General features: G+C 72.7%; 107 protein-coding genes, 2 tRNA genes and 1 pseudogene (1 of these 110 cut by a window edge). 60 read left to right on the forward strand and 50 right to left on the reverse strand.

The genetic code is table 11. From position 1 onward, the window contains the following. Window positions 1–201 carry the 3' portion of a beta-ketoacyl-[acyl-carrier-protein] synthase family protein gene (locus tag DTL70_RS11715; protein WP_114021849.1) on the forward strand. The gene continues 1,065 nt to the left of window position 1, outside the view, so 201 of the gene's 1,266 nt are visible here — the last part of the coding sequence; its start codon lies beyond the left edge, outside the window; its stop codon occupies window positions 199–201. Between the two features lie 62 nt (window positions 202–263). Here the strand turns inward: DTL70_RS11715 and DTL70_RS11720 are convergent, their stop codons facing one another. Both DTL70_RS11720 and DTL70_RS11725 read right to left on the reverse strand, forming a co-directional pair. After that, complete coding sequence (locus DTL70_RS11720; RefSeq protein ID WP_114021850.1) at window positions 264–1,181, reverse strand: NAD(P)-dependent oxidoreductase; 918 nt, start codon at window positions 1,179–1,181, stop codon at window positions 264–266. A gap of 170 nt (window positions 1,182–1,351) precedes the next feature. Beyond that, on the reverse strand, window positions 1,352–1,846 hold the full coding sequence (locus DTL70_RS11725; RefSeq protein WP_114021851.1) for a DUF3145 domain-containing protein: 495 nt from the start codon (window positions 1,844–1,846) through the stop codon (window positions 1,352–1,354). A gap of 306 nt (window positions 1,847–2,152) precedes the next feature. On the opposite strand from DTL70_RS11725, the gene DTL70_RS11730 reads away from it, so the two are divergent. Then, window positions 2,153–3,121 carry an SGNH/GDSL hydrolase family protein gene (locus DTL70_RS11730; RefSeq protein ID WP_114021852.1) on the forward strand — a complete coding sequence of 323 codons (969 nt, stop codon included), beginning with the start codon at window positions 2,153–2,155 and terminating at the stop codon, window positions 3,119–3,121. 137 nt (window positions 3,122–3,258) lie between these two features. On the opposite strand, the gene DTL70_RS11735 is transcribed toward DTL70_RS11730, so the two are convergent. Next, complete coding sequence (locus tag DTL70_RS11735) at window positions 3,259–3,687, reverse strand: organic hydroperoxide resistance protein (protein WP_114021853.1); 429 nt, start codon at window positions 3,685–3,687, stop codon at window positions 3,259–3,261. Window positions 3,688–3,846: 159 nt separating this feature from the next. Beyond that, complete coding sequence (locus DTL70_RS11740; protein WP_114021854.1) at window positions 3,847–4,896, reverse strand: NADP-dependent oxidoreductase; 1,050 nt, start codon at window positions 4,894–4,896, stop codon at window positions 3,847–3,849. A gap of 88 nt (window positions 4,897–4,984) precedes the next feature. On the opposite strand from DTL70_RS11740, the gene DTL70_RS11745 reads away from it, so the two are divergent. Further along, window positions 4,985–5,491: a MarR family winged helix-turn-helix transcriptional regulator gene (locus DTL70_RS11745; protein ID WP_114021855.1), complete on the forward strand. Its 507-nt coding sequence runs from the start codon at window positions 4,985–4,987 to the stop codon at window positions 5,489–5,491. A gap of 58 nt (window positions 5,492–5,549) precedes the next feature. Here the strand turns inward: DTL70_RS11745 and DTL70_RS11750 are convergent, their stop codons facing one another. Continuing rightward, the gene (locus DTL70_RS11750) at window positions 5,550–6,776 is read right to left on the reverse strand and encodes a PucR-like N-terminal domain-containing protein (RefSeq protein ID WP_245979294.1); all 1,227 of its coding nucleotides are present in this window, start codon (window positions 6,774–6,776) and stop codon (window positions 5,550–5,552) included. Window positions 6,777–6,780: 4 nt separating this feature from the next. After that, the gene (locus DTL70_RS11755) at window positions 6,781–7,125 is read right to left on the reverse strand and encodes a hypothetical protein (RefSeq protein WP_147266767.1); all 345 of its coding nucleotides are present in this window, start codon (window positions 7,123–7,125) and stop codon (window positions 6,781–6,783) included. A gap of 369 nt (window positions 7,126–7,494) precedes the next feature. Between DTL70_RS11755 and pgfA the strand changes: the two genes are divergently transcribed. The 9 genes from pgfA (at window position 7,495) to DTL70_RS11800 (ending at window position 19,614) form a co-directional block, all read left to right on the forward strand. After that, window positions 7,495–8,469, forward strand: coding sequence for a cell envelope lipid trafficking protein PgfA (gene pgfA, locus DTL70_RS11760; RefSeq protein ID WP_114021857.1), 975 nt, complete (start codon window positions 7,495–7,497; stop codon window positions 8,467–8,469). Between the two features lie 287 nt (window positions 8,470–8,756). Then, window positions 8,757–10,031, forward strand: a complete 1,275-nt coding sequence (locus tag DTL70_RS11765; RefSeq protein ID WP_114021858.1) for a glycosyltransferase family 4 protein — start codon at window positions 8,757–8,759, stop codon at window positions 10,029–10,031. A gap of 8 nt (window positions 10,032–10,039) precedes the next feature. Next, window positions 10,040–10,768, forward strand: a complete 729-nt coding sequence (locus DTL70_RS11770) for a class I SAM-dependent methyltransferase (protein ID WP_114021954.1) — start codon at window positions 10,040–10,042, stop codon at window positions 10,766–10,768. Further along, window positions 10,765–15,237, forward strand: a complete 4,473-nt coding sequence (locus DTL70_RS11775) for an alpha-(1->3)-arabinofuranosyltransferase domain-containing protein (RefSeq protein ID WP_114021859.1) — start codon at window positions 10,765–10,767, stop codon at window positions 15,235–15,237. The genes DTL70_RS11770 and DTL70_RS11775 overlap by 4 nt, the downstream gene beginning before the upstream one ends. After that, complete coding sequence (locus tag DTL70_RS11780; protein WP_114021860.1) at window positions 15,234–16,736, forward strand: non-ribosomal peptide synthetase family protein; 1,503 nt, start codon at window positions 15,234–15,236, stop codon at window positions 16,734–16,736. The genes DTL70_RS11775 and DTL70_RS11780 overlap by 4 nt, the downstream gene beginning before the upstream one ends. Window positions 16,737–16,749: 13 nt before the next feature. Next, window positions 16,750–17,568, forward strand: a complete 819-nt coding sequence (locus DTL70_RS11785; protein ID WP_114021861.1) for a class I SAM-dependent methyltransferase — start codon at window positions 16,750–16,752, stop codon at window positions 17,566–17,568. Continuing rightward, window positions 17,568–18,611: a DMT family transporter gene (locus tag DTL70_RS11790; RefSeq protein ID WP_114021862.1), complete on the forward strand. Its 1,044-nt coding sequence runs from the start codon at window positions 17,568–17,570 to the stop codon at window positions 18,609–18,611. Before DTL70_RS11785 ends, DTL70_RS11790 begins: the two co-directional genes overlap by 1 nt. A 2-nt stretch (window positions 18,612–18,613) precedes the next feature. Continuing rightward, complete coding sequence (locus tag DTL70_RS11795; protein WP_114021863.1) at window positions 18,614–18,850, forward strand: Trm112 family protein; 237 nt, start codon at window positions 18,614–18,616, stop codon at window positions 18,848–18,850. Next, entirely contained in the window at window positions 18,847–19,614 is a 768-nt protein-coding gene (locus tag DTL70_RS11800) for an FkbM family methyltransferase (protein WP_114021864.1), read from the forward strand. The genes DTL70_RS11795 and DTL70_RS11800 overlap by 4 nt, the downstream gene beginning before the upstream one ends. A 53-nt stretch (window positions 19,615–19,667) precedes the next feature. Here DTL70_RS11800 and ku read toward each other — a convergent pair whose 3' ends face one another. Beyond that, complete coding sequence (gene ku, locus DTL70_RS11805; RefSeq protein ID WP_114021865.1) at window positions 19,668–20,744, reverse strand: non-homologous end joining protein Ku; 1,077 nt, start codon at window positions 20,742–20,744, stop codon at window positions 19,668–19,670. Between the two features lie 30 nt (window positions 20,745–20,774). On the opposite strand from ku, the gene ligD reads away from it, so the two are divergent. Continuing rightward, entirely contained in the window at window positions 20,775–21,686 is a 912-nt protein-coding gene (gene ligD, locus DTL70_RS11810) for a non-homologous end-joining DNA ligase (protein WP_114021866.1), read from the forward strand. 75 nt (window positions 21,687–21,761) lie between these two features. Here ligD and DTL70_RS11815 read toward each other — a convergent pair whose 3' ends face one another. After that, window positions 21,762–22,049 carry a YtxH domain-containing protein gene (locus DTL70_RS11815; protein WP_114018340.1) on the reverse strand — a complete coding sequence of 96 codons (288 nt, stop codon included), beginning with the start codon at window positions 22,047–22,049 and terminating at the stop codon, window positions 21,762–21,764. A gap of 191 nt (window positions 22,050–22,240) precedes the next feature. Between DTL70_RS11815 and DTL70_RS11820 the strand changes: the two genes are divergently transcribed. From DTL70_RS11820 to DTL70_RS11845, 6 genes are all read left to right on the forward strand, one after another. After that, window positions 22,241–22,313: transfer RNA gene (locus tag DTL70_RS11820), tRNA-Asn, on the forward strand. Between the two features lie 288 nt (window positions 22,314–22,601). Continuing rightward, window positions 22,602–22,675 (forward strand) — tRNA-Ile (locus DTL70_RS11825). Window positions 22,676–23,087: 412 nt separating this feature from the next. Then, window positions 23,088–23,321: a hypothetical protein gene (locus DTL70_RS11830; RefSeq protein ID WP_114021867.1), complete on the forward strand. Its 234-nt coding sequence runs from the start codon at window positions 23,088–23,090 to the stop codon at window positions 23,319–23,321. A gap of 5 nt (window positions 23,322–23,326) precedes the next feature. Further along, a complete protein-coding gene (locus tag DTL70_RS11835; RefSeq protein ID WP_114021868.1) occupies window positions 23,327–23,941 on the forward strand; it encodes a Clp protease N-terminal domain-containing protein in 615 nt (204 codons plus the stop codon). Window positions 23,942–24,131: 190 nt separating this feature from the next. Then, entirely contained in the window at window positions 24,132–24,662 is a 531-nt protein-coding gene (locus tag DTL70_RS11840; RefSeq protein ID WP_114021869.1) for a hypothetical protein, read from the forward strand. Window positions 24,663–24,841: 179 nt separating this feature from the next. Beyond that, complete coding sequence (locus DTL70_RS11845) at window positions 24,842–25,375, forward strand: hypothetical protein (protein ID WP_114021870.1); 534 nt, start codon at window positions 24,842–24,844, stop codon at window positions 25,373–25,375. Window positions 25,376–25,501: 126 nt separating this feature from the next. Here the strand turns inward: DTL70_RS11845 and DTL70_RS11850 are convergent, their stop codons facing one another. Then, window positions 25,502–26,590 carry a MalY/PatB family protein gene (locus DTL70_RS11850; RefSeq protein WP_114021955.1) on the reverse strand — a complete coding sequence of 363 codons (1,089 nt, stop codon included), beginning with the start codon at window positions 26,588–26,590 and terminating at the stop codon, window positions 25,502–25,504. 376 nt (window positions 26,591–26,966) lie between these two features. Between DTL70_RS11850 and DTL70_RS11855 the strand changes: the two genes are divergently transcribed. The 3 genes from DTL70_RS11855 (at window position 26,967) to DTL70_RS11865 (ending at window position 32,308) form a co-directional block, all read left to right on the forward strand. Beyond that, a complete protein-coding gene (locus tag DTL70_RS11855) occupies window positions 26,967–28,373 on the forward strand; it encodes an FGGY family carbohydrate kinase (protein ID WP_114021871.1) in 1,407 nt (468 codons plus the stop codon). A 282-nt stretch (window positions 28,374–28,655) separates the two neighbouring features. After that, on the forward strand, window positions 28,656–30,389 hold the full coding sequence (locus DTL70_RS11860) for an ABC transporter ATP-binding protein (protein WP_114021872.1): 1,734 nt from the start codon (window positions 28,656–28,658) through the stop codon (window positions 30,387–30,389). After that, complete coding sequence (locus DTL70_RS11865; RefSeq protein WP_114021873.1) at window positions 30,389–32,308, forward strand: ABC transporter ATP-binding protein; 1,920 nt, start codon at window positions 30,389–30,391, stop codon at window positions 32,306–32,308. The genes DTL70_RS11860 and DTL70_RS11865 overlap by 1 nt, the downstream gene beginning before the upstream one ends. A 143-nt stretch (window positions 32,309–32,451) precedes the next feature. On the opposite strand, the gene DTL70_RS11870 is transcribed toward DTL70_RS11865, so the two are convergent. The 7 genes from DTL70_RS11870 to cutA all read right to left on the reverse strand — a co-directional run bounded on the left by DTL70_RS11870 (window position 32,452) and on the right by cutA (window position 41,951). After that, on the reverse strand, window positions 32,452–33,243 hold the full coding sequence (locus tag DTL70_RS11870) for a S1 family peptidase (protein ID WP_425470348.1): 792 nt from the start codon (window positions 33,241–33,243) through the stop codon (window positions 32,452–32,454). A gap of 178 nt (window positions 33,244–33,421) precedes the next feature. Then, window positions 33,422–34,666, reverse strand: a complete 1,245-nt coding sequence (locus tag DTL70_RS11875; RefSeq protein WP_114021875.1) for an RNA polymerase sigma factor — start codon at window positions 34,664–34,666, stop codon at window positions 33,422–33,424. A 222-nt stretch (window positions 34,667–34,888) separates the two neighbouring features. Further along, entirely contained in the window at window positions 34,889–36,802 is a 1,914-nt protein-coding gene (gene dnaG, locus DTL70_RS11880) for a DNA primase (protein WP_114021876.1), read from the reverse strand. A gap of 63 nt (window positions 36,803–36,865) precedes the next feature. After that, complete coding sequence (locus DTL70_RS11885) at window positions 36,866–38,608, reverse strand: pyruvate dehydrogenase (RefSeq protein WP_114021877.1); 1,743 nt, start codon at window positions 38,606–38,608, stop codon at window positions 36,866–36,868. Between the two features lie 154 nt (window positions 38,609–38,762). Further along, window positions 38,763–40,028: an NAD(P)/FAD-dependent oxidoreductase gene (locus DTL70_RS11890; RefSeq protein WP_114021878.1), complete on the reverse strand. Its 1,266-nt coding sequence runs from the start codon at window positions 40,026–40,028 to the stop codon at window positions 38,763–38,765. Between the two features lie 180 nt (window positions 40,029–40,208). Next, complete coding sequence (locus DTL70_RS11895; RefSeq protein WP_114021879.1) at window positions 40,209–41,543, reverse strand: deoxyguanosinetriphosphate triphosphohydrolase; 1,335 nt, start codon at window positions 41,541–41,543, stop codon at window positions 40,209–40,211. Between the two features lie 57 nt (window positions 41,544–41,600). Continuing rightward, window positions 41,601–41,951: a divalent-cation tolerance protein CutA gene (cutA, locus tag DTL70_RS11900; protein WP_114021880.1), complete on the reverse strand. Its 351-nt coding sequence runs from the start codon at window positions 41,949–41,951 to the stop codon at window positions 41,601–41,603. Between the two features lie 155 nt (window positions 41,952–42,106). Between cutA and DTL70_RS11905 the strand changes: the two genes are divergently transcribed. Continuing rightward, on the forward strand, window positions 42,107–42,499 hold the full coding sequence (locus tag DTL70_RS11905) for a VOC family protein (RefSeq protein WP_114021881.1): 393 nt from the start codon (window positions 42,107–42,109) through the stop codon (window positions 42,497–42,499). Here the strand turns inward: DTL70_RS11905 and DTL70_RS11910 are convergent. Both DTL70_RS11910 and DTL70_RS11915 read right to left on the reverse strand, forming a co-directional pair. Beyond that, on the reverse strand, window positions 42,496–43,203 hold the full coding sequence (locus DTL70_RS11910; RefSeq protein ID WP_114021882.1) for a helix-turn-helix transcriptional regulator: 708 nt from the start codon (window positions 43,201–43,203) through the stop codon (window positions 42,496–42,498). The genes DTL70_RS11905 and DTL70_RS11910 overlap by 4 nt on opposite strands. A gap of 90 nt (window positions 43,204–43,293) precedes the next feature. After that, window positions 43,294–44,295 (reverse strand): AraC family transcriptional regulator, encoded by a 1,002-nt coding sequence (locus tag DTL70_RS11915; RefSeq protein WP_114021956.1) that lies wholly within the window; start codon window positions 44,293–44,295, stop codon window positions 43,294–43,296. Window positions 44,296–44,519: 224 nt separating this feature from the next. On the opposite strand from DTL70_RS11915, the gene DTL70_RS11920 reads away from it, so the two are divergent. Beyond that, window positions 44,520–45,023 (forward strand): SDR family oxidoreductase, encoded by a 504-nt coding sequence (locus DTL70_RS11920; protein WP_181860887.1) that lies wholly within the window; start codon window positions 44,520–44,522, stop codon window positions 45,021–45,023. Between the two features lie 21 nt (window positions 45,024–45,044). Further along, window positions 45,045–45,368: a cupin domain-containing protein gene (locus tag DTL70_RS11925; protein WP_114021883.1), complete on the forward strand. Its 324-nt coding sequence runs from the start codon at window positions 45,045–45,047 to the stop codon at window positions 45,366–45,368. Between the two features lie 77 nt (window positions 45,369–45,445). Here DTL70_RS11925 and aroQ read toward each other — a convergent pair whose 3' ends face one another. Continuing rightward, on the reverse strand, window positions 45,446–45,961 hold the full coding sequence (gene aroQ / locus DTL70_RS11930; protein WP_114021884.1) for a type II 3-dehydroquinate dehydratase: 516 nt from the start codon (window positions 45,959–45,961) through the stop codon (window positions 45,446–45,448). A gap of 178 nt (window positions 45,962–46,139) precedes the next feature. On the opposite strand from aroQ, the gene DTL70_RS11935 reads away from it, so the two are divergent. Both DTL70_RS11935 and DTL70_RS11940 read left to right on the forward strand, forming a co-directional pair. Beyond that, window positions 46,140–47,060, forward strand: a complete 921-nt coding sequence (locus DTL70_RS11935; protein WP_114021885.1) for an oxidoreductase — start codon at window positions 46,140–46,142, stop codon at window positions 47,058–47,060. Then, entirely contained in the window at window positions 47,057–47,854 is a 798-nt protein-coding gene (locus tag DTL70_RS11940) for a response regulator transcription factor (protein ID WP_114021886.1), read from the forward strand. Before DTL70_RS11935 ends, DTL70_RS11940 begins: the two co-directional genes overlap by 4 nt. Before the next feature lie 27 nt (window positions 47,855–47,881). Here DTL70_RS11940 and DTL70_RS11945 read toward each other — a convergent pair whose 3' ends face one another. Beyond that, a complete protein-coding gene (locus DTL70_RS11945; protein ID WP_114021887.1) occupies window positions 47,882–49,483 on the reverse strand; it encodes a glycoside hydrolase family 20 zincin-like fold domain-containing protein in 1,602 nt (533 codons plus the stop codon). A 211-nt stretch (window positions 49,484–49,694) separates the two neighbouring features. Here DTL70_RS11945 and DTL70_RS11950 point away from each other — a divergent pair, with 211 nt between their 5' ends. Then, a complete protein-coding gene (locus DTL70_RS11950; protein ID WP_114021888.1) occupies window positions 49,695–50,183 on the forward strand; it encodes a MerR family transcriptional regulator in 489 nt (162 codons plus the stop codon). Then, window positions 50,183–50,524, forward strand: coding sequence for a thioredoxin (gene trxA / locus DTL70_RS11955; protein ID WP_425470349.1), 342 nt, complete (start codon window positions 50,183–50,185; stop codon window positions 50,522–50,524). Before DTL70_RS11950 ends, trxA begins: the two co-directional genes overlap by 1 nt. Window positions 50,525–50,701: 177 nt before the next feature. Here trxA and ppdK read toward each other — a convergent pair whose 3' ends face one another. The 3 genes from ppdK to DTL70_RS11970 form a co-directional block, all read right to left on the reverse strand. After that, window positions 50,702–53,446 carry a pyruvate, phosphate dikinase gene (gene ppdK / locus DTL70_RS11960; RefSeq protein ID WP_114021890.1) on the reverse strand — a complete coding sequence of 915 codons (2,745 nt, stop codon included), beginning with the start codon at window positions 53,444–53,446 and terminating at the stop codon, window positions 50,702–50,704. Between the two features lie 773 nt (window positions 53,447–54,219). After that, window positions 54,220–55,371 (reverse strand): tRNA dihydrouridine synthase DusB, encoded by a 1,152-nt coding sequence (dusB, locus tag DTL70_RS11965; protein WP_114021891.1) that lies wholly within the window; start codon window positions 55,369–55,371, stop codon window positions 54,220–54,222. A gap of 156 nt (window positions 55,372–55,527) precedes the next feature. Next, on the reverse strand, window positions 55,528–56,130 hold the full coding sequence (locus tag DTL70_RS11970) for a TetR/AcrR family transcriptional regulator (RefSeq protein ID WP_114021892.1): 603 nt from the start codon (window positions 56,128–56,130) through the stop codon (window positions 55,528–55,530). Window positions 56,131–56,309: 179 nt separating this feature from the next. On the opposite strand from DTL70_RS11970, the gene DTL70_RS11975 reads away from it, so the two are divergent. Continuing rightward, entirely contained in the window at window positions 56,310–57,164 is an 855-nt protein-coding gene (locus DTL70_RS11975; protein ID WP_114021893.1) for an NmrA family NAD(P)-binding protein, read from the forward strand. A gap of 204 nt (window positions 57,165–57,368) precedes the next feature. On the opposite strand, the gene DTL70_RS11980 is transcribed toward DTL70_RS11975, so the two are convergent. Beyond that, window positions 57,369–58,211 carry a helix-turn-helix transcriptional regulator gene (locus DTL70_RS11980; protein WP_245979297.1) on the reverse strand — a complete coding sequence of 281 codons (843 nt, stop codon included), beginning with the start codon at window positions 58,209–58,211 and terminating at the stop codon, window positions 57,369–57,371. A 103-nt stretch (window positions 58,212–58,314) separates the two neighbouring features. Between DTL70_RS11980 and DTL70_RS11985 the strand changes: the two genes are divergently transcribed. Continuing rightward, complete coding sequence (locus DTL70_RS11985) at window positions 58,315–59,784, forward strand: MFS transporter (protein ID WP_181860888.1); 1,470 nt, start codon at window positions 58,315–58,317, stop codon at window positions 59,782–59,784. Between the two features lie 86 nt (window positions 59,785–59,870). Here the strand turns inward: DTL70_RS11985 and DTL70_RS11990 are convergent, their stop codons facing one another. Further along, window positions 59,871–60,560 carry an MOSC domain-containing protein gene (locus tag DTL70_RS11990; RefSeq protein WP_114021896.1) on the reverse strand — a complete coding sequence of 230 codons (690 nt, stop codon included), beginning with the start codon at window positions 60,558–60,560 and terminating at the stop codon, window positions 59,871–59,873. Continuing rightward, on the reverse strand, window positions 60,560–60,790 hold the full coding sequence (locus tag DTL70_RS11995; protein WP_114021897.1) for a hypothetical protein: 231 nt from the start codon (window positions 60,788–60,790) through the stop codon (window positions 60,560–60,562). The genes DTL70_RS11990 and DTL70_RS11995 overlap by 1 nt, the downstream gene beginning before the upstream one ends. A 253-nt stretch (window positions 60,791–61,043) precedes the next feature. Here DTL70_RS11995 and DTL70_RS12000 point away from each other — a divergent pair, with 253 nt between their 5' ends. Both DTL70_RS12000 and DTL70_RS12005 read left to right on the forward strand, forming a co-directional pair. Beyond that, window positions 61,044–61,613, forward strand: a complete 570-nt coding sequence (locus DTL70_RS12000) for an ABC transporter permease family protein (RefSeq protein ID WP_147266768.1) — start codon at window positions 61,044–61,046, stop codon at window positions 61,611–61,613. 82 nt (window positions 61,614–61,695) lie between these two features. Further along, window positions 61,696–61,941 (forward strand): annotated as a pseudogene (locus DTL70_RS12005) (bifunctional 5,10-methylene-tetrahydrofolate dehydrogenase/5,10-methylene-tetrahydrofolate cyclohydrolase); the annotation flags it as partial. 66 nt (window positions 61,942–62,007) lie between these two features. Here DTL70_RS12005 and DTL70_RS12010 read toward each other — a convergent pair. After that, window positions 62,008–63,108 (reverse strand): NADH:flavin oxidoreductase/NADH oxidase, encoded by a 1,101-nt coding sequence (locus tag DTL70_RS12010; RefSeq protein WP_114021899.1) that lies wholly within the window; start codon window positions 63,106–63,108, stop codon window positions 62,008–62,010. A 97-nt stretch (window positions 63,109–63,205) separates the two neighbouring features. Here DTL70_RS12010 and DTL70_RS12015 point away from each other — a divergent pair, with 97 nt between their 5' ends. Beyond that, complete coding sequence (locus tag DTL70_RS12015) at window positions 63,206–63,550, forward strand: ArsR/SmtB family transcription factor (protein ID WP_114021900.1); 345 nt, start codon at window positions 63,206–63,208, stop codon at window positions 63,548–63,550. Window positions 63,551–63,672: 122 nt separating this feature from the next. Continuing rightward, window positions 63,673–64,410 (forward strand): class I SAM-dependent methyltransferase, encoded by a 738-nt coding sequence (locus DTL70_RS12020; protein ID WP_114021901.1) that lies wholly within the window; start codon window positions 63,673–63,675, stop codon window positions 64,408–64,410. A gap of 73 nt (window positions 64,411–64,483) precedes the next feature. On the opposite strand, the gene DTL70_RS12025 is transcribed toward DTL70_RS12020, so the two are convergent. Then, window positions 64,484–65,866 carry a glycine--tRNA ligase gene (locus DTL70_RS12025; RefSeq protein ID WP_114021902.1) on the reverse strand — a complete coding sequence of 461 codons (1,383 nt, stop codon included), beginning with the start codon at window positions 65,864–65,866 and terminating at the stop codon, window positions 64,484–64,486. Window positions 65,867–66,059: 193 nt separating this feature from the next. Here DTL70_RS12025 and DTL70_RS12030 point away from each other — a divergent pair, with 193 nt between their 5' ends. From DTL70_RS12030 to DTL70_RS12045, 4 genes are all read left to right on the forward strand, one after another. Beyond that, window positions 66,060–67,076: a metal ABC transporter substrate-binding protein gene (locus DTL70_RS12030; protein ID WP_114021903.1), complete on the forward strand. Its 1,017-nt coding sequence runs from the start codon at window positions 66,060–66,062 to the stop codon at window positions 67,074–67,076. A 12-nt stretch (window positions 67,077–67,088) separates the two neighbouring features. Beyond that, entirely contained in the window at window positions 67,089–67,889 is an 801-nt protein-coding gene (locus tag DTL70_RS12035; protein WP_114021904.1) for a metal ABC transporter ATP-binding protein, read from the forward strand. Then, entirely contained in the window at window positions 67,886–68,866 is a 981-nt protein-coding gene (locus DTL70_RS12040; protein ID WP_245979299.1) for a metal ABC transporter permease, read from the forward strand. The genes DTL70_RS12035 and DTL70_RS12040 overlap by 4 nt, the downstream gene beginning before the upstream one ends. Window positions 68,867–68,975: 109 nt before the next feature. Further along, on the forward strand, window positions 68,976–69,389 hold the full coding sequence (locus tag DTL70_RS12045) for a Fur family transcriptional regulator (protein ID WP_114021905.1): 414 nt from the start codon (window positions 68,976–68,978) through the stop codon (window positions 69,387–69,389). 59 nt (window positions 69,390–69,448) lie between these two features. Here DTL70_RS12045 and DTL70_RS12050 read toward each other — a convergent pair whose 3' ends face one another. Then, on the reverse strand, window positions 69,449–70,222 hold the full coding sequence (locus tag DTL70_RS12050; RefSeq protein WP_114021906.1) for a TetR/AcrR family transcriptional regulator: 774 nt from the start codon (window positions 70,220–70,222) through the stop codon (window positions 69,449–69,451). Window positions 70,223–70,331: 109 nt separating this feature from the next. On the opposite strand from DTL70_RS12050, the gene DTL70_RS12055 reads away from it, so the two are divergent. After that, window positions 70,332–71,282 (forward strand): ATP-binding cassette domain-containing protein, encoded by a 951-nt coding sequence (locus DTL70_RS12055; RefSeq protein ID WP_114021907.1) that lies wholly within the window; start codon window positions 70,332–70,334, stop codon window positions 71,280–71,282. Next, window positions 71,275–72,021 (forward strand): ABC transporter permease, encoded by a 747-nt coding sequence (locus DTL70_RS12060; RefSeq protein ID WP_114021908.1) that lies wholly within the window; start codon window positions 71,275–71,277, stop codon window positions 72,019–72,021. Before DTL70_RS12055 ends, DTL70_RS12060 begins: the two co-directional genes overlap by 8 nt. Window positions 72,022–72,068: 47 nt before the next feature. Here the strand turns inward: DTL70_RS12060 and DTL70_RS12065 are convergent, their stop codons facing one another. After that, a complete protein-coding gene (locus tag DTL70_RS12065) occupies window positions 72,069–72,716 on the reverse strand; it encodes a TetR family transcriptional regulator (RefSeq protein ID WP_114021909.1) in 648 nt (215 codons plus the stop codon). A 116-nt stretch (window positions 72,717–72,832) separates the two neighbouring features. On the opposite strand from DTL70_RS12065, the gene DTL70_RS33505 reads away from it, so the two are divergent. After that, window positions 72,833–72,994 carry a hypothetical protein gene (locus tag DTL70_RS33505; RefSeq protein ID WP_181860889.1) on the forward strand — a complete coding sequence of 54 codons (162 nt, stop codon included), beginning with the start codon at window positions 72,833–72,835 and terminating at the stop codon, window positions 72,992–72,994. Window positions 72,995–73,092: 98 nt separating this feature from the next. Further along, complete coding sequence (locus tag DTL70_RS12070) at window positions 73,093–73,380, forward strand: DUF4190 domain-containing protein (protein WP_114021910.1); 288 nt, start codon at window positions 73,093–73,095, stop codon at window positions 73,378–73,380. A gap of 438 nt (window positions 73,381–73,818) precedes the next feature. On the opposite strand, the gene DTL70_RS34765 is transcribed toward DTL70_RS12070, so the two are convergent. Together DTL70_RS34765 and DTL70_RS12075 are read right to left on the reverse strand one after the other, a co-directional pair. Beyond that, the gene (locus tag DTL70_RS34765) at window positions 73,819–73,947 is read right to left on the reverse strand and encodes a hypothetical protein (RefSeq protein ID WP_281278672.1); all 129 of its coding nucleotides are present in this window, start codon (window positions 73,945–73,947) and stop codon (window positions 73,819–73,821) included. Window positions 73,948–74,606: 659 nt separating this feature from the next. Beyond that, window positions 74,607–75,119 carry a TetR/AcrR family transcriptional regulator gene (locus DTL70_RS12075; RefSeq protein WP_245979301.1) on the reverse strand — a complete coding sequence of 171 codons (513 nt, stop codon included), beginning with the start codon at window positions 75,117–75,119 and terminating at the stop codon, window positions 74,607–74,609. Window positions 75,120–75,242: 123 nt separating this feature from the next. Between DTL70_RS12075 and DTL70_RS12080 the strand changes: the two genes are divergently transcribed. After that, window positions 75,243–76,217 (forward strand): SDR family NAD(P)-dependent oxidoreductase, encoded by a 975-nt coding sequence (locus DTL70_RS12080; protein ID WP_114021912.1) that lies wholly within the window; start codon window positions 75,243–75,245, stop codon window positions 76,215–76,217. Between the two features lie 43 nt (window positions 76,218–76,260). Here the strand turns inward: DTL70_RS12080 and DTL70_RS12085 are convergent, their stop codons facing one another. The 8 genes from DTL70_RS12085 to leuA all read right to left on the reverse strand — a co-directional run bounded on the left by DTL70_RS12085 (window position 76,261) and on the right by leuA (window position 85,561). Beyond that, window positions 76,261–77,094, reverse strand: coding sequence for an isoprenyl transferase (locus tag DTL70_RS12085; RefSeq protein WP_114021913.1), 834 nt, complete (start codon window positions 77,092–77,094; stop codon window positions 76,261–76,263). Window positions 77,095–77,145: 51 nt separating this feature from the next. After that, window positions 77,146–77,904 (reverse strand): DNA repair protein RecO, encoded by a 759-nt coding sequence (gene recO, locus DTL70_RS12090; protein WP_114021914.1) that lies wholly within the window; start codon window positions 77,902–77,904, stop codon window positions 77,146–77,148. 57 nt (window positions 77,905–77,961) lie between these two features. Continuing rightward, on the reverse strand, window positions 77,962–78,738 hold the full coding sequence (locus DTL70_RS12095; RefSeq protein WP_114021915.1) for a response regulator: 777 nt from the start codon (window positions 78,736–78,738) through the stop codon (window positions 77,962–77,964). Then, window positions 78,735–80,039: a sensor histidine kinase gene (locus DTL70_RS12100; protein ID WP_114021916.1), complete on the reverse strand. Its 1,305-nt coding sequence runs from the start codon at window positions 80,037–80,039 to the stop codon at window positions 78,735–78,737. The genes DTL70_RS12095 and DTL70_RS12100 overlap by 4 nt, the downstream gene beginning before the upstream one ends. A 71-nt stretch (window positions 80,040–80,110) precedes the next feature. Continuing rightward, window positions 80,111–81,394 (reverse strand): MFS transporter, encoded by a 1,284-nt coding sequence (locus DTL70_RS12105; protein ID WP_425470350.1) that lies wholly within the window; start codon window positions 81,392–81,394, stop codon window positions 80,111–80,113. Then, complete coding sequence (locus DTL70_RS12110; protein ID WP_114021917.1) at window positions 81,391–82,773, reverse strand: GH1 family beta-glucosidase; 1,383 nt, start codon at window positions 82,771–82,773, stop codon at window positions 81,391–81,393. The genes DTL70_RS12105 and DTL70_RS12110 overlap by 4 nt, the downstream gene beginning before the upstream one ends. Window positions 82,774–82,897: 124 nt before the next feature. Further along, entirely contained in the window at window positions 82,898–83,566 is a 669-nt protein-coding gene (locus DTL70_RS12115; protein ID WP_114021918.1) for a tellurite resistance TerB family protein, read from the reverse strand. 195 nt (window positions 83,567–83,761) lie between these two features. After that, complete coding sequence (gene leuA / locus DTL70_RS12120; RefSeq protein ID WP_181860890.1) at window positions 83,762–85,561, reverse strand: 2-isopropylmalate synthase; 1,800 nt, start codon at window positions 85,559–85,561, stop codon at window positions 83,762–83,764. Between the two features lie 382 nt (window positions 85,562–85,943). Between leuA and DTL70_RS12125 the strand changes: the two genes are divergently transcribed. Together DTL70_RS12125 and DTL70_RS12130 are read left to right on the forward strand one after the other, a co-directional pair. Continuing rightward, a complete protein-coding gene (locus DTL70_RS12125) occupies window positions 85,944–87,041 on the forward strand; it encodes a M4 family metallopeptidase (protein WP_114021919.1) in 1,098 nt (365 codons plus the stop codon). Window positions 87,042–87,107: 66 nt separating this feature from the next. Continuing rightward, a complete protein-coding gene (locus tag DTL70_RS12130) occupies window positions 87,108–87,383 on the forward strand; it encodes a protealysin inhibitor emfourin (RefSeq protein WP_114021920.1) in 276 nt (91 codons plus the stop codon). A gap of 42 nt (window positions 87,384–87,425) precedes the next feature. Here the strand turns inward: DTL70_RS12130 and DTL70_RS12135 are convergent, their stop codons facing one another. After that, a complete protein-coding gene (locus tag DTL70_RS12135) occupies window positions 87,426–88,232 on the reverse strand; it encodes an HAD family acid phosphatase (protein ID WP_114021921.1) in 807 nt (268 codons plus the stop codon). A 1,160-nt stretch (window positions 88,233–89,392) separates the two neighbouring features. On the opposite strand from DTL70_RS12135, the gene DTL70_RS12145 reads away from it, so the two are divergent. The 6 genes from DTL70_RS12145 to DTL70_RS12170 all read left to right on the forward strand — a co-directional run bounded on the left by DTL70_RS12145 (window position 89,393) and on the right by DTL70_RS12170 (window position 95,127). Continuing rightward, on the forward strand, window positions 89,393–90,511 hold the full coding sequence (locus DTL70_RS12145; protein ID WP_245979313.1) for a carbohydrate kinase family protein: 1,119 nt from the start codon (window positions 89,393–89,395) through the stop codon (window positions 90,509–90,511). Between the two features lie 194 nt (window positions 90,512–90,705). Beyond that, the gene (locus DTL70_RS12150) at window positions 90,706–91,773 is read left to right on the forward strand and encodes a PhoH family protein (protein ID WP_114021924.1); all 1,068 of its coding nucleotides are present in this window, start codon (window positions 90,706–90,708) and stop codon (window positions 91,771–91,773) included. Between the two features lie 12 nt (window positions 91,774–91,785). Beyond that, a complete protein-coding gene (ybeY, locus tag DTL70_RS12155) occupies window positions 91,786–92,286 on the forward strand; it encodes an rRNA maturation RNase YbeY (RefSeq protein WP_114021925.1) in 501 nt (166 codons plus the stop codon). Continuing rightward, window positions 92,283–93,620, forward strand: coding sequence for a hemolysin family protein (locus DTL70_RS12160; RefSeq protein ID WP_114021926.1), 1,338 nt, complete (start codon window positions 92,283–92,285; stop codon window positions 93,618–93,620). The genes ybeY and DTL70_RS12160 overlap by 4 nt, the downstream gene beginning before the upstream one ends. Before the next feature lie 143 nt (window positions 93,621–93,763). Next, window positions 93,764–94,126 (forward strand): MmcQ/YjbR family DNA-binding protein, encoded by a 363-nt coding sequence (locus tag DTL70_RS12165; RefSeq protein WP_114021927.1) that lies wholly within the window; start codon window positions 93,764–93,766, stop codon window positions 94,124–94,126. Window positions 94,127–94,314: 188 nt separating this feature from the next. Then, window positions 94,315–95,127, forward strand: coding sequence for a hypothetical protein (locus DTL70_RS12170; RefSeq protein WP_114021928.1), 813 nt, complete (start codon window positions 94,315–94,317; stop codon window positions 95,125–95,127). Between the two features lie 51 nt (window positions 95,128–95,178). Here the strand turns inward: DTL70_RS12170 and DTL70_RS12175 are convergent, their stop codons facing one another. Further along, a complete protein-coding gene (locus tag DTL70_RS12175; RefSeq protein WP_342776486.1) occupies window positions 95,179–96,282 on the reverse strand; it encodes an MFS transporter in 1,104 nt (367 codons plus the stop codon). 138 nt (window positions 96,283–96,420) lie between these two features. On the opposite strand from DTL70_RS12175, the gene DTL70_RS12180 reads away from it, so the two are divergent. The 4 genes from DTL70_RS12180 (at window position 96,421) to DTL70_RS12195 (ending at window position 99,661) form a co-directional block, all read left to right on the forward strand. After that, window positions 96,421–97,071 carry an MmyB family transcriptional regulator gene (locus tag DTL70_RS12180; protein WP_147266769.1) on the forward strand — a complete coding sequence of 217 codons (651 nt, stop codon included), beginning with the start codon at window positions 96,421–96,423 and terminating at the stop codon, window positions 97,069–97,071. A gap of 79 nt (window positions 97,072–97,150) precedes the next feature. Next, complete coding sequence (locus DTL70_RS12185) at window positions 97,151–97,525, forward strand: cytidine deaminase (protein ID WP_181860896.1); 375 nt, start codon at window positions 97,151–97,153, stop codon at window positions 97,523–97,525. Window positions 97,526–97,591: 66 nt separating this feature from the next. After that, the gene (gene era / locus DTL70_RS12190; protein ID WP_114021930.1) at window positions 97,592–98,563 is read left to right on the forward strand and encodes a GTPase Era; all 972 of its coding nucleotides are present in this window, start codon (window positions 97,592–97,594) and stop codon (window positions 98,561–98,563) included. A gap of 96 nt (window positions 98,564–98,659) precedes the next feature. Then, complete coding sequence (locus tag DTL70_RS12195; RefSeq protein ID WP_114021931.1) at window positions 98,660–99,661, forward strand: pyridoxal-phosphate dependent enzyme; 1,002 nt, start codon at window positions 98,660–98,662, stop codon at window positions 99,659–99,661. Here the strand turns inward: DTL70_RS12195 and DTL70_RS12200 are convergent. From DTL70_RS12200 to hrcA, 7 genes are all read right to left on the reverse strand, one after another. After that, window positions 99,648–100,736, reverse strand: coding sequence for a hypothetical protein (locus tag DTL70_RS12200; RefSeq protein WP_114021932.1), 1,089 nt, complete (start codon window positions 100,734–100,736; stop codon window positions 99,648–99,650). The genes DTL70_RS12195 and DTL70_RS12200 overlap by 14 nt on opposite strands. Window positions 100,737–100,965: 229 nt before the next feature. After that, window positions 100,966–101,886 (reverse strand): ribonuclease Z, encoded by a 921-nt coding sequence (locus DTL70_RS12205; RefSeq protein ID WP_114021933.1) that lies wholly within the window; start codon window positions 101,884–101,886, stop codon window positions 100,966–100,968. Window positions 101,887–101,931: 45 nt separating this feature from the next. Then, on the reverse strand, window positions 101,932–102,318 hold the full coding sequence (locus DTL70_RS12210; RefSeq protein ID WP_114021934.1) for a histidine triad nucleotide-binding protein: 387 nt from the start codon (window positions 102,316–102,318) through the stop codon (window positions 101,932–101,934). 116 nt (window positions 102,319–102,434) lie between these two features. Then, on the reverse strand, window positions 102,435–103,172 hold the full coding sequence (locus DTL70_RS12215) for a 16S rRNA (uracil(1498)-N(3))-methyltransferase (RefSeq protein WP_114021935.1): 738 nt from the start codon (window positions 103,170–103,172) through the stop codon (window positions 102,435–102,437). Next, the gene (locus tag DTL70_RS12220; protein WP_114021936.1) at window positions 103,169–104,260 is read right to left on the reverse strand and encodes a nitronate monooxygenase; all 1,092 of its coding nucleotides are present in this window, start codon (window positions 104,258–104,260) and stop codon (window positions 103,169–103,171) included. The genes DTL70_RS12215 and DTL70_RS12220 overlap by 4 nt, the downstream gene beginning before the upstream one ends. Before the next feature lie 112 nt (window positions 104,261–104,372). Beyond that, window positions 104,373–105,506: a molecular chaperone DnaJ gene (gene dnaJ / locus DTL70_RS12225; RefSeq protein WP_114021937.1), complete on the reverse strand. Its 1,134-nt coding sequence runs from the start codon at window positions 105,504–105,506 to the stop codon at window positions 104,373–104,375. Between the two features lies 1 nt (window position 105,507). Further along, entirely contained in the window at window positions 105,508–106,524 is a 1,017-nt protein-coding gene (gene hrcA, locus DTL70_RS12230; protein ID WP_114021938.1) for a heat-inducible transcriptional repressor HrcA, read from the reverse strand. A gap of 217 nt (window positions 106,525–106,741) precedes the next feature. Between hrcA and DTL70_RS12235 the strand changes: the two genes are divergently transcribed. The 4 genes from DTL70_RS12235 (at window position 106,742) to hemW (ending at window position 110,303) form a co-directional block, all read left to right on the forward strand. Continuing rightward, window positions 106,742–107,551: an MBL fold metallo-hydrolase gene (locus DTL70_RS12235; protein WP_245979303.1), complete on the forward strand. Its 810-nt coding sequence runs from the start codon at window positions 106,742–106,744 to the stop codon at window positions 107,549–107,551. Window positions 107,552–107,607: 56 nt separating this feature from the next. Beyond that, window positions 107,608–108,477 carry a DUF3097 domain-containing protein gene (locus DTL70_RS12240; RefSeq protein ID WP_114021940.1) on the forward strand — a complete coding sequence of 290 codons (870 nt, stop codon included), beginning with the start codon at window positions 107,608–107,610 and terminating at the stop codon, window positions 108,475–108,477. 182 nt (window positions 108,478–108,659) lie between these two features. After that, the gene (locus DTL70_RS12245) at window positions 108,660–108,998 is read left to right on the forward strand and encodes an SCO4225 family membrane protein (protein ID WP_114021941.1); all 339 of its coding nucleotides are present in this window, start codon (window positions 108,660–108,662) and stop codon (window positions 108,996–108,998) included. 81 nt (window positions 108,999–109,079) lie between these two features. Next, window positions 109,080–110,303: a radical SAM family heme chaperone HemW gene (gene hemW / locus DTL70_RS12250; protein ID WP_114021942.1), complete on the forward strand. Its 1,224-nt coding sequence runs from the start codon at window positions 109,080–109,082 to the stop codon at window positions 110,301–110,303. Window positions 110,304–110,345: 42 nt separating this feature from the next. On the opposite strand, the gene DTL70_RS12255 is transcribed toward hemW, so the two are convergent. After that, window positions 110,346–111,668: a PP2C family protein-serine/threonine phosphatase gene (locus DTL70_RS12255; protein ID WP_425470351.1), complete on the reverse strand. Its 1,323-nt coding sequence runs from the start codon at window positions 111,666–111,668 to the stop codon at window positions 110,346–110,348. Window positions 111,669–111,699: the final 31 nt, after the last annotated feature.

Below are 111,699 nucleotides of genomic sequence, written 5' to 3' on the forward strand. Positions count from 1 at the left end.
GAGACGGTGGCCACGCTGCTGGCGCTGCACCACCGCACGGCCCCGCCCACGATCAACATCAAGAACCTGGACCCGGAGGCCGACGGCGACATCGTGCGCGACACCGCGCGCGAACTGCCGGACAGCGGCCGGATCGCCGCGCTGAACAACTCCTTCGGCTTCGGCGGCCACAACGTGGTGCTGGCCTTCCGCACGGTCTGACACACACCTTCTGCGACGGGCGGGGGCGGTCTCCTGGGAGGCCGCCCCCGCCCGTTCCGCGTTCACGACGCGCCGCGGGCGTCGCCTCTGCCGTGGTCGGAGGAGGTGAAGGACGCGAAGAACGAGGCGGCCGCGTCGTCCGCGCCGTGGCCCTGCGCCTCCGCCCTGCGCAGCCGCTCGGCGAGCGCCGGAGTCGCGTCCAGCCGCACGCCCGCCTTCTCGGCGGCACGGGAGATGAGGTCGGCGTCCTTGCGGGCCCCCGAGAGCGGGAAACTCGCCTCGTAGGCGCCCTCCAGGATCAGCCGGGCCTTCGCATGCAGGTACGGGGCGTCCAGCGGGCCGCCCGCCACCGCGCCGAGTACGTCGCGCGGGTCCACGCCCAGCCCCTCGGCGAGCGCCAGCGTCTCGGCCGTGCCGTTGATGAGGGTGAGGACCCAGTTGTTGAGGACCAGCTTCAGCCGGCTGGCCGCCCCCGGCTCCTCCCCCAGCCACCGGGTACGGGCACCGATCGCGTCCAGGACCGGCGCGACCCTGGTCTCCAGAGCCGAAGGGCCGGAGACCAGCACGGTCAGCTCCCCCGCCTCGGCGGGCTCCCTGGTGCCGAGAACCGGCGCGTCCAGCAGCCGCAGCCCGTGCTCCTCGGCGAACTCGGCCAGCGGCACCAGCCCCTCCGGGCCGACCGTGCCGGCCTGGATCCACGGCGTTCCCTCGGCGGCGCCTGGCGCGGCGGCGCGCATGACCTCCAGCGCGGCGGGTCCGTCGGTCATGACGGTCAGGACGGCGTCGGCGCCGCGTACCGCCTCGGCGGCCTCATGCGCGACGGTGACCCCGTCGGCGGCCAGCGGCTCGGCCCGCCCCCTCGTACGGTTCCAGGCGCGGACCTCAAGCCCGGCGGCGGCCAGGTTACGGGCCATGGCGGCGCCCATGATGCCGGTGCCGAGCACGGCGACGGAGGACAGCGGAGAAGTTTCATCAGCCATGCGGGAACCGTAGAGGCTGCGACGCGCGCCCGCCCCGGCGGCACGCGCCCCACGACGGTCAGGCCGACGCGCGAGCGCGTCCCGACGCGTGCGGTCACCGGCGCAGCTCACCCGAAGGGGTGAGGGCGCTCGGGCGCTCGGGCGCTCGGGCGCTCGGGTGGGAGTGCGGGTCAGACGACCTGGTGCAGCCAGCGGACCGGGGCGCCTTCGCCGGCGTAGCGGAACGGTTCCAGTTCGTCGTCCCAGGGCTTGCCCAGCAGCTTGGCGATCTCGGCCGCCAGGTCGCTCTCGCCGCGCCCGGCGCGGGCGACGGCGGCGCGCAGCCGGTCCTCGGGGATGAGGATGTCACCGTGCATGCCGGTGACGGCGTGGAAGATGCCGAGTCCCGGCGTGGAGCTGTAGCGCTCGCCCTCCGCCGTGGGGCAGGGCTCGGAGGTCACCTCGAAGCGCAGCAGGTGCCAGCCGCGCAGTGCGGAGGCGAGCTTGGAGGCGGTGCCGGGATCGCCCTGCCAGGAGAACTCCGCGCGCCAGGTGCCGGGCGAGGCCGGCTGTCTGATCCAGTCGAGATTGACGCGGGCGCCCAGGACGCCCGCGACGGCCCACTCGACGTGCGGGCACAGGGCGCGGGGCGCCGAGTGGACGTACAGGACTCCACGTGTCGTCACCGGGACCTCCAGTGCGCTGCGAAGGTCGCCACCGGGCGGCCTCGATCATCTCTCGGTCACGCGCCGGAAGAGCGCCTGACAATTTGCACCACCGGTCACTTCCCTACCAGCTCCCGAGGTTACGAATAGTAAACACCACTGCGCCCAATTCTCCCCGAAAGGGACAGGTTATGACGCGAGGTAATATTTGTTTCGTCGCTGTGCCCGCGGTCGCTCCGGCTTCACCGGCTGCGGAACAAGCTACCGCGCGGCGGCGCACGGTAGGTGACGTACCGTCGGTGAGGCACCAGCGAAACAGGGGGTCGCATGCCGGACAGCCACGAGGCGGCGAACACGCGTCCCAGCAGGCCCGGGCCCCACCGTCCACGACGCTCCCGCACGGCTGCCATCTGCGCTTTCGTCCTCGTCACCGTCGCCGGTCTCGTACTGGCCGTGGCCTGCGGCGGCGCCCCGGACGGAGGCGACCGGGACGGCGCACAGCGCGCCGACGGCTCCACGCGCCCCCCTGCCAAGCCCAGCCCGCGCCGCGTCTGGGACCGCTCGCCCGCCTCGCTGGCCGCCGTGGGGGACTCCATCACCCGCGGCTTCGACGCCTGCTCGCTGCTCTCCGACTGCACCCGGGTCTCCTGGGCCACCGGTCAGGCCGACGACGTCGACAGCCTCGCCCGGCGGCTGCTGAGCGACCCGAAGGGCAAGAGCTGGAACTACGCCGTCAGCGGCGCCGTCGTCGCCGACCTTCCGCAGCAGATGCGCAAGGCCGCCGCGAAGGAACCCGACATGGTGACGGTGATGAGCGGCGCCAACGACGCCTGCCGCCCCACCGTCGAGCAGATGACCGGCGTGGCCGACTTCCGCGCCGACTTCCGGGAATCCCTGCACGTCCTGCGCTCGGCCTCACCCTCCACGCAGGTCTACGTCTCCAGCGTCCCCGACCTCAAGCGGCTGTGGCAGCAGGGCCGCACCAACCCCCTGGGACAGCGGGTGTGGGGGCTGGGCATCTGCCAGTCGATGCTCAAGGATCCGCAGTCGATGGAGGCGGCGGACAAGCAGCGCCGGCAGCAGGTCCACGACCGGGTCGTGGCCTACAACACCGTCCTCGAACAGGAGTGCGCGAAGGACCTGCGCTGCCGCTACGACGACGGCGCCGTCTTCGACTACCGCTTCACCCCCGCCGAGCTGAGCGACTGGGACTGGTTCCACCCCAGCAAGGAGGGCCAGCGCCGCCTCGCCGAGCTCGCCTACCAGGAGATCACCGAGAAGCGCCCCACAGGCTGAGACGCCGTGCGCCCCACCGGATGGCACCGGTGGGGCGCTGCTCGGACAGCCCGCCGTGCGGGCGGGGGACGCCACCCACGCTGCGGCGTCCCCGCCGCGGAGCCTGACGAGCGTTCCGGAGCCGGACGAGCCGGGGCTCAGCCGACGTGGAGCGTGACCTCGATGTTGCCGCGGGTCGCGTTGGAGTACGGGCAGACCTGGTGGGCCTTGTCCAGCAGGTCCTTGGCCGTGGCCTCGTCCACGTTCGGGATGGTGGCCTTGAGCGCGACGGTGAGGCCGAAGCCGCCCTCGGGAAGGTTGCCGATACCGACCTCGGCCGTGACGGTCGAGCCGGTGATGTCGGCGCCCTCCTTGCGGGCCACGACACCGAGCGCGCCCTGGAAGCAGGCGCTGTAGCCCGCCGCGAAGAGCTGCTCGGGGTTGGTGCCCGCGCCGCTGCCACCCATCGACTTGGGCGGGTTGACGACGACGTCGAGCTGACCGTCGTCGCTGGCGACGCGGCCGTCACGGCCGTTCTCCGCGGTGGCGACGGCGGTGTACTTGACGTCGATGGGCTGGATTGCCATGTATGTCCTCCTGTTGGTGGCACAGCCGGGGGAACTCGCGCCCCTGTCCCCGCCGGTGCGACGACCAGCGTATGCGCTGTGTCCAGCGGCGGGGCAGCCAGCCCCGTGCCTCCTCGGCGGCCCCGTGCGTTCCCGGCAGCCGCGTGCGTCCTCGGTGGCTCAGTCGCCGAGGGTCACGATCATCTTGCCGATGTTCTCCCCGCGCAGCAGGCCCAAGAAGGCGTCCAGGGTGTTCTCCACGCCCTCGACCACCGTCTCGCGGTACGTCAACTCGCCCGAGCGCACCCAGGCGGAGACCTCCTGCACGAACTGCGGCTGGAGATCCTGGTGATCCATGACCAGCAGGCCCTCCATCCGGAACCGCTTGGCGATGATCTGGGACAGGTTGCGCGGGGCCGGAGTCGGCTCGGTGGCGTTGTACTGCGAGATCATGCCGCACACGGCGATCCGGCCGTGGAGGTTGAGGGCGCCGATGGCGGCCTCCAGGTGTTCACCGCCGACGTTGTCGAAGTAGACGTCGATACCCTCGGGTGCCGCCTCCCTCAACTGCTCGGCGACCGGGGCCTTCTTGTAGTTGATCGCCGCGTCGAAGCCGTACTCCCCCGTCAGCACCTCGACCTTCTCGTCCGAGCCGGCGGAGCCGATGACCCGGGAGGCGCCCTTGAGCTTGGCGATCTGACCCACCTCGCTGCCGACCGCGCCGGCCGCGCCGGAGACGAAGACCGCGTCGCCCGGCTGGAAGCCGGCCACCCGGACCAGACCCGCGTACGCCGTCAGGCCCGGCATCCCCAGCACGCCCAGGTACGTCGTGAGCGGCGCGGCCTCGGGGTCGACCTTGGTGGCGCGCTTGGCGGCGAGCGTCGCGTACTCGCGCCAGCCCAGGTCGTGCAGCACGTGATCGCCCGGTGCGAAGCCGTCCGCGCGGGAGGCGAGGACGACGCCGACCGCGCCGCCGTACATCGGCTCGTTCAGCTCGTAGGGCGCGACGTAGGACTTCGCCGAGCTCATCCGGCCGCGCATGTACGGGTCGACGGACAGGTGGATGTTGCGCACCAGGATCTGGCCGTCGGCGGGCTCGGTGACCGGCTCCTCCCGCAGGGCGAAGTCGTCCGGAGTGGGCCAGCCCTGCGGGCGCGCCGTCAGGTGCCAGGCACGGCCGGTCTCCGGGAGGCGGCCGGTGCCGGAGTGGGCGGAAGCGGGTGGGGTCACGGTGGCGCCCTTCCTCGTTGTTTCAGGTACTGAAACAATCCTGCGCCTGAATATTTCAGGTTGTCAAGCAATGCGTTAGGCTGGTCGTATGGCAGCGGACACTCCTGTTCCGGACGTATGGAACGCCGAATCGGCCGGGGACGCGCTCGATGTCGAGGTGGCCGGGCTGATCGGCACGGTCGTGACGCGCTACCACGAGGAGTACGAGCTGGCCGCCTCCGCGCACGCGCTGACCGGCGCGCAGGCCCGGCTGCTCACCCTGCTGGCCCGCGGGGCCACCCCGATGCGACGGCTCGCCCGGCAGCTGAAGTGCGAGCCGTCCAACGTCACCGGCATAGTCGACCGCCTGGAGACGCGCGGGCTGGTCGAACGCAGGCCGGATCCGGCCGACCGCCGGGTCAAGCTCGCCGCCGTCACCGACGAGGGGCTCGCCACGGCCGCCCGGCTGCGCGGCGAGCTCGGCTTCGCGGGAAAGCCGCTCAAGGGGCTCACCCCGGTCGAGCGGACCCTCCTGCGTGACCTGCTCAGACGCATGCTGGCAGAGGAAGGCGGCGGGGAGCGGCCGCACGACGGGATGCCTCAGGGCGACCGCTAGTCCTCCTCCCGCGGGCCGGCTGTCCCGGCTCTCCCGGACCGACCGGGTCGGCCCTCGGTCAGGGCGCTTCCAGCTCGCCGCGCAACCGCATGGAACGGAGCACCAGTTCGAGCTCGAAGCGGCTGTCGGGATCGTCGATGTCGTCACCCCACAGTTCACGGATCTGCCGCAGCCGGTAGCGGACGGTCTGCGGATGCACCCCGAGGCGGGCGGCGACCTCCGGGGCGCCGCCGCGGGTCTCCAGCCAGGCCAGCAGTGTCTCGGCCAGCCTGCGGCTGTGGGCGGGGCCGCAGGTCTCCAGCGGAGCGAGCCGGCGCCGGCCCAGCCCCGTGATCAGCTCCTCGGGCGGCAGCAGCACCAGGGCCTCCGTGTGCTCGGTGCAGTGCAGCAGCGCCCCGCCCGGCAGCAGTCCGCGCTCGATGAGGGCGACGGCGGTGACGGCCCAGCGCAGCGACTTGGCGGCGTCGGCCAGCGGCACCGGAGGCCCCACGGCGCCCGACCAGCCCGCGGTCGAGCGGCGCAGCAGCTCGGGTCTGCCGGGCGCGTCGGGGTCCGGCACCACCATGCGGGGCTGCTCGCACTCCATGTCGAGCAGCACCTCGTCGCCCACCGCGGGTGGCACGGCGGAGCGGGCAGGGCGCAGCAGGACGGCGACGGCGACGGTGCCGGGCACCCGCCAGCCGATGCGGGCGGCGCGGTCGGCGAGCAGGTCGGCGCGGTCGGCACCGCCGCGCGGCGGGTGCTCGGACAGCAGCAGGTCGAGGAGTCTGCGCTGGAGGCGCAGCCGCTCCCCCGCCTGCCGGGCTGCTGCCTCGGCGTAGCCGCGTACCGACTCGGCGACCAGCCCGTCGAGGTACTGGAACCCGGATTCGGCCAGCTCGTACATCGCGGGCGGCGGAATCTCCATCTGGGTGCCGATCTCGGCGAGCCGGCGCCAGGCCAGCCGGATGCCCAGCCGGTAGACGGCCTGGAGGGAGTCGAGGCTGCGCCCCTGGAGCACCTCGCCGCGGCCGAACTCCTGGAAGACCTGGGGCGGCACGTGCGGTGCCTCCAGCCCCGTGGCCAGGTTCTCCACGAAGTGCTCCAGGGCCCGCCTGATGCCGACGAGGGCCATGGGTTCGCCCGTCTCGTCCAGTATCAGGGGCAGCGCGGGGTACTCGCGACGGATGGCGGAGAGGATGTCCTGGGCGAGCACCGGCACCTCGCCCATGGCACGCCTGGCGAACTGCCGCACGCGCAGCGGTGGTACGTCCTGCCACGCCGAGCGGGTGGGTGCGGTCGGCACGGTGTCAGTTCCCCGGCGCGGCGGAGCCCGGCGAGGGCTCGCCGGTGCGTTCGGCGTCGTCAGAGGGTTCGGCGCCTGTGGAGGGTGCGGTGTTTCCGGAGGTTTCGGTGCCTTTGGAGCGTTCGGTGTCGGCCGAGGGCTCGGTGTCTTTTGAGCCCTCCGGGGACGGCGGCGGGAGCGCGGACTCGCCGAGGCCGGGGATCTCGTCGGGGGACGAGTGGAAGTGCACGAGCGGCACGTTGGGCTGCTCGGGGGTGGCGTTGAGCGCGGCGACGATGCCGACGCCGGCACCGACGGCGAGGCCGGCGGCGAGTACGCAGGTGAGCGCGGCGGCGAGGAGTCTGTGCATGGCGGAGGCGAACCTCTCTTCGTCGGTGCCGTGACGGCCGTGTGTGTCACGCGCGCACACGCCGGCCCGGTGCGACGGCTCCGCCCCAGGAGCCAACCCCTTGTGAGTTGCTGAGTGTCGGTGGGCATTGACTCCGTGTCAAGGTGCGGCCTACGGTTTCCGGCCCATACGGACCGTCCACACGAACTCCTCGTTCTCTCCGTCCCGTTCGCCTTCTTCCGCACGGCTTTCGCTCGACCCGCCCTTGCACGGCCCCGGACGGACGGCCCGGTTCCCGCACGCGCACTTCCCCCGCCTCAGCGCCGTACCCGCCCCCCCTGGGCCACCGCCCTCGGGGCGCGGGTCAACACACCCTCGGAGTGCCCCGTCATGCGCCGTACCGCCTCACCCCTCGCCCTGGTTCTGCTGGGCTTCGGTGTCTTCCTGCTCGTCCTCGCGCCGATGCTCGCCTGGTACGTCGAGCCGCGGGCCGAACGCACCCCCACCGACGTGAACATCACCTCCGTCTTCACAGGCCAGGGCAGGTACTTCGACCAGCAGGAACTCAAGACCAGAAGCGGCCAGAAGCTCACCGTCACGCGGCGCGTGCTGGGCGACGTCGCGGCCGGCGAGAAGAGCGGCCGCGCCGTGTGGGACGTCTCGCAGACCATCGACAACCCCAGGACGCGCAAGCTGGACGACCCGCGCAAGTCGTTCCAGTGGACGACGGAACGGCTGGTGACCGACCGCGAGACCAACCGCCCTGTGGACTGCTGCGGCTCCAAGCCCGACGACATCGCGGGGGAGGCGTATCTGAAGTGGCCGTTCGACGTGGAGAAGCGCGACTACGCCTGGTGGGACAGCAGCCTGGGCGGCACCGTGCCGCTGCGCTACAAGGGCGAGGCGACGGTGCACGGTCACAAGGGGCTGCGTTTCGCGGGAACGGTCGAGCCCACCCGGGCCGGCACCCGGCAGGTGCCGGGGCTGCTCGTGGACGAGCCGGAACGCGGCCAGGTCAACGCCGAGCAGTGGTACTCCAACACCGGCCTGGAGTTCGTCGTCGACCAGCGCACGGGGCGCATCCTGTACGCGGCGACAGGGCCGAAACTCGCGCTGCGCGCACCCGGCGGCACGGCCGACAAAGTGACGCTGCTGCAGAGTGACAAGCTGGAGTTCACCGACAAGACGCAGCGAGAGGCCGTCGAGCTGGCCGAGGACGACAACGCGCGGCTGCGGCTGGTGGGCAGCGTGGCGCCGGTCGGCGCGGCCGCTGCCGGCGCGGTGTGCGCGGCGGTCGGTGCGGTGCTGGTGGTCAGGGGCCGCCGCTCGCCGGCGGCCCGGACCGGGCCCGCCACCCATGGTTGAACACGCGACGGAGCGCGAAGTGATGAAGCTTCGGCCCGGCTCCGGGCGAAAATTGTCACTTCGGTGAGTAGCCACGCGCGAACGCTGCGGCGAACACTGAGCCTCCGACGTGCACCGCCCCGCACGCCTCCGGCACCTCCCCTGCGCACAACCTCCGCACCTCCTTCACGTGAGTTCCGCAAGGTTCCGCACTGCCCGCAAGCGCACCCGTAAGGTCCCGCAGGCTCACTCGCAACGTCTCGCACGGTCGGGTATCCCCCGCACCTCCGAGACGAGTTGGAGCACCCATGCCCCAGCACGTACGCGCATCACTGGTTTCCCCGCACGGCCCGCACACCGGCCTCCCGTCCGTCCCGGCGGGCGGACGGGAGGCCGGCCCCCGCAGAGCGCGGCAGGCCGCCGCGGGGTCACCCCGCCGCATCGTCTTCCTGGCACGGCGCGACCTGGACAACCCGGCCGCGGGCGGCTCCGAACTGCTGGTCGACCGGATCGCCGAGGGGCTCACCCACCACGGCCACCAGGTCACCCTGTTGTGCGGCGGCCCTGCCGCCTACCGCGACTACCGCGTCGTCTCGGCGGGCGGCGACGCGGCCCACTTCCTGCGGGCCCGGCGCGCCTTCGCGCAACAGGTGGGCGACTGCGACCTGCTGGTCGAGGTCTGCAACGGTATGCCGTACCTGGCTCCGCTGTGGCACAGCGGTCCGACACTGTGCCTCGTCAACCACGTGCACACCGACTTGTGGGGCATGCGCTACCCGGCGCCCGCCGCACGCCTCGGCCGGCGGCTCGAACACTGGGCGCTGGCCCGCAACCACCGGCACAACCTCAAGGTCGCCGTCTCGGGGTCGACCGCGACGGCGCTGGCCCGGATCGGCGTACCCCCCGGCGAGATCAGGATCGTGCACAACGGCGTCGAGGATCCGGGACCGCTGCATCCCGCCTCACCCGAGCCGCTGTTCCTGGCGATGGGCCGGCTCGTCGAGTACAAGCGCGTCGATCTGCTGCTGCGCCTGTGGGAGCGGGTGCGTCCGGTCACGGGGGGCCGGCTCGTCATCGTGGGCGAAGGCCCGGAGCGGCCCGCGCTGGAGGCGAGAGCGGGCGAGGGCGTCACCTTCGCCGGACACGTGAGCGAAGCCGACAAGCACCGGCTGCTGTGCCAGGCGTGGCTGCTGCTGCACCCCTCGCTGGTGGAGGGGTGGGGCCTGGTCGTGATGGAGGCCGCCGCGCGGTCCACTCCCACCCTCGGTTTCGACATCCCCGGGCTGCGCGACTCGGTCGAGGACGGGGTGACCGGGCTGCTGGCACGCGGCGAGAGCTCCTTCGCCGCCCACTGGTGCGCCCTGGCGCTCTCGGCGCGGCGCCGCCTGGCGCTGGGAGAGGCGGCGCGGCGCCGCGCCGACGGGTTCCGCTGGGCGCACACGGTCAGCGGGTTCCGGGCGGTGGCGGCGGAAGCGTACGCGCGCGCCACCGGAGCCGGCCGCGCTCCGGCGGCGGCGCCGCTGCCGGGCCCCGCCGACCCCGCCGAACACACTGCCCCCCATCCTGCCGCCACGGGGCGGTGACCAGGGCCGTGCGGGACCCCTCCCTCAGACGCTCCCTCGCCCTCTTCCGTGCCTTCCTGCGCGAACAGTCCGACCCGGCCCACTGCTACGGCCTGCTCGCACGGGACGCCGTCGCGCAGGTGGAGCGCTACGTCCCGCTCGACGGCCGTACCGTGGTGGACGTCGGCGGCGGCAGCGGGCACTTCACCGAGGAGTTCCGCCGCCGGGGCGCCGACTGCTTCCTGTTCGAGCCCGACCCGCGTGAGCTGCACGCGGACGGGCGCAGCCCCGACGGCGCGGTCCTGGCCGACGGCTATCTGCTGCCGCTGGCCGACGGCGCGGCCGACGTGTGCTTCTCCTCCAACGTGCTGGAGCACGTGGCCGACCCGGTCACGTTCCTGTCCGAGATGGTCAGGGTGACCCGTCCCGGCGGGCTGATCTACGTCTCCTTCACCAACTGGTACTCGCCCTGGGGCGGTCACGAGACCTCCCCCTGGCACTGGTTCGGCGCCGAGCGCGCCCGCGCCCGCTACCTGCGGCGCACCGGACACGCCGCCAAGCACACGCTCGGCGAGAACCTGTTCGCCGTCCACGTCGGCCCCACCCTCAGACACGTGCGCGCCCGGGACGACGTGCGGGTCGTCGCGGCCCGCTCCCGCTACTGGCCGTTCCTCACGCACGCCGTCACCCGCGTCCCCGTGCTGCGCGAGCTGGCCACCTGGAACCTCCTCCTCATCCTCCGGCGGTGTCCCTCATGACCACGACCGTCCAGGTGCCACCCCAGGCCCCGGCCCCCGCACCACGGACAGGACCGCCCCACGAAGCACCCAGGGGCCGGCGCTGGCTGTTCGGCTTCTGGGCGGCCGTGCTGGTCGCCTTCCTCGCCCCCTCGCCGGGGAAGATGACGTTCGAGACGAAGCTGGGCGTGGCCGCCGACCCGGGGAGGTTCCTCGGCGACCTGGGGCAGTTGTGGCACTCCAGAGGCGGCTTCGGCGGCATCTTTGACCAGTACGCCGGATACCTCTTCCCCTCGCTGCCCTACTACGGGCTGACCGACCTTGCGCACCTGCCGACCTGGCTGGCGGAACGGCTGTGGATGTCGCTGATCGTCGCGGCGGCGTTCTGGGGAGCACTGCGGCTGGCCGAGCGGCTCGGCGTGGGCACCTCACCCACCCGGCTGCTGGGCGCCGCGGTGTACGCGCTGTGGCCCACCTTCACCATCGTGGTCGGCTCCACCTCCGCCGCCGCGCTGCCGGGCGCCGTGCTGCCGTGGGTGCTGCTGCCGCTCACCTCGCTGACGGCCGCACCACGGGTGGCGGCGGCCCGCTCCGCCCTGGCGATCCCGTTCATGGGCGGCGTCAACGCGGCCTCCACCCTGGCCGCGCTGCTGCCCGCCCTGCTGTACGTCGCCACCCGTACGGGCCGCCGGCGGCGCACCCTGCCGGCCTGGTGGCTGCCCGGCGTCGTGGTCGCCACCCTCTGGTGGTGGGTGCCGCTGCTGCTGCTCGGCGCGTACGGCGAGGACTTCATGCCGTACGTGGAGAACGCCGAGACCACCACCGGCACCATGTCGGCCACCGAGATGCTGCGCGGCGCCGGCAACTGGACGGCCTACCTGCACTTCGGCGACCCCTGGCTGCCCGCGGGATGGACGGTGGCGGCCGGATGGCTCGCCATCCTGGGCGGCGCTGCCGCCGCCGCGCTCGGCCTGGCGGGCCTGGCACGGCGCGACCTGCCCGAGAGACGCTGGCTGCTGCTGTGCGTGCTGGCCGTCACCGGCGTCGTCCTGGCGGGCTACGGGGGCGCACTGGGCGCGCCGTTCTCCGGCACCGTGCAGGACTGGCTGGACGGCTGGCTGCGTCCGTTCCGCAACATCTACAAGTTCCAGCCGGGGCTCGCCCTGGCGCTGGCCTTCGGGCTCGCCCACCTGAGCGCCGTGGCCGCCTCCACCCGCGGCACCCGCGCACTGCCGGGCCGCCCCCTGCTGCCGTGGGTGGCCGCACTGGCGGTACTGCCGGGACTGTGCCTGCCCTACCTGGGCGGGAACGTCCTCCAGCCCGGCGCGTTCGACAAGCTGCCCGCACACTGGCAGCAGACCGCCGCGTGGCTGGAGGAGCACTCCCCGCACACCCGCGCCTACGTCACCCCGGCGACCGCGCACGGCCTCTACACCTGGGGTTCCCCCATCGACCAGCCCCTCGACGTGCTCGCCGCGTCCCCCTGGGCCCAACGCGACTACGTCCCCTTCGGCACTCCGGGAAACCGCAGGGCCACCGACGCGATCGAACAGGCCCTCATGAGCGGCGGCGAGGTCCCGGGGCTGGCCGAGTACCTGGCGCGCGCGGGCCTCTACTACGTCGTCGTACGCGGCGACCTGGACCCCGACCAGCTCGGCTACGTACCGCCGCAGACCGTCAAACGGACGCTGGAGGAGTCGGGTTACGAGAAGGTCGAGGCGTTCGGGCCGCAGCTGACCGGGGGCCGCATCCCCGAGGGCACGCCCGTGCAGGTGGCCGGTTTCTATCCGCGCGGACAGGCCGTGGAGATCTACCGGCCGACCGGCGTCGAGCGGCCCGAACGGGCCACCGTGCAACCCGTCTCGGGCACCGCCGAGGTCAGCGGCGGCCCCGAGTCGCTGCTGCCGCTCGCCGGCGATCCGCGCCTCAAGGGGCGGCCCGCCGTGCTGCGCGGCGACAACCATCCGGGGCTCGGCGCGCCCGCGCTCCGGGTCAGGGGCGACGGGCTGCGCCGTGCCGACACCCGGTTCGGGCTGGTCAACACCAACACCTCGTACACCTACACGGCCACCGAGCGGAACCCTCCCGACAGCCTCCAGCAACCCGGCGAGGAGCCCAAACAGATCCTGCCGACCGACGGCGTCCGGCATCAGACCACGTCCGTCCTGCGCGGCGCGGCCTCGGTGACGGCCTCCAGCAGCGGCAACTGGCTCTTCCACCTGCCCCAGTTCGACCCCGTGGGCGCCTTCGACGGCAACCCGGACACCGCCTGGGCCGAGGGCACGGCAGGAAAGCCCGAAGGGCAGTGGGTCAAGGCGGAGTTCGACGACCGTGTCGACCTCCCCTCCTCGATCGAGGTGACGCCGCTGCCCGGCGACGCCACCCGTGCCGCGCCCACCCGCGTCACCGTGGAGACCGCGCACGGCAGTGAGTCCAGCTTCCTGCGCCCCACCGGCGAGACGCAGCAGATCAAGGCACCGCGGGGCGCGACGAAGTGGCTGAAGTTGACCATCACCGACGCCCAGACCCCACGCCCCGGGCTCTCCGGCGCCGGATTCGCCGACATCAGCATCCCCGGCGTCCAGGTGACCCGGCTGCTCAAGCTCCCCGCCCACAGTGGGGGCAGCGGGAGCAGCGGGGATACCCCAGGCAGCGGAGCGGACAGCGAGCTGATCTCCCTCCACCGCGGCGACGACCCCGGCGGCCTGGCACCGGCCGCCACCGAGGTGGGGTTGCACCGCACGTTCTCCACGGAGCGCGAAGGCGACTACGACGTGCGCGCCCGTGCCCTGCCCGTGACGGGCGACGCACTCGACCGGCTGCTGGACGAGGCCGCCCCAGGACCCCGCGAGCGGATCACCGCCACCGCCGACTCGACGGCCAGGACAGGACGCTCGCTGAGCGCGCGCAACCTGGTGGACGGCAACCTGTCCACCGCGTGGATCGCCGGGGACAAGCCGACGATCCGGCTCAAGTGGCCCAAGAAGAAGGAGATCGGCGAGATCGTCCTGGCACCGGCGGGCGGCATCTCCGCTGCGGCCGAGGAAATCCGCATCAGCTCACCGGACGGCGCGGCGACCGCAGGTGTCGACAAGAACGGTCAGGCCCGTTTCGAACCCATCGAGACGGACCAACTGACGCTCACCGTCACCAAGACGCGGAAGGTGACCGTCCACAATCCGCTCGCCGGCCGCGAACTCCCCCTGCCCGTCGGGCTCAACGAGGTCTACCTGCCCGCGCTCGACGAGTACCGCGTGACCGCGCCCAGCGCCGACCAGACGTTCGATCTGCCCTGCGGCAAGGGTCCGATGCTCGCCGTCGACGGGACGCTGCACGCCACCAAGGCGTCCGGCACCGTGCGCGATCTGACCCTGCGGCGGCCCGTCGATGTGGAACTGTGCGCCGGGGAAGCCGAGGACGGCAGCCTGCGGCTGGACGCGGGCCGGCACACGGTGGAGGCCGGCGACAGCGGGCCACTGGCCCTCACCCAGGTGACCCTGGGAACCGGCGAGCAGGGCGCCGCCGCCGCGCCGCAGGGCGCCGAGGGCGAGACACCTGCCGCGTCCCGTGCCTCCTCCGGTTCCGCCGCCCCGGACTCCGAGGCCTCCCGCGCTGGGGACGAGCGCGAGAGCACCGTCCGCGACTGGGCGGGCGACGAGCGCACCGTCGAGGTCGCCGGCGGGCCGGCCTCCTACCTCGTCATGCACGAGAACGCCAACGAGGGCTGGAAAGCCACCCTCGACGGCAAGGAACTGCGCCCGCTGCGGCTCGACGGCTGGCAACAGGGCTTCCTCATCCCGGCCGGCGAAAAGGGCACCGTCGAGCTGAAGTACCGGCCGGCCACCTGGTACACGGCCGGACTCGTGGCCGGCGGCCTCGGCATCGCCGCACTGCTCGGCCTCGCCTTCCTCGCCCCCCGGCGCGGCAGGCCGCTGGGAGAGGACGACGAGGCCACGGTGCCCGCGCCCGGCCCGATCCTGGGCACGGTGGCGCTCACCTGTGTGGTCGCCCTCGTGGCAGGTCCGTACGCGCTGATCGTGCCCGCGCTGGCGGTGCTCGCCCGGCGCAGGCCCGGGATCCTCGTGCCGGTGGCGCTTGTGGCCATGGCGGGCGCCGGGGTGGTCGCGGCCCTCGGCGCGGGGTCGGCCGTCGCCGAGGGGCGGGGCGCCTTCGGGCACGCCGCACAGGCACTGGCACTGCTCGCCCTGACCGCCGCGCTGGTGACACTGCCCGTACGGGAGCGCGGAGCCGCCCCTGAGACGGAGCCCGGCACGCCCGTGTTCGGGCCCCCGCACCCGCCGTTCGAGCAGTCCGTGCAGTCCGTGCAGTGGGGGCCGAAGCAGCCTCCGTCCGCACCGTACGAAGGGACGCACGATACGGACGGGCGCACGCACGAAGGGACGCACGGTACGGACGAGCGCACGCACGGTACGCACGAAGGGACGCGCAGAAACAGCGCGCAGCACGAGGGGGAAGGGACCGCCCCATGACGGCACCGCACACGGGCGCTGACGGCGCCCCAGGCGCGCACGCGCCCGACAGCGTGAGCGCTCCGGCGTCGAGGGCCGCCGGGGAGCACCCCGGCTCGGCGCTCGTCTCCGGCGGCGCCGCCGGCCTGCCGTCCGCGAGGCTGCCCCACCCGCCCGCGCCCGGTGAGCGCCGCATCCCCTTCCCCACCGTCGACGAGATCACCCGGCACTGTCTGGACGACGACGAGCCCGAAACGGTGCACGTGGAGATCCACCTGCCCGCCGTGCCCGACCCCGACCGGCTGCGGCAGGCGTTCCGTGAGGCGATGCGACGGCATCCGCGCATCCTGATGCGCCAGTCGCCGTCGCGCTGGTGGCGGTCGCGCTACACGTGGGTGCTCACGGGCGAGCCCGACCGCGACCCGGTCGCCTTCCCCGGCGGAACGCTCCAAGAGGCGCGGCGACGCGCGCTCGCTCAGTGCCCTCCGCTGGACGCCTCCCCGCCGTTCCGTGCCGAGGTGATCGAGAACCTCCAGGACGCCGAGGACGGAGGCGGCTGCGTCCTGTTGGTGACGATCAACCACACGGCGCTGGACGGCCCGGCCTGTCTGCGGGTCATCGCCACGGCGGCACACCTGTACGGCGGCGCGGACAACGCCCCCGCGCCACCGCCCGTACGGGCGCCCCTCACTCCTGGGCACGCGGGAGCCGGCACCGAAGCACCCGCCCGCTCCTGGACGCGGCCGGCGCGCGTCGCGGCGCACACCCGCCACCCCGACGCCCCGGGCAACGGCATGCTGATCGCCGACCTGCCGGTGCCGGCGCGGCCGCCCCGCGCCGCCGGGGAGGACGGCCCCTACACGGTCAACGACCAGCTGCTGGTGGCCACCTGGCTGATGGTCGCCCGGTGGAACAGCGCACACGCGGCGCCGGTGCGTCCCGTCCGCGTCACCATGCCCGTGGACGACAGGCCCCGCACGGCCGACATGCCCATCGGCAACGGCACCCGGCTGGTGGAGGTCGGCTTCGGGCCCGAGGAACGCGCGCTGTACGCGTCGCTGGCGGCGCCGGGAGCGGCCGACCGGGGCGCGGTCGAACTGCTGCTGCGGGCCACCGCCGTCCGCACCCGCGCACTGAAGTCCGCCGACCGCCCGCAACTCGGCTTCAGCAGTGGCCTGCTGACCACTCCCCTGCTGCCCGTCGGGCTGCGCGCGGCCGGCACCCGTGCCCTGCGCGGCGCGGCCGCCCCGTGGGCCTCCAGCGTGCTGCTCTCCAACATCGGGCGCGTGCCCTACCCGCTGGACTTCGGCGACGCGGGGCGTGCCCGCGCCGTGTGGTTCTCCGCACCGGCGAAGCGCCCGCGCGGCCTGTCGGTCACGACCGTCTCCACGGGAGGACGGCTCCAGTTGGCGCTGCGCTGGTCGCACGCCCGGCTGGACGACGAGGCGGGCCGACGCCTCGGGGAACTGTTCACCGGCGCGCTGGCGGAGACGGCGCACGTGGCGGACGAGCCGAGCTGAGGGAGGAACCGCGATGAGCGGCGGCACAGTACGCACCGGGCACCGGCACGACGGGACGCACGAGAGGACGTACGACGCGGAAGGCGGTCTGCGGGAGCTGTACGAGGACCCGGCCACTCCGGTCGCCTCGGGGCCCGACCGCGCACGCCGCCAGGCGGCCGTCCTCTCCCGCGCGCTGGGGCCCGTCCCCTCGACCGTGCTGGACATCGGCTGCGGCGACGGCACCGCGGCCGCCGCCGCGGCCACCGCCCTGGCCCGGCACCGGATCGTCGGCGTCGACTGGTCGCAGGACGCGCTGCGCCGCGCGGCCGCACACCTGAGCGCCGTACGCGGCGAACTGTCCTCGCCCGGACTCCCGTTCGCCACCGGCGCGGCGGACGCCGTGCTCTTCTCCGAGGTGATCGAGCACCTGGTCGACCCGGACGCCGCCCTGGACGAGCTGCACCGGGTACTGCGCCCCGGCGGGCACCTGCTGCTGTCCACCCCCAACCTCGCCGCCTGGTACAACCGCCTGCTGCTGCTGTGCGGCACCCAGCCGGTGTTCTCCGAGGTATCACTGCGCGGCATACACGGCCGCCCCGGGTCGCAGGTCGTCGGACACCTGCGGCTGTACACGGCGCGGGCGCTGCGCTCTCTGCTGCCGGCCGCCGGTTTCCGCGTCGTACGGATCACCGGGGCGCCCTACCACGACGTACCGCGCCCGTTCCGCCCGCTGGACCGCGTCGCCTGCCACACGCCGTCCCTGGCGTCCATCCTGCTGGTACACGCCCGCGCGGTGCCGGGACGGGAGCGCGGGCCACACGCCGAACCCGCCCAGCGGGAGGGCGGCTGATGGTCTTCGGCGTCGCGGCGGCGCTGCTGGCCAACCTGCTGTTCAGCATGGGATTCGTCATCGAGAAGCGGGCGCTGTCCGCCCTCCCGCCACTGTCCGCCGGGCGGCCGGCGCGGCTCGTCCTGCACCTGCTGCGCAGCCCGCTGTGGCTGGTCGGCGCCACCTCGCTGCTGCTGGGTTTCGCCGCGCAGCTCGCCGTCTACCGCACGCTGCCCCTCGTCGCCGCGCAGGGCCTGTTCGTGACCGGTCTCGTGATGCTCCTCCTGCTGTCCACGGCGTTCCTGGGCGAGAAGCCCGGCGGGCGCGAAAGGATCGGGATGGCGACGATCCTGGCGGCGCTCGTGATGAGCGTCGCATCGCTGCGGGACAGCTCCGAGACGATCAGCGCTCTGGCGCCGACGCCCCTGCTGCTCGCTCTGAGCCTGCCGTCCCTGGCCGTGGGCCTCGGGCTGTTCCTGACCGCCGAGCGCCGCTCCCGCCGGCGCCACCGGCTGCCCACCGCGGGCGTGCCCTACGGGGTGGCGGTCGGCTTCCTGTACGGGGTCAGCTCACTGGCCATCAAGGGCGTCGCGGGACTCCTCGACCCCGGCGACGTGCGCGGCACCGTGCTCTCACTCGCCACCTCCCCGTACCCGTACCTGCTGGCCTTCACCGGCACGACGGGACTCGTTCTGTCGCAGACCGCGCTCCAGCGCTGCCGCGCCTCCCTTGTGGTGCCCGTGTGCACCACCGTCAACTTCCTCTACGCGACGGTCAGCGGCACCGTCGCGTTCGCCGAGCCGCTGCCCGACGAGCCGCTGCGGCTCGCCCTGCGGCTGGGCGGCGCCCTGCTCGCCGTCTGCGTCCTGGTGGCCCTGCCCCGCCACGACCCCGACCCCGGCCCCGGCCCCGACGCCGACGCCGCGGCGGACAGCGTGCCGGAAGACGGGCTCCCCGCGGACGGCCCCGGGCACAAGGCGCTGCCACCGGCCGGGCGCCCGCTGTCGGCGACGCTGCCGCCCACCCGCCCCGAGAGCCCCCACCACGCATCCGAAAGGCCCTGACCATGCCCAGCCTCTCCGCCGACGACCCCCTCCTGAGGATCCTCGCCTGCCCCCTGGACAAGGGACCCCTCGTCTGGATCGAGCCGGACCAGACGCTCTACAACCCCCGGCTGCGCCGCCGCTACCCCGTTCTCGACGGCATACCGCAGCTCCTTCCCTCCTCCGGTGAACAGGTCGCGGACGAAGAGCACCAGCGGCTCATGGAAGCGCCGGCCGCCCCGGAGGAGCCGGCGCCATGACGCTCGCCTCCCGCCTCGGCCCCCATCTGCCCCGGCGCCTGCTGTCCGCGGGCACCGACTGGCTCTACCCGCGCTTCGAACCGGAACTGGGCCGCCTGTGCGACTACTGTCCGCCCGGCGGTACGGCGGTCGACGTCGGCGGCTGGTACGGGCCGTGGACGCGCCGGCTGGCACACCGCGCCGACCGCGTCGTCACCCTCGAACCCGTCCCGCACCTCGCCCGCCACCTGCGGGCCACGGCGCCGCCCAACGCGCGGATCCTCCAGGCGGCGGCCAGCGACCGCACGGGCAGGGCGACCCTGTGGCTGCCGCCCGGCGGACGCGGGGACCGGGGCGTGTCCTCCCTGGTGCGCCGCGAGGTGCACGCGGCCTCGCTGAATGTGCCCTGCCTCCCGCTGGACGCGTTGGGGCTGACGGACGTCTCCCTCGTCAAGATCGACGTGGACGGCAGTGAGCGAGCCGTCCTGCACGGCGCCGAGACGACCCTCGCCCGGGAGCGGCCCGCGCTCTTCATCGAACTGGAAGCGCGTATCCAGCCGCTCCCCCCGGTGCTGTCACAGCTGGCCTCGCTCGGCTACAGCGGCTGGGTGCTGCCCGCGGACACCTGGGTGCGGCTGGCCGACTTCGACCTGGCGGCACACCAGCGGCGCACCGTACACGTCGCCGACCACGGGCTGCTGCGGCGCTCCCTCGCACCGCACCGCCGCTACGTGAACTCGGCCCTGTTCCTGCCCGAGGGCCGCAGACCGCAGCGGCACGGGTAGCCGCCCCTGCCGAGCCCCACCGCCGTTCAGGCGGTTCAGGGGGTTCAGGGGGTTCAGGCGGTCTTGCGGGGGCGGGCGGCCTTCTTGGCGGCCGTCTTCTTCGTGCTCTTGGAGGCGGCCTTGTCCGTGCTCGTGGACGCGGACTGCTTCGTGCTCTTGCCCTTGCCCTGGCCGGCAGACTGCTTCCCCGCGGACTTCTTCGTGGCGGACTTCTTCGTGGCCGCCTTCTTCGACGCCGGCTTCTGCGAGGCCGCCTTCTTCGGCGCCGCCTTCGTGGCCGGGCGCTCGCCCGAACGACGCTCCGCCAGCTCGTGCACCGTCGCCTCGCCGCCCTCCCCCGCGTCCCGCCCGCCGCGGGCCTCCTCCACGCTGCGCTCCAGCACCGCCATCAGGTCCACCAGCTTCCCACCGCCGGCCTCCGTCCTGCGGCGCAACTCGTCGGGCGGCGGCTCCACACCCTCGGCCTTGGCCCGTACGAGCTCCTCGAGCGCCTCCCGGTACTCGTCGCGCAGGTCGCTCCAGTCGAGCTCGCCCAGCGTCTCCATCAGGGTGTCCGCCAGATCCAGCTCCTGGTCCCGCACGGCGACCTCCCCCTCGGGCGCCACACCACTGGCCGACCTGATCTCATCCGGCCACAGCATGGTGTGCAGGGCGAGTGCGTCCTCGTACACGCGCAGCATTCCCAGGCTCTCCCGCGCACGCAGCGCCAGCTTGGCGACGGCGACCTTGCCCGATCTCTTGAGGGCCTCGCGCAGCAGCACGTACGGCTTGTCGGCGCGCTGCCCGTCCGCCGCCAGAAAGTACGAGCGGTCGAGCTGGATGGGGTCGATGTCCTCGGCGGGGACGAAGCCGAGGATCTCCACCGTCTTCGCGGTGGGCAGCGGGAGCGCCGCCATGTCGTCGTCGGTGAGGAGGATCGTGCGCCCCTCCTCCGTCTCGAAACCGCGGCCGATCTCCTCGCGCGGGACCTCCTGCTCGTCCAGCTCGCACACCTTGCGGTAGCGGATGCGGCCCCCGTCGTCCGTGTGCACCTGGTGGAAGGAGACGCTGTGGTTCTCGGTGGCGGACACCACCTTGATCGGGATCGAGACCAGCCCGAAGGAGACGGTCCCTTTCCAGATTGAACGCATACTTTGTCCCTTCTATGGGACTCTCAGGTTATGCCGCACACGGAGATTGGGGGCCACCGGCTGGCCCTCAGCAACCTCGACAAGGTGCTCTATCCGGCGACGGGTTTCACCAAGGGAGAGGCGATCCACTACTACGCCTCGATCGCCGACGCCGTCCTGCCTCACCTCGACGGACGCCCCCTCTCCTTCCTGCGCTACCCGGACGGCGTGGAGGGCGAGAAGTTCTTCACCAAGCACGTCCCGCCCGGCACGCCCAGCTGGGTGACGACCCGCAAGATCAACGTCGTCAGCAAGGAACCGCTGCACCAGGTCCTCATCCAGGACGAGGCGACGCTGGTGTGGGCCGCGAACCTCGCCGCGCTGGAGCTGCACACCCCGCAGTGGCGCTCCGACCACCAGGCCAAGGCCGACCGCCTCGTCTTCGACCTCGACCCCGGCGAAGGTGCCGACATCCTGGACTGCCGCACCCTCGCCGACTGGCTGCGCGCACGCGCCGCCGACGACGACATCACCCTGCTGCCCAAGACCTCCGGCTCGAAGGGCCTGCACCTGATCGCCGCCCTCGAACGCACGCCCTCGGACCAGGTGTCGGCGTATGCGAAGAAGCTCGCGCAGGAGGCCGAGGCGGACATGCCGGAGCAGGCGGTCAGCAAGATGGCCAAGAACCTGCGTGGCGGCAAGGTCTTCGTGGACTGGTCCCAGAACAACCAGGCCAAGACGACCGCCGCGCCCTACACCCTGCGCGCCAAGGACCGGCCCACCGTCTCCACGCCGTTGACCTGGGACGAGCTCGCCGCGGCCAGGAAGCCGGACGACCTCGTCTTCCTCACTTCCGACCTCCCTGCCCGCGTCGAGGAACACGGCGACCTGCTGGCGCCCCTGCTCGCGGAGGAGAAGAAGGGCGGCAGCAAGAAGAACGCGCGCGGCCGGATTCCCCGGTAGCGGCGGCGGCGCCGGGTGAGCGGGCCGCGGCAGCCCCGGCCGTCCGGAGCCGGGGCTGCCGCAGTGCGCCGAGGCCTAGCGACCCTCGGCGCCCCAGTCGTCGCCGGAGCGGGCGCGGTGGTCCCGGACCGTGCGCACACGGTCACCGAGCGAGGAGGGGAGCCGGTCCTGGACACGGTCGGCCGCCTTGGAGGCGGCCTGCCGCCCGCTGAGGGCCGCCGCCTCTCCCGCGTTGCGCACCGCCGGGTTCTCCGAGATTCTCCGCACGCTCTTCCTGATCTGCTCGTAGCGCTCGCGTCCCGCGCGGGCGCCGAGCAGGTAGCCGACGGCCAGTCCGGACACGAACGTGAGCCGGTAGCGCATAGCTTTGCCCCTTCTCTCGGCCTTGAGGTCCATCTCCCGGCGTCCCGGCCGCGTCGGCCGCCGGGACGCCTCAAGGGGTACCGCGCATGGGCGGCGGCAATACCGATTTCGGAGCACCCCCTGGCATGCGCTAATGTATTCCCCGTCGCAAGGGAGCGCCCCGGCCACCGGGAGCGCGACCGGCGGGACATTCCCGTGTAGCTCAATCGGCAGAGCAGCCGGCTGTTAACCGGCAGGTTACTGGTTCGAGTCCAGTCGCGGGAGCAACAGTGGAAGGGGCCCCGGAGGGGCCCCTTCTCTCCTTCCGGCCCATGCCCGTCGCCGCCCTCCCTTCGCCCTTCCTTTCGCCTTGCTCCTCGTCCGCGGGGCTGCGGGGCTCCCCTGTTCCGGGCGCTCGCGGGCCACTTCCGGGAAATTGGCGCCGACCGGGAACCGATCACCCCTGGTTCGGGGTCCTCACCTGCGTAGATCTCCCCCGGCGCGGGCGGGAGATCCTATGAACGGTTATGCTGCGGCAGACGGCGCGCACAGATGTGCGCGGTGCGCCGTTACGGGGCGGTAGCTCAGCCGGTTAGAGCAGCGGACTCATAATCCGTCGGCCGTGGGTTCGAGTCCCACCCGCCCCACGGGCGCAGGTGTCCGAAAAATCGGCGCCACCTGCACATGAGCGCCCCACCCGGCCCCGGCCTGGTGGGGCGCTCGGCCATTTCAGGGGTGACTCGCGCGCGCAGAAGGCGAGCCGGAACACCCCACCAGCCCCTCCTTCGAGTGAACCTCGGCATCACTCCTTCGGGCACCCGCGGGGCGGCCCCTTCCGCACCCCGGGCGGCGAACGCCCGTCGGGACAGACCATGGTGAAAAGTCGTCACCCCCCAGACCGGTGACGTCCGCACACCGGGTGCCACCCACCGGCCCGCCCCGGCCCGGACCCCGACTCAGCCGACCCGACCCGGCCCGACCCGGCCCCGGAATCGAGACGGGCAGAGACAAATGTCAACAACGGTTGACAACTCCTCCGCGTCACCCTACGTTGACGCCATGGCAGGTACCGAAGCGCAGGAAGCGGTGCATACCGCTCAGGCCGCCCTGAACAGCGACCCGGCAGTCGGCCTGCGGGCCGTCGCCGCGCTGCGGCGGCTCGCCGAGCGACTGGAGGCGCTCCAGGTCGACGGCGCCCGGCGCCAGGGCTGGTCCTGGGACGAGATCGGGGCGGCCCTGGGCGTCAGCCGGCAGGCCGTGCACAAGAAGCACGCGAAGCGGAAGGGAAAGTGAGGCCGGTGTTCGAACGGTTCAGCAAGGAGGCGCGGGAGGTCGTGATCCGCGCACAGGAGGAGGCCGAAGCGCTGGGACACGAGTGGATCGGCACCGAGCACCTGCTGCTCGCGGCGCTGCGCTTCCCCCAGCAGCCGGGTGCGGCGACGCTCACGCGCCTCGGCGTCACCCCCGCCTCGTGCCGGGCGGCGGTCGCGGGAGTGGTGAGCGGGACGAGCGACGACCTCGGGCCGCAGGACGCCGCCGCGCTGCGGGCGTTCGGTATCGACCTGGAGGAGGTCCGCCGACGCGCGGAGGAGTCGTTCGGCCAGGGCGCGCTGGACGGCCCGGCGGGCACCGAGGACGGCGGCGCCCACGGACCGGCCGGGCGGCACCGGCCACGCGGCGGCCGGGCGCCGTCCCGGCACCTTCCGTTCGCCGCCCAGGCGAAGAAGGCGCTCAAGGACGCGCTGGGCGAGGCGCTGGCGCGCAAGGACCGGCGCATCGGCGTGGAGCACGTCGTGCTCGGCCTGTCGCGCTCCGACGACACCCTCTCTCTGGGCGTCTTCGCCCGGCTCGGCGTCACGCCCGAGGTCCTGAGAGAACGGGTGCTCAGCGACCTGCGGGAGGCCGCCGCCTGACACCGCCGGGGGCCGGGGGGCGGACGGGACGGATGTGGCTGACGTGACGTCAACTCGCCCCGCGTGCTCCCCGGGAGGCGTACAACCCCGGGCCGGGCCAACGTGTCTTACTGGGTATCCGGCGCATCGACCACATGCCTCGGATGCCTCGTATCCGACCGTTGTTCAGGAAAGAGGGGGAAAAATCTCCATGCGTTCCACTCGTTTCTCCAAGGGCGCGCTGGTCGCGGCCACCACGGCACTGGTGCTGTTGCCGGCCGGCGCGGCGTACGCGGGCAGCGGCCCTGCCACCGGTCCTTCGCAGAAGCTGACCCGCACCTCGGCCCCCTCCCCGGAGGGGAACCCGGCGAGCAAGCGGGCACAGGCCTCGGGCGTCTGCGACGACGCGGTGCAGATCGGCGAGCGCGCGCTGATCAAGCGCGGCTCGGAAACACTTGCCTCCGTCAAACAGTTCTACTCGAAGAAGTGCCACGAGAACTACGCCTACCTGTGGGTGTGGGAGAGCTTCCGCAAGACCGCCGAGCCCTACGACGTGACCCTGGGCGTCTACAGCTACGACGACGACTCGGTGCACGCCGCCAAGGCGTGGAAGGCCACCAAGCAGCAGGAGTTCTGGTCCGAGGGGGCGAACACGGTCGAGGCCTGCACGTCCGCCGTGGGCTCGCTGCGCCCGGCGGGTTCGCCGCAGGCCTACCAGGCGTTCTCGCAGAAGCGCTGCTGAGTACGGGGGCGACCGGGGGCCAATGACCGGGGTCCGGCACCGCGTTGGCGGGCCGGGCCCCGCTCGTACGACCCGCCGTGGCGGGTGAATCCCAGCCGTGGACGCCGTGGGATCTTACTGTGATGCCCGATCCGGCCTTTTTGTCCGGAAGATCACGCTCTCCCTGAGGAGGAGACCCCATGCGTACCCTTCCGCCCGTCAAGGGCGCCCTCGTAGCCGCGGCCTGCGCACTGGCCCTGCTGCCCGCCGGTGCAGCCCAGGCCGGTTCCGGTCCGGCTCCCGCCCCTGGCGCCGACCGCGGGGCGACGGCCATGAACGCCGCCCCCGAGTCCGACGCCTCCGAGGGCTCGGCCCAGCAGGCACGCGTGTGCGCGGACGCCTACCAGATCGGCTCCACCGGCCACATCAAGCGCAAGGGCCACGTCATCGCGTCGGTGAAGCAGTTCTACTCGCCGCGCTGCAACCGCAACTACGGCTACCTGTACGTGTGGCAGAGCTTCCGGCAGAAGCACCCGCACTGGTCGACCAACATCGCCGTGTACGACTTCAAGACGCACAAGCTGGTGGGTCTGCGCAGCTGGAACCGCACCAAGGCGGCGTCCTTCTGGTCGTACCCCGCGGACACGGTGCGCCACTGCACGGCGGCCCGCGGCGTCGTGCGCGCCCCCGGCGACAGCAAGCAGAACTTCGCCTACTCCTCGAAGCGCTGCTGACGCGACCGCGCGCCCGCACCACCCCGCAGCACCTCGGACCCGTGACCGTACAGACCGGTCACGGGTCCGCCGCGTGCCCCGGGACCCGCCCCGGGGGGCCTGCCCCGGAACCCGCGGCCGCGGCGCTCAGACCGCCGACGCCATCCGGCGCACGGCCTCGTCGAGGATGTCCGGCGAGGTCGCCAGATTGAGCCGCACGTGCCCGGCTCCCCCGGTGCCGAAGGCGGGCCCCGAGTTGAGGGCCACCCGCCCGCGCTCCAGGAAGACGGCGGCCGGATCGTCGCCCAGCCCCAGGGCGCGGCAGTCGAGCCACGCCAAGAAGGTGCCCTCGCCCGGGCGGTAGCCGACGTCGGGCAGGTGGCGTTCCAGCAGGCCGGCGAGCAGCCGCCGGTTGTCATCGAGCCCCTCCAGCAGGCTGTCGAGCCAGCCGGTGGCATGCCGCAGCGCCGCGGTGTGGGCGAGGACCCCCAGATGGCTGGGTCCGTGGCCGACCTCCTCCGGCATGCGGGCCAGGTCGTCGGCCGCCTCGCTCCCCGCGAGGGCGAGCGCGGCCTTGAGCCCGGCCAGGTTCCACGCCTTGGAGGCGGACATCAGGCTGAAGCCGTGCTCACCGCCGGGCACCGAGAGGTAGGGCACGTGGTGTGCGCCCGGCAGTACCACCGGCGCGTGGATCTCGTCGGCGACCACCCGTACGCCGTGCGCCCGTGCGCGAGCGGCCACACCGGTGAGTTCGTCGGCCGTGTGCACGGTGCCGGTGGGATTGTGGGGACTGCACAGCAGGTAGGCGGCCCGGCGGCCGCCCTCGACCGCCCGGGCGAAGGCGGTCTCCAGGGCGGCGGTCTCCAGCCGTCCCGCCCCGTCCAGCGGGGCCTCGACCACCCGGCGGCCCAGATGCGTCACGAACTGGTAGAAGGGCGTGTAGACGGGGGAGTTGACCACCACCGCGTCCCCCGGCCCGGTGATGAGCTTGAGTATCTCGACGACGCCGAGCATCACGTCGGGGACGAGGGCCGTGCGCTCCGGCGGTACCTCCCAGCCCCAGCGGCGCCGGGTGAAGTCGGCGAGTGCCTGTGCGTAGACCGGGCCGGCCGGATAGCCGGTGTCGCCCAGGCGCACCGCCTCGGTGATCGCCTCGGCGACCGGTTCCGCCAGCGGCACGTCCATCTCGGCCACCCACAGGGGCAGCACGTCGGGTGCGTAGGTGCGCCATTTCATGCTGGTGCGGCGGCGCAGTTGGTCGAGGGTCAGGCGCCGCAGCGGGTCGGGCTCGGTCGCACGGGTCACAGGGGCTCCCTTCACGGCAACGCCAAAAGCAACAGCAAGGGCGACGGCAACGGCAGCGGCAACGGCAGCGGCAAGAGCCACGGCATCAGCCACGGCGTCTTCGGTGCGGGCTTCCGGGCGTCTCCCGGTACGAGACGGTGCACGTCGCACGGCGGTGACCGGTCTCACGCTAGGACGGCCGGGAGCGATCCGCGACAGTGCGCGCGTGGGGAAGGCGGGCAGACAGGCAGCCGGGCCGGATGAGGCGTGGGTCACGGGTGCGGGGGGCCGGGTCCGGTACGGGCAGCTATGAGGCATCATTCCGGCCATGGGGATAGTCGCCGGACTGGACAGCTCAGCCGAGTACACAAGCATCGTCGTCTGCGACGCGGAGACGGGCGCGATCGTACGGCACGGCCACGCCGCACATCCCGGGGAGCGCGACGATCCGCAGTCCTGGCTGCTCTCACTCGGTGAGGCGGCGGGCGGCGGGCAGCTCGCCGACGTGCAGGCCATCGGCGTCTCCGGACAGCAGCAGGGCCTCGTGGCGCTCGACGAAGCGGGGGCCCCTGTGGGGCCCGCGCTGCTCGGCAACGACCAGCGGGTGCAGACCGCGGCCGCCGACCTGGTGGACACGCTGGGCGGACGCGAGGCGTGGGCGCAGGCCGTCGGCACGGTCCCGCAGGCCTCCCACCCGGTCTCGAAGCTGCGCTGGCTGGCGCGCGAGCAGGAGGAGGCCGCCCGCCGGGTGGCCGAGGTGATGCAGCCGCACGACTGGCTGGTCTGGCAGTTGCTGGGACGCCCGGAGCGCCGGGTGACCGACCGGGGCGACGCCTCGGGCACCGGCTACTGGTCGGCCGCGACCGAGTCCTACAGGCCCGACCTGGTGGAGCTGGCGCTGGGCCGTCCGGCGAGGCTCCCCGAGGTCGTCAGCCCTTCCCAGCCGGCCGGGCACACGCCCGAGGGGCTGCTGATCTCCGCCGGTACGGGGCAGACGATGGCCGCCGCCTTCGGACTGGGGCTCGGGCTGGGCGACGCGGTGATCTCGCTGGGCGCCACGGGCTCGGTCTGCGCCGTCCACCACGAGGCGCTGGGCGATCCGAGTGGCACCATCACCTCCTACGCGGACGCGACCGGGATGTACCTGCCCGTGGTGCGCACGCTGAACGCGACGCGGGTGCTGCGGGGTGCCGCCGGGATGCTGAGCACCGATCTGGAGGGCCTGTCCGAGCTGGCTTCGGAGTCGACACCCGGTGCCTCGGGGCTGGTCCTGCTGCCGTATCTGGAGGGCGAGCGCACTCCGCAGCTGCCGTACACGGCGGGCTCGCTGCACGGGCTGCGGCGCGAGAGCATGAAGCCCGAGTTCCTGGCGCGGGCCGCCGTCGAGGGCATGCTGTGCGGGCTGGCAGACGCGCTGGAGGTGCTGCGCAGCCGCGGGGTCTCGGTGCGCCGGGTCTTCCTGCTGGGGCAGGCCGCGAACCTGCGGGCCGTGCGGACGGCGGCGCCCGCGCTGCTGGACGCCCAGGTGGTGGTGCCCGAGCCCGCCGACTACGCCGCGATCGGTGCGGCGCGGCAGGCGGCGTGGGCGCTGTCAGGGTCGGGTCACCCCCCGCAGTGGCCCGCCGCGGCCTGCCAGGTGTTCGAGGCGGGCGAGGAGCGCGCCGTCGGGCAGGCCGTGCGGCAGCAGTACGTCACGGTGCGCGAGGAGACGTATCCGGGCGCGCTGCCGGTGTAGTCGCCGAAGCGACGGTCCCGACGCCGGCGAGCAGCCCGCCACGGCGAGCGGTCCGCCGCGACGAGCGGTCCGCCACGGCGAGTAGCCCGCCGCGACGCCCCCACCGCGCTCCGGCGCGGCCCCGCCCGCAACCCGGTGCGGCCCGCCCGTAGCCCCCTCCTTTTGCCAGGACTTGACCGGGGTTGCGGTGGAAAAACTCAAAAGGAGAGGCGGCCGCGTGCCGCACGCAGTTACGCTCTTCCACTTCTGCTTCCCACCCTCACTGACCACGAGGACATCCGTGTGCTGATCCGCCTACTGAGCGCCCGGTTGCGCCGCTACCAGCGGCCGATCGCGCTCCTCGTCCTGCTCCAGCTCATACAGACGAGCGCCACGCTCTACCTGCCCACGCTCAACGCGGACGTCATCGACAACGGTGTCGTCCTCGGTGACACCGGCTACATTTTGGGCCACGGCGGCCTGATGCTGGCGGTCTCGGTGGTGCAGGTCGTCTGCAACATCGGTGCCGTCTACCTCGGGGCGCGCACCGCCGCGGCGCTCGGCCGGGACATCCGGGCGGGTGTCTTCGACCGCGTGCAGTCCTTCTCGGCCCGTGAGGTCGGTCATTTCGGCGCCCCGTCGCTGATCACCCGTACCACCAACGACGTGCTGCAGGTCCAGATGGTGACGCTGATGGCGTTCACGCTGGTGGTCACCGCGCCGATCATGTGTTTCGGCGGCATCTTCATGGCGCTCGGCCAGGACGTGCCGCTCTCCTCCGTGCTGCTGGGCGTGGTCCCGGTGCTGGGCATCGCCGTCATGCTGATCGTGCGCCGGATGCGGCCGCTGTTCCGCACCATGCAGGAGCGTCTCGACCAGGTGAACCGGATCCTGCGCGAGCAGATATCGGGCGTCCGTGTCATCCGCGCCTTCGTCAAGGACGACTTCGAGCGGCGCCGCTTCCACGGCGCGAACACGGACCTGACCGACCTGCAGGTGCGCACGGGCCAGCTGATGGCGCTGATGTTCCCCGTCGTGATGACGGTCGTGAACGTCTCCAGCGTCGTCGTGGTCTGGTTCGGCGCCCACCGCATCGACAACGGGGACATGGAGATCGGCGCGCTGACCGCGTTCCTCTCCTACCTGATGCAGATCGTGATGTCGGTGATGATGGCCACCTTCATGTTCATGATGGTGCCGCGCGCCGAGGTGTGTGCCGAGCGCATCCAGGAGGTGCTCGACACCGACTCCAGCGTCGTGCCGCCCTCGGCGCCCGTCCGCCGGCTGCGCCGCCACGGCCATCTGGAGCTGCGCGGTGCCGGGTTCGGTTTCCCGGGCGCCGAGGCACCCGTGCTCCAGGGCGTCGACCTGGTGGCGCGGCCCGGCGAGGTGACGGCCGTGATCGGCTCCACGGGCAGCGGCAAGTCGTCCCTGCTGGGGCTGATCCCGCGGCTGTTCGACGCCACTGAGGGCCAGGTCCTCGTCGACGGAGAGGACGTGCGCGCCCTCGACCCCGACCTGCTGGCATCGACCGTCGGTCTCGTGCCGCAGCGTCCTTACCTGTTCTCCGGCACGGTCGCCTCCAACCTGCGCTACGGCCGCCCCGACGCCAGTGACGAGGAGCTGTGGCACGCGCTTGAGGTCGCACAGGCCAGGGACTTCGTCGAGCGGATGGAGGGCGGCCTGGAGGCGGAGATCGCGCAGGGCGGCAGCAACGTCTCCGGCGGGCAGCGGCAGCGGCTGGCGATCGCGCGGGTGCTGGTGCACCGTCCGGAGATCTACCTGTTCGACGACTCCTTCTCGGCGCTGGACTACGCGACCGACGCGGCGCTGCGGTCCGCGCTGGAGAGGGAGACCTCCGAGGCCACGGTGGTGATCGTCGCCCAGCGGGTGGCGACCATCCGGGACGCGGACCGCATCCTCGTCCTGGACGAGGGACACGTGGTGGGCACGGGACGGCACGACGCGCTGATGGAGAGCAACGAGACCTACCGGGAGATCGTGCTGTCCCAGCTGACCGAGAGCGAGGCCGCCTGATGAGTGGTGGAGGAATGGGCGGAGCGCCGCCGCGGCGGTCGATGGACTTCAAGGGGTCGGGCAAACGGCTGCTGGGCCAGTTCCGCCCCGAGCGGGGCAGCCTGTTGCTGATGCTGGCTCTCGTCGTCTGCAGTGTCGCCCTGAACGTGATCGGTCCGAAGATCCTCGGGCACGCCACCGACCTGGTCTTCGGCGGCTTCATCGGGGGCAAGCTGCCCGAGGGGCTCACCAAGGAGCAGGCGCTCGAGGGGATGCGCGAGCGCGGGGACGGCGGGGCCGCCGACATGCTCTCCGGCATGGACTTCACCCCGGGCCACGGCGTCGACTTCGGCGCCGTGGGCGGCGTGCTGCTGGCGGCGGTCGCCGTGTACGTGGCCGCCGGGCTGCTGATGCTGTGGGGTACGCGGATCTCGGTGCGGGCCATCAGCCGCACCGTCTTCCGGCTGCGTGAGCAGGTGGAGGCGAAGCTGTCCCGGCTGCCGCTGTCCTACCTGGACAAGCAGTCGCGCGGTGAGGTGCTCTCCCGGGTCACCAACGACATCGACAACCTGGGCCAGACGCTCCAGCAGACGATGGGCCAGATCGTCAACTCGCTGTTGACGATCGTCGGTGTGCTCGGCGTGATGTTCTGGATCTCGCCGCTGCTGGCACTGGTCGCACTGGTGACCGTGCCGCTCTCGGCGCTGGTCGCCACACGGGTGGGCAAGCGCGCGCAGCCGCAGTTCGTCGACCAGTGGAAGTCCACGGGCACGCTGAACGCGCACATCGAGGAGATGTACACGGGCCACTCGCTGGTGAAGGTCTACGGGCGGCAGCGGGAGTCGGCCGCCGTCTTCGCCGAGCAGAACGAGCAGCTGTACAAGGCCGGGTTCATGGCGCAGTTCATCAGCGGCATCATGCAGCCGGCGATGATGTTCGTCGGGAACCTCAACTACGTGCTGGTGGCGGTCGTCGGTGGGCTGCGGGTGGCGTCCGGCGCGCTGTCGATCGGTGACGTGCAGGCGTTCGTGCAGTACTCGCGGCAGTTCAGCCAGCCGCTCAACCAGGTCGCCTCCATGGCGAACCTCATCCAGTCGGGGGTGGCCTCGGCCGAGCGGGTCTTCGAACTGCTCGACGCCGAGGAGCAGTCCGCCGAGCCGGACGAGGCCCACGTCCAGCGGCCTGAGCAGCTGCGGGGCCAGGTGGAGCTGCGGCACGTCTCGTTCCGCTACGCCGAGGACACGCCGCTGATCGAGGACCTGTCGCTGGCGGTGGAGCCCGGTCAGACGGTGGCGATCGTCGGCCCCACGGGGGCGGGCAAGACGACGCTGGTCAATCTGCTGCTGCGGTTCTACGAGGTCCGCTCGGGCCGCATCCTGCTGGACGGCACCGACATCGCGGCGATGTCCCGTGAGGAACTGCGCGCGGGCATCGGCATGGTCCTCCAGGACACCTGGCTGTTCGGCGGCACCATCGCGGAGAACATCGCCTACGGCGCCCAGGGGGCGAGCCGCGAGCAGGTGGAGGAGGCCGCGCGGGCCGCGCACGCCGACCGGTTCATCCGCACGCTCCCGGACGGCTACGACACGGTGCTCGACGACGAGGGCGCGACGGTGAGCGCCGGCGAGAAGCAGCTCATCACCATCGCCCGCGCCTTCCTCTCGGACCCGGTCATCCTGGTGCTGGACGAGGCGACCAGTTCCGTGGACACCCGCACCGAGGTGCTGATCCAGCGCGCGATGGAGCGTCTCGCCTCCGAGCGGACCAGCTTCGTGATCGCCCACCGCCTCTCCACCATCAGGGACGCCGACGTCATCCTGGTGATGGAGAACGGCTCCCTCGTGGAACAGGGCGACCACGAGGCCCTGCTGGCCGCGGACGGCGCGTACGCGCGGCTGTACAAGTCCCAGTTCGCGGAGGCCGTGGTCGAGGTGGACTAGCCGAGCCGGACCGGCCGAGCCGAACTGGCGTCTTCCCGCCCGCAGCGCGCCGGGTGCCGGACCGGCCGTGGCCCGCGGTGCCTCACCAGCGGGCCACGGCCGAACACGTGCGGAGCCGGATCAGCCGGCCCAGCGGAGCCGGATCAGCCGCCCAGCTGCGCTGCGGCGTCCTCGATGTCGGCGGCGAAGGTGCTGACCTCCGTGTAGACGCCGGGCTTGCCCGGCCGCGCGCAGCCCTCGCCCCAGCTGACGATGCCCACCTGGACCCACTCGCCGGCGTCGTCCTTGCGGAACATCGGGCCGCCGGAGTCGCCCTGGCAGCTGTCGACGCCGCCGGTGTCGAGCTTGCCCGCGCACAGCTCCTCGCCCTCGACCAGGTCGGGGTAGGCGCTCTTGCAGGTGGCGTCGTCCACGAAGGGGACCTCGGCCTTGAGCAGGTAGCGCTGCTGGTCGCCGCCTTCCTGGTCGGCACCCCAGCCCGCGATGGTGAAGTCGCCCTCGTTGTAGGCGTCGTCCTTGGCTATGGGGAGGGTGGGCTGGTCGAGCGCCTTGTCGAGCTTGATGAGCGCCCAGTCCTTGCCCTGCCCGTCGTAGCCGGGGGCCTGGAGGACCTCGGTGGACTTGGCGGTGACGGCCGCCGGGTCCTCGAGGTCCACGACGCCGCCGGTGGCGGTGATGCTGGTGTCGGAGCCGCTGCCGTCCACGCAGTGGGCGGCGGTCAGCACGATGTCCTTCTCCAGCAGTGCGCCGCCGCAGCCCATGGACAGCCGCACCATGAAGGGGAACTCGCCCTGCTCGGCGGGGGTGCCGCCGACGATGGTCGTCCCGGGTTCGCCGTCGCCTGCCGGGTTGCCCGAGGGCAGCGCGGAGGCGGCGGCGGGGCTGAGGCTGAAGGCGGCGAGCGCGACGGCACCGACGGCGGTGAGTCTTTTCATGCTCTTCGTGGGGTTCTTCAACGTGCTTCCTCTCGTGGGGGGTTACTCGCACACACGGCACCCGCGTGACGGGCGCATGCCAAGCGAATGCCGTGATTATGGAGAGGAAGGGAACACGCTGACAAGGGCGCACCGGCCGCCCCTGTCCCCTCGGCCGCCGCGAGCCCCCTCAGTCGCCTCAATCCAGGTAACCACGCAACTGGTCGGCGAAGGCGTGCTCCCGCAACTTGGTGAGCGTCTTCGACTCGATCTGCCGGATGCGCTCCCGCGTGACGCCGAAGAGATTGCCGATCTCCTCCAGCGTGCGCGGGCGGCCGTCGATCAGCCCGTACCGCAGCTGGACGACCCGGCGTTCGCGTTCCTGGAGGGTGGAGAGCACGGCCTCCAGGTGCTCGCGCAGCAGCAGGAAGGCGGCCGACTCCACGGGGGAGGCCGCGTCACCGTCCTCGATCAGGTCGCCGAGGTTGACGTCGTCCTCCTCCCCCACGGGCGCGTGCAGGGAGACCGGTTCCTGAGCGAGCCGCAGCACCTCGCTCACCCGCTCCGCGGTGAGCCCGAGTTCGGAGGCGACCTCCTCGTGCGCCGGCTCATAACCGCGCTCCTGGAGCAGCCGGCGCTGGATGCGCACCACCCGGTTGATCAGCTCGACGACGTGCACCGGGACGCGGATCGTCCGGGCCTGGTCGGCCAGGGCGCGGGACATGGCCTGGCGGATCCACCAGGTCGCGTACGTCGAGAACTTGAAGCCGCGCGCGTAGTCGAACTTCTCCACCGCGCGGATCAGGCCGAGGTTGCCCTCCTGCACGAGGTCGAGCATCGTCAGCCCCCGCCCGACGAAACGCTTGGCGACGGAGACGACCAGCCGCAGATTCGCCTCTATCAGGCGGCGCTTGGCCACCCTGCCGAGCACCACGAGGCGGTCGAGGTCGAGGGCGAGCGCACCCTCCAGCTCGGGCGTGTTGCCGAGCTTCTCCTCGGCGAAGAGTCCCGCCTCCACGCGGCGGGCCAGCTCCACCTCCTCGGCCGCCGTCAGCAGGGGTATGCGGCCGATCTCGCGCAGGTACTGGCGGAAGAGGTCCGCCGAGGGCCCGGTGGCGGCCGGCTCCCGGCGCGCGGCCGGCTCAGGATCGGCCGCCGGTACGGTCTCCTGGGCGGTGAGGGGCTCGGGCACCGGCTGGGGCGGCGCGACGAGGGGAACGGTGTGCGGGGCGAGGGGCGTTGCCGGGGCGGCGGCAGGCGCCGCGTTCAGGGTCCGGGTCTGCACGGGGGCGACCTCCATGGTGATCGCTGCCGGTTCGGGGGCGGCGTGCGAGACGGGGACGGCTGCGGCCGGGCCGCGCTCCATCCCGTTCGATATGTGCGCATCCGCGGGGGATCGCGACCCGTCCTGGCCGACACCGCCCCGCTCCGAGGACTCAGGCACCGCTCACCAGTGTGGGGCAGGACACAGCCCGGCCACGAGGGGCGTGCGCGCAGTTTTTCCCCCGCATGTGACCCTCAGCGCACGACCCGCTACACACGCAAGGGGCGGGGGAGGCGCGGGCACACCAAGGGGACGGAACCCGGAGCTCCGCTCCTGCCCCGGCCCCGGCCCCGGCCCGGCCCGGCCCGGCCCGGCCCCTACACCGTGAGCGGGGCAGGCGGATCAGAGCGCCGCCGCGCCCCGCTCGCGCAGCGCCGTACCGTACTGCTGGAGCGTCCAGATCTGCTGCCGCACCCCCGCCGACCGCTCGTACTCCCCCCGGGCCTCCAGACGGCGCGCCGCGCCCTCCAGCTCGGCGATCCGGGCCAGCACGGCGGCGCGCCGCACGGCGACCAACTGCTCCCCCGCGTACGCCTCGTCGACATCGCGGCTGCGCGAGCTGCGCAACGGCTCGACGGCCAGCTCGGTCACCAGCGACCGCACGGTGTCGTCCGGGACGGCGTCCCGCACCCGGCCCAGGAAGCCGCTGTCGGAGATCCCCGCCTCGGCGCCGCCCGCCGACTCCAGCGCCTGCCGCACCACGGCGTAGGGCGGCGCGGTGAACTCGTCGGCCCCGTAGGCGTCGAACGCGGGAGAGACCAGCTCCGGGCGCTGGAGCGCCAGCTTGAGCAGCTCCCGCTCGACCCGGTGCGCCGGACTGCGCAGGTTCAGCGCCGGACCGCGCGGCACGAACGGCGCCTGCACGGCGGGGGCCTCGTGCCGCCGGGCGCCCTGGGGGCCGCGCGGGGAGGACTGGCCGCGCTCGCGCGCCCAGCGGGCGAGCTGGGCGACGCGGCGGACGACGAACTCCTCGTCCACGATGCCCAGCAGGCCCGCCAGCCGCACCGCGTAACCCTGCCGGATGGAGGGGTCCTTGATCTGGACGACGACCGGGGCGACCTCCTCCAGCGCGGCCGACCTGCCCTCCGCGGTGTCCAGGTTGTGCCGGTCCACGATCGAGCGCATCGCGAAGTCGAAGAGCGGGGTGCGGCCCTCGACCACCTTGGCGACCGCCTCGTCGCCCTCGGCCAGCCGCAGGTCGCACGGGTCCATCCCGCCGGGCGTGATCGCGATCCAGGTGCGCGCTGCGAACTTCTGGTCGTCCTCGAAAGCGCGCAGGGCCGCCTTCTGGCCCGCCGCGTCGCCGTCGAAGGTGAAGACGACCTCCGACTGCGCGTTGTCCATCAGCACCCGGCGCAGGATCTTCACGTGCTCCCCGCCGAAGGCGGTGCCGCAGGTGGCGATGGCCGTGGTGACCCCGGCCAGGTGGCAGGCCATGACGTCCGTGTAGCCCTCGACGACCACGGCGCGGTTGGCCTTGGCGATCTCCCGCTTGGCCAGGTCGATGCCGTAGAGCACCTGGGACTTGCGGTAGATCGGCGTCTCGGGCGTGTTCAGGTACTTCGGGCCCTGGTCGTCCTCGCGCAGCTTGCGGGCGCCGAAGCCGACGACGTCACCCGTGATGTCGCGGATGGGCCACATCAGCCGGCCGCGGAAACGGTCGATGGGCCGACCGTTGCGCGCCTCCTGGGCGAGCCCCGAGAGTGTCAGCTCCTTGTCGGTGAAGCCCTGCCCGCGCAGATACCGCACCAGGTGGTCCCAGCCCGCCGGGGAGTAGCCGATGCCGAAGTGCCGGGCCGCCTCCTGGTCGAAACCGCGCTCCGCGAGGAAGCGGCGGGCGATCTCGGCCTCGGGCCCGTCCAACTGCTCGGTGTAGAACCGGGCGGCGCTCTTGTGGGCCTCGACCAACCGGGTGCGCTCGCCCTGCTGCGAGGCGCGGCCGTAGCCGCCCTCCTCGTAGCGGAGGGTGATGCCGGCGCGGGCCGCGAGCCGCTCGACGGACTCGGAGAAGGACAGGTGGTCGACCTTCATCACGAAGTCGAGGGTGTCCCCGCCCTCCTGGCAGCCGAAACAGTGATAGAACCCCTTGCTCGGGCTGACGTGGAAGGAGGGGGACTTCTCGTCGTGGAAGGGGCACAGGCCCTTGAGGTTGCCGCCGCCCGCGTTGCGCAGCTGGAGGTACTCGGAGACGACGGAGTCGATCGGGACCGCGTCCCGTACCGCCTTCACATCCTCGTCATTGATCCTTCCAGCCACACGGAAAGTCTACGGCGCCCCGGTGACAGCCCCGCCCCGTGGTCCGGTCCGCGGCCCCCGCGCTCAGGGCCGCGGGACGTTGCGCAGGTTGGACCTGGCCATCTGGACCATCCGGCCCACGCCGCCGTCCAGCACCGTCTTCCCCGCCGAGAGGGCGAAGCCGCTCACCTGCTCCCGGGTGATCTTCGGCGGGAGCGAGAGGGCGTGCGGGTCGGTGACCACGTCGATCAGCGCAGGACCCTTGTGCCCCAGCACGTCCTTGAGGGCGCCCCGCAGGTGCTTGGGCTTCTCGACGCGGACCGCGTAAGCGCCCGCGGCCTGCGCGAGCGCCGCGAAGTCCGGATTGCGGTTGTTCGTCCCGTACGCCGGCATGCCGTCCACCATCATCTCCAGCTCGACCATGCCCAGCGAGGAGTTGTTGAACAGCACCACCTTGACCGGCAGGTCGTACTGGACCAGCGTGAGGAACTCGCCCATCAGCATGGCGAAGCCGCCGTCGCCCGACATGGAGATGACCTGCCGGTCCCGGTCCAGGAGCTGGGCGCCGACGGCCTGCGGAACGGCGTTGGCCATCGACCCGTGGCTGAAGGAGCCGATCACCCGGCGCCGCCCGTTCGGGGTGATGTAGCGGGCCGCCCACACGTTGCACATGCCCGTGTCCACGGTGAAGACGGCGTCGTCGGCGGCCTCCTCGTCCAGCAGGGAGGCGACGTACTCGGGGTGGATCGGGGTGTGCTTGTCGACCTTGCGGGTGTAGGCGCTGACGACGCCTTCCAGTGCCTCGGCGTGCTTCTTGAGCATCCGGTCGAGGAACCTGCGGTTCGTCTTGAGCGGCACACGCGGGGTGAGGCAGCGCAGCGTCTCGCGCACGTCGCCCCACACGGCCAGGTCGAGCTGGGTGCGGCGGCCCAGGTGCTCGGGCCGCACGTCCACCTGGACGATCTTGCAGTCCTTGGGCAGGAACGCGTTGTACGGGAAGTCGGTGCCCAGCAGGATCAGCAGATCGCACTCGTGGGTGGCCTCGTAGGCGGCGCCGTATCCGAGCAGTCCGCTCATGCCGACGTCGTAGGGGTTGTCGTACTGGATCCACTCCTTGCCGCGCAGCGCGTGCCCGACCGGGGACTTGATCCGCTCGGCGAACTCCATGACCTCGGCGTGCGCGCCCGCGGTGCCCGCGCCGCAGAACAGGGTGATCTTGTCGGATTCGTCGATCATGCGCACCAGCGCGTCGATCTCCGCGTCTCCCGGACGCACCGTGGGCCGGGAGGTGACCAGCGCGTGCTCCACCGGCGCCTCGGGCGCCGGCTGGGAGGCCAGGTCGCCCGGGAGCGCGACGACGCTGACGCCCTGCTGCCCCACCGCGTGCTGGACGGCCGTCTGCAGGACGCGCGGCATCTGCTGCTCGCTGGAGATCAGCTCGCTGTAGTGGCTGCACTCCACGAAGAGCCGGTCGGGGTGGGTCTCCTGGAAGAAGCGGGTGCCGATCTCGCTGCTGGGGATGTGCGAGGCCAGCGCCAGCACGGGTGCCATGGAGCGGTGCGCGTCGAAGAGGCCGTTGATCAGGTGCAGGTTGCCCGGGCCGCAGGAGCCGGCGCACGCGGTGAGCTTCCCGCTCAGCTGCGCCTCGGCCCCGGCGGCGAAGGCGGCGGCCTCCTCGTGCCTGACCTGGATCCAGTCGATGGCCGGGTTGCGCCGGATGGCGTCCACGACCGGGTTGAGACTGTCCCCCACCACCCCATACAGGCGTTCGACGCCGGACCGCACCAGCGTGTCGACGAACTGCTCGGCCACCGTCTGCTTCGCCATCGCTCACTCGTCCTTCGCTCGCCGCGGCAGGGCGGCGCCGAGGGTCCGCCGTCCGGCGCCGGCACGGCCTGCCGTTCCTTTCCGCAACATATCCCCCACGCGCCGCCCCGGCATCACACCGTCGCGCCCGGCATCACGCCGTGGCGCCCCCGCATCACGCCGTGGCACCCAGCGACTCCAGCGGCACGCCCGGATCGGCCAGCGCCTCCGGGTCCACCACGACACCCGAGCGGACCAGGTCCTGGACCGCTCCCGCGACGTCCCAGACGTTGACGTTCATCCCCGCCAGCACCCGGCCCCCGCTCAGCCAGAAGGCGACGAACTCCCGCTTGCCCACGTCCCCCCGGCACACCACCTGGTCGTAGGAGCCCGGCGGCGCGTAACCCGAGTACTCCATGCCCAGCTCGTACTGGTCGGAGAAGAAGTAGGGCACCCGGTCGTAGGACACGTCCTTGCCGAGCATCGCGCGGGCGGCGGCCGGGCCGCCGTTCAGCGCGTTGGCCCAGTGCTCGACCCGCAGCCGCCTGCCCAGCAGCGGATGCTGCACGGCGGCGGCGTCACCTGCCACGAAGACATCGGGGTCGCTGGTGCGCAGCGAGGCGTCCACCGCGATGCCGCCGCCGGGCCCGGGGGCCGTCTCCAGGCCCGCCGCCTCGGCCAGCGCCGTGCGCGGCGCGGCCCCGATGGCGGCGACGACGTCGTGCGCCGGATGCTCGTCGCCGTCGTCGGTGTGCACCGTCTGCACCATCCCGTCAGCGCCCGCGATCCGGGTGAGCCGGGCGCCGAAGTGGAACCTGACGCCCTTCTCGCGATGCAGGTCGGCGAAGAGCGCCCCCAGCTCGGGGCCGAGCACCGTGTGCAGCGGGGTGGGCTCCGCCTCGATGACGGTGACCTCCGCCCCGTACGTACGCGCCGCTGCCGCCACCTCCAGGCCGATCCAGCCCGCCCCCGCGATGACCAGATGGCCGTTCTCCTGGCCAAGCGCCGTCAGCACCCCGCGCAGCCGCTCGGCGTGCGCGAGGCGGCGCAGGTGGTGCACGCCCGCCAGGTCGGTGCCGGGGATCTCCAGCCGGCGCGGCTCGGCACCGGTGGCCAGCAGCAGCTTGTCGTAGTGGACACGGGTGCCGTCGCCCATCCTGACCGCCCTGCTCTCCAGGTCGAGCTGGACGGCGGGCTGGCCCAGGTGCAGCTCGATGTCGGCCGCCGCGTACCAGGCGGGCTCGTGCACGAAGACGCTGCCGCGTTCGGCCGAACCGGTGAGGAAGCCCTTGGAGAGCGGGGGACGCTCGTAGGGATGCTCACGCTCGTCACCGATCAGGATCACGCGGCCCGTGAACCCCTCGGCGCGCAGGGCCTCGGCGGCTTTCGCCCCCGTGAGCCCCCCGCCGACGATGACGAACGTACGGTGTGCGTCCACCACTTGAAGCTCCTCCTCGAATCCCCTTGAAGAGCCGGCCCCCACGGGCCGTGCTGTCGTCCCCCGTCGTTCAGCTGTGCGCGTTCACCGTGAGCGTCCCTCATCGCACCATGCGCGGGAAGAGGCAGGGGTGCGTAAGGGACGTGCGGGCACCGTGGCGGGTTCCGCACCGCTCGCTCACCCTCACATCCTCATGCCCGCTGTCATCACCTGATGGAGGGAACGGGCCGCGGCGTCGGTGAGCGTGGAGATCTGGTCGACGACCACGCGCAGCCGCGCCGCCGCCGCTCCCCCGGCGCCGGCCGCCTCCTCGTACAGGTCGGCGTACTGCGCGTCCAGCCCCTCGGGCGCGCGGGCCAGCAGGGCCTCGGCCAGCTCGCGGAGGACGGCGCGCTGCTCCACCCGCAGCCGCTCCAGCTCCGGGCGCTGCATCACGTGGCAGTCGACGACCGCCTTGAGGACCGCGCACTCCAGCCGGGCGGGCTCCGGCACGATCAGCTCGGCCCCGTACCGGGTCAGCGGCCCCGAGCCGTAGGCGGCGCGGGTCGCCGCCTCGGCGGCCAGGGCGAAGCGGCCGATCAGCTGACTGGTCGCGTCCTTCAGCCCGGCCTGCGCCAGCGCCGTGCCGTCGTGCTCGTGCGGCCACCATTCCTGGGCGAGCAGCCGGTCCAGCGCGGCGGCCAGCTCCGCCTCGTCCGCGCCCGGCGCGTAGCGGGCTGCGGCGCAGGCGAAGACGTCGCCGCGCTCGGGCCCCGAACGCAGCGACCGCGGCTGAAGGTGGCCCGCCCTGATGCCGTCCTCCAGGTCGTGCACCGAGTAGGCCACATCGTCCGACCAGTCCATGACCTGCGCCTCGAAGCAGGTGCGGCCCCGGGGTGCGCCCTCGCGCAGCCAGTGGAAGACCGGCAGGTCGTCGTCGTAGACGCCGAACTTGCCCGACGCCGGGTCCGTTGGATGTGCGCCCCGGCGCCACGGGTACTTCGTCGCGGCGTCCAGCGCGGCCCGCGTCAGGTTCAGCCCCACGGGCGCCTGCCCGGCGGGTTCCGCGGAGAACCGCTTGGGCTCCAGCCGGGACAGCAGCCGCAGCGACTGGGCGTTCCCCTCGAAACCGCCCGCCGGCGCGGCGATCTCGTCGAGCACGGCCTCGCCGTTGTGCCCGAACGGGGGGTGCCCCAGGTCGTGCGCCAGACACGCGGTCTCCACCAGATCCGGGTCGCAGCCCAGCGAGGCGCCCAGCTCGCGGCCGACCTGGGCGCATTCGAGGGAGTGCGTCAGCCGGGTACGCGGCGACGCGTCCCACGAGGGTGCCGCGGTCTCGGGCGCGACGACCTGCGTCTTGCCCGCGAGACGGCGCAACGCCGCCGAGTGCAGTACCCGGGCGCGGTCCCGCTGGAAGGCCGTACGCCCCGGGCGCTTGTCCGGCTCCGGCACCCAGCGTGCGATGTCCGACGGCGCGTACCTCGGCCCCTGGCGGGCGCCGGGGCCCTCCGCAGCGGGTGTGCCGTACGTGGCGTGCATACGCCGACGGTAACCGGAGGACGGGCCTTCCCGAGCCCCCTGGGGCTCCTGGGTCTCCTAAGCCCCCTGGGTCTTGGGGGGCTCCTGGGGCTCCTGGGTCTCCTGGCGGACCCACTCCAGGTACGCGGCGCTGCCGCGCACGAGCGGGGTGGCGATGATCTCCGGGACGTCGTACGGATGGGCCTCGCTCAGGTAGGACTCCAGCGCGTCGTAGGAGCCGGCGGCCGTCTTGAACAGCACCTGCCACTCCGGGTCCGTCTGCACGGCGCCCTCCCACCGGTACACGGAGGTGACGGCGCCGCTGATCTGCGCGCACGCCGCGACCCTCCGCTCCACGGCTCCCGCCGCGAGCACCCGCGCCTCCTCCTGCGACCCCACGGTCGTCAACACGCTCAAAGCCTCAGCCATGCCGCCACGGTAATCCCCCCGAGGGCCGGTCAGAGCGGCGGCCGGATCTAGGGGCCCGCTCACGGGGCCGGTCCGAGCGGCCGGTCCTGGCTGCCCGCCCGGAGGCGTCCGATTCGTTCAAGAACCCGCGCACGCCCCGCGCCTAGCGTGCACGTATGACACCTCGACTCGACCTGATCGGCATCGTCACCGCTGACATGGCCGCCTCGCTGGCCTTCTACCGGCGGCTGGGACTCGACATCCCCGCGGACGCGGACACCGAAGCGCATGTGGAGGCCGCCGGGCCCGGCGGGCTGCGGCTGGCGTGGGACACGGAAGAGACAGTGCGCTCGTTCGACAGCGACTGGAGCGCCCCGCCGCACGGGGCAGGACGCGTCGGCCTCGCGTTCCTGTGCGACTCCCCCGCCGAGGTCGACACGGCGTACGCCGAACTGACAGACGCCGGACACGAGGGCCGCCACGCGCCGTGGGACGCCCCCTGGGGACAGCGCTACGCCGTCGTACTGGACCCGGACGGCAACGGCATCGACCTGTTCGCAGAGAACTAGGGCCGCAGGAGCTTCGAGGGGGTCAGGCCGGTGAGGGCGCGCACCTCGCGGGTGAGGTGCGCCTGGTCGGCGTAGCCGGCCCGCGCGGCGGTCTCGGCGAGGGGCAGCCCGGAACCGGCCGCGCGCAGTGCCCGCTGCAAGCGCAGCACCCGAGCCAGCGTCTTGGGTCCGTAGCCGAAGGCGTCCCGGCAGCGGCGGTGCAGCTGACGCTCGCTCAGGCCGACGTGCCCTGCGGTCCGTGCGACGCCGGCGCCGCGACGCAACAGGACGGCGACCGCCTCGGTCAGCGCGGCGGCCCGCGGATCGGGGGCCTCGGCCTCCCCGGCGGCCAGCGCTCCGGCGGCGGCCTGTTCCAGCGCGGCCAGCGGGTCTGCGGCGTGCGCGATCCGTTCGCGCAGTCCGCGCACCCGGCGGTCCGGCCACAGAGCCTGGAGCGGCACCCGCTGATCGCACAGCTCCCAGGCGCGTACGCCGAAGGCGCGCGGGCCCGCCCCCGGCGCCAGGCGCACCCCGAACACCGGCAGTCCCCGGCGCTCCGTGGTCACGTACGCGCGGGTGTCGGGGCCCGCGGCGACCAGTTCGCCGTTCCACCACAGCAGGTCCATGCAGCCGTCGGGCAGCACCCGCCCGCTCGTGCCGGGCGCGACCGCGGCGCGGGACCACGCCACGGCTCCCGGCACCCGCGAAGCCCTCTCCTGGTACATCCGCCCAGCATGCCTGCCGGCACCGACATCCGGACCCGCGAGAGGCGCGCGCGTGCCGTCTCAGCCCCGACCCTCTCACCCCCGGACGTCTCAGCCCCGGACGGGCTGCCCCGCGCGGTACTCCGCCGGGCTGACCCCCCGCACGCGCTTGAAGGCGGCGCTGAGCGCGAAGCCGTCCGCGTAGCCCACCCGGCGTGCGACGGCTGCCAGCGTGGCCCCCGGCTCCCGCAGCAGCCGTGCGGCCAGGTCGATGCGCCGCTGCGCGAGGTAGGCCATGGGCGGCTCGCCCAGCAGTTCGGTGAACCGCCGGGCGAGGCTCGCGCGGGAGACGCCGGACTTGGCGGCCAGTGAGGCCACCGTCCAGCCGTGCCCCGGCTGTTCGTGCAGCAGCCGCAGCGCGACGCCGACCACGGGATCACTCTGGGCGCGGTACCAGGCGGGCGCGTCCGCCTCGGGGCGGGCGAACCAGGCCCGCAGCACCGACACCAGCAGCAGGTCGAGCACCCGGTCGAGCACCAGCTGCTGGCCGGGCGCGTCCCTGACGATCTCCTGCTCGACGAGCGCCATCAGCCCCGCGTCCCACTCCGTGCCGCGCAGCACCAGCACCGGGGGCAGCGCGTCCAGCAGCCGGCTGCTCAGGTCGCCGTGCAGCTGATAGCCGCCGCTGAGCAGGACGGTGGGGGCGTCCGGGTCGCGGCCGTAGGTGCGCACGCCGAGGGCGATCTCCTCGCACAGGTCGACGCCGTCCACGCTGGTGCAGCAGTCGCCGGGCTGGATCAGCAGGTCGGGCGGGGTCGCCGGATCGTCGGCGAGCACGTAGGGGTCGGGCCCGCGCAGTACCGCCACGTCACCGGGGGCGAGCGGTATCGGCCCGGGCCGGTCCCCGGGTTCGGGCCCGGGCCCGGGGCCTCCCGGCCACGGATCCGCAGCGGCGGTGGGGAGGACCCAGCCCTCACCGCGCACCAGGGAGGCGACCGCCAGCGGCGCCCCGTCCTGGACGCGTACGCCCCAGGGCGGCGCGAGCACCGCCCGGTGCAGCAGCCCGCCGGTCGCCCGTGCTCCGCTCAGCACTTCGGCCAGTGCCTCGGCCATCCCGTCCCCGTCGCCGGGCCGCACCGCCTCCCAGGGCCCCGCACCGTTTCCCACGCCGCTCGTCCGCCCGTTCCCCGCCCCGGTCGCCGTCACGAAGGCAGCTTAGACGCGCGGACATGGGGCTGAGCCGTTGAGCGAGGTGCCACGGCCGCCGGGCGGCGTTGGCTGACGGCATGACCGAGAAATCGAGAACACGACGCGGCACGCAAACGAGACTGCACGGCGTGCGAGCCGTCTTCGTGATCTGCCAGCCCGACGTCGGCGCACCGGGAGTCGCCGAGGCGAGCGGCGCGTTCGCACAGCGCGCCGCGCACGCCGGTGTGCGGCGGCTGGTGCTGCTGTCCGCGCGAGGCGAGGACCTGGCCGCGCCCACCGAGCGGGCGCTGCGCCGGGCGGACGTGGAGTGGACCGTCCCGCGCACCAGCTGGTTCTTCCGGAACTCCAGCGAGGGCGTCTTCCTCCCGTTCGTCCTCGGCGGCGAACTGCCCTTCCCCGCCGACGGTGTGCGCGAGCCCTTCATCGACGCCGAGGACGCCGACGACGCCGCCGACGCCGCGGTGGCCGCGCTCACCGGGGAAGGACACCACGGGCGCGTCCACGACCTGACGGGTCCCCGCCTGCTCACCTTCGGGGAGACCACCCGGCAGGTGGCCGAGGCGAGCGGCCTGCGGGGGAAGCGGAGGGAATCGCGCGGGCTCCCGCGCGGGTCGACCGGTTGCATCGTGTGACGTGCGAGGCACGATGGACGCATGGACGATACGACCGCACTGGCAGCCGAGCACCTGGCCCTGGCGAGGAAAGACCCGCACGGCCGCAGCGCGTACCTCTTCTTGCACGACGGGCCGCTGCGGCAGACCGTCATCGCGCTGACCCAGGGCTCGGCCCTGGAGGAGCACAACGCTCCCCCCGCGGCGAGCCTGCACGTCCTGCAGGGCAGTGTCAGGATCACCGAGGGCACCGCCGACCAGGACGTCGCCGCCGGGCAGATCCAGCGGATTCCGCACCTGCGGCACGGGGTGCTGGCGCTGGAGGACTCGGTCTTCATCCTCACGACGGTGACGGGCACCGAGTGAGGCACGCCGGGTGAAACGGTCCGGCCCCCTGGCGGGGCGGGCCGGACGAGCGGGTGAGGCGGGTCCGGCGAGGCGGCTCAGACCGCCTTCCGGCTGCCCCACTCCCCGATCCGGTGCAGGACGGAGCGCAGCGCCAGTTCGTACCCGAAGACGCCGTGGCCCGAGACCATGCCCTGGCACACCGGTGCCGTCACGGAGGCGTGCCGGAACGGCTCGCGGGCGTGGACGTTGGAGATATGCACCTCCACGCAGGGGATACCGAGCCCGGTGACGGCCTCCAGCGCGTCGCGCAGCGCGTAGCTGTAGTGCGCGTAGGCGCCCGGGTTGAAGACGATGCCGTCGTCGCTGCCTCGGGTGGCGTGGATCAGGTCGATGAGCGTGCCCTCGCTGTTGCTCTGAGCGCAGCGCACCTCGGCGCCGAGTTCCTTGCCGAGCGCCGTGGTGCGCTCCTCGACGTCCCGCAGGGTCGTGCTGCCGTAGGTGTCTCGGTCGCGCTCGCCCAGCAGGTTGAGGTTGGGGCCGTGCAGCAGCAGCACGTGGGGCGCCGCGAAAGCGGACGTCTCGGCGGAGGACGGGGAGGAAGTCGCGTTCATGGAGGCAGCCTAGAACCCGCCCGGAGCCGGGGGCCCGCGTGGAGCCGGCCGGGCTCGTGGCTCCGGTACGCCCCGCCGCGGTTACCGCCGACCTCGACCGGGGGTGGAGGTGCCGCTAGCCTCCGAAGGAGAGCCCCCGCACGGACGGGCGCGAGCGAGGCGAGGAGCAGGGCGAGCGATGGGCTGGACAGCGCGGAACATCCCCGACCAGAGCGGCCGCACCGCGGTGGTGACCGGCGCCAACAGCGGGCTGGGTTTCGTCACGGCCAGGGAGCTGGCACGGCGCGGCGCGCGCGTCGTCCTCGCCTGCCGCGACGAGGAGCGCGGACGCCTGGCCCGCGACCGGCTCGTGCGGGAGCTGCCGGAGGCGGGGCCGCGCGCCGAGCTGCGCCTGCTCGACCTGGGCGACCTGGCCTCGGTGAGCGCGTTCGCCAAGGAGCTGCCGGACGAGCGGGTGGACCTGCTGGTCAACAACGCGGGGGTCATGGCGCTGCCGTACGGCCGTACGGCGGACGGCTTCGAGAGGCAGTTCGGCGTCAACCACCTGGGGCACTTCGCCCTCACCGGGCTGCTGCTGGACAGGCTCCTGGCCTCTTCCGCCCCCCGGGTGGTCACCGTCTCCAGCGTTATGCACCTGCTGGGCAACATCGACATCACCGACCTGAACAGCGAGCGCTCCTACCGGCGCTGGATCGCCTACGGGCGGTCCAAGACAGCCAACCTGCTCTTCACCCACGAGCTGGCCGGGCGGCTGGCCGACACGCCGCTGATCGCCGCGGCGGCGCACCCCGGCTACGCGGCGACGAACCTGCAGAGCGCGAGCCCGCGCATGGAGGGCAGGAGGGCGGCCGAGCGCGTCATGCAGTGGGGCAACCGGGTGGTCGCGCAGTCCGCCGAGGCAGGCGCGCTGCCGGCGTTGTACGCCGCGACGGCGCCCAGCGTGGGCGCCGACTCCTTCACCGGGCCCCGGCTGGCGAGCTGGCGGGGCGCGCCCGCCCCCTCGCTGCGGGCACCCTGGACGCTGAACGACGCGGCGGCCCAGCGCCTGTGGGCGGCCTCGGAGGAGCTGACGGGGGTCGCGTACGGGGTGCCCTCGTGATCCGCGTACTGGTCGTCGACGACGACTTCATGGTGGCTCGCCTGCACAGCACGCTGGTGTCGAGGGTGCCGGGCTTCGAGGTGAGCGGGGTGGCGCACAGCGGCGCGCAGGCGCAATCCCTGGTCCGGGAGCTGGCCCCCGACCTGGTGCTGCTCGATCTGTACCTGCCGGATGTCAGCGGTCTCGAGGTGCTGCGGCGGCTGCGGGGTGACGGCGCGCCCGGCGGCGGCCCCGACGTGCTCGTGATCACGGCGGCGCGGGACGCGGCCAGTGTGCGGGCCGCGCGGCACGGGGGTGCGGTGCAGTACGTCGTCAAGCCGTTCGAGGGGCGGCTGCTGGTCGAGCGTCTCGAACGGTACGCGCGCGACCGGCGGGAGTTCGAGGAGCTGGCCTCGCCCGGGCAGGACGAACTGGACCGGGTCTTCACGGGCGCCGGTACGGGCGCGCCGCAGCGCACGCCCGCTCCCGTGCGTCCGCCCACACCCGCGCCCGGGGCCGTGGGCGCGGGTGTGCCCTCCCCGCAGGGTGAGGTCCCGGCGGGTGGGGCGCTCGCCACCCGCCGGGGCCCGCTTCCCAAGGGACTGACCGAGCAGACGTCAGCGCTGGTACGTGCGACGCTCGACGCGAGCTGCGCCCAGGCGGGCCTCTCAGCCTCCGAGTGCGCCCGGCACAGCGGCCTGTCCCGGGTGAGCGCGCGCCGCTACCTGGAGCACTTCGTGGCCACCGGCACCGCGCGGGTCACCCTCAGATACGGCACGACGGGCCGCCCGGAGCGCCGCTACCACCCGGTCTGACCGTCCGGCCGGCACGGGACCTGGTGGCTAGGGCCTCTCGTCTGCTCCCAGCAGTTCCAGGCCGGGGCCCAGGCCCAGGGAGGCGACGCCGCGCTGGAAGGTGTCGTAGTCGGGTCCGCTGTCGTCCGCGTGCCACATGCGCCGGGCCAGGACACCGAGTGTCTTGTCGACCAGGCCGTACACGTCCCTCTCGGTGTAGTCCTCGTGCACGAGGTCGTTCCAGACGGCGAACATCGCGCCCCGCAGCGCCGGATCGAGAGGTGTCACGCTCTGCCCGTCGGGGAAGACGTGCGGGGCCCACTGCTCGTACAGGTACCGCCCGTCGAGGCCCTGCCCGTGGTAGTAGTCCGCGAACGGCACGATGTAGAGGGTCGCGTCGTTGATGTTGACGAACTCGAAGCCGTCCTTCTTGAGGGCCTGCGGCCCGTACCAGCCGTTGTTCCAGCTGTAGACGCGCACATCGCGGTCGTATCCCTCGGCGGTACCGCCGAGCCGGCTGAGGCTGCCCCAGGCCGCGGGCCGCTTGCCGAGCTGTTTCAGGTGGGCCGCCATGGCGTCGAAGTAGGCGTGGTAGTGCTCGACGGGGCCGCCGTACTCGTCCGCGCCGAAGTGCACGACGGGGCTGCGGAACCACGGGGTGAAGTGGCTGAAGAGGTCCTTCATGTAGGCCGTGGCCGCCGGGTTGCCCAGATCGAGGTGGTCGGAGTTGCCGCCGTCCAGGCCGATGTCGGGGCGGTGGGAGACGAAGGCGCGGGAGTGCGCGGGGGCGTCGAACTCGGGGGTGAGCCGCACGGCGCACTGTTCGGCGAGGTCTTCGAAGGAGTCCCAGGTGGCGCGGTCGTAGGAGCCGTCGCGGGCGGTCAGGCCCGCCCACCTGGGCGCGTCGCTCGCGAGGCGGAACGCGGACTGTGCGTTGCTCCAGTCGCCGCCGGGCGGCTGGATCTCGTTGTCGTTGAGGTGGATCTGGAAGTCGTTGAACTTGAACCAGCCGAGCAGCCGTATGACATCGCGGAGGAAGGCCGGCGTGAAGTAGCGGCGCCCCACGTCCAGCATGAAGCCGCGGCGCGGGTAGTCGGGCCAGTCGACGGCCTCGCCCGCGGGGACGGTGCGGGCGCCGGATCCGGTGAGGATCTGCAGCAGGCTGCGGGTCGCGTGGTACACGCCGGCGTAGGCGGGGGCTTCGAGGCGCAGGTGGTCGCGGGTGGCGGTGAGGCGGTAGCCCTCGGCACGGTAGCGCTCGCCCGCGGGCGGGTGGTGCGCGGAGTCGTCGAGGACGAGGCGGATCTCGCCGTGCCGCGGGCGGCGGCCGTGGTCGCTGACCGGGGTGCGGGTGCGCACACCGGTGGTCTCCTCCAACTCGTCGCGCACGGTGCGTGCGAGCCGCAGCAGCCTGCGGTCGCCGCCCTCGGCCACGACGCGGGCGGCGGGGGTGAGGCGGAACTCGCCCGCTCCCGCCTGCCATGCGCGCAGGGCCGGTACGACGAAGGGGGCTTCGCCCGCGGCCGCCTGGCGCGGGGCCGCGGTGGCGCGGGACGCGAAGGGTCCTGCCAGCCCTCCCGCGGCCACGGCTGTGACGCCCGCCGCTGTCACCGTCCGACGTGTCGGTCGGAGAATCTCGTCTTCTGTCATCGCAGCTCCCTTGAGAGAACACGAACGAACATCGGACACCATGCGGTCAGTGGTGTATACCACTCGCGTCGTATGCGGCAATACCCTCCGCACACCGTTGCGTTGACGTCGGCGTCAACGCATAGCGTGCACAGCACCGCACACACAGAGCGTGCACAGCACCGCGCACGACAGCGGAAACGGCGACGGACAACGGAGGGACGCGGGCCTGATGCGCATCGGGGAGCTGGCCAAACGCGCGGGCACCACCACCAGGACACTGCGCTACTACGAGGCACGGGGCCTGTTGCGGGTGGCCCGCGACGCCCACGGGCACCGCACGTTCGGCGAGAACGACCTCGCGGTGCTGCGGCAGATCAGGACGCTGCGGGACCACGGCTTCGAGCTGGAGGAGACCCGGCCCTTCGTGGAGTGCCTGCGCGCGGGCCACCCGGCGGGCGACTCCTGTCCCGACTCGCTGGAGGTCTACCGCCGCAAACTGGCCGAACTGGACGCCTGCATCGCCGAACTGCGCCTGGTGCGGGACGAGGTCGACGCGCGGCTCGCGCGCGCCGAGGTCGAGGCGGCGGCCGGATTGCCGCAGGGCCCGCCCCCGCGCTGCGAGCTGGCACCGCCGACGCACCCACCGGCCGTGCCGCACGCAACGGTCCCGCCCCACACACCCGCTCCGCCGCACCCGCACGACGCCGAGGGAGAATGATGAGTACGAGGACCGCCCACCTGCCCGAGGTCACCGACGAGACGTTCGCCGAGGAGGTGCTCCGCTCCGAGGTTCCGGTACTGGTGGACTTCACCGCCGACTGGTGCCCGCCGTGCCGCATGGTCGCCCCGGTGCTCGCCCACATCGCCGCCGAGCGCGAGGGCACCCTGAAAGTGGTCTCCCTCGACGTGGACCGCAATCCGGCCACGCAGGCCGCCTACAGCGTCATGTCGATGCCCACCCTCGTCCTCTTCCGGGACGGCGAGCCCACCCGCTCGGTGGTCGGCGCCCATCCCGAACGCCGCCTGGTGGAGGCGCTGGGCCTGGAGGAGACGCGGTGAGACCCGCCCGTGCGGGCTCCCGCGCCCGGCTCCACTGACGCGGGTACGGCACGAAGGCCGGCCCGCGCACATGAAGGAGGCGGCACCCCCGCACGGGTGCCGCCTCCTCGGGAACCGGGCCCCTTCCGCGGTGAGGGTGGAGAGCGGAAGGGAGCCCGGGGTGGGTACTGGCCGGCGCTACGCCGAGGTCTCCGGCTGGGCCGCAGCGCGGCCCGCCTCCAGACGTGCCACCGGGATACGGAACGGCGAGCAGGAGACGTAGTCGAGGCCGACCTCGTGGAAGAAGTGCACCGACTCGGGGTCGCCGCCGTGCTCGCCGCAGACACCGAGCTTGAGGTCGGGACGGGTGGCCCGGCCCGCCTCAGCGGCGCTGCGGACCAGCGAGCCGACGCCGTCCTTGTCGATGGTCTCGAACGGGGAGACGCCGAAGATGCCCTTCTCCAGGTAGGCGGTGAAGAAGCTGGCCTCCACGTCGTCCCGGCTGAAGGCCCACACCGTCTGGGTGAGGTCGTTGGTGCCGAAGGAGAAGAAGTCGGCGCACTCGGCGATCTGGCCCGCCGTGAGCGCGGCCCGCGGCAGCTCGATCATGGTGCCGAGGGAGAGCCCGAGGTCGACGCCCCGCTCCTGCTCCACCTCGTTGATGACCTCTTCCGCCTCCTCGCGGACGAGTTCGAGCTCCTGCACGGTGCCCACCAGCGGAATCATGATCTCGGCGCGGGGGTCGCCGCCGCCGGCCTTGCGCTCGGCCGCGGCCTCGGCGATGGCGCGGATCTGCATGGTGAACAGCCCGGGGATGACCAGCCCGAGGCGGACACCGCGCAGGCCCAGCATGGGGTTCTGCTCGTGCAGCCGGTGCACGGCCTGGAGGAGCCGCAGGTCGTTCTCGTTGGCGTCCTTGCGGGACTCCGCGAGCGCGACCCGTACGGACAGCTCGGTGATGTCGGGCAGGAACTCGTGCAGCGGCGGGTCGAGCAGCCGCACCGTCACGGGCAGCCCGTCCATCGACTCGAACAGCTCGACGAAGTCGCCCTGCTGGAGGGGCAGGAGGGCGTGCAGCGCCCGCTTCCGCTCCTCCTCGGTGTCGGCCAGGATGAGCCGCTCGACCAACTCGCGCCGCTCGCCGAGGAACATGTGCTCGGTGCGGCACAGCCCGATGCCCTGGGCGCCGAACCTGCGGGCGCGTGCGGCGTCCTCGGCGTTGTCGGCGTTGGCCCGCACCCGCAGACGGCGCACCCGGTCCGCGTAGGCCATGATCCGGTGCACGGCCTTGACCAGCTCGTCGGCGTCGTCGGCGCCGGCGTGCATACGGCCCTCGAAGTACTCCACGACCGGGGAGGGCACGACCGGCACCTCACCGGCGTAGACCTTGCCGGTGGAGCCGTCGATGGAGACGACGTCGCCCTCCTCGACGACCTTCCCGCCCGGGGCCTTGAGGCAGCGCCGCTTGGTGTCGACCTCCAGTTCCTCGGCGCCGCACACGCAGGTCTTGCCCATGCCGCGGGCGACGACGGCGGCGTGCGAGGTCTTGCCGCCGCGCGAGGTGAGGATGCCCTCGGCGGCGAGCATGCCGTCGAGGTCGTCGGGGTTGGTCTCGCGGCGGATGAGGATGACCTTCTCGCCCGACCTGGACCACTTGATGGCCGTGTAGGAGTCGAAGACCGCCTTGCCGACGGCCGCGCCCGGCGAGGCGGCGATGCCCCAGCCGATCTGGTCGGCGTTCTCCACGCCCCCGCCTGCGTCGAAGCGGGGGAACATCAGCTGGGCGAGCTGGCTGCCGTTGACGCGGCGCAGCGCCTCGGCCTCGTCGATGAGCCCCTGGTCGACGAGTTGGGTGGCGATGCGGAACGCGGCCGCCGCGGTGCGCTTGCCCACCCGCGTCTGGAGCATCCACAGCTTGCCGCGCTCGATCGTGAACTCGATGTCGCACAGGTCCCTGTAGTGGTTCTCCAGGGTCTCCATGATCTGCATGAGCTGGTCGTAGGACGCCTTGTCGAGCGCTTCGAGGTCGGCGAGCGGCACGGTGTTGCGGATGCCGGCGACGACGTCCTCGCCCTGCGCGTTCTGCAGGTAGTCGCCGTAGACGCCCTGCTGGCCGCTGGCGGGGTCGCGGGTGAAGGCGACGCCGGTGCCCGAGTCGGGGCCGAGGTTGCCGAAGACCATCGAGCAGATGTTGACGGCGGTGCCCAGGTCGTGCGGGATGCGCTCCTGGCGGCGGTAGAGCCGGGCGCGGCTGCCGTTCCACGAATCGAAGACCGCGCGCACGGCCAGGTCCATCTGTTCGCGCGGGTCCTGGGGAAAGTCGCGCCCCGTCTCCTCGGAGACGATGTTCTTGAACTTGGTGACCAGTTCCTTCAGCGCCTCGGCGCTCAGGTCCACGTCGGTGGTGGCGCCGCGCGCGGTCTTGGCCTCCTCCAGCGTCTCGGCGAAGCGTTCGCCGTGGATGCCGAGCACGGTGTCCCCGAACATCTGGATGAGGCGCCGGTAGGAGTCCCAGGCGAAGCGCTCGTCGCCCGACTGGGCGGCGAGCCCGTGCACGGACTCGTCGGACAGGCCGATGTTGAGGACCGTGTCCATCATGCCGGGCATGGAGAACTTGGCACCGGAGCGCACCGAGACGAGCAGCGGGTCGTCGGCCTGGCCGAGTTTCTTCCCCATGCGCTCCTCGAGCGCGCTCAGGTGAGCGCTCACCTCGTCCCGCAGCTGGGCGGGGGCCTCGCCGGAGTCGAGGTAGGCCTTGCACGCCTCGGTGGTGATGGTGAAGCCCGGAGGGACGGGCAGGCCGAGGTTGTTCATCTCGGCGAGGTTGGCTCCCTTGCCACCGAGGAGGCCCTTGAGGTCCTTGTTGCCCTCACTGAAGTCGTAGACGTACTTGGTCTGCTGCGCGTCTACCGCGGACTTTGTGTTCTTCGCGTGAACCGGCACCGGACTCGGCTCCTCGTGGTCGGTTGCCCTGACGGCGGGGAGCGTACCCAGATCAAAGGCTTGCGAGTACGTCCAGCGGCATGTCACCCGGCTGTAACCACCCGTCTGCCGAGAGATCGAAAGTACTGACCGGTTGAGGCTGATTGGCCGCTGCATTCAGAAACCGAACGGATGATGACGCTGAGGAGCGCGGCGGGCCGCCTTGCGGACGGAACGCGACGCATGCGTACGACCTCGGAACCAAGGGTCGGTAAAACCGCCGGGTGCTCCTTGGAGACATACACCACTCATTTGAGCGCGCCACTTCCGCTCATGTGAGCGGGCCCCTTATCAAGGTGGCGCGAATCACGCGGCCATTCGAGTGAACGTCTCACCATGCGGACGGTTTCCGCGCCGCCGTACGCGGCCGCGCGCGACCCCCTCCGAACAGCACCCGGCGCCCCCGCCACGACCCCGTCGGCACCGGCGCCGACACCCTCTTCGCCTACGGCACCCTGCGCTTCCACCGGAGACTGACGGCACTTCTGCCGGATACCGACGGCACTTCTCGGCCAGGTTCCGCCGCCGCCCCCGCCACGACCTCCGGCCGGGGCGCCGCAGCGCTGCGGTACAGGCCGTATCCCGGCCTCGTCCCGTATCCCGGGTATCCCGGCCTCGTCCCGGCTCCCGGACGAACCCGCGCACGGCCCGCTGCCGGACGGGCTGACGCCGGACGGCGACGAGCGCGTGCGGGGGGCGCTTCGCGGCCCGGTGCGTACCGGGGAGGGGCGTGGTCAGCCGCCGGAGGTGTCCAGCTCGGCGTCCGCGCCGACGTCCGTGCCGTACTCGTAGGGGTCGTTCAGCCAGCCGTCGGGCAGCACGACCTTGTTGCGGGAGTGGGTGCGGCCACGGGGCCCGTCGGCGCCCTGCGGCCACTCCTGGGACAGGTCCAGCTCGTCGAGCAGGCCGCGCAGCTCGTCCAGCGAGCCCGCGACGGCGAGCCTCCGGCGCAGCTCGGAGCCCACCGAGAAGCCCTTGGTGTACCAGGCGACGTGCTTGCGGAAGTCGATGACGCCGCGCCCCTCGTCCCCCAGCCACTCCCCCAGCAGCCGCGCGTGCCGCACCATCACCTCGGCGACCTCGCGCAGGGTGGGCCGGGCGAGCTGAGTCCCGCCCTCTCCGGTGAGCGCGGCCACCAGGTCGGCGAACAGCCACGGCCGCCCCAGACAGCCACGGCCGACGACGACACCGTCGCAGCCGGTCTGCCGCATCATCCGCACGGCGTCGTCGGCCGACCAGATGTCGCCGTTGCCCAGCACCGGGATCTCTCCAACGGTCTCCTTGAGGCGCGCGATGGCGTCCCAGTCGGCGGTGCCGCCGTAGTGCTGTGCCGCGGTGCGCCCGTGCAGGGCGATGGCCGTGATGCCCTCCTCGACGGCGATGCGGCCCGCGTCCAGGCAGGTGAGGTGGTCGTCGTCGATGCCCTTGCGCATCTTCATGGTCACCGGGAGGCCGCCCGCGTTGCCGACGGCCTCGTGCAGGATGGCGCGCAGCAGCGGCCGCTTGTACGGCAGCGCCGAGCCGCCGCCCTTGCGGGTCACCTTGGGTACCGGGCAGCCGAAGTTGAGGTCGATGTGATCGGCCAGGTCCTCGTCGGCGATCATCCGCACCGCCTTGCCGACGGTCACCGGATCCACGCCGTACAGCTGGATGGAGCGCGGCTTCTCGCTCGCGTCGAAGTGCACGAGCTGCATCGTCTTCTCGTTGCGCTCCACCAGCGCCCGCGTGGTGATCATCTCGCTGACGAACAGGCCCCGGTCCCCGGAGAACTCCCGGCACAGAGTACGGAACGGCGCGTTGGTGATCCCCGCCATCGGCGCCAGCACGACGGGCGGCCAGACGGCGTGCGGTCCGATGTGCAGCGGCTGCGCGGCGGGCTGGGACATGCGGCGGCGGTCCTTCGGGTGACGGGAGTGAACGGGGCGACTCCCCATTGTCCCCCATCCGCCGCCCCTCCCAGGGCGACGTCGGAGACCAGGACGGGGACCCGGATGAGGGCCCGGGTGAGGGGCCGGGGGTGAGGACCCGGGGTGAGAACACCGTCATCGTCCGCCGGCAGCGGAGGTGCGCCCGCGGATTCCGTCCAGGAGGTAGGTGGTGCGGCGGTCGTAGTCGTCCCGGGCAGGCCGGTTGCCGTACTTGAGGGCGAGGGCGCTGTCGACGACGAGCGCGTGGAGGTCGTCCGCCGTGAACTCCGGCCGCAGCGCACCGGAGGCGCGCGCCGCCGCGATGAACTCCTCGTTGGCCTCGCTTCCGACCCGGCAGATCTCCATGAGCTGCCGCGAGTGCGGATACGTCTGCAACAGAACGTCGTTGAAGGCGGGCCGGCGGTACTGGAGGTCGCGGATCGCGGTGAGGTAGTACGCGATCCGCTCGCCGTCGTCGTCGAGGGAGCGGGCGCGGTCGATGACGGCGAACAGCTCGCTCGCGACGATCTCTTCGATGACCGCCTCGATGAGGCCGATCCGCCCGCCGAACCGGTTGAAGATCGTGGCCTTGCTCACCCCTGCCGCCTTGGCGACCTCCTCCAGCGGCGCCGTCAGGCCCTGTCCCCGGAAGGCGCCGATCGCGGCAGCGCGGATCTGCTCGGAATTGCGCCGGGCGTCGGCCCGCAGCCGGGATCCCAAAGGCGCCGCACCGGCCATGGCCCTCACCGTCACTTTCCTGTCACCCACGTCGCAACTTGACTCGCCAGGTCAGTTTACCTACGGTCACGGGCGGAAGAGAAACTGACCCGCATGGTCAATTTATGATCCCGCCCGCCGAGCCGGGCACCACGGGCCCACCAGGACGGGCCCCGTGGGCAGTCAGGAAGGTCAAGAACATGATCGTTGTCACCGGCGCCACCGGTGGGCTGGGCGGCGCCACCGTCGAGCACCTCCTCACGCGCGTACCCGCCGGCCGGATCGCCGTCAGCGTCCGCGACACCGGCAAGGCGCGGCACCTCGCCGACCGCGGCGTGCGCGTGCGGCAGGGCTCCTACGAGGACCCGGCCGCGCTGCGTGACTCGTTCGCCGGCGCCGAGCAGGTCCTCCTGGTGTCCGGCAACGACCCGGCCGCCGACATGGTCGCCCTGCACCGCAACGCCGTCGAAGCCGCGGTCGCGGCGGGCGCCCGGCGGATCCTCTACACGAGCCAGCAGGGCGCCGTCCCCGGCAACCCGTACGCGCCGTCGGACTTCCACATCGCCACCGAGGCGATCCTCGGCGATTCCGGAGTCGCCTGGACCGCACTGCGCAACGGCGCCTACGGTCCGCTCGACCAGGTGCTCGGCCCGTGGCAGCGGACCGGCGTGATCGCTCAACCACAAGACGGCCCCGTCCCCTACACCGACCGTGACGACATCGCCGAGGCCACAGCGGAACTCCTCGCCGGCGACCGCTCCTTCGACGGCCCCGTCACCCTGACGGCGCCGACCGCCGTCACCTTCGACGACTTCGCCGAGATCGCCTCCGACCTCGCAGGACGCACCATCGAACGCGTCGTCGTGGACGACGAACAGTGGGTCGCCGACCAGCTGACGCTCGGTGTGCCGGAGCAGATCACCCGCCTCATGCTCACCTGGTACCAGGCGGCCCGCGCGGGCTACTTCGCCGAGACCGGCCCCGCGCTGGCCGAGCTCCTCGGCCGCGAGCCCCGCAGCGCCGCTGACCGGCTCGCCGCCCACGCCGCCGCCTGAGCCGAGCTTCTTCCCGTCCGCCTGACCGTCGACCCGGGCATCTGTGAGGCGACGAGGCAGTGGACGGATTGGCAAATGCCCACGCGACCGACGTCGTATACGGCCCGAAAACCCGGGGGCATCCGGCGGCACCTGACGGCAACACCCTCCGGTCCGCTGGACGCCGAACGGAACCGCCCGGGAGCCCACGACCCGCCCGGTCGCCTACCTGCCCGCGATGATCAGCTCGTGCAGGCGCTCCACGCCCTCCCGGGTGCGCTCGTCGCACGGCACGTACGTGCCCAGGCGGGCGCCCTCGGCCGGGTTCAGCCACAGTCCGTGGTACGTGAACGAAAGCATGCCGACCAGCGGGTTGGAGAAGCGTTTCGACTTGTCGACCGCGCGGGCCACCTCGTGCCGCTGCCACAGCTCGCGAAACTCCCCCGACGCGTGCTCAAGCCGCTTGAGCAGTGCCTTCCACGCCGGTTCCGCCAGGTGTTCGGCCATCCGGGAGCGGAAGCGGGCCGTCATCAGCCGGACCGTCTCCTTCCGGTCGGGCATGGCGGCGCACCACCCGGGATCGGTGAAGGCCAGCCACATGCAGTTGCGGTCCTCGGCCGGGAGCGCGTCCAGGTCGCTGAGCAGACGGCCGTAGGTGCGGTTGTAGGCCAGGATGTCGTACCGCGCGTTCTGCACACAGGCCGGAAACGGCTCCAGCTGCGCGAGCATCTGCCGGATACCGGGGGGCACCGCCGTCGTCTCGTCGGCGGGCGTCGGATCGGCCGTGCCCGCGAGGGCGAACAGGTGGGCGCGCTCGCTCGCGTCCAGCATCAGGGCCCGCGAGAGGGCATCCAGCACCTGCGCCGACACCTGGATGTCACGGGCCTGCTCCAGCCACGTGTACCAGGTCACGCCGACGGTCGACAGATGCGCCACCTCCTCCCGGCGCAGCCCGGGTGTGCGGCGGCGCGGGCCGCGGGGCAGCCCGGCCTGCTCGGGGCTGATCCGCTCGCGTCTGCTGCGCAGGAACGCGGCCAGCTCTCCCCTGCGGACGGTCTCGGCGCTCATGATGGCCATCCTGCTCCACCCGCCCAGCCTGTTGCCAGGTAGCGCCGGTACCAGGATGAGGAGCGTCTGGTACCAGGCTGACGACTCACCGAGGCTCGAGCCCATGAGCCACGATCTCGTCGACCGAGACCCCGGCGCCACCCCGGTGGAGCCCCCCGCGGCGCAGGCGGCGCCGCACCCGTCCACGCCCGCGGCCCTGCGCCCCCTCGGCCTTGCCACGCTGCTGCTGGGCGCCGCGCTACCCATGATCGATTTCTTCGTCGTCAACGTCGCGTTCCCCAGCATCCAAAGCGACCTCGACGCCTCCCCCGCCGCCCTGGAGATGGTCGTCGCCGGCTACGCCGTCGCCTACGCCGCGTTCCTCGTCCTCGGCGGACGGCTCGGCGACACCTTCGGCCGGCGCCGGCTCTTCCTGTGGGGCGTCGCCGCCTTCGGCCTCACCTCGCTCGCCTGCGGCTTCGCGCCGGGCGTCGGGTGGCTCATCGGCGCACGCGTGGCCCAGGGCGCCGCCTCCGCGCTGATGTTCCCGCAGGTCCTCGCCACGATCCACGCGACGACCTCGGGCCAGGCGCGGGCCCGCGCCGTCGGCCTGTTCGGCTCGGTCGGCGGGGTGTCGGTCGTCGCGGGGCAGGTGCTCGGCGGGGCCCTGGTCGCCGCCGACCTGGCGGGCAGCGGATGGCGGGCCGTCTTCCTGGTCAACGTGCCCGTCGTGGTGCTCGCCCTGGCCTGCGGGCTGCGTCTGGTGCCCGACAGCCGCGCGGAGGCGCCCGCGCGCGGCGACGTCACCGGGACGGTCCTGCTCGCCTGCTCACTCGCCGCCCTGCTGCTGCCGCTGACGGAGGGGCGCGCGGCCGGATGGCCCTGGTGGTCGCTCGCCCTGCTGGTCGCTGCCGGGCCCACCGCGTGCGCCTTCCTCGCCGTCGAGCGCCGCAAGGAGCGCGGGGGCGGCAGCCCGCTGCTGCCGCCCTCACTGCTCGGACAGGCGGGCGTACGCCGGGGGCTGCTGGCGGCGGTGCCCATCTTCCTGGGCTTCAGCAGCTTCATGTTCGTCAGCGCACTGGTGCTGCAACAGGGCCTGCACTACGGAGCGTTGGCCGCGGGGCTCGCCCTGGTGCCGATGGGGGTGGCGCAGTTCGCCGCGTCGGTCGCCGCACCCCGGGTGACCGAACGGCTGGGCACCGGGCGCGTGCTGGCGCTCAGCGCCGTCGTCCAGGGCACCGGGCTGGGGGCCTTGCTGCTCACCCTGTCCGCCGGGTGGCCCGAGCTGCCGCCCCTCGCCCTGGCTCCCGGCCTCGTGCTGTGCGGCGTGGGCCAGGGGCTGCAACTGCCGACCTACTACCGCCTCCTGCTCGGCGACATCCCCGCCTCGCGCGCGGGGGCGGGCAGCGGCCTGGCCGCGACGGCGCAACAGTCCGGTCTGGCGGTGGGCGTGGCCACGCTGGGCTCCCTGTTCCTGGCGCTGGTGCCGCACCTGGGAATGCGCGGGGCACTGGCCGCGGTGTTCACGGTCCAGTCCTGCGGACTGGTGGCCCTGGCGGCGATCGGACTGCGCGCAGCGCGCGGAGCGCGGTGACGCGCACAGCGCGGGGGCGAGTGGGGCAGGGGGCGCGGTGCGGGGCGGGAGGGGCTGCCCGAGCCGGCCCCGCGCGGGCGGGGCGGTCAGCCGGTGCCGTACTTGGCGACGTACTTCTCGGCGATCTCCCGCTGCTCCCGTTCCATCCACGCGGCGGCGGCCAGGACGTCCGGGAGCCGCTTGCGGTCGGTCGTCACGGCGCGGAAGAGGCCGCCGACCGTCACATGGTGGTCGGGCCGGTGGAGGACCTCCACCTCGTCGCCCGCCCGCAGGGTGCCGGGCTGGACGACGCGGAACATGGCACCGGGCGAGCCCGCCAGGGTGAAGCGGCGCAGCCAGCCCTTGGCGGTCGTCCAGCCCTGTTCGGCCACCCAGCCCGCGAACGTGCGGCACGGGATGCGGCTGCCGGTCGCCTCCAGCACGAGTTCGGGGCCGACCCGCCAGCGCTCCCCGACCAGGGTCTCGCGCAGGTCGGCGCCGGTGGTGGTGAGGTTCTCCCCGAACGCGCCGTGCGGAAGGGCGCAGCCCAACTCCTGCTGCCAGGCGTCGAGGTCCTCGCGGGCGAACGCGTAGACGGCCCTGTCGTCGCCACCGTGGTAGCGCAGGTCGCAGACGGCGTCGCCGGCCACGCCACCGGCGCCCGCGCCGGACTCCGACGGCGCGGCCACCCGGACGGGCGTGCCCACGGGGCTCTTGCCGATGCCGGTGGCGCCCGAGGGTGCGTCGGTGTACTCCACCCCGCGTGGCGGGCCGACGTTCACGCTGAGGATGTGCATCAGCGGACGGTAACCCGCGATCCTGGCACCCCGGTCACCGACCCACCATGCGAGACCCCGCGCAGGCGGTAGTGGCAGCTGTAGGCATAGCCGAAGCCCGCGCGGGCGTAGAGGGCGCGCGCGGCCGGGTTGGACCGCGCCAGCGCCCCGGCACCGGCTGGCAGCCGTCGCGCCGTCGTGGACGGCGATCCCTGCCACTGCGGTACCTCCAGCACGATCGGTTCCGGCACGGCGAGCGCTCCTTTCGGCGACGGGCGATGGGCGATGGGTGACGGGCGACGGGCGACGGCGGGCACGGGCGCGCCACCGCGCGCGTCACCGTCACGTGCTACCCGGCCGACGCGTGCCCCGTCCAGCGCACGGGCGAGGCGCGCGCAGGCCCGTCCGCCCCGGGGAGTCGCCCCGCCCCCTACCGGGGTACGGGGGCGGGATGGCTCCGTGGTGTGTCGTGAGTGACATGGACGCCGCCCTAGCGTCCCGCCCATGAACGTTGCGGAGAATTCCTTCCCTTCCTCGCCGGTGCCGGCGGCACGGGAGTCCTTCCTACGGCGGTTGGGGCGGGGGGTGGGACACGCGGCCGTGCTGCTGCCCGTCGGCCTGCTCGCGCTCGTCGCCGCGCTCTCGGGGCGGGCAGCGAGCGCGCTGCGGCTGCTGCGGGTGCGGGCGGAGCCGGGCAACCCGCGCCCCGGCACGGCACGGCTGGTGGCGCACGCCGCCCTCACCGTGCTGCTCGGTGTCGTCGCGCTGATACCCGTCGGGATGCTGGTGCTGTTCGTCGCCCGCGGGGTGCTCTACGGGTTCGTCGACGACGGGCCCTACGACACGTCCTGGGGCGGCCCCAGCAGGGCCGGTGCCTGGCTCGCGCACTTCGCGGTGAGCTGCCCCGTCGCCGTCGCGGCGACGGCCCTGCTGTACGGCCTCGCGGGGCTGCACCGCCGGTTGACGGCCCCCCTGCGGGGTGAGCGCCGTGGCGGCTGGGTACTGCCGACGGTGTGGTTGGGCTGTCTGGCCGGTGCGCTGTTCCTCGTCGCCTTCGTACGGCAGCTGAACTGACGTCCCCGAAGGGGTGTCCGTCAGGGCGGGCGCGAGTCCGTGACCGGCGCGTCGAGGCGGAGCACCCTCGCAAAGCGGCCCGACAGCGGTTGTCGTGCCTGCCGTGCGCCGGGCCGACGTGCTCGTCGCCGCCGTCGGCCCGTCCGCGTTTCCTCGACGGATCGACGGCGGCGACACCGAGCCGGGCGCGGTCGTCATCGGCGCCGGGTCCAGCCCGGGCACCGTGGGGGACGTGGACGTCGAGACGGCACGGGAGCGGGCGAGCCTGAGCACGCCGGTGCCCGGCGGTGTGGGCCCGATGGCGCTCGCCACGCTGCTCGCCCAGACGTTCAGGCGGCGGCCCGGCAGTCGGCCGCCGTCTGAGAGCGTGCGGGTGGGGCTGTGCGCCGGGGGCTCACGCCCGGTGGTACTGCACCGGGCGACGCGGCTCGGCGCCCAGTTCGACGGCGGCTTCGTTCGCCCAGTACGGGCGGCGCAGCAGCTCACGGCCGAGCAGTACCGCGTCGGCCTGGCCCGAGGCGATGATCTCCTCGGCCTGGCGCGGCTCGGTGATCAGACCGACGGCGCCCACCGGCAGGTCGGCCTCCTTCCTGACCCGCTCGGCGAACGGCACCTGGTAGCCGGGCACGGCCTCGATCCGGGCGTCGGGCGCGTTGCCGCCCGTGGAGGTGTCGAGCAGGTCCACACCGCGGGCCAGCAGTTCCTTGGCGAGCCGCACGGTGTCCTCGCCGGTCCAGCCCTCGCGGCCGTCCTCGGTGTTCTCGCTCAGCCAGTCGGTGGCGGAGACGCGGAAGAACAGCGGAAGCTCCTCGGGCCACACGGCGCGGACGGCGTCCACGACCTCCAGCGCGAAGCGGGTACGGCCCTCGAAGGTGCCGCCGTACTCGTCGGTGCGGCGGTTGGTGAACGGGGAGAGGAACTCGTTGATCAGGTAGCCGTGGGCGCCGTGGATCTCGACGACCCGGAAGCCGGCCGCGTGCGCGCGGCGGGCGCTGTCGGCGAACTGCCGCACCAGTGTCGCGATCTCGTCCCGTGACAGCTCGGTGGGCGTGGAGTGCCGCTCGTCGAACGAGAGCGGGCTGGGGCCGACGGGCTGCCAGCCGTGGTTCTCACCCGGGGCGAGGGGCGCGCCGCGTTCCACCCAGGTGCGCTCGGTGGAGGCCTTGCGTCCGGCGTGCGCGAGCTGGATGCCGGGGACGGTGCCCTGCTCGGTCAGGAAGCGGGTGACGCGGGCGAAGGCCTCCTGCTGGCGGTCGTTCCACAGGCCCAGGTCGTAGGGGCTGATCCGGCCCTCGGGAGTGATGCCGGTGGCCTCGACCAGCGCCAGGCCCAGGCCGCCGGAGGCGCGGGCGCCGAGGTGGGCGAGGTGCCAGTCGGTGGGCGCGCCCTGGTCCGGGCCCTCGGGGGCGGCGGAGTACTGGCACATCGGCGCCATCCAGACGCGGTTGGGCACGGTCACCGACCGCAGGGTGAGGGGCTCGAACAGTGCGCTCACGGCGCTCTCCAATCGGTCCGGGGAACCTCGACCCTAGTACGATAACCACCGTAGTACGAAAGCTGTCAAATTTCGATACCTGCCGTACTATGGGCTTGTGCCGACGACTACAGCCGTACGCGAACTCCCGCACCCCGCCCACGAGGAGATCCGCCTCGACGCCGTGCTGCACGCGCTCGCCGACCCCATGCGGCTGCGCATCGTCACCGCGCTGAACGGCTACGGAGAGGGCGAGGGCCAGGGCGCCACCTGCTCGCAGATCGAGCTTCCCGTCGCCACGTCGACCTCGACCCACCACTTCCGCGTCCTGCGCGAGGCGGGCGTCATCAACCAGTGCTACCGCGGCACCGCGAAGATCAACTGCCTGCGCCGCGCCGACCTCGACGCCCGCTTTCCCGACCTGCTGGACGCGGTCCTGCGGGCGGCGGCCTCCCCCGTGTGACCCCTTCGGGGGACCTGTCCCAGAGAACCCGGAGAACGCAAGGGAACGCAGCGAACTCCGCAGACCCCGAAACCCCCGAAAACCAGGAGTGAGCAAAGGGGGCCGTCTGCCACAGTGCCCGGATGGACCGACAGACGCGCTCCCTCCTCGCCCACGCCGACCATCCGGTCGCGGCGCCGCTCGACGACTCCTCCGTGGACGGGCTGCTCGCGCGCGCCCTCGTCCGGGGTGACGAGCGCGTGCTGGACCTCGGCTGCGGTGAGGCCGCCTGGCTGCTGCGCGCCCTCGAGCGCCACCCGGGCGCGACAGGGACCGGCGTGGACGTCTCCGCGCCGGCGCTGGAGCGGGCCCGGCAGCGGGCCGAGCAGGCGGGCGTGACCGAGCGGCTGACGCTGCACCGCGCCGAGGCCGACGCGTTCACCGCGCCGCACGCCTACGACGCGGTGCTCAGCGTGGGCGCCACGCACGCGTTCGGCGGCCTGCCGCCCACCCTGGACGCCGCCGCCCGGCACCTGGCCCCCGGCGGGGCCGTGCTGGTGGGCGACGCCTACTGGGAGGGCGAACCGAGCGCGCGGGCGCGGGAGGTGCTGGGCGAGTACCAGGATCTGGCGGGCACGGTGGACGCGGTGACCGCCGACGGCTGGACGCCCGTGTACGCCCACCTGTCCACCCGCCACGAGTTGGACGACTACGAGTGGAACTGGACGGGTTCGCTCTCTCGTTGGGCGCTGGACCACCCCGGCTACCCCGACAGCGCGGAGGCGCTGCGCGCGGCGGCCGAACACCGGGACGAGTGGCTGCGCGACTACCGGGACAGCTTCGGCTTCCTGTGCCTGCTGCTGCGCCGCACGGCGGTCTGACGCGCACACGCGGACGCCACGGCGAAGGGCCCGGTGGGGAGCCGGGCCCTTGGCGCGCGAGAGGTGAGGGCGTTCAGCAGCCCAGGAGCCGGGCCGCGAGGTAGCCCTCGATCTGGTCGAGGGAGACACGTTCCTGCTTCATCGTGTCGCGCTCACGCACCGTGACGGCGTTGTCATCGAGGGTGTCGAAGTCGACGGTGACGCAGAACGGCGTGCCGATCTCGTCCTGACGGCGGTAGCGGCGGCCGATGGCGCCCGCGTCGTCGAACTCGATGTTCCAGTTCCTGCGCAGCGCCTCGGAGAGGCCGCGCGCCTTCGGCGAGAGCTTCTCGTTGCGGGACAGCGGCAGCACCGCGACCTTGACCGGGGCGAGCCGCGGGTCGAGGCGCATGACGGTGCGCTTCTCCATCTTGCCCTTGGCGTTGGGCGCCTCGTCCTCGATGTAGGCGTCGAGCATGAAGGCGAGCATGGCGCGGTTGACACCGGCCGCAGGCTCGATGACGTACGGCGTCCAGCGCTCGCCCGCCTCCTGGTCGAAGTACGACAGGTCGTGCCCGGACGCCTTGGAGTGCGCCGTCAGGTCGTAGTCGGTGCGGTTGGCGACGCCCTCCAGCTCACCGAACTCGCTGCCGCCGAACTGGAAGCGGTACTCGATGTCGGCCGTCCGCTTGGAGTAGTGGGACAGCTTCTCCTTCGGGTGCTCGTACCAGCGGATGTTCTCCTCGCGGATGCCGAGGTCGCGGTACCAGGCCCAGCGCTGGTCCATCCAGTACTGCTGCCACTCCTCGTCCTCGCCCGGCTTGACGAAGAACTCCATCTCCATCTGCTCGAACTCGCGGGTGCGGAAGATGAAGTTGCCGGGCGTGATCTCGTTGCGGAACGACTTGCCCGTCTGCGCGATGCCGAACGGCGGCTTCTTGCGCGAGGTCTGCTGCACGGCGGCGAAGTTGGTGAAGATGCCCTGCGCGGTCTCGGGGCGCAGGTAGGTGACCGAGCCGGAGTCCTGGGTGGGGCCGAGGTGGGTGGAGAGCAGCCCGGAGAACTGCTTGGGCTCGGTGAAGCCGCCCTTGTTACCGCAGTGCGGGCAGTTGAGGTCGGACAGGCCGTTCTCGGGCTCGCGGCCGTGCTTGGCCTCGTACGCCTCGATCAGGTGGTCGGCACGGAACCGCTTGTGGCACGAGGTGCACTCGGTGAGCGGATCGGTGAAGGTGGAGACATGGCCCGATGCCTCCCACACCTCGGGGGCCAGGATCACCGACGAATCGATTCCCACCACGTCGTCGCGCGAGGTGACCATGGAGCGCCACCACTGGCGCTTGATGTTCTCCTTGAGCTCCACGCCCAGCGGTCCGTAGTCCCAGGCGGCACGCTGACCGCCGTAGATCTCACTGCACGGGTAGACGAAGCCACGGCGCTTGCTGAGGCTGACAATTGTGTCGATCTTGTCGGCGGCCACGGTGCTCTCTTCATTGACGGCGAGACGGAACCCTCAGATTACTGGGGAGCGAGGGGTGCTCAGCAAATCGGTTGGCCGCCCGTCCCGGGCGCGCGGGGCCGCTCACCCGCGACCCGTCGCGACCCTCCGTGTCGATCACGTAGCGCTAAGCTCTAGTTGACAATCGTTTCCATCTCTCGTGAAAATGAGTGTCATGAACACCGGTCCTCGCCTCCCTCGCCTCATACGTACCAGCGCCGCTCTCACCGCCCTCGGCGCCGGCGCCCTCACCCTGGCCGCGTGCGGCAGCGGGGCCGGGGACGACGGCAAGGTGCACGTGGCGGCCTCCTTCTATCCGATGGCGTACCTCGCGCAGCAGATCGGCGGGGACCGCGTCGAGGTCGAGAACCTCACCCAGCCCGGCACCGAGCCGCACGACCTGGAGCTGAGCCCGAAGCAGACGGGGCAGCTCAGCGAAGCCGACATGATCGTCTACCTCAAGGGGCTCCAGCCCGCCGTGGACGAGGCCGTCGAGCAGTCGGGCGTCGAGAACATCGCCGAGGCCACCTCCTTCACCACCCTGGAGAAGCACGGCACCGACGTGCACGGGGAGGAGGACCACGAGCACGGCGGCGAGGAAGGACACGAGGGGCACGACGAGGGCCACGAGGGCCACGAGGGGCACGAGGGGCACGACCACGGTGACGAGACCGGCGGCGACCCGCACGTGTGGCTCGACCCCGTCCGCTACGCGGAGGTCGCCGAGGGCGTCGGCAAGCAGCTCCAGAAGGCCGACCCCGACCACAAGGACGAGTACAAGAAGAACACCGAAGCGCTCGTTGAGAAGCTGGGCACGCTGGACGAGGAGTTCAAGGACGGCCTCAAGGGCAAGAAGACCGACACCTTCATCACCACCCACGCCGCCTTCGGCTACCTCGCCGAGCGCTACGGCCTGCACGAGGAGGCCGTGGCCGGCATCGACCCCGAGTCCGAGCCCAGCGCGGCCCGGATGAAGGAGCTGCACGACGTCGCGAAGAAGGACGAGGTGGACACCGTCTTCTTCGAGAACAACGCCAGCGACAAGACCGCCAAGACCCTCGCGGGCGACCTCAACCTGAAGACGGCGGTGCTCAGCCCACTGGAGAGCGTCAAGAACCCCAAGACGCAGGACTACTTCTCCGTGATGCACCAGAACCTGACCGCGCTCAAGACCGCGCTCGGCGCGCAGTGAGGACATGAAGGCATGACGACGAAGCCGACGGCGGACCGCGAGCGGCCCGCCATAGCCGACGCCCCGCCCGCCGTCGCACTGCGCGGGGCGACCGCCTCGCTGGGCGGGCGGCCCGTGCTGCGCGGCGTGGACCTGACGGTGGCGCGCGGCGAGACGGTCGCGCTGCTGGGGGCCAACGGCTCGGGCAAGTCCACCACCATCCGTGCCGTCCTCGGCCAGGTGCCGCTCACCGGCGGCACGCTGGAGCTGTTCGGCACCCCCTTCGCCCGCTTCCGCCGCTGGCAGCGGCTCGGCTACGTACCGCAGCGCTCCACCGCGGCGGCCGGGGTCCCGGCGACCGTGCGGGAAGTGGTGGCGGCCGGCCGGCTCGCCCGGCGCCGCTTCGGCCCGCTCGGCCGCGAGGACAAGGCCGCCGTGCGGCACGCCCTCGACCAGGTGGGCATGGCCGAGCGGATCAAGGACCCGGTGGACGCGCTCTCCGGCGGCCAGCACCAGCGGGTGCTGATCGCCCGCGCGCTGGCCGCCGAGCCCGAACTGCTGATCATGGACGAGCCGTTGGCCGGCGTGGACGTCGGCAACCAGGAGGCGCTGGCCGACACCCTGCGCCGGCAGGTGGAGGCGGGCACCTCCGTGCTGCTGGTGCTGCACGAGCTGGGCCCGCTCGCGCCGCTCATCGACCGGGCCGTGGTGCTGCGCGACGGGCAGGTCGAACGGGTGGAGAACCCCGACCGGCTGCACGACCTGGCCTGCCACCCGCACGGCGCCGAACCCGCCGAGGCCGCACCGAAGATCGAGACGGGGCTGCTCACATGATCGAGATGCTGAACTTCGCCTTCATGCAGCGCGCGCTGCTCGCCGCGCTGCTCGTGGGCATCGCCGCGCCCGCCGTGGGCATCTACCTGGTGCAGCGGCGTCAGGCCATCATGGGCGACGGCATCGGGCACGTCGCGCTGACCGGCGTGGCGCTGGGCTTCCTGCTGAGCGCCAACCCGGTGTGGATGGCCGTGCTCGTCTCCTCGCTGGGCGCGATCGCGATGGAGCTGATCCGCTGGTACGGCAAGGCGCGCGGGGACATCGCGCTGGCCATGCTGTTCTACGGCGGCATGGCGGGCGGCGTCATGATCATCAACCTGGCCCCGAACGGGTCCAACGCCAACCTGACCACGTACCTGTTCGGCTCCATCACCACCGTCTCCGCCGAGGACATCGTCGCCATCGTCGGCCTGTCGGTCTTCGTGCTGCTCGTCTCCCTCGGCCTGCGCCGTCAGCTGTTCGCGATCTGCCAGGACGAGGAGTTCGCGCGGGTCACCGGGCTGCCCGTGCGGCTGCTGAACCTGCTGCTGGCCGTGACGGCCGCGGTGACGGTCACCGTGGCGATGCGGGTCGTCGGACTGCTGCTGGTCAGCGCGTTGATGGTGATCCCGGTGGCCGCCGCCCAGCAGGCCACCCGCGGTTTCGCGGCCACCCTGGGGCTGTCGGTCGGCTTCGGCGTCGTCGTCACCCTCTCGGGGACGGTGACCTCCTACTTCGTCGACGTGCCGCCAGGGGCCAGCATCGTCGTCCTGGCCATCGTCCTCTTCGGCGTCGTCACCGCGCTCGCCGCGCCGCTGGCCCGGCGGCGCTTCCGGGCCGCGCATCCCGGGGGCACCGGCGGGAAAGACTCCCGAGAGGACCTGAGGGGGGAGGGAGGGGACGCCTCGGAGGCGGACGGCGGTAAGGCCGCCACCGGCGCCCGTGGCGGTGTGCGCACCGACGGCGCGGCCGGCACGGATCGTCCCTCCAGGGTGTAATACCCGCGCTCCGGGTGCGCCTGGCACAATGGGTCGTCGCGAACGCCGTGCAGAATCGGAGTCCCCGCCCGGCGACTCCCCGGAGCCGACGAACGTAAGGAGCCAGAGCGTGACCACCGCAGGTCCCCCTGTACGCGGCCGGTCGACCCGGCAGCGCGCCGCCGTCTCCGCCGCGCTCGCAGAGGTCGAGGAGTTCCGCAGCGCCCAGGAACTGCACGACATGCTCAAGCACCGCGGCGATTCGGTGGGGCTCACCACGGTCTACCGCACGCTCCAGTCCCTCGCCGACGCCGGCGAGGTCGACGTGCTGCGCACGGACGAGGGCGAGGCCGTCTACCGCCGCTGCCACAGCGACGACCACCACCATCACCTGGTCTGCCGCGCCTGCGGCAAGGCCGTCGAGGTCGAGGGCCCCGCCGTCGAGAAGTGGGCCGCCGCCGTCGCCGCCGAGCACGGCTTCGTCGACGTCGGCCACACGGTCGAGATCTTCGGCACCTGCGGGGAGTGCGCCAGGGGACGGTAGCGCGCGGGGTCCGCCACGGAGCGGTAGCGCGGAGTGTCCCCCACCGGGCGGTGGCGCCGTCAGGCCCGGCGCTCGATGAGGGCCTGCGTCCCGTCCAGTACCAGGGCCAGGCCGAACGCGAAGTCGGCGCTGCCCTCGCTCTCCTCCTCCTCGAAGGCCGTCTCCACCTCGCCCGAGGCGAGCATCTCCTTGATGGCGGGGAAGTCACCGGTCGCGGTCAGCTGCGTGAGCAGGCGCCAGTAGCGCGGCTCCAGCTCCTCCCAGTCGGCGCCGCCTTCCCCGCCGGCCGACTCGGCGATGTCCGCGAGCAGTGAGACGCTGCTGCGGACGTAGCCGTTGAGCGTGATGAGCACGCCCAGCTTCTCCTCCGCGTCGAGCCCTGTCGCGCGCAGGCATCCCAGTGCCAGCTCCATCCACTCGACGCTGTGGGGGCTCAGCGGAGGGGTGGAGATCGGGATGCGGACCATCCACAGGTGGCGGCTGAGCACGTCGCGGTACGCGCGGGCCCAGTGCTCCAGCCCGGCGCGCCAGCCCTCCTCGGGTGCGGGTCCCGGCGGCGGGGTGCCGGCCGCTTCGTCCTCCATGAGGATCAGCAGGTCGTTCTTGCCCTCGACGTAGCGGTAGAGCGCCATCGTGGAGACGCCGACCTCGGTGGCGACACGGCTCATGGACACGGCGCCCAGCCCCTCGGCGTCGGCGACCGCGATGGCCGCCCGCACGATCCGCGCCACGTCCAGACCGCGCGCGGGCCCTCTGCCAGGGCGCTCGCGCAGGCCCCAGGCGGCTGCCACCCCGGCCGGGAGGCCGTTCTGTGCGGTCCGCTGCTTCGCCATTCTCCGCCTTCCGCTTGCTTCCTGACCCCCGCACCGTGTATAGCATACGCTGTAACGTATATGGCATACGCAGTAGCGCGTATGAGATACACAGAGAGGGGGGCCTGCCATGACTGCCACGCATGCACGTCCTGATGCCGACTGGGCGATCGAGGCCCGGGGACTGAGCAAGGCCTACGGCTCCGTGCCCGTACTGGAAAACCTGGACCTGCGCGTCCGGCGCGGCAGCGTCTACGCGCTGCTCGGGCCGAACGGGGCGGGCAAGACCACCACCGTGCGCATCCTCGCCACGCTGACCCGCGCCGACGCGGGACAGGCGCGCGTCGCGGGCCACGATGTGGTCGCCGAGCGGTCGCGGGTGCGCCGCTCCATCAGCCTGACCGGGCAGTACGCGGCGCTCGACGAGGAACAGACAGGACGGGAGAACCTGCGCATGATGGCGGCACTGCGCGGCCACTCACGCAAGGCCGCCGCCCACCGCGCCGACCAGCTCCTGGAGCGGTTCGGCCTCACCGAGGCACAGGGCCGCCGGGTCGCCACCTACTCGGGCGGCATGCGCCGGCGGCTGGACATCGCGGCGGGCCTCGTCGGCGACCCGCAGGTGGTCTTCCTCGACGAGCCGACCACGGGACTCGACCCGCGCAGCCGCCGCACGATGTGGGCAGCGGTCGGAGCGCTCACGGCGGCCGGCGTCACCGTCCTGTTGACCACGCAGTACCTGGAGGAGGCCGACCAACTGGCCGACCGGGTGGCCGTACTCGACCGGGGCCGGGTGAGTGCCGAGGGCACCCCGGCAGAGTTGAAGAAGACCGTCGCGGCCCAGCGCCTCGACCTGACCATGGCGGGCCACGAGGCGTACGAGGCGATGGCCGCGCGACTGGCCGGACGGCTGCTGCACAAGGCGCCGGAGGAACTGCTGCTGGGCGTCGCGACGGACGGCAGCGCCGCGCACGTGCGGGCCCTGCTCGACGAACTGGACCCCGCGCGCGCCGAGGTGGAGCGCTTCGCCCTGCACAGTGCCACGCTCGACGACGTCTTCATGGAGCTGACCCATGAGTGAGTACGCCATCCTCGCGAGCCGGTCCATCCGGCTGACCCGCCGCAACCCGGACGCGGTGATCACGGCCCTGGTGCTGCCGGTGCTGCTGATGCTGGTGTTCGTCTACTTCTTCGGCGGCGCCATCGAGACCAGCACCGGAAAGTACGTCACCTACGTGGCACCCGGCGTGCTGATCCTGTGCGCGGGCTACGGCGCGTCCATGACGGCCACCACCGTCTCGAACGACATGACGGGCGGCATCATCGACCGCTTCCGCTCCATGGACACCAGCAGCACCGCCGTACTGGCCGGGCACGTCGCCGCCAGCGTGGCCCGCAACGCGGCGGCCACGGCCGCCGTTTTGGGCGTCGCCTTCGCCATCGGCTTCCGCCCGCACGCGGGGACCGGCCAGTGGCTGGCCGCCGTCTCCATCCTGCTCGCCTACATCACCACCCTCTCCTGGCTCGGCGCGGCGGCGGGACTCTTGGCCAAGACCCCGGAGGCGGCGAGCGGCTTCACGTTCGTGATGCTCTTCCTGCCCTACCCCAGCAGCGCGTTCGTACCGGTCGAGACGATGCCCGCGTGGCTGCACGGCTTCGCCGAGAACCAGCCGGTGACCCCCGTCATCGAATCCCTGCGCGGGCTGCTGCTGGACCAGCCGACCGGCAACAGCCCCTGGCTCGCCCTCGCGTGGTGCGGCGGCCTGCTCGCGGTCACCCTGCCGGTGTGCGCGGCGCTGTACCGCAGGCGTACCGCCTGACGGAGGCGGCGGCCCGCGCCTGCCGGGCCCCCCCGGGGGGCGGGGGCTCACGCGCCGGAGGTCTGCCCGGACGTCGTCCAGTGGCGGCGGCCCAGGCTGATGAGGTGGAGCTGGCGGCGGGCCGTGTGCGCGACCGCCTCGGATGCGGGGCCGTCGCCCTGGGCGGCCTCCAGGAACGCGGAGGCCGTCATCACCATGTTGTCGACGTACGTCTCCCCCAGCATGCGCAGATCCTCGGTGCTCCAGCCGCGGGAGACCTCGTCCTCGGCCAGCAGCCCGGCCACCTCCGCGGCGAAGCGGTCGAGTTCGGCGGCGATGGCGGTGCGGACGGCGGCCACCCCGCCGTGCCGCTCGCTGGCCACGAACCGGATGTGCTCGGGGTGCGCCCGCACATACGCGGCGATGGCGCCGACGAGGTGGTCGATGCGCTCGGCGTCCTCGGTGTGCTCGGTCAGCCCGCTCCGTATCACCTCGTGCAGGCTGCCGAGCGACTCCTCGACGAGGGCGACGCCGAGGTCGGAGACGTCGCGGAAGTGCCGGTAGAACGCCGCGGGTGAGATACCCACGGCCCGGGTGATCTCCCGCAGACCGAGGCTGCTGAGGCTCTGCTCCTTGAGCAGACCGAGGCCCGCGTCGAGCAGGGCGCGGCGCGTCCTGGCCTTCTGGAGGTCCCGTTGCGAGGGGGTGGTGCTCATGGGTTCAGTAAACAGTTGTGTGCCGGGCGCCGCAATGGGGTACTCTCAGACTCAGTGAACAGTTGTCACCACACTTGTTCACTGGAACTTCCGTATCCGTTCGGAGAGAGGGACCCATGCTCTTCCTCGTCGCAGCGTTCCTCCTGCTCGGCGTCCTGGTGGGCCCACCCGCGCACCTGCCGCCGGCCGTGAGCCTGACCGCAGCCGCGGTCATCGCCGCCTGGCTGCTCGTCTTCGCCGTGCGCGAGCGCCACCGCCGCCACAGGCGACACAGCTGAGGCCCGGGGACCCCGGGCCCGACAGACACCGGGCCACCGGGCTCCTCGGCCCGAGCCCCGAGCCCCGAGCCCCGAGAGACCAAGGAGCTGAGCCGACCATGAGCACGACGAGCACCACCCCCCGCGCGCTGACCAAGGGCCGCACCCGCCGGGCCGACGCGGACGACATGGCCGTGGCCTCGTTCGTGATGGGCCTGGTCGGACTGCTGGTCTTCAACATCGTCCTGGGCCCCTGCGCCCTGGTCCTCGGCGGGCTGGCGCTCGCCCGCCACACCAGCAGGCCCCGCCGCGCCCTGCTCGGCCTCGCCCTCGGCGCCGCCGACCTGATCGTGCTGGCCACCCTCGTGACCACGGGCGGCACGGTCTCCTGGAACCTCGCGGGCTGAGCAGACGCCCTTCGGTCAATGGGCTTTCCGGCAGAGGCGGTTCGACGGGCCACCCTGGGCCCGGCAAAAAGGGGCACATTCTAGTGAGCAGCACTGACGCCGCAGGGTGCTCTTCCGTTCGCGCTCACCTGGACGTGTGAATCCGTGATTTGGGTCACGATCATCCCGCAGCCCTCGCTGAGCAGGGAGTATTCAGGCGGCTCAGGGGGTCTTGTCGGAATGATGTCTTGCTCGTAGCTCTCGCCAGATGACGTCGGAGCAGGCAAGATGGGGGCGTCGCCGCACCGCACTGGTGACGGACCTCACATCCGCGGTTCGAACCCTGGGCGGTCGGCAGTCAGCACGAGAGCCCCACCCCAGTCTCGTGGACCATACGGTGAGGCTCTCTTGTGCCGCACACAGGTGACCTCGGCCGCGCGACCGGCCGGGGCTTCCTGGTTACAGGTGCGAGGAGATCTCGCGCGCGATCTTGTAGATCGCGAGGGCGAAGCTCAGGCAGCCTGCCAGCTGCTTGAGGCGATCCGCCCACCTGCTGCGGCCGCCCTCTTCCGTGTTGAGGTCGGCCATGTGTCACCTTCTTCCCGGGCTGGGGCAAGCCCTCGTTTCGTAGGCCCCGCGGGGGCCCGCGACTCGCAGGCCTGCCAAAGGGAAGACGGGGTGACGTCGAAGAACCTTACAGCCACCCGACACCACATCAGGCAGCAACAGTCGGCTCAGCCTCGGCAGTTGCGGCACTCCGTGCCGTGCCACGTCTGCGCTTGTTGGAACGGTACGCGCGTAGATCGTCTCGACCAGTGGCCTTGCTTTGCAAGGCAAGGGCATGCCGTGCCCCTTCCTTCTCGGCGAGTGCGAGAGGTCACATGCTGAGACCATCCATCCTGTGCGCGTATGCGCTGCGGCTTCCTCCCCGCGACGTTGCCGGTCTCGGCCTTCGCTGCCGCCCTGGGAAGGCAAGGCGGCGGACTTCGGGAGGTCGTTGTGGCATGGTTCGGCCTACCGAGGCCTGCGCTTCGGTGGGACCGGCCCGGAAACGACCTCCAGGTCCGTGTGCTCCTTGAACGGGTGCACCGGGTTGGCTCCGTCAAGGAGCCGCAGCCGACCATGCTCGTCGGCGAACGCCTCGCCGGCCCAGCCGGACCAGGAAGTTGTCACCAGGATGCCCTTCGCCGCGCGCGTGTGTGTTCCAGTACCGGCCAGGCCCCCCAACGCAGCTTCGGCACGTGTCTTCAGCGCACCAGGAGATCGATGGCGACCTCCAGTCGTTCGAGATAGAACTCCCGTACCGCGGCCTGATGCTTGAGGCCGATCGACGCACTGATCACCGTCTGTGCGACGAGGGGGGCCGCGGCTCGTCCTGACTTGACGGCGATCGCTTCTGTGATCAGTTCCTCGAAACGTCGCGGCGCGGTCTCGGCGACCTCTCCGAGGAGGTCGGGGTTGTCCTCGATGACCGCCGCGATGTCGCGCGTCAGCGGGCCGATGTAACGGCCCGCCCACTGGTCGAACGCTTCGAGGAGGCGCTTAGGAAGGGGTCGGCCGGCGTCGGCCAGGACATGTTCGACCGCCGCGATGTCCCGCTCCAGGGCCTGGGTGGCCGCCGCACGGAACAGCGTCTCCTTGGAGGAGAAGAGAAAGTAAAGACCGGGCCGGGAGATGTGCGCCGCCCGCGCCACCTCCTCCATCGAGGTCTTCCGGTAGCCGAATCGCGCGAACGTGACCATGGCGGAGTCCAGAACCATGGTCCGACGGTCGATATCGGCGCCCCTAGACGAAGGGTGACCGGCGTCGGGACTGCTCATGGACCGAGCATATGAGCGAGAGTCCCACTATACAAAGCAGGTCTAGTACGTATAGTCGACGGCATGACCACGCGCGAGCCCCTCTCCACGCCCTTCACCGCCTCGAGTACCGCGGCCGAGGTCCTGCGGGGCGTCGACCTCACCGGCGTCCGTGCGATCGTGACGGGAGCTTCCTCCGGACTCGGGATCGAGACGGCTCGCGTGTTGACCGCTGCCGGGGCGCAGGTGACGCTCGCTGTCCGCGACACGAGGGCGGGTGACGCCGTCGCCGAGGCGATCGCGAAGTCGACCGGAGGAATACGGCCCCGGGTTGCCCGGCTCGACCTCGCCGACAGGACCACTGTCAAGCGATTCGTTGACGCCTGGAGCGGCCCGCTTCACCTGCTGATCAACAACGCGGGCGTGGTCACTGGCGGTCTCGAACGCACCCACGAGGGCTGGGAGCTGCAATTCGCGACGAACCATCTCGGCCACTTCGCCCTTGCCACCGGCCTTCACGACGCCCTGGCACGGGGAGCGGCCGACCGCGACGGAGCACGGATCGTCTCGGTCAGTTCGACGGCGCACATGCGTTCCGGCATCGACTTCGGCGACCTCCACTTCGAGCGTCGCGGCTACGATCCGCAGATCGCCTACGCCCAGTCGAAGACGGCGAACTCTCTCTTCGCCGTCGAGGCGACCCGCCTGTGGGCGTCCGACGGCATCACGGCCAATGCGGTGAATCCCGGCGGTGTCGCGACAGGGCTACAACGGAACTTCACAGCGCGACAAAGGGAGTCCCTCGACGCGGCCGAAGCCGCCGGAGTGTTCACGTACAAGACGGTCGAGCAGGGGGCTGCCACCAGCATCGTCGCGGCCGTCGCCCCGGAGTTCGCGCACTTTGGAGGCCACTACCTCGACGATGCGCAAGAGGCCTACACCGTGCCGAACGGCGCGGACCTCGCGCAGCACCCGCACGGCGTCAAGGAATGGGCGCTCGACCCCGCCACCGCCGAGCGCCTCTGGACGGTCTCAACCGACCTGCTCCGCCGCCCCTGACCTCTCGGCGCCACAGCAAGCGTCATGCCGCTTTCTCGGCGGCTCAGGGCTTCCCCGACGCGGACCTTCCGCCCTCGTTCGGCAGTGCGCCGCCGAAGCGGCGGTCGCGCTGGGCGTACTCCAGGCAGGCGGCCCACAGGTCGCGCCGGTCGAAGTCCGGCCACAGCACGTCCTGGTAGACCATCTCCGCGTAGGCGCTCTGCCAGATCAGGTAGTTGGAGGTGCGCTGCTCACCCGAGGGGCGCAGGAAGAGGTCCACGTCCGGCATGTCGCGGTAGTACAGGTACTTCGCGAACGTCTTCTCGTTGACCTTCGAGGGGTCGAGCCGGCCCGCGGCGACCTCCTCGGCGAGGGCGCGCGCCGCGTCCGCGACCTCGGCGCGGCCGCCGTAGTTGACGCAGAAGTACAGCGTCATCGCGTCGTTGTCCTTGGTCTGCTCCTGGGCGACCTGCAACTCCTGGACGACCGACTTCCACAGCTTCGGCATCCGGCCCACCCAGCGGATGCGGATGCCGAGGGCGTCCATCTCGTCGCGCCGCCGGCGGATCACGTCCCGGTTGAAGTTCATCAAGAAGCGCACCTCTTCCGGTGAACGCTTCCAGTTCTCCGTCGAGAACGCGTACAGCGACAGGTTCTTGACGCCCATCTCCAGGCAGCCCTTGAGGACGTCCATCACGACGCCCTCACCGACCTTGTGCCCCTCCGTGCGCGGCAGACCGCGCTGCTTGGCCCACCGGCCGTTGCCGTCCATGACGACCGCCACATGCCCCGGGACGAGCTCACCCGGGATCTTCGGCGGCCTGGCCCCCGACGGATGCGGCTCGGGCGCCTGGTACTCGCGCTGCTGCGACCAGGACAGCATTCCGCGGCGTGCCATTCGGTACTCATCTCCAGCGGGCGGGGCAAGGGACAGCTGACCCGCCCGAGCCTAACCGTTCGACGCCTGCCGCACGTACCGCAAGGAGCGCAGCCCCCGCTCCAGGTGCCAGTGCAGATACGCCGAGACCAGCCCCGAGCCCTCCCGGCAGTGCCGCCGCTCGGCGGCGTCCGCCGTCTCCCAGTCGCCTGTCAGCAGGGCGCCCAGCAGCCGCAGCGCCTCGGGGGACGGCACGACGCTGCCCGGGACGCGGCAGTCGCCGCACACCACGCCGCCCGATGCCACCGAGAAGAACCGGTTGGGCCCGGGCATTCCGCACTTGGCGCAGTCCGCGAAGCTGGGGGCGTAGCCGCCCATGGCCAGGGAGCGCAGCAGGAAGGCGTCCAGCACCAGGCCCGCGCCGTGCTCGCCGGAGGCGAGGGTGCGCAGCCCGCCGACCAGCAGCAGGTACTGCTGCACGTTCGGCTCGCCCTCGTGGTCGGTGAACCGCTCGGCCGTCTCCAGCATGGCCGTCCCCGCGGTGTAGCGGTCGTAGTCCGCCACGATGCCCCGGCCGTACGGGGCGATCGTCTCCGTCTGGGTGCACAGCGGCAGGCCGCGCCCCACCAGATCGCTGCCCCGCGCGAAGAACTGCACGTCCACATGGCTGAACGGCTCCAGCCGCGCCCCGAATTTCGACTTCGTGCGCCGCACTCCGCGCGCCACCGCGCGCACCCGCCCGTGCCCCCGAGTGAGCAACGTGATGATGCGGTCGGCTTCACCCAGTTTCTGCGTGCGCAGGACGATCCCGTCGTCGCGGAACAAGCTCACGCGACCACCGCCACGTCCCGGGAAGAGCACATGGGGCCATTGTCCCGTACCGGGGTGTCAGTCGGGTGGCTGCGGGGCGGCTCCGGGGGTGACGAGGCCCGATTCGTAGGCGGTGATCACCAGTTGTGCGCGGTCGCGTACGGAGAGCTTGCCCATGATGCGGCTCACATGGGTCTTGGCCGTCAGCGGGGACAGGGCGAGGGCGTGGGCGATCTCGGCGTTGTTGTGGCCGCGCGCCACCAGCGCGAGGACTTCGCGTTCCCGAGCGGAGAGCACGGCCAGTAGGCCGGGGGCGGGCTCGGCAGGCCCCGTACCGTCGCCGGGCTCCGGCGTGCGCAGCACGCGGGCGATCAGCCGTGCCGTGGGTCCCGGCGACAGGAGGGAGTCGCCGGCGGCGACGGTTTGGATCGCGTCGAGCAGTTCGGCGGGCCTGGTGTCCTTGACGAGGAAGGCGGAGGCCCCGGCGCGCAGGGCCTCGACGACGTGCTCGTCGGTGTCGTACGTCGTCAGGACGAGGATCTTCACCTGGTCGAGGTCGTCGGCTGCGGCGATCAGCCGGGTGGCCTCGATGCCGTCGAGGTCGGGCATGCGGATGTCCATGACGACCAGGTCGGCGCGTGCCGACCTGGCCAGCGCGACGGCTTCGCGTCCCGTGCCGGCCTCTCCGACGACGGTCATGCCGGGCGCCGAGGCGATGAGCATGGCGAAGGCGGAGCGGACGAGCGTCTGGTCGTCGGCGAGGACGATCCGCAGGGGGGTGTCGGTGCCGCGCGGCGCGCTCGGCGTTCTCCCACTCGGCGACGCGCTCGCCGGGCCATGCGTCTGGCCGCTCATCGAGGTTCCTTCCTCCCAAGGGCGTGTTCCGTGGACGGAGAAGGGGACGGAGAGGGGGACGGGGCGGGCGCGAGCCGCGCCGGCAGCAGGGCGGTCACCGCGAAGCCGGCGCCGCCGGCGCGCGGCCCGGCTTCGAGGGTGCCGCCGACGCTGCGGGCCCGCTCCCGCATGCCGACGATGCCGAACCCTCCCCTGTCCCCGGCCTGCTCGGCGGCGGCTGCCCGGGTGCCTGCGGCGCCGCCGTCGTCGACGACGCTCACCCGCAGCGCGGCGCCGGCGCCCTCCACCGCGGCCCGCACGCCGACCGAGGCCCCGGCGTGGCGCACGGCGTTGGTCAGTGCCTCTTGGACGATGCGGTAGGCGGCGGCTCCGACGGCGGGCTCGGGCGCCAGGTCGTGCGCGGCGCGGTCCACGGACAGTTCGACGTGGGCGCCCGCCTCGCACGCCGCCCGCGCCAGGTCGGGCAGTGAGGACAGGCCCGGCAGCGGTTCCCTGCCGTCGGCGTCGCCGGCGCGCAGCACCTCCAGCGTGGTCCGCAGTTCGGTGCGGGCGCCGCGGCAGGTGTCGGAGATGCCGTCGAGCGCCTTGGCGACGGCTTCGCGGTCGAGCCGGTCGGGGTCGGCGACGAGCACGTGTGCGGCCACCGAGGTCTGCACGCCGATCAGGGTGATGCTGTGGGCGAGCAGGTCGTGCAGGTCGCGGGCGATGCGCAGCCGTTCCTGGACGACGCGGCGCGCGGCTTCCTCCTCGCGGGTGCGCTCGGCCCGCTCGGCGCGCTCGACCACGGCGGCGACGTAGTCACGGTGGATGCGGATGGCCTCACCGACGAGGACGCACACCACCAGCCATCCGGAGGAGCGCAGCATCTCGCCCAGTTGCCGGGTGGCGCCGAGGCTGCCCATCACCGTCGCCATGACGCCGACGAGTACGCCGAGCGTGGTGAAGGTGCGCCACGGGGGTCCGGCCGCGGCCATCGAGTACAGGGCGACGAGGGCTGCGGGCACCGCCGCGTAGTGGGAGAAGTCCTGGGCGTGGTAGGGGCCGACGCACGCGACGATCACGGCCACGGTCAGCCACGGCGCCCTGCGTCTCAGCGCGAGCACGGCGCCGGAGCAGGTGAGCAGCGCCCAGCCCAGCACCGTGGGGGTGCGCCCGTCGGAGGGCGGCGCGGTGGCGGCCATGGCGGCCTGCGCCAGGCACATGCCCAGCGCGAGCAGCAGGTCGTTCCGGGCGACGGGCACCGAGGGGCTCCGGGGCCGCAGGACGCGGTCCATGACGGTGTTCATCGGGTCCCGTGGCATCCGCACACGCCCAATCCTGCGCCAGCGGCAAAGGGTTGGGGCAGCCGGGGGTGCCGTCCGCGGACCCGGGGCTAGCGGACCCCGCGGATGCGCAGCACCAAGAGGGCGCCGGCGAGGCCGACGGCGGCGGAGGTGAGGTAGAGGGCGGGGTAGCCGCCGGCGTGGGTGACCAGGGGCGCGGCCAGTGCGGGGGCCGCGACCTGGGGCAGGGAGTTGGCGATGTTGATGACGCCCAGGTCCTTGCCCCGGTCGAGGGCGGCGGGCAGCACGTCCGCCATGAGGGCGAAGTCGACGGAGGTGAAGACGCCGAAGCCGACACCCAGCAGGGCCGCCGCGCACAGGACGCCCGTCCAGGTCTGCCAGCAGGCCATCAGCGCCGAGGCGGCGGCCATCACGACGCCGGCCCCCAGGACGAAGGGTTTGCGCCGTCCCACGCGGTCGGACCAGACGCCGCCGGCCACGACGGTGGCCAGCAGCAGCGCGGCGTTGACGGCGGTCAGGACGAGGACCCCGTGCTCGGGCGCCGCGACGTGCAGAGCGTCGCGCAGGTAGTACAGCAGGTACAGCAGCGCCAGCGCGTTGCCGAGGTTGACCAGGAGGCGGGTCAGCCAGGCCCAGCCGAAGTCGGGGTGGGCGCGCGGGCTGATCCAGAAGCCGCGGGTGAAGCTCCGCCAGGTGAACGCGGGCCGCAGCGCGGGCGGCAGCGGCGTGTCCTGGCGCAGCAGCACGTACGGGCCCACGGCGAGGACGGTGAACAGCGCGCAGGCCAGGTAGCCGGCGGTGAGGCCGCCCGCGGCCATGGCCAGGCCGGTGCCGAGGACGACGCCGAGGGTCTGGGAGACGCCCAGCCAGCCGCCGACGGCTCCGCGCTGCCCGGCCGGTACCCGGTCGGGGACGGCGGCGACCAGGGCGGCGAAGGTGGCGTTGAGCGCGAGCTGCACCAGGCACCAGCCCAGCACCATCGCCGTCATGTTCCGCGCGAGCGCGAGGACCACCAGGCCCGCGGCGCCGCCCGCCACGCCCGCGACGATCCAGGGGACGCGCCGCCCCCAGCGGGAGGTGGTGCGGTCGGAGACGGCTCCGAAGAGGGGGTTGGCGACCAGGGAGACGGCGGCGCCGATGCCCGTCACCCAGGCCAGTACGGACTCCTTGCCCCATCCCGCGGGCGCCAGTTCGGCCGCTTGGAGGGCGAGGAGCACCTGGAGGGGCCCGTACCAGCCCACCCATACCGAGCCGTTGGCCAGCGAGAGCGCCGTCGTCCAGCGCGGGGTGACCGGCGTGGTCGGCTCGGCGAGGGGCCCGGCGGCGGGGTCGGCGGGGCCGCCGGCCTCTCCGGTCGGAGGGGGGATCGTCACCGGCCGCTCTCACGCCCCGGGGGGCGCTGTGCGCGCAGCGCGTCCCGCAGCCAGCGGAAGGAGTCCTTGGGGGTACGCTCGCCTGTCGCGTAGTCGACGTGGACGAGCCCGAAGCGCTGCTCGTACCCCTCGGCCCACTCGAAGTTGTCCAGCAGCGACCAGACGAAGTAGCCGCGGACGTCGGCCCCCTCTTCGAGGGCGGCGTGCAGCTCGCGCAGGTGCGCGTCGTGGAAGGCGATCCTGCCGGCGTCGGCCACCGGTTCCGGGTAGGCGCAGCCGTTCTCCGTGACGAGGACGGGAGGCAGCCGCTCGCCGTACCGCTCGCGCAGGGTCCGCAGGGTCTCGCGGAGCCCTTCGGGGACGACGGCCCAGCCGAATCCGGTGCGTTCCCTGCCGGGTATCTCCCTGATGCCGAAGGGCAGTTCGGCGGGTATGCCGATGCCGGCGAACTCGTCCGCCTGGGTGCGCGGGTCGGGGGCGCCCACGAGGGTGGGCTGGTAGTAGTTGACGCCGTACCAGTCCAGGGAGTCGCCGATCAGGCCGAGGTCGTCGGCGACGGGCCCCGGCAGCATGGCGGCCAGCCCTTCGTCGGGGTAGCGGCCCAGCAGCAGCGGTTCGGCGAACAGCCGGTTGGTGAGCAGGTCGTAGAGCGCGGCGGCGCCGGTGTCCTCCTCGCTGGAGGACACCGGCCAGACGGGTCCGTGCGAGTTGGCGACGCCGATCGAGCGCACGCCGCGGGCGCGCAGCGCGCGGGCGGCGAGGCCGTGGCCGAGCAGTTGGTGGTGGGCGGCGGGCAGCGCGTCGAACAGCAGCCTCTTGCCGGGTGCGTGGTCGCCGAGGCCGTAGCCGAGGAGGGTGACCTCGGCGGGTTCGTTGAGCGTGATCCAGCGGGTGACGCGGTCGGCGAGGCGGGCGGCGACCGCGTCGGCGTAGTCGGCGAACCGCTGTGCGGTGTCCCGCTCCAGCCAGCCGCCGCGCTCCTCCAGCGGCAGCGGCGTGTCCCAGTGGAAGAGGGTGGGCACCGGCTCGATGCCCGCTTCGCACAGCGCGTCGACGAGCGCGTCGTAGAAGTCGAGCCCCGGCGCGTTGACCTCGCCCGTGCCGGTGGGCAGGACGCGCGGCCAGGAGACGGAGAACCGGTAGGCCCCCGCGCCCAGCTCGCGCAGGAGTGCGACGTCCTCGCGCCACCGGTGGTAGTGGTCGGTGGCGACGGCGGCGTCGCTGCCGTCCTTGATGCGGCCCGGCTGCCGGGTGAAGGCGTCCCAGACGGAGGGGCCCCGCCCGTCCGCCCCGACGCCCCCCTCGATCTGGAAGGCGGAGGTCGACGTCCCCCACAGGAACCCGTCGGGGAAGGCAGGCAGCGGCTGATGGCTCGTCATACGGCCAACTCATCAGCGCGGCCGTACGCCCGTCAATACTCGTGCGTAACACCGGTGTTGGCGCCCCACCCGGCACGGCGGGCCGCGCCGTTACGGCGGGTCGGGAGGGGGTGTGCGCCTGGGCTCAGGAGGGGGTGTGCGCCTGGGTGAGCAGCCGGTCCACGTCCTGCGTGGCGATCCGCAGGGCCTGCCCGACGGTGGTCAGCACCTCCCGCTCGGCCGCGCAGTACACGCCGTCGGCGAGCGCGATCCGCGCCCCTTGGAGCAGCAGGCTCTCGCGGCCCGGCACGGCCAGGTGCGGGGCGAGCGGGGCCAGCACCTCGTGCAGTTCGATCTCCCGCGACACCGGGCTGCGCTCGCCTGGACCGCTCTCCTGCGTGAGCGCGGCGAGCACCGTCATCAGCTCCTCCTCGCGGCAACCGGGGAAGCCGGCCGTGCGCACCGTCTCCACGGCCGCCTCACGCGCCGCGCGCGCCTGGGCGCCGCCGGCGGCCAGCACGGCGAGCGCCACGCTGTGCACGGCCTCGCGGAGCATGGTGGCGAGCCGGTCCGTGGTGGGGTGGTCGAGCGCGCCGACGGCGAAGTGGTCGCGGCAGGCGACGCATTCGACGACGGGCCCGGCCGGGCCGCGGGGGAGCAGCGGGACGCCCAGGAGCACGAAGCGGCGCCTCCCCGTGCGTCTGCGGTAGCGGCGGTCACCTCCGCAGCCGGGGCAGAAGAAGTCGCCGTCGTCGAGGGTGCGCCAGCTCGTGCGGACCCCTGCGAGACGTACACGGAAGGGTCGTTGGCGCATGGCCTCGCACCTCCATCACGATTCGGCAACGTCGCCGGATGGACGTGATGTTAACCACAGTCGTGCGGCCGAGTCAGCCCCACGGCCGACGATTCGCTTCCGCGTCGCGCATTTCGGCCACTGCAAAGACGGCGGCCCGCCCCGCCGCCGGGGGCCGACAGGCGGCTCCCAGCAGCGGTTTCGGCCGCTTCACCCTCAGCGGTAGGCGCGGTTGACCGCCGAGACGGCTGCCTTGATCGATGCGCGCACGATGTTGGCGTCGATGCCCACGCCCCACAGCACCTGCCCGTCGATGGCGCACTCGATGTAGGCGGCGGCCTGGGCGCCGACGCCCTCGCTCATGGTGTGCTCCACGTAGTCGAGCAGCCGCACGTCCACCTCCAGCGCGTGCAGCGCGTCGAAGAAGGCGGCCAGCGGCCCGTTCCCCGTACCGCTGAGGGTCACGGGCTCACCGTCGACGACGGCTTCGACGGTGAGCGCGTCGGCGCCCTCGCTCGTCGCCGACGTCTGCGCCCCGCGCAGCGCGATGCGGCCCCAGCTCTTCTCGGGCGTGGGCAGGTACTCGTCCTGGAAGGCCGCCCAGATGTCGGCGGAGGTCACCTCGCCGCCGTCCGCGTCGGTCTTCTCCTGGATGATCCGGGAGAACTCCACCTGCATGCGGCGCGGCAGGTCCAGGCTGTGCTCCCCCTTGAGCACGTAGGCGATGCCGCCCTTGCCCGACTGCGAGTTGACCCGGATGACGGCCTCGTAGGAGCGGCCCACGTCCTTGGGATCGATGGGCAGGTAGGGGACGGCCCACTCGATGTCGTCCACCGTCTTGCCCGCCTTGGTCGCGCGGGCCTCCATCGCCTCGAAGCCCTTCTTGATGGCGTCCTGGTGGGAGCCGGAGAAGGCCGTGTAGACCAGGTCGCCCACGTACGGGTGGCGCGGGTGGACCTCCATCTGGTTGCAGTACTCGTAGGTACGGCGGATCTCGTCGATCTGCGAGAAGTCGATCATCGGGTCGACGCCCTGGCTGAGCAGGTTCATCCCCAGGGTGACCAGGTCGACGTTGCCGGTGCGCTCGCCCTGCCCGAACAGGCACCCCTCGACGCGGTCGGCGCCCGCCATCACGGCCAGCTCGGCGGCGGCCACGGCGGTGCCGCGGTCGTTGTGCGGGTGCACGGACAGGCAGACGTGCTCGCGCCGCGACAGGTGGCGGCCCATCCACTCGAAGCGGTCGGCGTGGGTGCTGGGCGTGGAGCGCTCGACGGTGGCGGGCAGGTTGAGGATGATCTCGCGGCCCTCCTCCGGCTGCCACACGTCCATCACGCCCTCGCAGACCTCCAGCGCGAAGTCCAGCTCGGTGTCGGTGAAGATCTCCGGGCTGTACTGGTAGCCGAAGGCTGTGCGGTCGTCCAGCAGCTTCTCGGCGTACTCCAGCACCAGGCGGGTGCCGTCCACGGCGATCTGCCTGACCTGGTCGCGGCTGCCCCGGAAGACGACCTCGCGGAAGACGGGGGCCGTCGCGTTGTACAGGTGCACGGTGGCGTGGTGAGCACCCTTGAGCGACTCGACGGTGCGCTCGATCAGCTCCTCACGGGCCTGGGTGAGGACGGAGATCGTCACGTCCTCGGGGATCGCGTCCTCCTCGATGATGGACCGCACGAAGTCGAAGTCCGTCTGGCCCGAGGAGGGGAATCCGACCTCGATCTCCTTGTAGCCCATGCGCACCAGCAGATCGAACATCTCGCGCTTGCGGGCCGGGGACATCGGGTCGATCAGCGCCTGGTTGCCGTCGCGCAGGTCGGTCGACAGCCAGCGGGGCGCCTTGGTGATCCGGTTGCCAGGCCAGGTGCGGTCGGGGATGTCGACGGCCTCGTACTGCCCGTACCTGTGGACCGGCATCCCGGAGGGGCGCTGGCGTACCGAGGCGGCGGTGATCGGGGTGGCGCGGCTGATGGGGGAACGCGGTGAACGTTCTGCCTGATTGTCCTGGTCAGCCTGGGATGTCATGACGCGAAGGCTCCTGCGGATGTCTCGCCGCCCGCCGGGTCCGCCGAGGTGATGAGGCTCGGCCGGGGACACATGCGCGGGCACAGGGCGAAGGTTTCGTAAGGACCGACGACAGCATCGAACTCCGCGGGGAGGGGGTCGGCCTTGCGGTGGCTACAGACCCTCGCCGCGGCAGCTAAGAAGAAGCAGCCCGAAACGCATGATGTCAGCAGCATAACGGAGGCCCGCCGTGCCGACAGAGGCGTATCACCATGCGGGATACCGGAGTGCGGCGGCGAGACAGGCGCGAAAGGGACGTTTCAGCATCCCGTTCACCACCGTTTCGCGGGAAATCATGACACCAGTGGTGACAGGATGGTGACTCAGTGCCACATTGCTTTCTATGAAGTCACAACGCGCGCGCTCCCCGCAGCCCCACCCCGTCTTCTGCACGATCGTGCCCCCTCACCTCCTCGACCAGGTATCGAGGCACGGCGACGACCTCTTCTCCCGGCCCGCCCGGCGCACCCTCGAACGGGACGCGACCCAGCGCACCCGACGCCAGATCACTACCGTGCGTCACGGCCTGCTTTCCGCGGCGCCCGCTCCGGCCGACGTCGACCCCGCCGAGCGGAAGCCGCAGCGCACCATCTACGACGCACAGCACACCGAACAGCTCCCCGGCACCAAGGTCCGCGAGGAGGGCGGCGCGCCCTCCCAGGACGCCTCCGTCAACCGGGCCTACGCCGCGCTGGGCGCCACCTTCGAGCTCTACCTCAGCGTCTACGAGCGCTGGTCCATCGACGGCGCCGGCCTGCCGCTGAACGCCAGCGTCCACTACGGCGAGGAGTACAACAACGCCTTCTGGGACGGCGAACAGATGGTCTTCGGCGACGGCGACGGCGAGGTCTTCCGCGACTTCACCCTGCCCGTCGACGTCATCGGCCACGAGCTGACCCACGGAGTGACGCAGTACACCGCCAACCTGGAGTACTTCGGCCAGTCCGGGGCGCTCAACGAGTCGGTCTCCGACGTGTTCGGCTCCCTGATCAAGCAGCACAGCCTCGGCCAGAGCACCCAGGAGGCCGACTGGCTGATCGGCTCGGGGCTGTTCACCGACCAGGTCGAGGGCGAGGCGCTGCGCTCGATGAAGGCCCCCGGCACCGCCTACGACGACGACGTCCTGGGCAAGGACCCGCAGCCGGCGACCATGGACGACTACGTCGACACCAGCTCCGACAACGGCGGCGTGCACATCAACTCCGGCATCCCCAACCACGCCTTCTACAAGCTGGCCGCCGACCTGGGCGGCAACGCCTGGGAGCGGGCCGGACAGATCTGGTACGACACCCTCACCGGCGGCACCCTGCAGGCCGACACCGACTTCGCCGCCTTCGCCAAGGCGACAGCCGAGGCCGCCGAGGCCCGCTACGGCGACGGCAGCGACGAGGTGGAGGCGGTACGCAAGTGCTGGTCCGAGGTGGGTGTGGACCCAGCCTGACCACGAGTGCGTAAAGCCGGCCGCCCGGCCCTTAACGTGCGGCCGGATGGCCGGGAAGATGGAAGCATGCGTATCACCGTCATCCGCACGGGTGGCTTCGGCGGACTCACCCGCCGGGCCACCCTCGAGACCACCGGACGGCCCGACGCCGACGAGGTCGCGTCACTGGCCGACCGGGCACTGCGCGAGGGCCTCAGCGAGGCCCCCATGGGGGTGCCCGACGGGTTCCACTACGAGCTCGACGTCGAGGGCGGCACCCACGGCACCGCCCACTTCGCCGACCCCAAGCTCACCGAGGCGCAGTCCGCGCTGGTGAGAAAGGTCCTCAAGGAAGGAGCCTGACGCCGCGGACGGGCCGCGGCGGCTCCGCCACGGGAGGCTCCGCTACGGGAGGTAGTACATCGGGTTCGGCAGCTTGACCTCGCGGGCGGCGTGCCCGCCCGCGAGGTCGCTGTACTGGTCCCCGAAGTTGGCCAGGATGTCGTACCCCTGGTCCTCGATGTGGGCGCGGGTGCCCGACTTGTACTCCACCGTCGTGCAGTCGCTCCCGCACTCCAGGTAGGCGGGCGGGTTCTTCTCGTCCTTGAGGAAGAAGTGCTCCTTGTCGACGGGCATGTCGTACCCCGCCTTCTTCAGGTTCCGCACGCTCCAGTCCCGCTGGTACTCCGCGCGCCCGGTCACCAGGAAGACCGTGACCCCCTTGTCGTGGGCCCAGTTGACGAACTTCCGCATGCCGAACACCGGCGCCATGTCCTCGGTGCGCAGGTAGTCGTCCTGCGCCTCGGGGCTGAAGTTGTAGCCGATACGGCGCTCGAAGTTGTAGGTCAGCAACGTGGTGTCGTCCACGTCCAACACGATGGCCGGCCTGCTCTTCCCGTGACCGCCGCCATCGCGGTGGTGGCCGTGCCCGTGCAGGTCCCGCTCGATGTCCTTACGGGCCTTCGCCGCGATACCGCGCGTCTGCTTGGCGTAGTTGCCCCGCGGAGAGGCGTAGTGCTCGCCGTCCCCGGTCTCGATGTCGCCGTAGTACGCCTCGATCTTCGTCTTCACCTGGTCGAGGTTGGGGATCTCCTTGTCGCTCCTGGGCACCGCGTGCTCGGCGGTGGCCTGACCGACCCCGAAGAACGCCGTACCGGCGAGAGCTGCGACGGCCACGAGAGGCAGAACGGTGCGGACGGACCGACGGGACATACCGGCTCCTGAGAAGGCGGGGGCTTGAGGAACCCGGGGAACGTAGCAGTGCCGCCAAGTCGTTATCTACGCGCGGAGATTCAACAGTGGGCAAAAACCGCACCCCCGCCGGGCGGAGCCGAGCCGGGCGACGGCCGGTCCACCCGACCGCGCCGCGCCGTCGACAGCGGCTGCGTCACGACGGCGTCGAACCTGCCACCCCGCTGTCCCCCTATCAGGTGGGCCTGCCGCCCTCCTCGGCGACGCCGCGCACGGGACGGCCCCGAACCGCGGCCAAGGGGGCGGCCGGGCGCGGGATGACACCGTCGCCCCCGTCGCCGCGCCCGCCACCGAGCCCACCGCCGTCTCGACGCTGACCCGCTCCGACGCGGAGCGCCGCCCCCTCCCGCGCGACCGTCCGCACCATCCCCCGTCGCGCCGACCGGACGGCCCAGCGACTGCGCCGAAGCGGCGCGCGGCCCCGGGTGCGCGCGGACCTGCGTCCTGGGGAACCCGTCCCGCGCCGGGGCGTCGGCGCGGGTACGCAGGCACTATCGTCGGTGGCACGCTGCGGCGGGTGTACCGCGTGGCGGCGGGCGTTCGGCGCCTTGCGGGCGTTCTGCTTGGTGGCGGGCGCTTCCCGCCACGACGGGCGGCCCGGCCCGTGGCGGGCGTTCCGCGTCATGGCGGAACGCGCACGGTGAGTTGACGCAGAAGGCACGGTGAGCACGGTGAGCACGCGCAGGAGCCCCGAGTCCGGCCCGTCGGCATCAGGCGGCCACGACCGGCCGCCGCTGCCTGGACAGCCGGGCTCCGCCACCCCGCACCCGGCTCCGCCGCGAGCGGACGCGACCCCGCCGCGAGCGGACGCGGCCCGGCCTGAGCAGCCGGCTCCCGGCGACGAGCCGGTGTCCGGCTCCGTTCCGGTGCCGGACGGTGAGCAGCCGGAGTCCGCCCGTGAACCCGCGCCCGACCGCGGAGCGGACAGCTGCGGACCCGCGCACGGCCGCCGACAACCGGTGCCCGGCCTCGGGCACACGGCCCCCGGCGACGGACAGCCGGGACCCGGCGACGGGCAGGCGCCGCCCTGCGGTGAGCAGCCGCCGGTGCACGGCGCGGGGGCGGTCGGGGGCGGGCTCGCGCATCCGTGGCAGGCGCCCCGGGCCGCGCTCTCGCGGCCGTTGCTCGATCCGCTGGCCGCGGTGCGCGCGCCGGACGGGCCTTCCCGGGACGTGTACCTGACCGGGACGGTCTTTCTCGACATCATCTTCACCGGGCTCGACTCGGCTCCGGTGCGCGGCACCGAGTCGTGGGCGCGCGGCATGGGTTCCTCGCCCGGCGGCATCGCCAACATGGCCACCGCGCTCGCCCGGCTGGGGCTGCGCACCTCGCTCGCGGCGGCGTTCGGCGACGACATGTACGGCGACTACTGCCGGGAGGAGTTGGAGGCCGGTGAGGGCATCGACCTGTCGTTGTCCCACACGGTGCCCGGCTGGCACTCGCCCGTCACCGTCTCGATGGCCTACGAGGGCGAGCGGACGATGATCTCGCACGGGCACGAGGCGCCGCCGCGGAAGGCGGGGTCCCCCGAGGGCGCGGGGTCGCACGGCGGGGCTTACGACCCGGAAGCGCCGGGGTGCCCGCCGCCCTCGACCGCGTGCGTGTCGTCGCTGGTTCCTGGCCGCGCCCAGGAGTGGATCGCGGCGGCGGCGCGGCGCGGGAGCCGGATTTTCGCGGACGTCGGCTGGGACGAGACCGGCCGCTGGGACCTCGCGGCGCTGGCCGAGCTGCCCCACTGCGAGGCGTTCCTGCCGAACGCGGTCGAGGCGATGCGCTATACCGGCACCGAGTGCCCGCGCGCCGCCGCGCACGCTCTCGCGGAGTACGTGCCGCTCGCGGTGGTCACGTTGGGCTCCGAGGGGGCGTACGCCGTGGACGCCCGTACCGGCGAGGCGGCCCACGTGCCCGGGGTGGCCGTGGAGGCGCTGGATACGACCGGCGCGGGGGACGTCTTCGTCGCCGGTTTCGTCACCGGCAGCCTGGCGGGCTGGCCGCTCGCCGAGCGGCTCGCCTTCGCGGGGCTGACCGCCGCGCTGTCCGTACAGGAGTTCGGCGGTTCGCTGTCGGCGCCCGGCTGGCCCGAGATCGCCGCCTGGTGGCGCGGTGTGGGCGCGCACGGGCCGCACCGCGCGCGCTACGCCTTCCTCGAGCGGATCCTGGCGGGGTGCGCGGCGTCGGCTCCGCCACGGCGGGCGGTCCCCACGCTGGGTTTCCGGCCACCGGAGCAGCCCCCGTCCTGACCCGGCCCGGCGCACGGCCCCGCCCGGCCCAGGACGTACGCGCCCCTGAGAGCAGCGGGGACAGCGGCGGCCAGGACACGACGACGTACGCGTGGGGCGCAAAACCGGTGAGCCCCACGGGAGGGGCGTCGTACCCTGGAAGCCGTAGCAACAACGGCGCAGAGAGGGAGATGAGCAGGTCCCAGAGGCCGCCCATGACGCAGACAACCCCATCCCAGGCCGGATCCGGGCAGGAGACAGCCCGCTTCACCGTGCCTCCCAAGCACCCGATGGTCACGGTGCTGGGCTCCGGAGACTCCCTGCTGCGCGTCATCGAGGACGCGTTTCCCGACACGGACATCCATGTCCGGGGGAACGAGATCAGCGCGACCGGCAACCCGGCGGAGGTGGCGCTCGTCCAGCGCCTCTTCGACGAGATGATGCTGGTGCTGCGCACCGGTCAGCCGATGACGGAGGACGCGGTGGAGCGCTCCATCTCCATGCTCCGCGCACAGGAGAACGGCACGGGCGGCACCGACGAGACGCCCGCCGAGGTGCTCACCCAGAACATCCTCTCCAACCGCGGCCGCACGATCCGCCCCAAGACGCTCAACCAGAAGCGGTACGTGGACGCGATCGACACGCACACGGTCGTCTTCGGCATCGGCCCGGCAGGCACCGGCAAGACGTATCTGGCGATGGCCAAGGCGGTGCAGGCGCTCCAGGCCAAGCAGGTCACCCGGATCATCCTGACGCGTCCCGCCGTGGAGGCGGGTGAGCGGCTCGGCTACCTGCCGGGCACGCTCTACGAGAAGATCGACCCGTATCTGCGGCCGCTGTACGACGCGCTGCACGACATGCTGGACCCGGACTCGATCCCCCGGCTGATGGCGGCGGGCACCATCGAGGTGGCTCCGCTGGCGTATATGCGGGGAAGAACGCTCAATGACGCGTTCATCATCCTGGACGAGGCGCAGAACACGAACCCCGAGCAGATGAAGATGTTCCTCACCCGACTCGGTTTCGACTCCAAAATCGTGATCACCGGTGATGTGACGCAGGTCGACCTGCCCGGCGGCACGAAGAGCGGGCTGCGCCAGGTACGGGAGATCCTGGAGGGCGTCGAGGACGTCCACTTCTCGCAGCTGACCAGCACCGACGTGGTCCGGCACAAGCTGGTGGGCCGTATCGTCGACGCGTACGAGCGCTACGACAGCGCCCGCGAGGCCCGGAGCGAGAGCGAAGCCCCGCCGTCCAGGCGGAACAACGGCAAGAGGAAGTAGTCGCCCCGCACCATGTCGATCGACGTCAACAACGAGTCAGGGCACCAGGTCGACGAGCAGGCACTGCTCGACATCGCCCGTTACGCGCTGGCCCGGATGCGCATCCATCCGCTCTCGGAGCTGTCGGTCATCTGCGTCGACCCCGAGACGATCGAGCAGCTGCACCTCCAGTGGATGGACCTGCCGGGGCCCACGGACGTGATGTCGTTCCCGATGGACGAGCTGCGCCCGCCCTCCCGGGACGAGGAGGAGCCCCCGCAGGGGCTCCTCGGGGACATCGTGCTGTGCCCCCAGGTCGCGACGAAGCAGGGCGCGGACGCGCCGACCAAGCACTCCATGGACGAGGAGCTCCAGTTGCTCACCGTGCACGGGGTGCTGCACCTGCTGGGCTACGACCACGAGGAGCCCGCCGAGCGGGCCGAGATGTTCGGCCTGCAGTCCGCGATCGTCGACGGCTGGCGCGCCGAGCAGGGCCTGACAGGACCGTCTCCTGCCCCCACCACCACCTCGTGAGCACGCCGCTGATCGCAGCCGTGGTGCTGCTGGTGATCGTGGCCTGGCTGGCCGCGTGCGCCGAGACGGGTCTGGCCCGTACGACCAGCTACCGCGCCGAGGAGGCGGTCCGCCAGGGGCGGCGCGGCAGCGACAAGCTGGCGGCCGTGGCCGCCGACCCGACCCGCTACCTCAACCTCGCCCTGCTGCTGCGGGTGGCGTGCGAGGTGGCGGCCGGGTCGCTGGTGACGTACGCGTGCCTGCGGGCCATCGACGGCACCTGGCAGGCGCTGGCCGTCGCGATAGGGGTCATGGTCTTCGCCTCCTACGTGGCGATCGGTGTCTCGCCCCGCACCATCGGCCGCCAGCACCCCCTCAACACGGCGACGGCCTCCGCCTTCGTGCTGCTCCCGCTGGCCCGCATCCTGGGCCCCGTGCCGCAGTTGCTGATCCTGCTGGGCAACGCGCTGACGCCGGGCAAGGGGTTCCGCAAGGGCCCGTTCGCCAGCGAGGCGGAGCTGCGCGCGATGGTCGACCTCGCCGAGCAGGAGTCGCTGATCGAGGCGGAGGAGCGGAAGATGGTGCACTCCGTCTTCCAGCTCGGCGACCGGCTGGTGCGCGAGGTGATGGTGCCGCGTACCGACCTGATCACCATCGAGCGGTTCAAGACGATCCGCCAGGCGCTGACCCTGGCGCTGCGCTCCGGCTTCTCGCGGATCCCCGTGGTGGGCGAGAACGAGGACGACGTCGTGGGCATCGTCTACCTCAAGGACCTGGCGCGGAAGGTGCACATCAGCCGCGACGCGGAGAGCGAGCTGGTCTCGACCGCGATGCGCCCCGCCACGTTCGTGCCCGACACCAAGAACGCCGGTGACCTGCTGCGCGAGATGCAGCAGGACCGGATCCACGTGTCCGTCGTCATCGACGAGTACGGCAGCACGGCGGGCGTCGTGACCATCGAGGACATCCTGGAGGAGATCGTCGGGGAGATCACCGACGAGTACGACCGCGAGCTGCCGCCCGTCGAGGACCTGGGCGAGGGCCGCTACCGCGTCACCGCGCGTCTCGACATCGCCGATCTGGGCGAGCTGTACGGGCTCACCGGCTGGGACGACGAGGACGTGGAGACGGTCGGTGGGCTGCTGGCCAAGTCGCTGGGCCGGGTTCCGATCGCCGGGGCCACCACCGTCGTGGACGTCACCGAGGACCACTCCGATCCGACACTGACGGGGCTGCGGCTGACGGCCGAGTCCCCGGCCGGGCGCCGCAACAAGATCGTGACGGTGCTGGTCGAGGCGGTGCGCGAGCCCGTGATGACCGACGGCGAGCACAGCGCCGCCGTCGGCGAGGGCTGAGGCGCCGGCGGGAGCGCTCTCCTGCCGGCCTCCCGCCGGTGCTCTGGCCCGCCCCCCACCGCCGTGGCCCGCCGCGGTCGCCAGGCGCGGCCATGGCCGCCTTGGGCCGCCGCGTTGTCGTACCCCCTCCCTAGGCTTGTTCCATGACGCCGGAGGAGCTCAGAGCCTGCTGTCTGGGACAGAACGACGCGTGGGAGGACTTTCCGTTCCCCGCGAACCCCGGGCTGTCCACGTTCAAGGTCAAGGGGCGGATCTTCGCCTTCAGTTCGCTGGACGAAGCGCCACTGCGGGTCAGCCTCAAGTGCGAACCGGAGATCGCGCTCCGGCTGCGCGAGACGTGTCCGGCGGTGCGGCCCGGCTGGCACCTCAACAAGCGGCACTGGAACACGGTCACGCTCGACGGCAGCCTGCCGGATCGCGTGGTACGCGAGATGGTCGAGGACTCCTGGGACCTGGTGGTCGCCGGGCTGCCCCGCTGGGAGCGGCTGCGGCTCGGCGGCAGCTGACCGCCCGCCCGGCGAGCGTGCCGCGCGTGCGGTGCGCGTCGTCAAGGGGGCTGCCGGGCGTCGGCTGGGCCACTGCCGGGCGCCGCAGGGGCGTTCGGGCGCCCGTCGCCCGTTCGGCGCAGGTGGGGTGGTGGCCGGCGCGGGCAGCTGGTGCGGTAGGGGGAGCCCTCGTCGAAAGGCCTCCCGCCATGCCGCGTCCTCGCCCCTCGTACCGCCGTGCCCCGCTCGTCGGTGCCGTGTCCGCCGCCGTCCTGTTGTCCGTCGCCGGATGCGGTGGCGACAGCGAGTCCAACTCCGGCGGAGACTCGCCCTCGCCCTCGAAGTCCGACGCGACCCCCACGGGCTCGCCCTCGAAGGCGGCCGGCCCGCTCAGCGAAGAGCAGGCGCGCGCGGCGCTGGTGGTCGAGCAGAACCTGCCGGCGGGGTGGAAGAGCGCGGATCTGGACGACACCACGGCGGCGGGTGACGCGCCCGACGATCTGAGCACCAAGGACCGCAACTGCAAGAAGCTGATGGACGCGCTCGGTGGCGATCTGGACAAGCACGAGGCACGGACCGACGCCTCGCGCGACTACAGCAAGTCAGCGAGCGGCCCGTACCTGTCCAGCGAGATCGCCTCCTACGACGCCACCCGCGACGCGAAGCGGGCGCTGAGCACCTTCAAGAGCGTGCGGGACAGCTGCAAGAAGGTCACCACCCGCAACAACGCGACCACCGTCGAGTGGAAGGTATCCGAGCTGAAGCCGAAGACCGGCGCGGACAGCGCGGGCGCCCGCCTGCGGGGCAGAGCCAAGGGCGGCTCGGCGGACGGGAAACAGCTCACGCTGGACCTCGTCCTCACCCGCGCGGAGCGGTCCACCACCGGTCTCGCCCTGCTGACCACGGGCAAGGGCGACACCAAGATGACCAGCGACGTGGCCAAGGAGGCGGCCAAGCGCCTCAAGGCGGTCGCCAAGGGCCGGACGCCCACTCCGACGGTGCCGCCGGAGCAGGACGACTGATCCCCAGACCCCAGCCCCAGGGGGCCGGCCCCGAGCCCGCGGCCCCGGGCCTCAGTCCCGGTTCCGGCCCCGGTCTCCTCCCCGGCCGGGGACCGTCCGGCGGCGCCCCACCGTCAGGGCGACGAGCAGTCCGACCGCGAGCAGCACCGCGGCGTCGGCGGCGACGCTCAGCCTGATACCGGCGAGCGTCGCCGCCGCGGCGTCGGCGCCGCCGGCGCGTACGGCACCGGCCCAGCCGACGGACAGCGCGCTCAGCAGCGGAATGCCCAGCGCCATGCCCAGCTGCATCGCGCTGGTCACCAGGGAGGTGGCGCGGCCCTGTTCGGCGTCGGCCAGCCCCGAGGTGGCGGTCACCCCGTAGGTGACGACCGCGACCAGGTGCAGGACGCTGGCCAGCGAGAGGGCGCTCAGGACCAGCCACAGCCCGGCGTCCACGCCGAGCCCCGTCAGCGCCGCCGTCAGCGCGCCCTGGCCGATCAGTGCGAGGGCCAGGGTGCGGGGCGCGCCGATGCGCCAGGCGATCCGGGGTGCCAGGACGCCGCCCGCGACGGAGGCGAGACCCTGCACGCCGAAGACGAGGCCGGTGACGAGCGCGGAGACGCCCAGCAGGTCCTGCAGGTAGAGGGTCATGAGGAAGACGACGGCGGTCATCATCGAAACGGTGGCCAGACCGCCCAGGTTGCCGAAGGCGACGGTGGGGCGGCGCAGCAGCCACAGCGGCAGCAGCGGATCGGCGCTGCGGGCCTCGACCCGGACGAACACCGCGAGCAGCGCGAGCCCGGCCAGGAGCGCGACCCGCACGTCGGCCCTGGCGAAGCCCCCCTCGGCCGCGGTGGACAGCCCGTAGATCACGGAGAAGAGGCCCGCGGTGACGGTGAGGGCACCGGGCACGTCGAGCCGGGCGCGCCCGCCCCTGCTCTCGGCCAGCAGCCGCGGCGCGAGGACCAGCACGAGGCCGCCGCCGGCGCCGAGCAGGCCCATGGTGGAGCGCCAGCCCAGGGTGTCGGTCAGGATGCCGCCGACGACCATGCCGACGGTGAAGCCGAGCGCCATCAGGGAGCCGTTGATGCTCAGCGCCTTGGTGCGCTTGGGGCCTTCGGCGAAGGAGGTGGTGATCAGCGCCATGCCGGTGGGCACGAGCGCGGCGGCGCCCACGCCCTGGAGCGCGCGGCCTGCCAGGAAGAGGGGGGGCGTCGGGGGCGAGGGCGGCCAGCACGGAGGCGGCGGTGAAGAGGGCGAGGCCGGCCAGGAACGTGCGGCGGCGGCCGAGTTGGTCGCCGAGGCGGCCGAAGAGTGGTGCTGGACGCGGTGGCGCGGGTGCTGCGGATGAGCCAGGCCGAGCGCCGGCACCTGTACGTGCTGGCCGGGCTCAACCCGCCGCTGCCCGAGTCCGAGCACGACCGCGACTACCTGTGCGACGGCTTCCAGCGGCTGATCGACGGCTGGATGCCCTACCCGGCTCACATCATGGACCCGTACTTCAGCGCGGTCGGGATGAACGAGTCGGCCCGCCTGGTGATGGGCATCGAACCCCAGGAGAACTGCCTCATCAGCTTCTTCTGCGACGACCGCTACCGCGCCCGCTCGCTCAGCTGGGAGAGGAACGCGCCCGGCGTGGTGGCCGAACTGCGCGCCTCGCTGGCGGAGTGGCCCCAGGACGAGGGGTTCCGGGAGCTGCTGAGCGAGCTCCTGCGCAGCAGCCCGGAGTTCAGCGCGCTGTGGGCGCAGAGCGACGTGTGCCGCCCGGGCCAGCGACTCAAGGAGCTGGACCACCCCGTCGTCGGCGCCCTGTACTTCGAGGCGACGACGCTCCAGGTGCCGGCCCGCCCCGACCTGCACCTGATCCTGCACAACCCCGTGGCGGGCACCGGCACGGCTAAGAAGCTGGCGCGGCTGACCGATCCCGAGGTACGCCGCGCGGGCATGCACCAGGTCGCGGGCTGACCGTACGGGCACGGCGCCCAGGGCACGGGCCGGCCGCCGGGTCGCGGGGCGCCCTCTCGTGGGCGCCCGCGCACCGCATATGCTCGCCGTCATGAGTGACCTGAGCAGCACGGACGGGCTCGACCCGGAAGACCGCAAGATCCTCACGCTGGCCCGCAGCGCCCGCGCACGCAACGCCGTCCCCGAGGGCGCCGCCGTACGGGACGAGACCGGCCGCACCTATGTGGCGGGCTCCGTCGCGCTGCCCTCGCTCCAGCTGTCGGCGCTGCGCACCGCCGTGGCCATGGCCGTGGCCTCGGGCGCGAAGTCGCTGGAGGCGGCGGCCGTCGTCGCGGACGCGGAGCAGGTGCCGGACGAGGACCTGGCGACCGTGCGGGACCTGGGCGGCCCCGCCACACCGGTGCTCCTGGCCGGCCCGGACGGCACCCTCCGTGCGACGGTGACGGCGGGCTGAGCCCCGCGCCCGGGCGCCCGGAGTCGGCGTGCGGGCCCGTACCGGCCATCGGGGACAATGGAGCGCATGAACGCTTCCTCCACCGCCCCCGGTGCCGCCGCAGGCAACGATCCGGACGCGGCCGAGTACCGCTCGGGCTTCGCCTGCTTCGTCGGCCGCCCGAACGCGGGCAAGTCGACGCTGACCAACGCGCTGGTGGGCACGAAGGTCGCGATCACCTCCACCAGGCCGCAGACCACCCGGCACACGGTGCGCGGCATCGTGCACAGGTCCGACGCGCAGCTCGTCCTGGTGGACACCCCCGGGCTGCACAAGCCGCGCACCCTGCTGGGCGAGCGCCTCAACGATGTGGTGCGCACCACGTGGGCCGAGGTCGACGTCATCGGCTTCTGCGTGCCGGCAGACCAGAAGATCGGCCCGGGTGACCGGTTCATCGCCGGCGAGCTGGCCGAAGTGCGGAAGAAGACACCGAAGGTCGCCGTCGTCACCAAGACCGACCTGGTGACGAACGAGGCCCTCGCCGAGCAGCTCATGGCCGTCGACCAGCTCGGCAAGGAGCTGGGCATCGAGTGGGCCGAGATCATTCCGGTCTCCGGCACCGCGGGCACCCAGGTGGAGCTGCTGGCCGACCTGCTGGTGCCGCTGCTGCCCGAGGGCCCGCCGCTGTACCCGGACGGCGACCTGACGGACGAGCCGGAGCAGGTCATGGTGGCCGAGCTGATCCGCGAGGCCGCGCTGGAAGGCGTCCGTGACGAGCTGCCGCACTCGATCGCCGTGGTGGTGGAGGAGATGGTGCCCCGCGAAGGCCGCCCTGCTGACCGTCCCCTGCTGGACGTGCACGCCAACATCTTCCTGGAGCGGCCCAGCCAGAAGGGCATCGTCATCGGACCCAAGGGCAAGCGGCTCAAGGAGGTCGGCTCGACCTCGCGCCGCCACATCGAGGCGCTGCTGGGCACCCCCGTCTACCTCGATCTGCACGTCAAGGTGGCCAAGGACTGGCAACGCGACCCCAAGCAGCTGCGCCGGCTCGGCTTCTGAGGAGTCCCGGCTTCTGAGGAGCGCCGTGCCTGCCGCCCTTCGGCAGGCACGGGCCCTCTGGCGAAGGGTGTCGTACCCCTGGGATACGGTCACAAGGTGACCAAGACCACCGATCCCGTACTGACGCTGGACGACATCCGGCAGGCGGCCGCCCGCATCGAGGCAGGGGTGCACAGGACGCCCGTCGTGCGCTCCCGCACGCTCGACCGGCTGGTCGGGGCCGAGGTGTTCCTCAAGTGCGAGAACCTCCAGCGGGCCGGCGCCTTCAAGTTCCGCGGGGCCTACAACTGGATGACGCAGCTCACCCCGCGCCAGCGGGAGCACGGCGTGGTGGCCTACTCGTCGGGCAACCACGCGCAGGCGGTCGCGCTCGCCGCCCGGGAGTTCGGCACCGGCGCCGTCATCGTCATGCCCGCCGACGCCCCCACGGCCAAGCTGGACGCGACAGCGGGGTACGGAGCCGAGGTCGTCACCTATGACCGCTACACCGAGAGCAGGGAAGCCATCGGCGAGAAGCTCGCCGCCGACCGCGGGCTGACCCTCATCCCGCCCTACGACCATCCGCGCACCATGGCGGGTCAGGGCACCGCGGCCCTGGAGCTGCTGGAGGAGGTGGGCGAGTTGGACGCGCTGCTCGTCCCGGTGGGCGGTGGCGGGCTGGCCGCCGGATGCGCCACCGCCGCCAAGGGGCTGCGTCCCGGCATGCGCGTGTTCGGCGTCGAGCCGGAGGCGGGCGACGACACCGCCCGCTCCCTGGCGGCCGGCGAGCGGGTGAGCGTTCGGGTGCCGCACACCATCGCCGACGCCCTGACCGCCACCACGCCCGGCGCCCTGACGTATCCGATCAACCGGCGGCTCCTGGAGAGCGTCCTGCTGGTGAGCGAGGACGAGCTGCGCACGGCGATGCGGTTCGTCCTCGAACGGCTCAAGATGCTGGTCGAGCCCGCGGGCGCCTGCGCGCTGGCCGCCCTGCTCGCCGACCGCCTCGACCCGCCGCCCGCGGGGCACACGGAGGGTGCGGGCCCGAGGAGGGTGGGCGTCCTCCTTTCGGGCGGCAACATCGGCCTGGAGCGGCTCACCAGCGTCATGGCCGGCTGACCCGGGCTGCGGCCGGCATCCGAGGACGCCGGCCAGGGCGGGCGGGCACCGCCGGGCGGACATCGGCCTGGGGCACATCGAGCAGGACGAGAGCCGTATCGCGAGCCCCCGCGGCTACGGCACCGGCGATCCGCGGTGCAGGGCGTACTGGTTGAGGGAATCCGGGTCGCCGATCCAGTAGTAGAGGGTGGGCTGTGCCGCCGAACTGCCAGCCGACGCCCTCCAGACACCCGCTGACACTGAGGTCGAGCTGCGGTGTCCGGGGCGGCGCATCGCTCCGCGCCCACGTGCCGGAGCCGCTGCACTGCTCGGGTGCGTCCCCGCCGCGCGCCGCCTGCGCGGTGTGGACGTCCAGATCGTCGGCCGCCGCGGTGCCATCAGCCCTGAGGGTGAGGGTGCCGCCCTGGCCGTCGGTCCATGTGCCGAGGAGCTGCGCGGCGGTGAGCCGTGGCGGCTCGTACTTCTGGAGCAGGCCGGTCCCGTAGGCCGCAAGACCGCCGACGAGCACCAGCGCCGAGAGCGTCAGACCGCCCACGAGCACCGCCCCGGCCAGCCCGAACCGCGCACCGGTGCGGCGCAGCACGGTCACGGCCCGCGTGCACAGGACGGCGGGAACCAAGCCGACGAACGCCGCGAGAAGCACCAGCGGAAGCACCGTCCGACTGCCGCCGAGCAGCCCGATCGGCACCCCGGTGCACACGGCGGCCGCCGTGGCGACCGCTCCGCAAGCAGTCAGGCACCAGCCGATCGTCTCCGCCCGCCCGATCCTGCGGGCCGACCAGCGCGACAGCCGCACGACCGGCAGGACGGCCGCCGCCGAGCCGATCAGGCCCGCCAGGCCGAGCACGGCCGCGGCGACCACGGCCGCGAGGAGATATCCGACGTAGGCGGGGATACCGGCGGCGACATAGTGCTCCTCGCGCAAGCCCGCGAGGAAGAAGGCGACCAGCGCGAGCGCGCCCTCCGCGGACAGCGTCACGGCCCCCGTCAGCCACGCGGCCGTCCAGCCCGCGCCGCCGACCCGCTCCGGCTCCGCGGGAGCCGCTCCCTGTCTCTCCGCCGTCCAGTGCGCCATCCCCGCCCCTTCCCTGCCCCGCCCGCCTCATCATGCACCCACCCGGCAGGGCCGCCGCAGTCGGGATGCCACGCTCGGGGCCGGCGAGCTCACGCCGTCGCCCGCGGGTCGGGGCCCACGGGGAACCGGCGGCAGGCGCCGCCGCGGGCCCACCAGGACCGAGCCCGGGACCGGCGTCATGGCCGGCTGCCCCGGCGGGGGCGTCATGGCCGGCTGCCCCGGCGGGGGCTCAGCGCCGCTTGGGCACCGGTACCCGCGTCAGGTCCTCCGCCGCCGTCAGCGTCCCCTCGAACCCGGCGGCACGGGCCTCGGCGGCGAACAGCGAGGTGTCCTGGTAGCGCTGCGAGAAGTGCGTCAGCACCAGGTGGCGTACACCGGCACCGGCGGCCACCCGGCCCGCCTGGTAGGCCGTCAGGTGCCCGGAGACCTCGGCGAGTTCGGCGTCGGCGTGCAGGAACGTCGACTCGATGACGAGCATGTCGCAGCCCTGCGCCAGCTCGTACACCCCCTCGCACAGCCGGGTGTCCATCACGAAGGCGAACCGCTGCCCGGCGCGGGGCTCGCTGACCTCCTCCAGACGCACCCCGCGCAGCTCCCCGCGCAGCTGGAGCAGCCCCACGTCCGGGCCGCTGATGCCACGCTCGGCGAGTTTCTCCGGCAGCATGCGGCGGGTGTCGGGCTCGGTGAGCCGGTAGCCGAACGCGTCGATACGGTGCGAGAGTTCCCGCGCCTCCAGCGTGAACGGCACCTCGGGCTCGTCCGCGCCGCCCGCGATCACGCCGGGCCCTGTGACGGGCGCCTGGCGCAGCGCCACCGTGTCGTGGAACGGCGTGGCGTGGCGCAGGCGGGCGAAGTAGGTCTGTCCGCTCGCCGGGTAGTGGGCCGTCACCTCGTGCGGCACCCCGTCGAGGCTCATGTGCTGGATGACGCCCGGCAGGCCGAGTGTGTGGTCGCCGTGGAAGTGGGTGAGGCAGATCCGCGTCAGGTCGTGTGCGGCGACCGACGTGTGCAGCATCTGGCGCTGCGTCCCCTCGCCGGGGTCGAAGAGGATGCCTTCGCCGTCCCACAGGAGTACGTACCCGTTGTGGTTCCGCTGCCGCGTGGGCACCTGGCTGGCGGTGCCCAGAACGACCAGTTCACGCACGGACAAGGCGCGTCACCTGTATCCGGTCCGCATCCGGTCACCGTCCGCCGGTCAGCCGGGCGGCCATTCGAGGCCCCGTCCGCCGAGGACGTGCGCGTGCGTGTGGAAGACCGTCTGCCCGGCTCCCGAACCGGTGTTGAAGACCACGCGGTAGCCGGTGTGGGGCCCGCCGCCCTCGGCCGGGGTGATCTTCTCCAGCGCCGCGACCTCGCCCGCCTCGCGCACCACGTCGGCCATCAGCTGCGGTGCGGCGGCCGCCAGGGAGGCGGCGTCCGGATAGTGCGCCTTGGGGATGACCAGCACGTGCGTGGGGGCCTGCGGGTTGATGTCGCGGAACGCGACGGTGGTCTCCGTCTCCCGCACCAGCGTCGCGGGGACCTCACCCGCGACGATCTTGCAGAACAGGCAGTCCTGCTGCGGTTCTCCGTTGGAAGCCATGCCCGGATGTTACCCGAGGCCGCCGCCTCGCCCTCTCACCGTTTCGGCTGGGCGACCCACCGCCGAGGCGGGGCCGGATCGGGACGCGCAGGGCCTCTCCCCCGGCGGCCGCGTCCTCAGCCCCAGCGTCCCGACCGCGCCAGCACCACCGCCGCCGCGGCCGTCCCCGCCGTGGACGTCCGCAGCACGCTCGGCCCCAGCCTGAACGGCTCGGCACCCGCCTGCGCGAACAGCTCCAGCTCCTCCGGCGCGACCCCGCCCTCGGGCCCGACCACCAGCACGATCCTTCCCGAGGACGGCAGCGGCGCCGTCGCCAGCGGCACCGCGCCCTCCTCGTGCAGCACCCCGGCGAAGTCCGCTTCGGCGAGCAACGCGGCCACCTGGGACGAGGAGGCCTGCTCGGCCACCGCCGGGAACCGCAGCCGCCGCGCCTGCTTGCCCGCTTCCCGCGCCGTGCCGCGCCACTTGCCGAGCGCCTTGGCGGCGCGCTCCCCCTTCCACCGCGTGACGGCCCGCGAAGCGGCCCACGGGACGATCGCGTCCACGCCCGCCTCCGTCATCGTCTCGACGGCCAACTCGCCCCGGTCGCCCTTGGGAAGGGCCTGGACGACGGTGAGCGCGGGCTGCGGCTCCGGCTCCACGCGGACCTCGCGGACGGTGACCTCCAGCCGGTCCTTGCCCTCCACGGCGGTGACGCTGCCGTAGGCGCCGGTGCCCGCGCCGTCGGTCAGGACGACCTCCTCGCCAGGACGCAGCCTGCGCACCGAGACGGCGTGCCGCCCCTCGGGGCCGTCGAGCACGACCGTGCCGCCGCTCAGCAGTGCGGTGTCGGCGAGGAAGACGGGAGCGCTCATGCCAGCGCCTCCCGCGCGGCCGCGATCTCGGCGACGAGGACCTCCACGAGCTGCCCCGCGGGCAGCTCGCGCGCGAGCCTGTGTCCCTGCCCTGCCCACAGCGCCATGGCCTGCGGGTCGCCCGCCTTGGCCGCGGCCTTGCGCAGTCCGGCGGTCAGGTAGTGGACCTGCGGATAGGCGGCGGGCGCGTACGGGCCGTGCTCGCGCAGGAAGCGGTTGACCAGCCCGCGCGCCGCGCGCCCGGAGAAGGCACGGGTGAACTCGGTCCTGGTGAACGTCGGGTTGGTCATGGCCTGTTTGTGCAGCGGATCGGCGCCGGACTCCGGGGTGACGAGGAAGGCCGTGCCCAACTGGGCGGCCGTGGCGCCGGCCGCCAGCACCGCGGCGATCTGCCCGCCGCGCATCAGCCCGCCCGAGGCGACGAGCGGCAGCCCGACCACCTCCCTGGCCTGGGCGACGAGGCAGAGCAGCCCGACGCCGCCGCTGCCGGGCTCGCGCTGCGGATCGTCGCGGTGCGAGCCCAGGTGCCCGCCCGCCTCGATCCCCTGGACACACACGGCGTCCGCGCCCGCTTCCTGTGCCGCCTGCGCCTCCGCGACGGAGGTCGCCGTCACGAGGGTGCGGGTGCCCGCCTTCGCCAGCCGTTCCAGGTCGGCGGCCGAGGGGCAGCCGAAGGTGAAGGAGACGAGCGGGACCGGATCCTCCAGCAGGATCGCCAGCTTCGCCTCGTAGGCGTCGTCCGTCGTGCCGTCCGTGTCACCCAGTTCCGTCTCGTACCAGGTGGCCTCATCGGCGAGCTGTTCGCGGTAGACGTCGACGGCGGCGGGTTCCGCGGTGCGCGGCTGCGGCAGGAACAGGTTCACGCCGAAGGGACGGCCCGTGAGCCGACGCGTCTGTTTGATCTGCTCGTACATCGCCTCCGGCGTCTTGTAGCCGGCGGCGAGAAAGCCCAGACCCCCCGCCTCGCTCACGGCCGCGGCCAGCTCGGGGCCCGCGGCCCCGCCGGCCATCGGGGCCTGGATGACGGGGTGCTCAGCCAGCTCGGACAGCGAACACGTCGAGGCGTACGAGGGGTGCGGGGTGGGCATGCCGCCATCCTGTCACGCCCCGCAAGACGGCCTCACAGCCCGTCGCCGCGCCCCCGCTCGCCCCTTCCGGCCGGGCCGGGAGGGAACCGGAAGGGAGGGGGCGCCGCCCGGGTCACCGCCCGTTGAAGGCGTCCTTGAGCCGGGAGAACAGGCCCTGCTGGCCCGGCTGGAACTGGCCCGTGGGCCGCTCCTCACCGCGCAGCTTGGCGAGGCGGCGGAGCAGCTCCTCCTGCTCCGGCTCCAGCTTCGAGGGCGTGGTGACCTCGACGTGGACGATGAGCTGGCCGCGCCCGCCCCCGCGCAGGTGGGTGACGCCGCGCTCGTGGAGCGGGACCGACTGCCCCGACTGAGTGCCGGGACGGATGTCGATGTCCTCCATGCCGTCCAGCGTCTCCAGCGGCACCTTGGTGCCCAGGGCCGCCGCCGTCATGGGGATCGTGACGGTGCAGTGCAGGTCGTCACCGCGCCGTTGGAAGGTCGGATGGGCGTTCTCGTGGATCTCCACGTACAGGTCCCCGGCAGGGCCGCCGCCCGGACCGACCTCGCCCTCGCCGGCGAGCTGGATGCGGGTGCCGTTGTCGACACCGGCGGGGATCTTCACCGTCAGGCTGCGCCGCGAGCGGATGCGGCCGTCGCCCGCGCACTCGGGGCAGGGCGTGGGCACCACGGTGCCGAAGCCCTGGCACTGCGGGCAGGGCCGCGAGGTCATGACCTGCCCCAGGAAGGAGCGGGTGACCTGGGAGACCTCGCCGCGGCCTCGGCACATGTCGCAGGTCTGCGCGGAGGTGCCGGGGGCCGCGCCCTCGCCGCTGCAGGTGTTGCAGACGACGGCGGTGTCGACCTGGATGTCCTTGGTCGTGCCGAACGCGGACTCGTCCAGATCGATGTCGAGGCGGATCATGGCGTCCTGGCCGCGGCGGGTGCGCGAGCGCGGGCCGCGCTGCGCCGCGGTGCCGAAGAAGGCGTCCATGATGTCGCTGAAGTTGCCGAAGCCGCCGCCGAAGCCGCCCGCTCCGCCGCCGGCCGCGCCGGAGGCCGGGTCTCCGCCCAGGTCGTAGACCTGCTTCTTCTGCGGGTCGGAGAGCACCTCGTAGGCGGTGTTGATCTCCTTGAACCGCTCCTGGGTCTTCGGGTCCGGGTTGACGTCCGGGTGCAGCTCGCGGGCGAGCCTGCGGAAGGCCTTCTTGATCTCGTCCTGCGAGGCGTCGCGCTGCACGCCGAGGACCGCGTAGTAGTCCGTCGCCACCTTATGACTCCGCCAGGATCTGTCCGACGTACCGTGCCACTGCGCGTACAGCTCCCATCGTTCCGGGGTAGTCCATGCGGGTCGGTCCGACCACGCCGAGTTTGGCGACTGCTTCGTCGCCCGAACCGTAGCCGACGGAGACGACCGATGTGGAACTCAGTCCCTCGTGCTGGTTCTCATGCCCGATTCGTACGGTCATGCCCGAGTCCTTCGCCTCACCGAGCAGCTTGAGGAGGACGACCTGCTCCTCCAGCGCCTCCAGGACCGGGCGGATCGTGAGCGGGAAGTCGTGTCCGAAGCGAGTGAGGTTGGCGGTGCCGCCGATCATCAGCCGCTCCTCGGTCTCCTCGACCAGGGTCTCCAGGAGGGTGGCCAGAACCGTGGAGATGGTGGCGCGGTCGTCGGCGTCGAACGCCTCGGGCAGGTCCTGCACCAGGGAGGGCACCTCGGTGAAGCGCTGCCCGACCACGCGGCTGTTGAGCCGGGCGCGCAGATCGGCCAGCACCGTCTCACCGATCGGCGCCGGGCAGTCGATCAGGCGCTGCTCGACGCGGCCGGTGTCGGTGATCAGCACCAGCATCAGCCGCGCGGGCGCGAGCCCCAGCAGCTCGACGTGGCGCACCGTCGAACGCGTCAGCGAGGGGTACTGCACGACGGCGACCTGCCGGGTGAGCTGCGCCAGCAGCCGCACCGTGCGCCCCACCACGTCGTCGAGGTCGACGGCGCCGTCGAGGAAGTTCTGGATCGCGCGCCGCTCCGGCGACGACAGCGGCTTGACGCCGGCGAGCTTGTCGACGAACAGCCGGTACCCCTTGTCCGTGGGGATGCGCCCCGCGCTGGTGTGCGGCTGCGCGATGTAGCCCTCGTCCTCCAGGGCCGCCATGTCGTTGCGCACCGTGGCCGGCGACACCTTCAGGTTGTGCCGTTCCGTGAGGACCTTCGAGCCCACCGGCTCCTCGGTGCCGACGTAGTCCTGGACGATGGCGCGGAGCACTTCCAGCCGGCGCTCGCTGAGCATGGCGCACACCTCCCGTCCGGCCGCTGGTCCTGGTTCGTTCCCTGGCGGTCATCCCTGGCACTTCGCTTGGCACTCTGCAGGCCGGAGTGCCAAGCCCCTGAGCCAGTGTACGGCCGGTCACCGCAGCCGGGGCAAGGGCCGCCTCATCCGCCGCCCCGAACCGTACCCCGGGCGCCGGGAGGGGGCGCCGGCCGCGCACTGCCGTTAGCGTCGTCGTATGCAGGCGCAAGGGGACAGCCGTACGCACACGCCGCACATGCCGCACACGGCGCACCCGCCGCGGGCAGCGGACACCGGTGGCGCTCTCGTGGGCGGCGACGGCCGGCACTGGGAGCGGCTCGCGGACGGGGTGGTGCGGCGCAGGCTGCCGGAGTGGGACGCGACGGTCGGCGCCGTCAGCGGCGACGACGGAGCCCTGGTGATCGACACCGGCTCCTCGCTGCGGGAGGGCGCCGGGATCCGCGCCGACGTCACCGCGCTGCTTTGCCGCCGGGTGCGGTGGGCCGCGCTCACGCACCCGCACTTCGACCACGTCTTCGGCACCGCCGTCTTCTCCGGCGCACAGGTGTACGCGGCGGTCGGGGCCGCCGCGTTCCTCGACCGGCACGGGGAGGCGCTGCGGGACGACGCCGTCGCACACGGACTGCCGGAGGACGAGGCCGCCGAGGCGGCCGACGTCCTGGCGCGCCCGCACCATCCCGTCAGCGGGCAGCTGACCCTCGACCTGGGAGGACGCGAGGTCGTCCTGGTCAACGTGGGCCCGGCGCACACCGAACACGATCTGGCCGTGCTGGTGCCCGGAGACCCCGACGTCGTCTTCTGCGGCGACCTGGTGGAGGAGTCGGACGAACCCCAGGCGGGAGCCGACGCCCACCCCGCCCGCTGGCCCGCGGCGCTCGACCGGCTGCTAACCCTGGGCGGCGAGGAAGCGCTGTACGTGCCCGGGCACGGGGCCGTCGTCGACGCGGCGTTCGTGCGGGCGCAACAGGAGGAGCTGGCGCGGCGGTTCGCCGGACCCGGCGCGTAGCGGACCCCGCCCGGCGCGTAGCGGGACCGGGCCGGGCACGTAGCAGAATGTGCCCCATGCGCAGCCGTCACGACCGTTACGACAACCCCGACCTGACTCCCCCGTGGAAGCGCAAGCAGCCCGTACCCGAGGTGGCCGCCGAGCCCGACCTGGTGGTCGAAGAGGTCACCACGGGGTTCTGCGGGGCGGTCGTACGGTGCGAGAAGACCGCCGAGGGGCCGACCGTCACCCTGGAGGACCGCTTCGGCAAGCACCGGGTCTTCCCCATGGCGCCGCGCGGCTTCCTGCTGGAGGGGAGGACCGTCACGCTCGTACGGCCCCGCGCCGCCCCTGCGGCGGCAGCCGCGGCAGCCGCCCGGGGACCGCGGCTGACCGCCTCCGGTTCGATCGCCGTACCCGGCGCACGGGCCCGGGTGGCGCGCGCCGGACGCCTCTACGTCGAGGGACGGCACGACGCGGAGCTGGTGGAGAAGGTGTGGGGGGACGACCTGCGCATCGAGGGGGTCGTCGTGGAGTACCTGGAGGGCGTCGACGACCTCCCCGCCGTCGTCGAGGCCTTCGCGCCCGCCCCCGACGCACGGCTCGGGGTGCTCGTGGACCACCTGGTGCCGGGGTCGAAGGAGTCGCGGATCGCGGCGGAGGTGGATGCGCGCAGCGGCGGGAACGTGCTGGTCGTCGGGCATCCCTACATCGACATCTGGGAGGCCGTGAAACCCGCCTCCGTGGGGATCGGCGCGTGGCCGAAGGTCCCCAGGGGGACGGACTGGAAGCTGGGCGTGTGCGCGGGGCTGGGCTGGGAACCGAACACGGGCGCCGCCTGGCAGCGCATTCTGGGCACCGTGCGCTCCTACAAGGACCTGGAACCCGCGCTGCTGGGCCGCGTGGAAGAGCTGATCGACTTCGTGACGGCCCCGGAGGACGCCTGAGCGCCGGCCCTCCCCTCGCGCCCCCTGCACCGCCGCCTCCTGGCCCCCTCACGGCTTGAGTACGCGCACCAGGTGAGTACGCGTACTCATGCCGGGCCGCGCGGGGCGTCCCTACCGTGGGCAGAGCACACCGCACACATCAGCGTCGCACTCGGGTGCGACCGGGATCAGGGGGTCTGGCCATGGCAGAGTCCGGGGACACGAACCGCATCACGACCGCTCGGGGACTGCTGCTCAACCCCGCGTCACTGGCCTACCTCGCGCTGGTCGTGGCCGCCGTACTCTTCACCGCCGCCGTCAACCTGTTCGACTCGGGGGCCGACGCCTCGTTCGCCGGGGTGTGGATGTTCTTCGCCACAGCGCCCGTCTCCGTGCTCCTCCTGCCGCTCGTCCCCGACACCGGCTGGGCCGTGGCGCTGCTGATCGGCCTCTCCGCACTGGTGCAGGCCGCCGCGATCGGCGCCGTCTACCGGGCGCTGCGCGGCCGGCGTCTCACCGCGGCGGGGGGCACGGCCGCCTGAACCCCGCGGGCGTCGCCCCCTTCCCGTCCCCTTCCCGTTCCCGGACGCAGGGCTTCGTCCGGGAACGGGGACAATGGACAGATGCCCTCCGCCCTTCCCGACGGCGAGCCGATGCCCGCAGACGGCTCGCTGCCCCGCCACGCGCTCGACGGCGCGGCCACGCGCCCGCTCGGCTTCTACCTGCACGTGCCGTACTGCGCCACCCGCTGCGGCTACTGCGACTTCAACACCTACACCGCCTCCGAGCTGGGCGGAACCAGCCGGGACCGGTACGCGGAGCAGGTCGTCGAGGAGATCCGCCTCGCCCGCCGGGTGCTCGGCGAAGACCCGCGCCCCGTCTCGACGGTGTTCGTCGGCGGCGGCACGCCCACCCTGCTGCCGGCGGCCGAGCTGGGACGGATGCTGACGGCGATCGACCAGGAGTTCGGCCTGGCCGAGGACGCCGAGGTCACCACCGAGGCGAACCCGGAGTCCGTCGACCCGGCGTACCTGGCGCAGCTGCGCGAGGCGGGCTTCAACCGGGTCTCGTTCGGTATGCAGAGCGCCCGCGCGCACGTGCTGCGGGTGCTGGACCGCACCCATACGCCCGGCCGCCCCGAGGAATGCGTCGCGGAGGCCCGCAAGGCGGGGTTCTCGCACGTCAACCTCGACCTGATCTACGGCACCCCGGGCGAGACGGACGACGACTGGCGGGCCTCGCTGGACGCCGCGCTCGCCGCAGGACCCGACCACGTCTCCGCCTACGCGCTGATCGTCGAGGAGGGCACCAGGCTGGCGCGGCAGATCCGGCGGGGCGAGGTGCCCATGACGGACGACGACGTGCACGCGGACCGCTACCTGATCGCAGAGGAGCGGCTGAGCGCGGCGGGTCTGGAGTGGTACGAGGTCTCCAACTGGGCCGCGGCCGGAAAGACGGCCGCCCGGTGCCGCCACAACGAGCTGTACTGGACGGGGGCCGACTGGTGGGGCGCCGGGCCCGGCGCGCACAGCCACGTCGGCGGAGTGCGCTGGTGGAACGCCAAACATCCCGCCGGCTACGCGAAGGCCCTCGCCGAGGGCCGCTCCCCCGGCGCGGGCCGCGAGATCCTCGGCGCCGAGGACCGGCGCGTCGAACGGATCCTGCTGGAGCTGCGGCTGCGGGAAGGCTGCCCCCTGGGTCTGCTGGCCCAGGACGGGGCGAAGGCCGCACAGCGGGCTTGCGACGACGGCCTGCTGGAGCCGGAACCCTACGCACGGGGACGCGCCGTTCTCACCCTGCGGGGCCGCCTGCTGGCGGACGCCGTGGTGCGGGACCTGGTCGACTGAGCGGCCGCCCGGACGGGCCGTCGGGCGGGGTGCGGGCCGCGCTCAAGCGGTACGCGGGTCCGTGCGCGCTCGGACGGAGTGCGGGAGCCGCGGTGGCCCGCCCGGCGCCCGGAGCACCAGCATGGCCAGATCGTCCGCGGGCAGGTCAGGGGCGAAGGCGTGGACCGCGCGCCGCAGACGCTCGGCGGTGGCGCCCGCGTCCAGGCCCGCGCAGTCCGCGAAGAGGGTGGCCAACCCGTCGCCGTCGTCGAACAGGTGCCGCCCGCTGCGGCGTTCGGTCACACCGTCGGTGACGCACAGCAGCGTGTCGCCGGGGTGCAGGGTGAAGGACTGGCTGTCGTAGTCCACCTCCTGTGCGACACCGAGCAGCAACTGCGGGAGCGCGGCGGTGCGGACGGCGCCCGAGGCGTCGCGCACCAGCGGCAGCGGATGGCCCGCGCAGGTGAGCGTGCAGTCCACCAGCCCGTCGCGGAAGGCCAGTTCGCCGTAGATGACGGACAGGAACCGTGCCTGCTCCCCCACCTCGCGGTTGAGCCGGTTCAACGTCTCGGTGACCGAGTAGCCCTCCTTGGCGAGCAGCCGCAGCACGGGGCGGGCCAGACCCGTGACGACGGCGGCCTCGGGGCCGCTGCCGCACACGTCGCCGAGAGCGAAGCGCCAGCGGCCCGACGGCAGCCGCAGCAGATCGTAGAAGTCGCCGCCCGCCCACGCCCCCTCGCCCGCCGGCTCGTAGACGAGCGCGGTGTCCAGCCCGGGAACGTGCACCTTCTCGCTGGGCAGCAGCCCCCGCTGGAGGACCTGGCTGATGGTGGCCTGGAGGGTGTAGCGGCGCGCCGAGAGCACGGCGAGAGCCACCCGGCGTGCGAAGTCCTCGACCAGTCCGAGGACTCCGTCAGGAAACCGCGGCAGCCCCTCCCGTCCGAGCACCAGCGAACCGAGAGTGCGCCCACCGACCACCAGGTCGCAGCGGACCTCGGCACCGGCACGCCCGTCGGTGCCGGCCGGTTCCTGGTGCCGGCGCCAGGGGGCGGCCCGGCCCGGGAGGGCGCGGGGGGTGCCCAGCGGCGGGTGAAGGGTGAGTTCGGCACGCAACGCGGCGATGCGGCCCTCCTGCGCATGCCACACCCGGGCGAGCCGGGGCGGCCGGGAACGCTCCTCGTCACGCAGCCACACCGCGCACCAGTCGGCGAAGCGGGGCACCATCAACTGCCCGGCGAGCGAGGCGACCTTGTCCTCGTCGGTGTGCCCGGCCAGCAGATCAGAGGCCTCCGCGAGAAAGGAGAGAGCACCCTGACCCGCCCACCCGCCGCCCTGACCGGCGGCGACCGCCGTGTCGGTCTCCGCCTCCGCCTCCGTGTGCGGCATCGTGCCTCTCCCCCTGGCCCAGCTGCTCCGT

The sequence above is a fragment of the Streptomyces diacarni genome, assembly GCF_003323715.1.
GTDB lineage: Bacteria > Actinomycetota > Actinomycetes > Streptomycetales > Streptomycetaceae > Streptomyces > Streptomyces diacarni.

Coding starts and splice junctions, on each gene's coding strand:
- DTL70_RS12100 (WP_114021916.1), bottom strand. CDS start 80,039: ATGCCACGGGACCCGATGAACACCGTCATGGACCGCGTCCTGCGGCCC.
- DTL70_RS11850 (WP_114021955.1), bottom strand. CDS start 26,590: ATGAAATGGCGCACCTACGCACCCGACGTGCTGCCCCTGTGGGTGGCC.
- DTL70_RS12040 (WP_245979299.1), top strand. CDS start 67,886: ATGATCGAGATGCTGAACTTCGCCTTCATGCAGCGCGCGCTGCTCGCC.
- DTL70_RS11855 (WP_114021871.1), top strand. CDS start 26,967: ATGGGGATAGTCGCCGGACTGGACAGCTCAGCCGAGTACACAAGCATC.
- DTL70_RS11755 (WP_147266767.1), bottom strand. CDS start 7,125: ATGCACAGACTCCTCGCCGCCGCGCTCACCTGCGTACTCGCCGCCGGC.
- ku (WP_114021865.1), bottom strand. CDS start 20,744: ATGCGTTCAATCTGGAAAGGGACCGTCTCCTTCGGGCTGGTCTCGATC.
- DTL70_RS11815 (WP_114018340.1), bottom strand. CDS start 22,049: ATGCGCTACCGGCTCACGTTCGTGTCCGGACTGGCCGTCGGCTACCTG.
- DTL70_RS12245 (WP_114021941.1), top strand. CDS start 108,660: ATGGCAGAGTCCGGGGACACGAACCGCATCACGACCGCTCGGGGACTG.
- DTL70_RS11840 (WP_114021869.1), top strand. CDS start 24,132: ATGCGTTCCACTCGTTTCTCCAAGGGCGCGCTGGTCGCGGCCACCACG.
- DTL70_RS12000 (WP_147266768.1), top strand. CDS start 61,044: ATGAACGTTGCGGAGAATTCCTTCCCTTCCTCGCCGGTGCCGGCGGCA.
- DTL70_RS11730 (WP_114021852.1), top strand. CDS start 2,153: ATGCCGGACAGCCACGAGGCGGCGAACACGCGTCCCAGCAGGCCCGGG.
- DTL70_RS12115 (WP_114021918.1), bottom strand. CDS start 83,566: ATGCGCCAACGACCCTTCCGTGTACGTCTCGCAGGGGTCCGCACGAGC.
- DTL70_RS12055 (WP_114021907.1), top strand. CDS start 70,332: ATGACTGCCACGCATGCACGTCCTGATGCCGACTGGGCGATCGAGGCC.
- DTL70_RS12130 (WP_114021920.1), top strand. CDS start 87,108: ATGCGTATCACCGTCATCCGCACGGGTGGCTTCGGCGGACTCACCCGC.
- leuA (WP_181860890.1), bottom strand. CDS start 85,561: ATGACATCCCAGGCTGACCAGGACAATCAGGCAGAACGTTCACCGCGT.
- DTL70_RS11935 (WP_114021885.1), top strand. CDS start 46,140: ATGGGCTGGACAGCGCGGAACATCCCCGACCAGAGCGGCCGCACCGCG.
- trxA (WP_425470349.1), top strand. CDS start 50,183: ATGAGTACGAGGACCGCCCACCTGCCCGAGGTCACCGACGAGACGTTC.
- DTL70_RS11975 (WP_114021893.1), top strand. CDS start 56,310: ATGATCGTTGTCACCGGCGCCACCGGTGGGCTGGGCGGCGCCACCGTC.
- era (WP_114021930.1), top strand. CDS start 97,592: ATGAACGCTTCCTCCACCGCCCCCGGTGCCGCCGCAGGCAACGATCCG.
- DTL70_RS11945 (WP_114021887.1), bottom strand. CDS start 49,483: ATGACAGAAGACGAGATTCTCCGACCGACACGTCGGACGGTGACAGCG.
- DTL70_RS12200 (WP_114021932.1), bottom strand. CDS start 100,736: ATGGCGCACTGGACGGCGGAGAGACAGGGAGCGGCTCCCGCGGAGCCG.
- DTL70_RS12035 (WP_114021904.1), top strand. CDS start 67,089: ATGACGACGAAGCCGACGGCGGACCGCGAGCGGCCCGCCATAGCCGAC.
- DTL70_RS12165 (WP_114021927.1), top strand. CDS start 93,764: ATGACGCCGGAGGAGCTCAGAGCCTGCTGTCTGGGACAGAACGACGCG.
- DTL70_RS11885 (WP_114021877.1), bottom strand. CDS start 38,608: ATGGCGAAGCAGACGGTGGCCGAGCAGTTCGTCGACACGCTGGTGCGG.
- DTL70_RS12065 (WP_114021909.1), bottom strand. CDS start 72,716: ATGAGCACCACCCCCTCGCAACGGGACCTCCAGAAGGCCAGGACGCGC.
- ybeY (WP_114021925.1), top strand. CDS start 91,786: ATGTCGATCGACGTCAACAACGAGTCAGGGCACCAGGTCGACGAGCAG.
- DTL70_RS12075 (WP_245979301.1), bottom strand. CDS start 75,119: ATGGTTCTGGACTCCGCCATGGTCACGTTCGCGCGATTCGGCTACCGG.
- DTL70_RS12050 (WP_114021906.1), bottom strand. CDS start 70,222: ATGGCGAAGCAGCGGACCGCACAGAACGGCCTCCCGGCCGGGGTGGCA.
- aroQ (WP_114021884.1), bottom strand. CDS start 45,961: ATGAACGCGACTTCCTCCCCGTCCTCCGCCGAGACGTCCGCTTTCGCG.
- DTL70_RS11895 (WP_114021879.1), bottom strand. CDS start 41,543: ATGCACGCCACGTACGGCACACCCGCTGCGGAGGGCCCCGGCGCCCGC.
- DTL70_RS11925 (WP_114021883.1), top strand. CDS start 45,045: ATGGACGATACGACCGCACTGGCAGCCGAGCACCTGGCCCTGGCGAGG.
- ligD (WP_114021866.1), top strand. CDS start 20,775: ATGCCGCACACGGAGATTGGGGGCCACCGGCTGGCCCTCAGCAACCTC.
- DTL70_RS12085 (WP_114021913.1), bottom strand. CDS start 77,094: ATGGCACGCCGCGGAATGCTGTCCTGGTCGCAGCAGCGCGAGTACCAG.
- hemW (WP_114021942.1), top strand. CDS start 109,080: ATGCCCTCCGCCCTTCCCGACGGCGAGCCGATGCCCGCAGACGGCTCG.
- DTL70_RS11905 (WP_114021881.1), top strand. CDS start 42,107: ATGACACCTCGACTCGACCTGATCGGCATCGTCACCGCTGACATGGCC.
- DTL70_RS11950 (WP_114021888.1), top strand. CDS start 49,695: ATGCGCATCGGGGAGCTGGCCAAACGCGCGGGCACCACCACCAGGACA.
- DTL70_RS33505 (WP_181860889.1), top strand. CDS start 72,833: ATGCTCTTCCTCGTCGCAGCGTTCCTCCTGCTCGGCGTCCTGGTGGGC.
- DTL70_RS11970 (WP_114021892.1), bottom strand. CDS start 56,130: ATGGCCGGTGCGGCGCCTTTGGGATCCCGGCTGCGGGCCGACGCCCGG.
- DTL70_RS12030 (WP_114021903.1), top strand. CDS start 66,060: ATGAACACCGGTCCTCGCCTCCCTCGCCTCATACGTACCAGCGCCGCT.
- DTL70_RS12220 (WP_114021936.1), bottom strand. CDS start 104,260: ATGCCCACCCCGCACCCCTCGTACGCCTCGACGTGTTCGCTGTCCGAG.
- DTL70_RS12215 (WP_114021935.1), bottom strand. CDS start 103,172: ATGAGCGCTCCCGTCTTCCTCGCCGACACCGCACTGCTGAGCGGCGGC.
- DTL70_RS12135 (WP_114021921.1), bottom strand. CDS start 88,232: ATGTCCCGTCGGTCCGTCCGCACCGTTCTGCCTCTCGTGGCCGTCGCA.
- dusB (WP_114021891.1), bottom strand. CDS start 55,371: ATGTCCCAGCCCGCCGCGCAGCCGCTGCACATCGGACCGCACGCCGTC.
- DTL70_RS12095 (WP_114021915.1), bottom strand. CDS start 78,738: ATGAGCGGCCAGACGCATGGCCCGGCGAGCGCGTCGCCGAGTGGGAGA.
- DTL70_RS12235 (WP_245979303.1), top strand. CDS start 106,742: ATGCAGGCGCAAGGGGACAGCCGTACGCACACGCCGCACATGCCGCAC.
- DTL70_RS11800 (WP_114021864.1), top strand. CDS start 18,847: ATGACGCTCGCCTCCCGCCTCGGCCCCCATCTGCCCCGGCGCCTGCTG.
- DTL70_RS12150 (WP_114021924.1), top strand. CDS start 90,706: ATGACGCAGACAACCCCATCCCAGGCCGGATCCGGGCAGGAGACAGCC.
- DTL70_RS11830 (WP_114021867.1), top strand. CDS start 23,088: ATGGCAGGTACCGAAGCGCAGGAAGCGGTGCATACCGCTCAGGCCGCC.
- DTL70_RS12080 (WP_114021912.1), top strand. CDS start 75,243: ATGACCACGCGCGAGCCCCTCTCCACGCCCTTCACCGCCTCGAGTACC.
- DTL70_RS11745 (WP_114021855.1), top strand. CDS start 4,985: ATGGCAGCGGACACTCCTGTTCCGGACGTATGGAACGCCGAATCGGCC.
- DTL70_RS34765 (WP_281278672.1), bottom strand. CDS start 73,947: ATGGCCGACCTCAACACGGAAGAGGGCGGCCGCAGCAGGTGGGCGGAT.
- DTL70_RS11795 (WP_114021863.1), top strand. CDS start 18,614: ATGCCCAGCCTCTCCGCCGACGACCCCCTCCTGAGGATCCTCGCCTGC.
- DTL70_RS12020 (WP_114021901.1), top strand. CDS start 63,673: ATGGACCGACAGACGCGCTCCCTCCTCGCCCACGCCGACCATCCGGTC.
- DTL70_RS11720 (WP_114021850.1), bottom strand. CDS start 1,181: ATGGCTGATGAAACTTCTCCGCTGTCCTCCGTCGCCGTGCTCGGCACC.
- DTL70_RS11985 (WP_181860888.1), top strand. CDS start 58,315: ATGAGCCACGATCTCGTCGACCGAGACCCCGGCGCCACCCCGGTGGAG.
- DTL70_RS12125 (WP_114021919.1), top strand. CDS start 85,944: ATGAAGTCACAACGCGCGCGCTCCCCGCAGCCCCACCCCGTCTTCTGC.
- DTL70_RS11790 (WP_114021862.1), top strand. CDS start 17,568: ATGGTCTTCGGCGTCGCGGCGGCGCTGCTGGCCAACCTGCTGTTCAGC.
- DTL70_RS12110 (WP_114021917.1), bottom strand. CDS start 82,773: ATGACGAGCCATCAGCCGCTGCCTGCCTTCCCCGACGGGTTCCTGTGG.
- DTL70_RS11980 (WP_245979297.1), bottom strand. CDS start 58,211: ATGAGCGCCGAGACCGTCCGCAGGGGAGAGCTGGCCGCGTTCCTGCGC.
- DTL70_RS11785 (WP_114021861.1), top strand. CDS start 16,750: ATGAGCGGCGGCACAGTACGCACCGGGCACCGGCACGACGGGACGCAC.
- pgfA (WP_114021857.1), top strand. CDS start 7,495: ATGCGCCGTACCGCCTCACCCCTCGCCCTGGTTCTGCTGGGCTTCGGT.
- DTL70_RS11845 (WP_114021870.1), top strand. CDS start 24,842: ATGCGTACCCTTCCGCCCGTCAAGGGCGCCCTCGTAGCCGCGGCCTGC.
- DTL70_RS11865 (WP_114021873.1), top strand. CDS start 30,389: ATGAGTGGTGGAGGAATGGGCGGAGCGCCGCCGCGGCGGTCGATGGAC.
- DTL70_RS11915 (WP_114021956.1), bottom strand. CDS start 44,295: ATGGCCGAGGCACTGGCCGAAGTGCTGAGCGGAGCACGGGCGACCGGC.
- DTL70_RS11870 (WP_425470348.1), bottom strand. CDS start 33,243: ATGAAAAGACTCACCGCCGTCGGTGCCGTCGCGCTCGCCGCCTTCAGC.
- DTL70_RS11990 (WP_114021896.1), bottom strand. CDS start 60,560: ATGCACATCCTCAGCGTGAACGTCGGCCCGCCACGCGGGGTGGAGTAC.
- DTL70_RS11775 (WP_114021859.1), top strand. CDS start 10,765: ATGACCACGACCGTCCAGGTGCCACCCCAGGCCCCGGCCCCCGCACCA.
- DTL70_RS12060 (WP_114021908.1), top strand. CDS start 71,275: ATGAGTGAGTACGCCATCCTCGCGAGCCGGTCCATCCGGCTGACCCGC.
- DTL70_RS12185 (WP_181860896.1), top strand. CDS start 97,151: ATGCTCGCCGTCATGAGTGACCTGAGCAGCACGGACGGGCTCGACCCG.
- DTL70_RS11910 (WP_114021882.1), bottom strand. CDS start 43,203: ATGTACCAGGAGAGGGCTTCGCGGGTGCCGGGAGCCGTGGCGTGGTCC.
- DTL70_RS11735 (WP_114021853.1), bottom strand. CDS start 3,687: ATGGCAATCCAGCCCATCGACGTCAAGTACACCGCCGTCGCCACCGCG.
- DTL70_RS12240 (WP_114021940.1), top strand. CDS start 107,608: ATGCGCAGCCGTCACGACCGTTACGACAACCCCGACCTGACTCCCCCG.
- hrcA (WP_114021938.1), bottom strand. CDS start 106,524: ATGCTCAGCGAGCGCCGGCTGGAAGTGCTCCGCGCCATCGTCCAGGAC.
- DTL70_RS12070 (WP_114021910.1), top strand. CDS start 73,093: ATGAGCACGACGAGCACCACCCCCCGCGCGCTGACCAAGGGCCGCACC.
- DTL70_RS11780 (WP_114021860.1), top strand. CDS start 15,234: ATGACGGCACCGCACACGGGCGCTGACGGCGCCCCAGGCGCGCACGCG.
- cutA (WP_114021880.1), bottom strand. CDS start 41,951: ATGGCTGAGGCTTTGAGCGTGTTGACGACCGTGGGGTCGCAGGAGGAG.
- DTL70_RS11765 (WP_114021858.1), top strand. CDS start 8,757: ATGCCCCAGCACGTACGCGCATCACTGGTTTCCCCGCACGGCCCGCAC.
- DTL70_RS12255 (WP_425470351.1), bottom strand. CDS start 111,668: ATGCCGCACACGGAGGCGGAGGCGGAGACCGACACGGCGGTCGCCGCC.
- DTL70_RS12210 (WP_114021934.1), bottom strand. CDS start 102,318: ATGGCTTCCAACGGAGAACCGCAGCAGGACTGCCTGTTCTGCAAGATC.
- DTL70_RS12170 (WP_114021928.1), top strand. CDS start 94,315: ATGCCGCGTCCTCGCCCCTCGTACCGCCGTGCCCCGCTCGTCGGTGCC.